Annotated in this window: 122 protein-coding genes and 1 tRNA gene (1 of these 123 cut by a window edge); 62 read left to right on the top strand and 61 right to left on the bottom strand. The window is 37.1% G+C overall.

All coding sequences use genetic code 11. The features are described from left to right. Nucleotides 1-169 precede the first annotated feature (169 nt). Nucleotides 170-604: a hypothetical protein gene (locus M9949_05090; GenBank protein ID MCO5250782.1), complete on the top strand. Its 435-nt coding sequence runs from the start codon at nucleotides 170-172 to the stop codon at nucleotides 602-604. Between the two features lie 2 nt (nucleotides 605-606). Here the strand turns inward: M9949_05090 and M9949_05085 are convergent, their stop codons facing one another. From M9949_05085 to ric, 5 genes are all read right to left on the bottom strand, one after another. Beyond that, a complete protein-coding gene (locus M9949_05085; GenBank protein MCO5250781.1) occupies nucleotides 607-5,595 on the bottom strand; it encodes a T9SS type A sorting domain-containing protein in 4,989 nt (1,662 codons plus the stop codon). Between the two features lie 2 nt (nucleotides 5,596-5,597). Then, nucleotides 5,598-7,190 carry a DUF1501 domain-containing protein gene (locus M9949_05080; protein MCO5250780.1) on the bottom strand — a complete coding sequence of 531 codons (1,593 nt, stop codon included), beginning with the start codon at nucleotides 7,188-7,190 and terminating at the stop codon, nucleotides 5,598-5,600. A gap of 10 nt (nucleotides 7,191-7,200) precedes the next feature. After that, nucleotides 7,201-8,772, bottom strand: a complete 1,572-nt coding sequence (locus tag M9949_05075) for a DUF1800 domain-containing protein (GenBank protein MCO5250779.1) — start codon at nucleotides 8,770-8,772, stop codon at nucleotides 7,201-7,203. Nucleotides 8,773-8,789: 17 nt separating this feature from the next. Further along, on the bottom strand, nucleotides 8,790-10,781 hold the full coding sequence (locus tag M9949_05070) for an OmpA family protein (GenBank protein ID MCO5250778.1): 1,992 nt from the start codon (nucleotides 10,779-10,781) through the stop codon (nucleotides 8,790-8,792). A 264-nt stretch (nucleotides 10,782-11,045) separates the two neighbouring features. Beyond that, nucleotides 11,046-11,771 (bottom strand): iron-sulfur cluster repair di-iron protein, encoded by a 726-nt coding sequence (gene ric / locus M9949_05065; GenBank protein ID MCO5250777.1) that lies wholly within the window; start codon nucleotides 11,769-11,771, stop codon nucleotides 11,046-11,048. 226 nt (nucleotides 11,772-11,997) lie between these two features. On the opposite strand from ric, the gene M9949_05060 reads away from it, so the two are divergent. The 3 genes from M9949_05060 (at nucleotide 11,998) to M9949_05050 (ending at nucleotide 13,677) form a co-directional block, all read left to right on the top strand. After that, the gene (locus M9949_05060) at nucleotides 11,998-12,366 is read left to right on the top strand and encodes a hypothetical protein (GenBank protein MCO5250776.1); all 369 of its coding nucleotides are present in this window, start codon (nucleotides 11,998-12,000) and stop codon (nucleotides 12,364-12,366) included. Between the two features lie 390 nt (nucleotides 12,367-12,756). After that, entirely contained in the window at nucleotides 12,757-13,530 is a 774-nt protein-coding gene (locus M9949_05055; protein ID MCO5250775.1) for a hypothetical protein, read from the top strand. A 73-nt stretch (nucleotides 13,531-13,603) separates the two neighbouring features. Next, nucleotides 13,604-13,677, top strand: a tRNA-Ile gene (locus M9949_05050). A 101-nt stretch (nucleotides 13,678-13,778) separates the two neighbouring features. On the opposite strand, the gene M9949_05045 is transcribed toward M9949_05050, so the two are convergent. The 3 genes from M9949_05045 to M9949_05035 are packed head-to-tail and all read right to left on the bottom strand — an operon-like array spanning nucleotide 13,779 to nucleotide 15,860. Beyond that, on the bottom strand, nucleotides 13,779-14,906 hold the full coding sequence (locus M9949_05045; protein ID MCO5250774.1) for a tyrosine-type recombinase/integrase: 1,128 nt from the start codon (nucleotides 14,904-14,906) through the stop codon (nucleotides 13,779-13,781). After that, nucleotides 14,906-15,610 carry a hypothetical protein gene (locus M9949_05040; protein ID MCO5250773.1) on the bottom strand — a complete coding sequence of 235 codons (705 nt, stop codon included), beginning with the start codon at nucleotides 15,608-15,610 and terminating at the stop codon, nucleotides 14,906-14,908. The genes M9949_05045 and M9949_05040 overlap by 1 nt, the downstream gene beginning before the upstream one ends. Continuing rightward, nucleotides 15,588-15,860, bottom strand: a complete 273-nt coding sequence (locus tag M9949_05035) for a helix-turn-helix domain-containing protein (protein ID MCO5250772.1) — start codon at nucleotides 15,858-15,860, stop codon at nucleotides 15,588-15,590. The genes M9949_05040 and M9949_05035 overlap by 23 nt, the downstream gene beginning before the upstream one ends. Before the next feature lie 179 nt (nucleotides 15,861-16,039). On the opposite strand from M9949_05035, the gene M9949_05030 reads away from it, so the two are divergent. From M9949_05030 to M9949_05015, 4 genes are all read left to right on the top strand, one after another. Further along, nucleotides 16,040-16,477 (top strand): hypothetical protein, encoded by a 438-nt coding sequence (locus M9949_05030; GenBank protein ID MCO5250771.1) that lies wholly within the window; start codon nucleotides 16,040-16,042, stop codon nucleotides 16,475-16,477. Beyond that, entirely contained in the window at nucleotides 16,474-17,475 is a 1,002-nt protein-coding gene (locus M9949_05025; GenBank protein ID MCO5250770.1) for a DNA/RNA non-specific endonuclease, read from the top strand. The genes M9949_05030 and M9949_05025 overlap by 4 nt, the downstream gene beginning before the upstream one ends. Nucleotides 17,476-17,477: 2 nt before the next feature. Then, a complete protein-coding gene (locus M9949_05020) occupies nucleotides 17,478-17,981 on the top strand; it encodes a hypothetical protein (GenBank protein MCO5250769.1) in 504 nt (167 codons plus the stop codon). A 61-nt stretch (nucleotides 17,982-18,042) separates the two neighbouring features. Continuing rightward, nucleotides 18,043-18,477 carry a DUF2513 domain-containing protein gene (locus M9949_05015; protein ID MCO5250768.1) on the top strand — a complete coding sequence of 145 codons (435 nt, stop codon included), beginning with the start codon at nucleotides 18,043-18,045 and terminating at the stop codon, nucleotides 18,475-18,477. A gap of 3 nt (nucleotides 18,478-18,480) precedes the next feature. Here the strand turns inward: M9949_05015 and M9949_05010 are convergent, their stop codons facing one another. From M9949_05010 to M9949_04860, 31 genes are all read right to left on the bottom strand, one after another. Next, nucleotides 18,481-18,846, bottom strand: a complete 366-nt coding sequence (locus tag M9949_05010) for a hypothetical protein (GenBank protein ID MCO5250767.1) — start codon at nucleotides 18,844-18,846, stop codon at nucleotides 18,481-18,483. Nucleotides 18,847-18,893: 47 nt separating this feature from the next. Continuing rightward, nucleotides 18,894-20,327 (bottom strand): DEAD/DEAH box helicase, encoded by a 1,434-nt coding sequence (locus M9949_05005; GenBank protein MCO5250766.1) that lies wholly within the window; start codon nucleotides 20,325-20,327, stop codon nucleotides 18,894-18,896. Beyond that, complete coding sequence (locus tag M9949_05000) at nucleotides 20,296-21,000, bottom strand: DUF1937 family protein (GenBank protein ID MCO5250765.1); 705 nt, start codon at nucleotides 20,998-21,000, stop codon at nucleotides 20,296-20,298. The genes M9949_05005 and M9949_05000 overlap by 32 nt, the downstream gene beginning before the upstream one ends. 1 nt (nucleotide 21,001) lies before the next feature. Continuing rightward, nucleotides 21,002-21,643 (bottom strand): hypothetical protein, encoded by a 642-nt coding sequence (locus M9949_04995; GenBank protein ID MCO5250764.1) that lies wholly within the window; start codon nucleotides 21,641-21,643, stop codon nucleotides 21,002-21,004. A 64-nt stretch (nucleotides 21,644-21,707) separates the two neighbouring features. Continuing rightward, complete coding sequence (locus M9949_04990; GenBank protein ID MCO5250763.1) at nucleotides 21,708-21,905, bottom strand: hypothetical protein; 198 nt, start codon at nucleotides 21,903-21,905, stop codon at nucleotides 21,708-21,710. Nucleotides 21,906-21,945: 40 nt separating this feature from the next. Further along, nucleotides 21,946-22,275 (bottom strand): hypothetical protein, encoded by a 330-nt coding sequence (locus M9949_04985; GenBank protein ID MCO5250762.1) that lies wholly within the window; start codon nucleotides 22,273-22,275, stop codon nucleotides 21,946-21,948. Continuing rightward, nucleotides 22,272-22,703: a hypothetical protein gene (locus tag M9949_04980; protein ID MCO5250761.1), complete on the bottom strand. Its 432-nt coding sequence runs from the start codon at nucleotides 22,701-22,703 to the stop codon at nucleotides 22,272-22,274. Before M9949_04980 ends, M9949_04985 begins: the two co-directional genes overlap by 4 nt. Then, on the bottom strand, nucleotides 22,684-23,064 hold the full coding sequence (locus M9949_04975; protein MCO5250760.1) for a hypothetical protein: 381 nt from the start codon (nucleotides 23,062-23,064) through the stop codon (nucleotides 22,684-22,686). Before M9949_04975 ends, M9949_04980 begins: the two co-directional genes overlap by 20 nt. Before the next feature lie 19 nt (nucleotides 23,065-23,083). After that, a complete protein-coding gene (locus tag M9949_04970) occupies nucleotides 23,084-23,482 on the bottom strand; it encodes a hypothetical protein (GenBank protein MCO5250759.1) in 399 nt (132 codons plus the stop codon). Then, nucleotides 23,472-23,792: a hypothetical protein gene (locus M9949_04965; GenBank protein MCO5250758.1), complete on the bottom strand. Its 321-nt coding sequence runs from the start codon at nucleotides 23,790-23,792 to the stop codon at nucleotides 23,472-23,474. The genes M9949_04970 and M9949_04965 overlap by 11 nt, the downstream gene beginning before the upstream one ends. A gap of 180 nt (nucleotides 23,793-23,972) precedes the next feature. Then, nucleotides 23,973-24,248, bottom strand: a complete 276-nt coding sequence (locus M9949_04960; protein MCO5250757.1) for a hypothetical protein — start codon at nucleotides 24,246-24,248, stop codon at nucleotides 23,973-23,975. A 1-nt stretch (nucleotide 24,249) separates the two neighbouring features. After that, entirely contained in the window at nucleotides 24,250-24,642 is a 393-nt protein-coding gene (locus M9949_04955) for a hypothetical protein (protein MCO5250756.1), read from the bottom strand. Next, on the bottom strand, nucleotides 24,639-24,854 hold the full coding sequence (locus M9949_04950) for a hypothetical protein (GenBank protein MCO5250755.1): 216 nt from the start codon (nucleotides 24,852-24,854) through the stop codon (nucleotides 24,639-24,641). The genes M9949_04955 and M9949_04950 overlap by 4 nt, the downstream gene beginning before the upstream one ends. Further along, nucleotides 24,851-25,084 carry a hypothetical protein gene (locus M9949_04945; GenBank protein MCO5250754.1) on the bottom strand — a complete coding sequence of 78 codons (234 nt, stop codon included), beginning with the start codon at nucleotides 25,082-25,084 and terminating at the stop codon, nucleotides 24,851-24,853. The genes M9949_04950 and M9949_04945 overlap by 4 nt, the downstream gene beginning before the upstream one ends. 1 nt (nucleotide 25,085) lies before the next feature. Further along, on the bottom strand, nucleotides 25,086-25,343 hold the full coding sequence (locus tag M9949_04940; protein MCO5250753.1) for a hypothetical protein: 258 nt from the start codon (nucleotides 25,341-25,343) through the stop codon (nucleotides 25,086-25,088). Continuing rightward, nucleotides 25,340-25,528, bottom strand: coding sequence for a hypothetical protein (locus M9949_04935; GenBank protein ID MCO5250752.1), 189 nt, complete (start codon nucleotides 25,526-25,528; stop codon nucleotides 25,340-25,342). Before M9949_04935 ends, M9949_04940 begins: the two co-directional genes overlap by 4 nt. Continuing rightward, nucleotides 25,516-25,749: a hypothetical protein gene (locus M9949_04930; GenBank protein ID MCO5250751.1), complete on the bottom strand. Its 234-nt coding sequence runs from the start codon at nucleotides 25,747-25,749 to the stop codon at nucleotides 25,516-25,518. Before M9949_04930 ends, M9949_04935 begins: the two co-directional genes overlap by 13 nt. After that, nucleotides 25,746-26,291, bottom strand: a complete 546-nt coding sequence (locus M9949_04925; GenBank protein ID MCO5250750.1) for a hypothetical protein — start codon at nucleotides 26,289-26,291, stop codon at nucleotides 25,746-25,748. The genes M9949_04930 and M9949_04925 overlap by 4 nt, the downstream gene beginning before the upstream one ends. Then, nucleotides 26,288-26,476, bottom strand: coding sequence for a hypothetical protein (locus tag M9949_04920; GenBank protein MCO5250749.1), 189 nt, complete (start codon nucleotides 26,474-26,476; stop codon nucleotides 26,288-26,290). The genes M9949_04925 and M9949_04920 overlap by 4 nt, the downstream gene beginning before the upstream one ends. 96 nt (nucleotides 26,477-26,572) lie before the next feature. Continuing rightward, on the bottom strand, nucleotides 26,573-27,013 hold the full coding sequence (locus M9949_04915) for a RusA family crossover junction endodeoxyribonuclease (protein ID MCO5250748.1): 441 nt from the start codon (nucleotides 27,011-27,013) through the stop codon (nucleotides 26,573-26,575). A gap of 242 nt (nucleotides 27,014-27,255) precedes the next feature. Further along, nucleotides 27,256-27,897: a hypothetical protein gene (locus tag M9949_04910; protein MCO5250747.1), complete on the bottom strand. Its 642-nt coding sequence runs from the start codon at nucleotides 27,895-27,897 to the stop codon at nucleotides 27,256-27,258. Then, nucleotides 27,818-28,732 carry a hypothetical protein gene (locus tag M9949_04905; protein MCO5250746.1) on the bottom strand — a complete coding sequence of 305 codons (915 nt, stop codon included), beginning with the start codon at nucleotides 28,730-28,732 and terminating at the stop codon, nucleotides 27,818-27,820. The genes M9949_04910 and M9949_04905 overlap by 80 nt, the downstream gene beginning before the upstream one ends. 14 nt (nucleotides 28,733-28,746) lie before the next feature. Continuing rightward, entirely contained in the window at nucleotides 28,747-30,024 is a 1,278-nt protein-coding gene (locus tag M9949_04900) for a hypothetical protein (protein MCO5250745.1), read from the bottom strand. After that, on the bottom strand, nucleotides 30,024-31,100 hold the full coding sequence (locus tag M9949_04895) for a hypothetical protein (GenBank protein MCO5250744.1): 1,077 nt from the start codon (nucleotides 31,098-31,100) through the stop codon (nucleotides 30,024-30,026). The genes M9949_04900 and M9949_04895 overlap by 1 nt, the downstream gene beginning before the upstream one ends. After that, nucleotides 31,090-32,391 (bottom strand): AAA family ATPase, encoded by a 1,302-nt coding sequence (locus M9949_04890; GenBank protein ID MCO5250743.1) that lies wholly within the window; start codon nucleotides 32,389-32,391, stop codon nucleotides 31,090-31,092. Before M9949_04890 ends, M9949_04895 begins: the two co-directional genes overlap by 11 nt. Before the next feature lie 117 nt (nucleotides 32,392-32,508). Continuing rightward, nucleotides 32,509-32,766: a hypothetical protein gene (locus M9949_04885; protein ID MCO5250742.1), complete on the bottom strand. Its 258-nt coding sequence runs from the start codon at nucleotides 32,764-32,766 to the stop codon at nucleotides 32,509-32,511. Next, nucleotides 32,763-33,128: a hypothetical protein gene (locus tag M9949_04880; protein MCO5250741.1), complete on the bottom strand. Its 366-nt coding sequence runs from the start codon at nucleotides 33,126-33,128 to the stop codon at nucleotides 32,763-32,765. The genes M9949_04885 and M9949_04880 overlap by 4 nt, the downstream gene beginning before the upstream one ends. Next, nucleotides 33,125-33,505 carry a hypothetical protein gene (locus M9949_04875; protein MCO5250740.1) on the bottom strand — a complete coding sequence of 127 codons (381 nt, stop codon included), beginning with the start codon at nucleotides 33,503-33,505 and terminating at the stop codon, nucleotides 33,125-33,127. Before M9949_04875 ends, M9949_04880 begins: the two co-directional genes overlap by 4 nt. Continuing rightward, on the bottom strand, nucleotides 33,505-33,855 hold the full coding sequence (locus M9949_04870; protein MCO5250739.1) for a hypothetical protein: 351 nt from the start codon (nucleotides 33,853-33,855) through the stop codon (nucleotides 33,505-33,507). Before M9949_04870 ends, M9949_04875 begins: the two co-directional genes overlap by 1 nt. Next, on the bottom strand, nucleotides 33,818-34,090 hold the full coding sequence (locus M9949_04865; protein MCO5250738.1) for a helix-turn-helix domain-containing protein: 273 nt from the start codon (nucleotides 34,088-34,090) through the stop codon (nucleotides 33,818-33,820). Before M9949_04865 ends, M9949_04870 begins: the two co-directional genes overlap by 38 nt. Next, a complete protein-coding gene (locus tag M9949_04860; GenBank protein MCO5250737.1) occupies nucleotides 34,087-34,425 on the bottom strand; it encodes a hypothetical protein in 339 nt (112 codons plus the stop codon). The genes M9949_04865 and M9949_04860 overlap by 4 nt, the downstream gene beginning before the upstream one ends. A gap of 130 nt (nucleotides 34,426-34,555) precedes the next feature. Here M9949_04860 and M9949_04855 point away from each other — a divergent pair, with 130 nt between their 5' ends. The 12 genes from M9949_04855 (at nucleotide 34,556) to M9949_04800 (ending at nucleotide 50,977) form a co-directional block, all read left to right on the top strand. Then, nucleotides 34,556-35,215, top strand: coding sequence for a helix-turn-helix domain-containing protein (locus M9949_04855; protein MCO5250736.1), 660 nt, complete (start codon nucleotides 34,556-34,558; stop codon nucleotides 35,213-35,215). A 211-nt stretch (nucleotides 35,216-35,426) separates the two neighbouring features. Then, a complete protein-coding gene (locus M9949_04850; GenBank protein MCO5250735.1) occupies nucleotides 35,427-36,770 on the top strand; it encodes a tetratricopeptide repeat protein in 1,344 nt (447 codons plus the stop codon). A gap of 39 nt (nucleotides 36,771-36,809) precedes the next feature. Next, nucleotides 36,810-37,073, top strand: coding sequence for a hypothetical protein (locus M9949_04845; GenBank protein MCO5250734.1), 264 nt, complete (start codon nucleotides 36,810-36,812; stop codon nucleotides 37,071-37,073). A gap of 453 nt (nucleotides 37,074-37,526) precedes the next feature. Next, nucleotides 37,527-39,323 (top strand): type I restriction-modification system subunit M, encoded by a 1,797-nt coding sequence (locus M9949_04840; protein ID MCO5250733.1) that lies wholly within the window; start codon nucleotides 37,527-37,529, stop codon nucleotides 39,321-39,323. Continuing rightward, on the top strand, nucleotides 39,320-40,612 hold the full coding sequence (locus M9949_04835) for a hypothetical protein (protein ID MCO5250732.1): 1,293 nt from the start codon (nucleotides 39,320-39,322) through the stop codon (nucleotides 40,610-40,612). Before M9949_04840 ends, M9949_04835 begins: the two co-directional genes overlap by 4 nt. Then, entirely contained in the window at nucleotides 40,609-41,946 is a 1,338-nt protein-coding gene (locus M9949_04830) for a restriction endonuclease subunit S (protein ID MCO5250731.1), read from the top strand. The genes M9949_04835 and M9949_04830 overlap by 4 nt, the downstream gene beginning before the upstream one ends. Nucleotides 41,947-41,949: 3 nt before the next feature. Further along, on the top strand, nucleotides 41,950-42,978 hold the full coding sequence (locus M9949_04825; protein MCO5250730.1) for a hypothetical protein: 1,029 nt from the start codon (nucleotides 41,950-41,952) through the stop codon (nucleotides 42,976-42,978). Further along, nucleotides 42,975-45,968 (top strand): DEAD/DEAH box helicase family protein, encoded by a 2,994-nt coding sequence (locus M9949_04820; GenBank protein MCO5250729.1) that lies wholly within the window; start codon nucleotides 42,975-42,977, stop codon nucleotides 45,966-45,968. The genes M9949_04825 and M9949_04820 overlap by 4 nt, the downstream gene beginning before the upstream one ends. Before the next feature lie 84 nt (nucleotides 45,969-46,052). Beyond that, entirely contained in the window at nucleotides 46,053-47,402 is a 1,350-nt protein-coding gene (locus M9949_04815; protein MCO5250728.1) for a DUF262 domain-containing protein, read from the top strand. Beyond that, complete coding sequence (locus M9949_04810) at nucleotides 47,395-49,440, top strand: DUF262 domain-containing HNH endonuclease family protein (GenBank protein ID MCO5250727.1); 2,046 nt, start codon at nucleotides 47,395-47,397, stop codon at nucleotides 49,438-49,440. Before M9949_04815 ends, M9949_04810 begins: the two co-directional genes overlap by 8 nt. 92 nt (nucleotides 49,441-49,532) lie before the next feature. Next, nucleotides 49,533-49,751, top strand: coding sequence for a hypothetical protein (locus M9949_04805; GenBank protein ID MCO5250726.1), 219 nt, complete (start codon nucleotides 49,533-49,535; stop codon nucleotides 49,749-49,751). Beyond that, on the top strand, nucleotides 49,751-50,977 hold the full coding sequence (locus tag M9949_04800; GenBank protein MCO5250725.1) for an SIR2 family protein: 1,227 nt from the start codon (nucleotides 49,751-49,753) through the stop codon (nucleotides 50,975-50,977). Before M9949_04805 ends, M9949_04800 begins: the two co-directional genes overlap by 1 nt. A gap of 27 nt (nucleotides 50,978-51,004) precedes the next feature. On the opposite strand, the gene M9949_04795 is transcribed toward M9949_04800, so the two are convergent. After that, nucleotides 51,005-51,349, bottom strand: a complete 345-nt coding sequence (locus M9949_04795; GenBank protein MCO5250724.1) for a YjgN family protein — start codon at nucleotides 51,347-51,349, stop codon at nucleotides 51,005-51,007. 245 nt (nucleotides 51,350-51,594) lie between these two features. Between M9949_04795 and M9949_04790 the strand changes: the two genes are divergently transcribed. The 4 genes from M9949_04790 (at nucleotide 51,595) to M9949_04775 (ending at nucleotide 53,471) form a co-directional block, all read left to right on the top strand. After that, the gene (locus M9949_04790) at nucleotides 51,595-52,008 is read left to right on the top strand and encodes a hypothetical protein (GenBank protein ID MCO5250723.1); all 414 of its coding nucleotides are present in this window, start codon (nucleotides 51,595-51,597) and stop codon (nucleotides 52,006-52,008) included. Between the two features lie 133 nt (nucleotides 52,009-52,141). Next, on the top strand, nucleotides 52,142-52,597 hold the full coding sequence (locus tag M9949_04785; GenBank protein ID MCO5250722.1) for a hypothetical protein: 456 nt from the start codon (nucleotides 52,142-52,144) through the stop codon (nucleotides 52,595-52,597). A gap of 29 nt (nucleotides 52,598-52,626) precedes the next feature. Continuing rightward, nucleotides 52,627-52,920, top strand: a complete 294-nt coding sequence (locus M9949_04780) for a hypothetical protein (GenBank protein ID MCO5250721.1) — start codon at nucleotides 52,627-52,629, stop codon at nucleotides 52,918-52,920. Nucleotides 52,921-53,036: 116 nt separating this feature from the next. After that, entirely contained in the window at nucleotides 53,037-53,471 is a 435-nt protein-coding gene (locus tag M9949_04775) for a hypothetical protein (protein MCO5250720.1), read from the top strand. Nucleotides 53,472-53,520: 49 nt separating this feature from the next. On the opposite strand, the gene M9949_04770 is transcribed toward M9949_04775, so the two are convergent. Genes M9949_04770 through M9949_04750 form a run of 5 tightly spaced genes read right to left on the bottom strand, consistent with a single transcriptional unit; the run spans nucleotide 53,521 to nucleotide 58,299 of the window. Further along, nucleotides 53,521-54,120 (bottom strand): phage virion morphogenesis protein, encoded by a 600-nt coding sequence (locus M9949_04770; GenBank protein MCO5250719.1) that lies wholly within the window; start codon nucleotides 54,118-54,120, stop codon nucleotides 53,521-53,523. After that, nucleotides 54,117-54,836: a phage minor head protein gene (locus tag M9949_04765; GenBank protein ID MCO5250718.1), complete on the bottom strand. Its 720-nt coding sequence runs from the start codon at nucleotides 54,834-54,836 to the stop codon at nucleotides 54,117-54,119. Before M9949_04765 ends, M9949_04770 begins: the two co-directional genes overlap by 4 nt. After that, nucleotides 54,826-56,337 carry a DUF935 domain-containing protein gene (locus M9949_04760; GenBank protein ID MCO5250717.1) on the bottom strand — a complete coding sequence of 504 codons (1,512 nt, stop codon included), beginning with the start codon at nucleotides 56,335-56,337 and terminating at the stop codon, nucleotides 54,826-54,828. Before M9949_04760 ends, M9949_04765 begins: the two co-directional genes overlap by 11 nt. Next, entirely contained in the window at nucleotides 56,337-57,824 is a 1,488-nt protein-coding gene (gene terL, locus M9949_04755; protein MCO5250716.1) for a phage terminase large subunit, read from the bottom strand. The genes M9949_04760 and terL overlap by 1 nt, the downstream gene beginning before the upstream one ends. Then, on the bottom strand, nucleotides 57,811-58,299 hold the full coding sequence (locus tag M9949_04750) for a hypothetical protein (GenBank protein ID MCO5250715.1): 489 nt from the start codon (nucleotides 58,297-58,299) through the stop codon (nucleotides 57,811-57,813). The genes terL and M9949_04750 overlap by 14 nt, the downstream gene beginning before the upstream one ends. 117 nt (nucleotides 58,300-58,416) lie before the next feature. On the opposite strand from M9949_04750, the gene M9949_04745 reads away from it, so the two are divergent. Then, entirely contained in the window at nucleotides 58,417-58,620 is a 204-nt protein-coding gene (locus tag M9949_04745) for a hypothetical protein (protein MCO5250714.1), read from the top strand. A gap of 57 nt (nucleotides 58,621-58,677) precedes the next feature. Next, complete coding sequence (locus M9949_04740) at nucleotides 58,678-58,899, top strand: hypothetical protein (GenBank protein MCO5250713.1); 222 nt, start codon at nucleotides 58,678-58,680, stop codon at nucleotides 58,897-58,899. Here the strand turns inward: M9949_04740 and M9949_04735 are convergent. Genes M9949_04735 through M9949_04725 form a run of 3 tightly spaced genes read right to left on the bottom strand, consistent with a single transcriptional unit; the run spans nucleotide 58,844 to nucleotide 61,271 of the window. Further along, on the bottom strand, nucleotides 58,844-60,172 hold the full coding sequence (locus M9949_04735) for a hypothetical protein (GenBank protein ID MCO5250712.1): 1,329 nt from the start codon (nucleotides 60,170-60,172) through the stop codon (nucleotides 58,844-58,846). The genes M9949_04740 and M9949_04735 overlap by 56 nt on opposite strands. Then, the gene (locus tag M9949_04730; protein MCO5250711.1) at nucleotides 60,151-60,642 is read right to left on the bottom strand and encodes a hypothetical protein; all 492 of its coding nucleotides are present in this window, start codon (nucleotides 60,640-60,642) and stop codon (nucleotides 60,151-60,153) included. Before M9949_04730 ends, M9949_04735 begins: the two co-directional genes overlap by 22 nt. Then, a complete protein-coding gene (locus M9949_04725) occupies nucleotides 60,639-61,271 on the bottom strand; it encodes a ParB/Srx family N-terminal domain-containing protein (protein ID MCO5250710.1) in 633 nt (210 codons plus the stop codon). The genes M9949_04730 and M9949_04725 overlap by 4 nt, the downstream gene beginning before the upstream one ends. A gap of 169 nt (nucleotides 61,272-61,440) precedes the next feature. Between M9949_04725 and M9949_04720 the strand changes: the two genes are divergently transcribed. The 32 genes from M9949_04720 to M9949_04565 all read left to right on the top strand — a co-directional run bounded on the left by M9949_04720 (nucleotide 61,441) and on the right by M9949_04565 (nucleotide 85,116). Beyond that, entirely contained in the window at nucleotides 61,441-62,346 is a 906-nt protein-coding gene (locus tag M9949_04720) for a hypothetical protein (GenBank protein MCO5250709.1), read from the top strand. Nucleotides 62,347-62,523: 177 nt separating this feature from the next. Then, complete coding sequence (locus tag M9949_04715; GenBank protein MCO5250708.1) at nucleotides 62,524-63,192, top strand: head decoration protein; 669 nt, start codon at nucleotides 62,524-62,526, stop codon at nucleotides 63,190-63,192. Then, complete coding sequence (locus M9949_04710; GenBank protein ID MCO5250707.1) at nucleotides 63,192-64,244, top strand: major capsid protein; 1,053 nt, start codon at nucleotides 63,192-63,194, stop codon at nucleotides 64,242-64,244. The genes M9949_04715 and M9949_04710 overlap by 1 nt, the downstream gene beginning before the upstream one ends. Before the next feature lie 463 nt (nucleotides 64,245-64,707). Further along, nucleotides 64,708-65,139, top strand: a complete 432-nt coding sequence (locus tag M9949_04705) for a DUF1320 domain-containing protein (protein MCO5250706.1) — start codon at nucleotides 64,708-64,710, stop codon at nucleotides 65,137-65,139. Beyond that, a complete protein-coding gene (locus M9949_04700) occupies nucleotides 65,139-65,585 on the top strand; it encodes a hypothetical protein (GenBank protein ID MCO5250705.1) in 447 nt (148 codons plus the stop codon). The genes M9949_04705 and M9949_04700 overlap by 1 nt, the downstream gene beginning before the upstream one ends. Beyond that, nucleotides 65,582-66,052, top strand: coding sequence for a hypothetical protein (locus M9949_04695; GenBank protein MCO5250704.1), 471 nt, complete (start codon nucleotides 65,582-65,584; stop codon nucleotides 66,050-66,052). The genes M9949_04700 and M9949_04695 overlap by 4 nt, the downstream gene beginning before the upstream one ends. Before the next feature lie 2 nt (nucleotides 66,053-66,054). Then, on the top strand, nucleotides 66,055-66,297 hold the full coding sequence (locus tag M9949_04690) for a hypothetical protein (protein ID MCO5250703.1): 243 nt from the start codon (nucleotides 66,055-66,057) through the stop codon (nucleotides 66,295-66,297). A gap of 2 nt (nucleotides 66,298-66,299) precedes the next feature. After that, the gene (locus tag M9949_04685; GenBank protein MCO5250702.1) at nucleotides 66,300-66,908 is read left to right on the top strand and encodes a hypothetical protein; all 609 of its coding nucleotides are present in this window, start codon (nucleotides 66,300-66,302) and stop codon (nucleotides 66,906-66,908) included. A 22-nt stretch (nucleotides 66,909-66,930) separates the two neighbouring features. Beyond that, the gene (locus tag M9949_04680) at nucleotides 66,931-67,689 is read left to right on the top strand and encodes a septal ring lytic transglycosylase RlpA family protein (protein ID MCO5250701.1); all 759 of its coding nucleotides are present in this window, start codon (nucleotides 66,931-66,933) and stop codon (nucleotides 67,687-67,689) included. 18 nt (nucleotides 67,690-67,707) lie between these two features. Continuing rightward, on the top strand, nucleotides 67,708-68,208 hold the full coding sequence (locus M9949_04675) for a hypothetical protein (protein ID MCO5250700.1): 501 nt from the start codon (nucleotides 67,708-67,710) through the stop codon (nucleotides 68,206-68,208). After that, nucleotides 68,205-68,528 (top strand): hypothetical protein, encoded by a 324-nt coding sequence (locus M9949_04670; GenBank protein ID MCO5250699.1) that lies wholly within the window; start codon nucleotides 68,205-68,207, stop codon nucleotides 68,526-68,528. The genes M9949_04675 and M9949_04670 overlap by 4 nt, the downstream gene beginning before the upstream one ends. Nucleotides 68,529-68,530: 2 nt before the next feature. Beyond that, on the top strand, nucleotides 68,531-68,710 hold the full coding sequence (locus M9949_04665) for a hypothetical protein (protein MCO5250698.1): 180 nt from the start codon (nucleotides 68,531-68,533) through the stop codon (nucleotides 68,708-68,710). Beyond that, entirely contained in the window at nucleotides 68,707-68,895 is a 189-nt protein-coding gene (locus M9949_04660) for a hypothetical protein (protein MCO5250697.1), read from the top strand. Before M9949_04665 ends, M9949_04660 begins: the two co-directional genes overlap by 4 nt. Continuing rightward, on the top strand, nucleotides 68,895-69,215 hold the full coding sequence (locus M9949_04655; GenBank protein ID MCO5250696.1) for a hypothetical protein: 321 nt from the start codon (nucleotides 68,895-68,897) through the stop codon (nucleotides 69,213-69,215). The genes M9949_04660 and M9949_04655 overlap by 1 nt, the downstream gene beginning before the upstream one ends. Before the next feature lies 1 nt (nucleotide 69,216). Continuing rightward, complete coding sequence (locus tag M9949_04650; protein ID MCO5250695.1) at nucleotides 69,217-69,552, top strand: hypothetical protein; 336 nt, start codon at nucleotides 69,217-69,219, stop codon at nucleotides 69,550-69,552. A 5-nt stretch (nucleotides 69,553-69,557) separates the two neighbouring features. Next, on the top strand, nucleotides 69,558-69,764 hold the full coding sequence (locus M9949_04645) for a hypothetical protein (GenBank protein ID MCO5250694.1): 207 nt from the start codon (nucleotides 69,558-69,560) through the stop codon (nucleotides 69,762-69,764). Further along, on the top strand, nucleotides 69,765-70,223 hold the full coding sequence (locus M9949_04640) for a hypothetical protein (GenBank protein ID MCO5250693.1): 459 nt from the start codon (nucleotides 69,765-69,767) through the stop codon (nucleotides 70,221-70,223). A 1-nt stretch (nucleotide 70,224) separates the two neighbouring features. Beyond that, on the top strand, nucleotides 70,225-70,686 hold the full coding sequence (locus M9949_04635; GenBank protein MCO5250692.1) for a hypothetical protein: 462 nt from the start codon (nucleotides 70,225-70,227) through the stop codon (nucleotides 70,684-70,686). 2 nt (nucleotides 70,687-70,688) lie between these two features. Continuing rightward, nucleotides 70,689-71,117 (top strand): hypothetical protein, encoded by a 429-nt coding sequence (locus tag M9949_04630; protein MCO5250691.1) that lies wholly within the window; start codon nucleotides 70,689-70,691, stop codon nucleotides 71,115-71,117. Next, nucleotides 71,117-71,314, top strand: coding sequence for a hypothetical protein (locus M9949_04625; GenBank protein ID MCO5250690.1), 198 nt, complete (start codon nucleotides 71,117-71,119; stop codon nucleotides 71,312-71,314). Before M9949_04630 ends, M9949_04625 begins: the two co-directional genes overlap by 1 nt. A 38-nt stretch (nucleotides 71,315-71,352) precedes the next feature. Continuing rightward, nucleotides 71,353-71,580, top strand: a complete 228-nt coding sequence (locus tag M9949_04620; protein MCO5250689.1) for a hypothetical protein — start codon at nucleotides 71,353-71,355, stop codon at nucleotides 71,578-71,580. 9 nt (nucleotides 71,581-71,589) lie between these two features. Next, a complete protein-coding gene (locus M9949_04615; protein ID MCO5250688.1) occupies nucleotides 71,590-72,615 on the top strand; it encodes a hypothetical protein in 1,026 nt (341 codons plus the stop codon). After that, the gene (locus M9949_04610) at nucleotides 72,612-73,238 is read left to right on the top strand and encodes a hypothetical protein (GenBank protein ID MCO5250687.1); all 627 of its coding nucleotides are present in this window, start codon (nucleotides 72,612-72,614) and stop codon (nucleotides 73,236-73,238) included. Before M9949_04615 ends, M9949_04610 begins: the two co-directional genes overlap by 4 nt. Nucleotides 73,239-73,317: 79 nt before the next feature. After that, nucleotides 73,318-74,082, top strand: a complete 765-nt coding sequence (locus M9949_04605; protein ID MCO5250686.1) for a hypothetical protein — start codon at nucleotides 73,318-73,320, stop codon at nucleotides 74,080-74,082. Between the two features lie 26 nt (nucleotides 74,083-74,108). Next, on the top strand, nucleotides 74,109-76,487 hold the full coding sequence (locus M9949_04600; protein ID MCO5250685.1) for a hypothetical protein: 2,379 nt from the start codon (nucleotides 74,109-74,111) through the stop codon (nucleotides 76,485-76,487). Next, nucleotides 76,480-76,956, top strand: coding sequence for a hypothetical protein (locus M9949_04595; protein MCO5250684.1), 477 nt, complete (start codon nucleotides 76,480-76,482; stop codon nucleotides 76,954-76,956). Before M9949_04600 ends, M9949_04595 begins: the two co-directional genes overlap by 8 nt. Beyond that, on the top strand, nucleotides 76,938-77,528 hold the full coding sequence (locus M9949_04590) for a hypothetical protein (protein ID MCO5250683.1): 591 nt from the start codon (nucleotides 76,938-76,940) through the stop codon (nucleotides 77,526-77,528). The genes M9949_04595 and M9949_04590 overlap by 19 nt, the downstream gene beginning before the upstream one ends. A 15-nt stretch (nucleotides 77,529-77,543) precedes the next feature. Further along, the gene (locus tag M9949_04585) at nucleotides 77,544-77,861 is read left to right on the top strand and encodes a hypothetical protein (protein ID MCO5250682.1); all 318 of its coding nucleotides are present in this window, start codon (nucleotides 77,544-77,546) and stop codon (nucleotides 77,859-77,861) included. A 31-nt stretch (nucleotides 77,862-77,892) separates the two neighbouring features. Beyond that, nucleotides 77,893-78,378, top strand: a complete 486-nt coding sequence (locus M9949_04580) for a hypothetical protein (protein ID MCO5250681.1) — start codon at nucleotides 77,893-77,895, stop codon at nucleotides 78,376-78,378. A gap of 71 nt (nucleotides 78,379-78,449) precedes the next feature. Continuing rightward, nucleotides 78,450-78,590, top strand: a complete 141-nt coding sequence (locus tag M9949_04575; GenBank protein ID MCO5250680.1) for a hypothetical protein — start codon at nucleotides 78,450-78,452, stop codon at nucleotides 78,588-78,590. A 50-nt stretch (nucleotides 78,591-78,640) separates the two neighbouring features. Then, a complete protein-coding gene (locus tag M9949_04570; GenBank protein MCO5250679.1) occupies nucleotides 78,641-84,430 on the top strand; it encodes a phage tail tape measure protein in 5,790 nt (1,929 codons plus the stop codon). A gap of 299 nt (nucleotides 84,431-84,729) precedes the next feature. Beyond that, the gene (locus tag M9949_04565; protein ID MCO5250678.1) at nucleotides 84,730-85,116 is read left to right on the top strand and encodes a hypothetical protein; all 387 of its coding nucleotides are present in this window, start codon (nucleotides 84,730-84,732) and stop codon (nucleotides 85,114-85,116) included. A 656-nt stretch (nucleotides 85,117-85,772) separates the two neighbouring features. On the opposite strand, the gene M9949_04560 is transcribed toward M9949_04565, so the two are convergent. Next, entirely contained in the window at nucleotides 85,773-86,552 is a 780-nt protein-coding gene (locus M9949_04560; GenBank protein ID MCO5250677.1) for a hypothetical protein, read from the bottom strand. A gap of 279 nt (nucleotides 86,553-86,831) precedes the next feature. After that, nucleotides 86,832-90,830: a hypothetical protein gene (locus tag M9949_04555; GenBank protein ID MCO5250676.1), complete on the bottom strand. Its 3,999-nt coding sequence runs from the start codon at nucleotides 90,828-90,830 to the stop codon at nucleotides 86,832-86,834. 103 nt (nucleotides 90,831-90,933) lie between these two features. On the opposite strand from M9949_04555, the gene M9949_04550 reads away from it, so the two are divergent. Next, nucleotides 90,934-91,836, top strand: coding sequence for a CPBP family intramembrane metalloprotease (locus M9949_04550; GenBank protein ID MCO5250675.1), 903 nt, complete (start codon nucleotides 90,934-90,936; stop codon nucleotides 91,834-91,836). Here the strand turns inward: M9949_04550 and M9949_04545 are convergent. Together M9949_04545 and M9949_04540 are read right to left on the bottom strand one after the other, a co-directional pair. After that, on the bottom strand, nucleotides 91,789-94,002 hold the full coding sequence (locus M9949_04545; GenBank protein ID MCO5250674.1) for a TonB-dependent receptor: 2,214 nt from the start codon (nucleotides 94,000-94,002) through the stop codon (nucleotides 91,789-91,791). The genes M9949_04550 and M9949_04545 overlap by 48 nt on opposite strands. 2 nt (nucleotides 94,003-94,004) lie before the next feature. Next, entirely contained in the window at nucleotides 94,005-94,508 is a 504-nt protein-coding gene (locus M9949_04540) for a hypothetical protein (GenBank protein MCO5250673.1), read from the bottom strand. Between the two features lie 458 nt (nucleotides 94,509-94,966). Here M9949_04540 and M9949_04535 point away from each other — a divergent pair, with 458 nt between their 5' ends. Next, nucleotides 94,967-95,590 (top strand): redox-sensing transcriptional repressor Rex, encoded by a 624-nt coding sequence (locus tag M9949_04535; GenBank protein MCO5250672.1) that lies wholly within the window; start codon nucleotides 94,967-94,969, stop codon nucleotides 95,588-95,590. Nucleotides 95,591-95,607: 17 nt separating this feature from the next. Beyond that, nucleotides 95,608-96,588: a dihydroorotate dehydrogenase-like protein gene (locus tag M9949_04530; protein ID MCO5250671.1), complete on the top strand. Its 981-nt coding sequence runs from the start codon at nucleotides 95,608-95,610 to the stop codon at nucleotides 96,586-96,588. A gap of 14 nt (nucleotides 96,589-96,602) precedes the next feature. On the opposite strand, the gene ptsP is transcribed toward M9949_04530, so the two are convergent. From ptsP to M9949_04515, 3 genes are all read right to left on the bottom strand, one after another. After that, nucleotides 96,603-98,366, bottom strand: coding sequence for a phosphoenolpyruvate--protein phosphotransferase (gene ptsP, locus M9949_04525; GenBank protein ID MCO5250670.1), 1,764 nt, complete (start codon nucleotides 98,364-98,366; stop codon nucleotides 96,603-96,605). Beyond that, nucleotides 98,363-98,629, bottom strand: coding sequence for an HPr family phosphocarrier protein (locus M9949_04520; GenBank protein ID MCO5250669.1), 267 nt, complete (start codon nucleotides 98,627-98,629; stop codon nucleotides 98,363-98,365). The genes ptsP and M9949_04520 overlap by 4 nt, the downstream gene beginning before the upstream one ends. A 121-nt stretch (nucleotides 98,630-98,750) precedes the next feature. Next, nucleotides 98,751-99,386: an L-threonylcarbamoyladenylate synthase gene (locus M9949_04515; protein ID MCO5250668.1), complete on the bottom strand. Its 636-nt coding sequence runs from the start codon at nucleotides 99,384-99,386 to the stop codon at nucleotides 98,751-98,753. Between the two features lie 103 nt (nucleotides 99,387-99,489). Here M9949_04515 and glgP point away from each other — a divergent pair, with 103 nt between their 5' ends. Then, entirely contained in the window at nucleotides 99,490-101,493 is a 2,004-nt protein-coding gene (gene glgP / locus M9949_04510; protein ID MCO5250667.1) for an alpha-glucan family phosphorylase, read from the top strand. A 108-nt stretch (nucleotides 101,494-101,601) separates the two neighbouring features. Here glgP and sucB read toward each other — a convergent pair whose 3' ends face one another. The 6 genes from sucB to M9949_04480 all read right to left on the bottom strand — a co-directional run. Then, nucleotides 101,602-103,308 (bottom strand): 2-oxoglutarate dehydrogenase, E2 component, dihydrolipoamide succinyltransferase, encoded by a 1,707-nt coding sequence (gene sucB, locus M9949_04505; protein ID MCO5250666.1) that lies wholly within the window; start codon nucleotides 103,306-103,308, stop codon nucleotides 101,602-101,604. A 115-nt stretch (nucleotides 103,309-103,423) separates the two neighbouring features. After that, nucleotides 103,424-104,149, bottom strand: coding sequence for a hypothetical protein (locus tag M9949_04500; GenBank protein MCO5250665.1), 726 nt, complete (start codon nucleotides 104,147-104,149; stop codon nucleotides 103,424-103,426). A 27-nt stretch (nucleotides 104,150-104,176) separates the two neighbouring features. After that, on the bottom strand, nucleotides 104,177-104,785 hold the full coding sequence (locus M9949_04495; protein ID MCO5250664.1) for a hypothetical protein: 609 nt from the start codon (nucleotides 104,783-104,785) through the stop codon (nucleotides 104,177-104,179). A gap of 156 nt (nucleotides 104,786-104,941) precedes the next feature. After that, nucleotides 104,942-105,778: an FAD-dependent thymidylate synthase gene (gene thyX, locus M9949_04490; GenBank protein ID MCO5250663.1), complete on the bottom strand. Its 837-nt coding sequence runs from the start codon at nucleotides 105,776-105,778 to the stop codon at nucleotides 104,942-104,944. A 102-nt stretch (nucleotides 105,779-105,880) separates the two neighbouring features. After that, nucleotides 105,881-106,510 (bottom strand): CPBP family intramembrane metalloprotease, encoded by a 630-nt coding sequence (locus M9949_04485; protein MCO5250662.1) that lies wholly within the window; start codon nucleotides 106,508-106,510, stop codon nucleotides 105,881-105,883. Nucleotides 106,511-106,626: 116 nt separating this feature from the next. Next, nucleotides 106,627-108,407 carry the 3' portion of a sodium-translocating pyrophosphatase gene (locus M9949_04480; protein ID MCO5250661.1) on the bottom strand. 409 nt of this gene lie beyond the right edge of the window, so the window shows 1,781 of its 2,190 coding nt (coding positions 410-2,190); its start codon lies beyond the right edge, outside the window; it ends in the stop codon at nucleotides 106,627-106,629.

Here is a 108,407-nt window from a genome sequence, read left to right as displayed (position 1 = left end):
AGGAAAAGTTTTTACATTAAAAAATGTTATCGTACATCTTTTAAAAAGTTAATTTTATGTGTGTTCCTTGTTAAAATGTTAAATTATTCACAAAATATTTGCAATAATATTTCTTTAGACCTTACGTAGATAGGATTTTGATTATTAGCCATATAAAATAGTAGATAAAATGGGATTTAAACTGCATAGCAAAAGTTCAGGAGGCGGAAAAGTTGTTTCCGTTATTTTGATGTTAGTGGGTGGGCTGTTCACTGTATCAACTTGTTCAGCTCTATTTGATGCTGCCAATCCTGACAAGATGACACTTGTAATCGGGATGACTATTTTCGGCGTTGTTCCGCTTTTGGGTGGCATGATTTTGTTTCGGAAGCTCAAAAAATCCGAAAAAGATACCAATCTTGAGTTCACCGAACGCATGATATTGAGTCTTGCAAGCAAAAACAAAGGAATACTCACTGCATTCCACTTAGCCGAAAACACAACTTTTAACTTGGATGAAGCAAAGAAAATCTTAGACCAATATGTAATCAAAGGACACGCACGAATTGAAGTGAACGATAATGGTGGCATCGAATACCATTTCATATCATATCTAAAATCCTAAAATCAATTTACTATCAGTTTTTCCGTTTTGCCGTCATATCTTATGATGTAAAATCCTTGATTGATTTGATGTATATTGATTGCTTCGCCCTTTGTGAACCCACTGATAATTTTCCTCCCCAATAAATCGAAAATCTCATAATCGCCAACATAATCAGGAATATGTATGAAATCTTTTGCCGGATTGGGAAATACAGCATTTGGTGTTTGCCCGAAAATTAGGCTGTCAATCCCACAACTGTCCGAAGTGCTAATGTAAAAGAAGGATTCAAGTGGCACAATATCAAAGAACATAATCGAATCGGTTGTATAGCCTGAAGAATTGAGATTGATTCCCGAAAATGTGAAATCCGGTACTGTTACAAGAAATCTTGATTCGGCTATCTTGCCGCGACTTAGATTATCAACTCCTGCGAAAACGTAATTCAAATCACCGTGACGATATTCAATATCATCTAATCCCGAAATAGTGTAATCTGTGCTCAGATATTTCATCGAGCGAGGGTTATAAGTCATATTAACTGCGAAGTCTAAGTCCTTGATAATATGCACATTTCCGTAAATCGTATCAGCAAAATTTTTATCCAAATATATAGGGATTAATATTGTATCTCCCAATTTAGAATATATCGTGTCTGGACTTATGTATGTATCATTTATATAGTAAATCGGATTGAAAATCGGCGCATAGCCAATCCCTGTCACCATCGCCGAATCGTTGATAGTACAAGGCAATGATGATATAAAATTGAACATTGAGCCATATTGTCCCGTATTTCGCGGGCAAAATCTTATTGTCACCGTGACTGAATCTCCTACATCAATCATATCATTTTTGTCCGGTAAATATGATACAACTTCATAATAGCTTTGCAATTGCAAAACGTCAAAGCCGCTAATCGGTACATCGCCGATATTTCGGACGGAGAAAGTCAAATCTCTGCAATCCAAGACCCGCACACTGTCATAATCCATCGTCAAGAATAGATCACTCGGCAAAATTTCCAATTCGGGCTGTTGGATTATAAGCACTGCTTCGTCCAAAGCTGCAATTATATGATAAAGAATTACCTCTTCGGTATCAAAATTCATTGTGTCTAATCGAACGAGCATTGTATCACGGGTGTTCTGTTTGGGGCGGAATCTGAGTTCTGCGACAGGACGAATCGAATCCACAAAGCAGAAATTCTTGAGCAACAAATTGCTGCCAAATTCATTTTGATTGTGCGTTATTAATGGTGTATAACCTTTGCAAGGCGAGCTCAGATACTGTGAATTGTGCCCGATGTATTCCAATTTTGTTGTGTCGTAATCCAATTGAAAATTGATGTCAACGATTTCAGCAGGGAAATCTCGCGAAGAATAAACCGGAATTGTGATTTCTTCGCATGTAATAACACGGAATGTGTCTTGTTTGGAGAAATTGCTCCCAAAATGAAACGATAATCCAAAAGCAGGTGCAAATCCGCTTCCACTCAAATAAATTGTTGTGTCCATGAAAACACATTCACCATTTGGTCGGATTTTGCGAAGTGTGATTTCAGCCTTTGCTTCGTAATCACGTACAGCTCGCGGCTTGAAACCAAATTGAATTGTCGTGACTTTCCCCGTATCAATAATTGACGGGTATGAGGCTAATCCCAAATCATATTTAAGACTATCGTATGCGTAAAATACTCTTTCATCGGGCACGAATTTTATCGTGTCAATCATTACAATATCGCGATAAGGATTGAGCAAATAGTTCGGGAACCTCAATTCCGCATACTGAGGATTGGCATCTGTATCAACGCGTGTTGGGGTAAATAGGACTGCATCTCGGTTGCTCTGGTAAAGCATCGCCTGAATACCCGTCAAATATACCCTGAAATCCGATGACCATGACGAGCCTTTGGATTCAATTATAATGTTGATATTATGCGTGAGTGAATCAATATTTTGAATATCACGTGGGCAGTAGTTGATTCTTAAAATATCAGTTTTACCTGGAGGTATCGAAAATGGCAATTGGTTTCCGTTTGTTTGATAATAATCCGACGTCCAGCTGAAATAACTTACATTGGGATTGCTCAGTCCAACATCACTCAGATAAATCGAGTCAATTTCCATATCAAAAACTTTTGAACGATTTATCATCTTGATTTCGCGCTCGATACAATCGCAAGGCAAGACAAACCCAAAACTCAGTACAGTCAACGGCACTTCTAATGCAATTATTTCTGCTTCGCCTTCGAGCTTAACCGCTTTTAACGATTCGCATGGTTGGCTAATTTTGATTTCCAAATCTCCTTGATAAAATCTACTTTCACTCGGGTTGAACTGAACCATAATTTGGATTGTATCACGCGAATTAAGCGTAATATTGGTAAATCTCACCGGATTATCTATAATTACAAAGCCTACCGGAGCATTGATTGTTTCGATTGTTACAGGAAATGGCGACACATTTTCGATAACTATTTTCCGGTCTGTTGTTTCGCCCACTTCAATCTTACCATATATAACAGGAGATTCGACTGATAATTTCGGTGTCAGCGATGTGCCTCTGATTTGCATAATCCATTTTTCGCCATCATTTGTTTCATATTCGATGAATGCAATATCGCTCCTATCATTGACTAAATCGTTGGGTGTATAGCGAATCGAAAAAGTGAAACTGCTTCCTGGAGCTAAATCCAATTGTTGGGGTAATTGAGTCGGGTCAGTTATCGTAAATCGTCCGTTTGGATTATTAAATATAATATTTCGCAAATTCTGAGTTGTGGATGTACGATTAATTATTTTAATTTCGCCATCTTTAGAATTACACGCTATAACATTTTCAATTTTAAGGACTTCCGGTTCAAATGAAAATCGCTCGAGAATTCCTCTGCCCTTGACTTTTATACAACCTGACTCGTAACAACGATTCTCAAAAAAGCATAGTTCATCGGTATAGTCGGTGGTACTCGTTGGTCTGAATCCAACGGTAATATTTCGTGTAGCACCAGCCGGAATACTAAGCGTTTGTTGCCCGGAAATGAAGAATACATCGCTCTTTTTCAAATAAAATGAAACACTTAAATTTTCAGGGCTATTATTTTTGACCGGAACATCAATTAAACTCTCTTGACCAACAATGACATCACCGAAATCCAAATTCTCGATTTCAAATTGAATATCGGCAAATAATCCGTAACCACGCACGTAAATTGGTCTTCGGATAGTACAATCGCCCGATTTCACAACAATTATTATCGAATCCTGCATCAAACCGGGTTGTGTTGGTATAAATCTGAAATAATTAGGTAAATAGCCCGTGACAGGGTCTAATCGCAAAGGGAATAACCGTTGATTGCCTTGAACATCGCGCGGGTACTCAATATCAATCACATCAATAACTTCGTCCAGCAAATTCATCCAATTATATTGCGGAGCATCAGATGGGAAATCTAAACAAGAGGTCCCGAAATTGATTGAATCAAGGCGAATTTCACTCACACCCTTAGCGATTCTAATCACTTCCTTCACCTTGCCGTACAATGGAATTGCCTTAGTTGGGTCGCAAATATCTGTAGAATTAATTCTTAAAGTATCGAAATTATCACTTGTAAATCTACCCGAAACAAATCGAATATTTATTCTGAAGGTATCGCCGGGTGCTAATTGATAGGGAAGAGGTAAATGATTGATAATAAACACATTTGTCAGAACATTAGAAATCGAATTAATTGTTATTGTTTGTGGTGTACCCGTTTTAGCAGTTTGATTGATAATTGTCAAAACTGAATCAATATGTGGTTTTTCGATACAATTTGCTTTTAAAGAATCGAAATTCATTCTTAAATTCGAATATTGAAGTTGAGTAACTCGTGTTAAATTCAAATTAAATCGGTTGATAAATCTGCAACGGTCAAGCGAATAAATTCTTAATTGTGGCAAAATAGTTCCTTGGAAATCAGCATTCACAGTAACTGTAAAATAATACATGCTGTCTTTGACCATGTTATTTATCCGATTAGGTTGAATTTGAAAACCTGCTGCAAAATCAGTATTAACTAAATCAATTATTACTGATTTTCCGCAACTTGAGGTGTCCCATACCGCAAATCTATATGTACGGGGGCTTTTGCAATCTAATGTATCAATAAATGGAACAGGCCTGTCTAATGATTCGGTAAATATTGTACGCTGAATTGGACGATTACTATTCTGAATAACTGCACCACTTCTGCCGTAGCCGGTATTACCATTGTTACTTGCATCGCAAAGAATAAATTTACCGACCTCTTCATTGCACCTATAATGCACAATTAAATCAGGAATATTCCAATTTAGAGAACGATTTCTATTGCAAAAAATCTCGGCATCAGTAAAAGTTCTTGACCAAATTCTCACTTCGTCAATTTGTCCCAAAAAAGTTCTATTCATATTTTCATCATTCGAGTATGCATTAGTATTCCCGATTTTCATCGTTAATTCCGGATTTTGAGCTATTCGTAATCTTGTCGTCGGATAAGAATTATTTCTTGCAAAATTTCTTAAATTGCCGTCAATATATAATTTAATTGTCTGAGTAGCACCCTCAAATACTCCGGCTACATGATACCAAGTGTCATACAATCCGGCTACATTTGCTTTTGCAATTGTATTGTCGGTGCTCAGTAAATTAGTCGTGGGGCTATTTATTTCAAAAACGAATTCGTCATTCGGATTAATATACATAACCCAAACATCATTTACATCATTAGCGGGACCCCAAAAACCAGCAATATATTGAACTTTTCCGGCTTGTCGTTCTGGTTTTATCCACATTTCGACTGTCATTTTATCAGTGATTTTCTCTTGCGAGGGAGTATTTTCGACATCAACGTAGTGAGCCTGTTTTCCCGAACTTTGAGAGAATGTTATGGCTCTGCCTATGCAATTTAAATCAAGGTCGCATTCTGCCCTTTGGGCATAAGCATTAATTGATAATATTAAAAAAACGAGTATAAATGTGAATATTTTCATAATTACCTGATTACTATAAACTTTTTAATAATTCTTGTATTACCGACTGTGATTGCAATATTGTATTCTCCGGTATTATAAACAAAATAATTATAATTATAATTACCGCCCGGAAGTAATTCATTTGTAAATACTTCAATTCTCTGGCCAATTGTAGAATATAATTCAATAATTACTCTTGCATATTTTTTTAATTCAAATCGAATATTCAAATTTCCCGAAGATGGATTTGGATATATCAAAAAATCTTGATTTTCTGTAGGTTTAACAAACTCCCACACGCTCGTACCGCGTTTATTCAAAATACCGAGTGGCAAAAAAGTATCGCCAAATACATCACGACTCTCCTCGGGGCTTGCTCCAAGCCAAGTTTCAAGCACATCATTATAAGTTCGTCTGAAATCATATTGATGTCGGAGATTTTCAAATTCGTCCAAATCGTTCAAATCAGGCTTCCCTTCTACTCGATAATATCCGCCCTCGATAAATTCATCCGAACCGGCAAACATAAATTGCATGGATGCGGCTCCATGGTCGGTACCACGGCTGCCATTGTCATTTACCCGTCTGCCGAACTCCGAAGTTGTCATGCCAACGATTCTATCGGCAAATCCCTGTTGCTGTGCATCATCAAGGAATTCGCACACGCCGCGAGACAGATTGTTCAATAATGTATAATGCGCTCCTGTGTAGTCGAATTGCATTTGCTGGGCGTGCGAATCAAAATTGCTTAATCTCATATAAAATACGCGAGTTTGAATTCCACCGGCAATTAGCGAGGAAATTACACGGAATTTTTGTGGTAATCCGGTCGAATAATTAACCTTAATTTTATCTTTACCTTTTTCATATGCTTCTTTTACTACTTGTGCATATTTTTCAGATTGTTCTGCTACTACGTGAATAAAATTAAATTCACGTTCGTGAAAGTTGTCAGTAGGTGTATGAAATCTCAATGACTTAGGCTTTAAACCCTCACCAAGTTGATAAAATCTTTCAGGATTTTGCAAAGAAACTCCCATATCGCCTTTTGAACTTTTCAGCATCAACGGAATTGTGCCTTCGAGCGAAATAGCAATTGGATGAGCAGGAATATCGTCAGGATAATTATTTAATATTTTAGCAAAATATCGTCCCAACCAACCTTCGAGTAGTTTTTCATTAGGGTCGGAACTATTTATTCCGCTATGCCAAATATCGCTGCTCCGAAAATGCGACAAAGTTGGGTTGTCATACCCAATTCCTTGAACTACAGCAAGTTTTCCGGTTGCCATTAAATTCATCATACCACCGTTATGTACACCGTCAATTAATCCACTATTTAAAAATAAATCCGAATCACCAAATTGTATAGCGAATTCTTTCGGAATATGCAAATTCGGACGTAATTCGAGATATAATTCCTCTTGGTCATAGGGTATAATCGTATTCAATCCGTCGTTTCCGCCAAATAATTCAATAATTATTAAAATATTTTGGCTATCCGTATTCATAAACTCTTCCACACTGCGTTCTTTCGCGTACGATTTTTTGTTCATCAGAGCAACTCCGGCAGAAGCCGCTGCTGTATTTATTATAAATTCTCTTCTTTTCATTTTTGGCTCCTTAAATTAGATGAAAATCAGGTGAAAGAATTATTTCGCTCATAAAAGCTCTCATACCTGCTGTTACCGCAGGTGATGAATTATTTACTTCATTCGTCCAATTTTGTGCAGATATTCCGTTTAATAATTTATCCTTGAAAAAAACCACTCTGTCGCTTTCAATCGTCTTTGGCAAAAAATATGACAAAATATCATTTAAAAATAAATCTATATCTGAATAATTAAATTCTTTAATTAGCGATATTAGTTGTGCGTGATTTGTCATATCCAATATATCAATTGCATATTTTCTTCTCAGTGGGTAAGTTTTAGTGCTTATCCAGCTGCGATAACCTTTCCAACTGCCAACATTCGGCGGATTATATAATTCCTGCTCAATATCATCACAAGCAGTACTTGCCATTGGCTGAGTTCCGATTTTATATGCTGTCCTTAATTGTCTTTCAAGCCCCACAATGAATTCGGGTGGAGTTTTAATTTGGCACCCGATTATATTTTCATCATAAAAATGTTTGCTTTTAAATAATTTAGCAAATACGGGTTTTAATTCAAAATCATTTTGTATAAATGTATTTGCTAATTCATTAATAATTTGTTCATTAGTATCGCCGGGACTACTATAAACAAAATAATTATATATTTTTGTGCAAATAAATTTTGCAATTGGCAATGGGCGCTGTTCAATTAAAATATTAATCATACGCCTGACTTCTTCTTCCTTTACTAAGTCTTCAGAATTTTGCGAAGTATCCCTCGCCGGAATTGTTTCCCCAAAAATCGTTTTGGCACCAATGTCATGCAAATCGGGCATAAAATATGATTCAAATTGACCGTTTGGTTTCGGCGTGAAGGCATGTGCAGCGACTCTGAATCCGGTCAAAACCCTTGCCATTTCACGAATATCGCCTTCGGAATAATTACCGATTCCCATAGTAAATAACTCTAATAATTCGCGAGGATAATTTTCATTTGGCGAATCCTTTGTGCTAAAATTTACGCTTTGATATAGCAGCATAGCACCATTCAAGGTATTATCGAACGCCATATCGCGATAATTTCCAATTCTATTGCGTCGCAACATCTGATTATTTCGATATAGCAATGGCGGCGGAATCAGTTCCAGAGTGTCATATGCGAATTCGATACACCAAACGGTTGACCAAAAAAGAGTTAACTTCTCGAAAAAAGGTGCTTCCTCGATTCGCATTTGTTCCAACCACCAAGACTTCAGTTCACCGTGTCTCGTGGCATGGCGACCCTCAATTGCACCCCGAATTTGAATCGGAAGTCCGTCTCTCGGGTTTTCCTCAGCGGTATCAAGCCAACCTAAATCTTCATATCCGTCGGGAAGTGCTTCAGTGCCATCTCCCAAAATGCGTTCGACTGCTTCGCTCACGCTCAACCCTGTAAATTCATCAATCAACTGTTTTGTGGGTCCGAATGTAACTCGTCGCAATAGATGTGATGCGGCGGCTTTGTCCAAGGGTGCAGCATATTCATCTAAAGACATCAGCGAATCAGAATATTTCTTCTGAATTTCCAATTTTAAGCTCAAAAAATTACGTCTTTTCATTATAATCTCCATCTAATTTATTTATCAATCGGAGTTTTAACTTCGATTAGAACTGTTCTGTTATAAAATCGTCCTTCAGGTAACTTATTGTCATATCTCGGTTTATCTGAACCAATCCCAACCACGTTTACGAAGTTTGTATTGGGCAAAACTGAGTTAATTATTTGTTGAGTATTGTCTGCTCTGCGTTGTGATAAGGTCATATTGTATTCCTGACCGCCTAACATATCTGTTGTTCCTGTAATAAAAATATCAGAATTCGGCTTAATTGCATCTTTTGAAAATTCGGCTACTAAGTTCCGATTTGGGTTACTCATTGTAGCTTTATCGAAATCAAAAACAATTAAATTCAATCTCCCTATTTCAAATTTCTCCGTTTCGATTTTTATATTCAACGGAATCTCGTATTTCTCAGTCGTGTCCTTGCTTTCAGCGTTGACAACTAATTTAATATTTTCGCTTTTTGATTTTGAAATTATTTCTCTGAAAATATCCGATTTTACATTATAATTTGCTTTATAATATCTTGAATCAATTTCTTTTTGTATTTTATTTGAAAAATAATTTCTATCAGACGTTTCTATCTGATATTCAAGTTTTGTATTTCTATTAAGCTCCAAATTAAAGTGCAAATCTTCAGGGTTGTAGTTATATTCCGAAAATTGGCTATGCAAAACCGGAGCTAAAATATCAGGATTTTCAGAGAAAAGCTCCACTCGACGATTTTCCGAAGCAGCTTCTTCGTAGTCGAAATTAGTAAAATTATTCGGTATATCTCCCGATTCGATTAACAAACGTTCGCTTGGAATATTCCATTTGGACGAAAAATATTTTGCAACTGACTTTGCCCTTGATTCAGCCAATGATTTCCGCTCATCTAAGGAAGCATTTTCTTTACCGTCTGAATAGCCCACAATTCGGATTTTTGAGTCGCTTTTACTCAATCTTTTACCAATTATATCCAAGCTATTGTAATAAATTGTCATAGTCTCTTTGTTCAGTTTTTGTTCATCAAAACTCGAGGCGGCTATATTTGATACATATTTATTGTCGAGTTCCTTAGAATTCTCATCGAAAAAATAGTAGGGCAAAATCGGGAAAGTCTGTGTTACGATTGTCTCTTTTACATTAATTGGATTCGCCGAAACGCTCAAAATAATTTTCTCTTTCGGAGGAATAATTTCTGCGATTGGCTCAATTTCTTTTTCAATTGGCTTAATTTCAGGTTCAATTTTCTTTGGAACTTCGGGTTTAGTGCCACCGAAATGATAGCTTAATCCCGCATTAGCCCTGACAATATCAGATTTCTGCTCAATGTCCGACAACGCAGAATTTATGCCATATCGATAGCCAAGCTCGAAATCAACGCTCCAATTATCGCCCAAATACATGTTGTACATCAGTGCTGCACCCGCTCCCAAGGAAGTTGATGCCGTTTTCAATTCGCCCGATTCATTCATTCTGCTTTGCGAACCATCGGAAAACGCCACACTCGAAGGCGATGACACTGCCTCTTTTAGCGTATAGTCACTCTTCACTAAGGGATTTCCGGCATCGAACGACAATCTCAACGCGACCGGAATCGCCGAAATAGGGTAGATGTTCACGCCTAAATCAAGGATGACATAGTCCAAAGTGCCGTCGTAGTAGTGGCTTCGGACGAAGGGTACGTACTCATCGCTTACGGGGTCGATTACCTCAAAGCAATCACTGCTGCCGGTCATGCCGAATGGGCGATTATCAAACATCAGCCTGCCTTCGAGTGAAATCAAGCCGGGTATCAGCCTGAATCCCAGCTTCAATGCTGCGTTTATGCCCTGTGCAGTTCCCGTATCAAACTCGCCACACTTCGGGTCCGACTTGATGTAGGGCTTCTCTGTGGTGTTGTAAATGTAGTTGCTACCGGCGCTAACACCGATGTAGTAAATATTCTCATCTGCCCCCGAAAGTCTCGAAGTCGTTATCTGGAGCAGCAAACCAACGCAAATCACATGTAGTATTAACTTCAACTTAACTTTAACCTTTAGTTACCAAATCAAAATATTAACTTAAACATATTTTGCGTACTACGCAAATACTATTTTAATTATTTATCTACACACCAAACAAAATTTAGTTGCAATCTTTTTAAATTAATTGAATATTAAAAATATTTAATGAATTTAAATCACACCCTTTTATTAGACGAATTTTAGAAAATAAAAAAATGGGCTCTTGATTGACAGGAGCCCATTATATTTGTGTAAAAATCTGAGATATATTATTAATCAATATTAATTTACGTTAAATTCACTTTCCATTTTCAGAGCAGTTGGAAACAAAATATTGTTCTCCAAATGAATATGGAAATGCAAATCGCTCTCAAATTCTTTCAAAAGTGAATATGCAACTCTGTAAGTAGTACATCCGTCAGCCGGTGTTGCATAGTTATTGCTTAGTTCGGCTATCTTACGGAATCTGTCGCCTTCGGTCTCGTGCTCTTGCATCATTATCTCGATTGGATTTTGAATACCGCCGATGTTGTTTGGTGCTTCAGAACTATTCAATTTTGATGCCACCATTTTCCTGACAATTGGGAACAGCACTTGCTCTTCTTTTTCCATATGCAACGATAATTGTTCGGCAGAAGCTGAAAATTCCGACCTAATCTCGAAAAGTTCAGGATGATTTCCGCCGTGAACTTCGCATAATTTATCGAGAAATTGCAACAACGCGGGAATCGTTTGGCGAACATATCTATGGTGTTTCCGTTCGATATAATCAGCTAACAAATCGGGCTCCCAAGTCCGAAAATCAATTGAGCTGCCATTTGACTGCTTGACGGCATCATTTAGTTCATTGAGCAAGGCATCAGGGGAAATATTTTTCTTCTGCGAAACTTCCTCGATAGTACGTCCGCCTTTGCAGCAGAAGTCTATTCCGTACTTCTGGAAAACTGTGGCTGTACGGTAGTCATTCGCTACGAACGAGCCAATCGTTTGTGATGTATTCAAATCCATTCTAATCTCCATTTATATTACAAATTATATTCAAAATTTCCGAAACCCATGTCTCGGTCTATATTTCTAAACTATTTCAAAGCCACTTTTCAACAAAAATCCAAACACTCCCAAACAAGACTATTATATCTGATTAGTATTGTATGGAACAAACGAAAAATTTTCACTTGCAAATTTGTACTCTTTTATATATGTTTGTAAGGGTAAAATATTATGGAAAATTGAAATGAGAAAAGTTTTAAAAAGTATCAGATTTAGTGTAATTGCATTAGTACTTATCTTAGTATACTCTTGCTCTGATCCGATACAAAATTATCAAACCGGAAATGTCATAGTTACTGTACCATATTCAAATTCATTGAATGGAGTTTCATACAATGATATTATACTCGGTATTTATCCAGTGAATGTTGATTTTCATGAGAAAAATGCACTTCAGTACAAAAATTTGAATTCAGGACAAGTAGAATTTACCAGTTTACTTCTAGATACTTATGCAGTTGCTATATACAATCTTTCAAATAATTACCATAATAGAACATATAAGTTTGTCCAAGTAATCGGAGGTAAAACAACCAGTTATAATTTATATTGATAAATTATAAGTTATCAAGTTTGTACAAATATAGTAATTTTACAATATATAACTAGTTCTTTTTGGACACGCCCAATGTGTCCCTTATTTTTTTCTTATAATTTTCACTCTACTTCATCGTTTGATTTATTTAATATATAAAAAAGGTTTGCAAAATGAAAGAAGAAGATTTAGAATTATATCAATTGAAGGATTTACTTGCTCTTGTGACAGAGTCCAATATTCACAGTGAAATTTCATCCGGTGAAGCAGTTGGAAATGAAGTATGGTGAATTCCCCCTCCCAAACCCAAAAATTTCTTCAGCTTTTTGAGTGAGAAATGTGGGACTCTAAAATTTTGAGGCTTCATGTTCGTATTCTAACTTTTGATTAAACATGGAAACAGAAAATATGAAAAAAATTTTGTACGCAGCAGTAATCATGGTGATGGCAGTAGTCAGTGTTTTCGCCCAAGATGAAAGATTAGATGACTTCACTTTCGATACGGAGCCCATCCAACGCGAGAGTATCCCTTATTTTGCCGTAGCAGGTGGTGCCATTGTGGGTTTCCATTTCGGCAATTATGACGACCTGAACGCCCAACTTGCAAAACATTTTCCTGACATCGCACCTTTTGAGGGGCAATTGACTCTTTGGGGTGCTCAAGGCTTCACAGGGACAGTGTTTGTGCCTAATTTGAGAATCGGTTTCTTCGGGATGAGTGGCAAAAAGACTCAAACTGCCGACATAACAAGCGATGGCGTTACAAGAACTCAATATGTGGACTATTCTATCGGACAGTCCGGATTGACACTGGATTACGCATGGGTGCCATTCAAATCCTTCGCAATTTTGCCGGGTGTATCGGTTGGACGCGGGCAGCTAAGCGTTGAAACTTACCATACTGCAAGCGGATTGGATTGGAATGAATTCCGTCCGACACCGACAAATCAATCGAATTTGCAACATTTGGAAAACGGCTATTGGTTCGTAAAGCCTGAATTGTACTTCGAATATGCCCTCACGAATTTCTTGATGTTCCGTGCAAGTGCTGCATACAACATGACTTTCGGGTCAGACTGGAAGTATAACAACGAATCGGACATTGCGAATATGCCCGATTCATTCAACGCAAATGCCTTGCAAGTGCAAGTAGGTTTGTTCCTTGGTCTATTCAACTATTAAAAAATGCTTGTCGGTAAAAAGAAAAGTATTATATTTGTAGTCCGTTTTGATTGCAAAATGGAAAACCAAGTGGGGGCCTGTAGCTCAGTTGGTTAGAGCAGCGGACTCATAATCCGCTGGCCGGGGGTTCAAGTCCCTCCGGGCCCACAAAAACGATTTTGTAGTATTCTGAAACCTTGACACCGTCAGGGTTTTCTTTTTTAGTGCAAAAAAACGTGGATTATACGTGGACTATTTTGCAAATATTGTTATTGATTCACTAAACTTTCAATCACTTTGCCACCTAATGCCGTTACGTAATGTTCTCGCTGCACGACTTGCGTATGTCCAAGCAATTCCGCTACAATGTGAGGTGCAATGCCAACTACTTTGATTAGATGATTCTCTCGCCAAGCCCGAATAGGGTGGAAGCCCTTATCTACATTAATCCCTAACTCACGTTTTGCAGTCCTTAGATGTTCATGAGGGTGAACACTCGCTATCCAAGGGAACATCTTTCCTGTCGTTTTATCCATGCAAGTGTCTTGAATGCCCTCTACGATGTCAAATAACTCAGGGAATATGCTCATTGGGAATTCCCTCGTCTTGACTTTCATTTTTGAAGTGCCTTTACCATGGATAGTAATTATATTATTTTGCTTATCTATGTCTGTATTAAAGAAACGAAGCGATTCCACCAATCTTACCCCTGTAACAGCGTGATAGCGACACAAATAATACATGTCATACTTCTGCTTTGCCTTGAAATAATTTATAATCGCTAAAACCTGCTCTGTGGTGTAGCTTATCTTTTTGTAATTTACAATTTCAGGAATTGAATCAATCAACACCGGATTGTATTTAATCATACCACGACTATGAGCATATTTGAATACTCGCGATAAATGGCTTGTCAGTTTACGAATGTAATTAGGATGATATTGCCGTTTAATGCCAACCAATTTATCTTCAATATGATTCCGGATTTTGTCAATATCTTCCAGATAGAAATCAGAATCTTCAAAAAAGTACTTTAATGTTCTGTCGGTCAAATACTTTGTGCTTATCGGGAACTCCTGATAAAACAGCTTATAATACTTATCTACTAAGTCGCTTAACATCACAGGTTCATTCGATACGCTTCCAATTGTTTCATCCTTAATTTTAGTTGTAAAATGAAAATCAATAGCTTTTTCAAGTTCCTGAAGTGCATATTCTTTGTTGCCGGGAGTCCAAGGAATGCCTAAACTGAACCGAAATCTGAATGGATTCAGATCCGATTTTATGATATGTACATGCACACGGTCATCACGGCGGTAACAATAACCGAAATAGTAATATCTATGACCCTTACGTAAATACCAACGGTCACTACTTTGGGTTCTTGGTCTTGACATCAGTTTAACCTTTCCGCAAAGTATAACAGCTTAATCTTTTGTTCCAATCGCTCCATCATTTTACTAAGCTCTTCAGATTTGCTTTTGAATCGTAGTTCATACTTTGTGGGTTCACCTATGCCGGCAATATAATCCATTGGTTGCAACTCCAATTCCGGGTGTTGGCTAAGTATCAATTTATCTGGCAGTTTTGACAATACAACGTCAATTTGTTCCTCATCAAACTGAGGGCAAAAGTGAATCAAATCTTGCCGTGAAAGACTCAATAAAGTATCCTTGATTCGCTTTTTATCTACAATCCATATATCAGTACCCTCTGAGTAACCAAATTCAAACCAATAGGGACCATTAGGGGAACTTTGATACAATTTGATATTAGTTATAAACTTGCATCCCCATCCCGGTTTTGGACATGGTTGTGATAAGTGGCATTTGAATATTTGCTCGAGATGATTGAAGTCTTGATAATACAGCTTACGACGGTTCATAAATGCCGAGAAGCTTTTAAGATGCCCTGCGGTGTGATAAATAGACATTATAACATCAATGTTTTCGATGATTTCATAACCTTGATAGGCGAATGTGAGCGTGCTCTCTTTCGCCGTCATATATTCGTGTTCAGCATATTGCGAATGCAAGTTGCTGACCGCTTCTGACTTAAGTCCAATTGTAATTCTTATCTTAATTTGCTCGAAATTTACCATTGTCCTGCTCGGTAGAGTTCTTGTAAATCACCAAACCTTGCTTATTAAAAGCATACATCCCATTTTCGCCGCTAAGTAACCAATCTAATGAACAGCCTGTATTGTAGATTTTAATTAAATCACTTAATGTTGGCTCGAATTCGCCATCAAACCAAGACTTAATAGTTGTCAATGGAATTCCGGACTTCACGGCAAACGTGTTGAAGTCTGTATAATTCGCTTCGATAAAGTTCAATAATCTATCAATCATAAGCATTCCAAGAAAAAAAGTACAAATTTCATTAAAAAAGCGGTGCAATATAACACAAATCAGAATAAAAATAAACACAGAAGTATCAACAAATGTAGAAAATAATATTAAGAATCGCTTTTGTTATGTGATAATTAATACTTATGTTTGCTTATTAACAAGTGATTACGGAGCTATATTTGTTCAGAGTACAGTTATTGAATCATTCAGGTGAAAAGCAATATGAACATTCAGATGAATCTTATGTTAAGGTTTTGCATATGTATCTGGATAAAAAACGTACCATACGTGAAAAGAAGCAACAGTATTTAGAATTGTTGTATGATGATATAGTTTTTGCTCGGTATGACCTAAAAAATGGCGTCATAAACCGTGAAACTGTCAACGGTGGTTCATTGTATAAAGCGATGTATTCAGTAGAGGAGCTATCGGAAATGTTTGGTGTCTCTACTGCTCGAATAGAACAACTGAGAACAGGTACAGCAAAAACTTACAAAGATACAAAGTATGAATACGCTCCAATCTTGGTAGAGAATGAACATTATGCTCGATTTCAAAGACGGTATTATTACAATTCTGAAGCTATAAAAGTTCTAAGGGCGTATTTTCACAAATGACAAAGCTGATTATCATATTCCTATTCGTTTGCTCGGTAGCAACTGCCACCGAAAATGTTCATATTTTGCTCGGCACACCCACTAATCCAAACCAACAAGACTACATCATCATACGCCCTCAATACGTTGTTGGTTATAATCCGGAAAAAGGAATTCCAAATTGGGTAAGTTGGAATATGAATGCAGATTGGTTCGGTGATGTTGAACGATATTCAGGTAGCTTTATTCGCGATACATCATTGCCGTTGGGAATGTACCGTGTTAAACATGCTGATTATACAAACTCTGGTTACGATAGGGGTCATATGGTACGAAGTGAAGAGCGTACTGCAACCGTTGAAGATAACAAATCTACATTTATTATAACAAACGTGGCGCCACAAACTCCAGACCTTAATCGTGGTGTTTGGCTTGATTTCGAATACTTCCTTGAAGATTTATGCAAGATTGACAATAGGGAGCTTTATGTAATGGCAGGTAGTTATTGTGTTGTTAATAATACTTTGCTCGATGAAGGATTGGTTGTGATTCCTGAGAGTTATTATAAAATAGCGGTAATGCTCGATAAGGGGAGAGGCTTATCGGATGTTACTACGAATACAACTGTTTATGCTGTATTGATGCCAAATATTGATGGCGTAAGAAGTGATAAATGGTCAAAATATCAAACAACTGTTGATAATATTGAGTTTATTACCGGGTATGATTTTCTTAACCTTGTACCAAGTGAAATTCAAGATGTAATCGAATCAGGGAGTACATCTGTTAGTAGTATGGCATTAACCGATTTCAAACTATATCCAAACCCTACGAAGTCCTTGATTACGATTGAGGGATTCGACAATGTTCCGTATTGTTATGTGTTTGATACTTTGGGTCGGTTAGTGCTTACTGCTAATATTGAGTTTTCGCCTTATGTAATTGACTTGTCAAATCTTGACAACGGAGTTTATCTGCTGAAGTGTGGGGAAGTGGTCCGGGTGGTAGGGAAGTATTAGGGATGAAAATAAAACAATGCTTTAGTTGGTTTATAGCTACGTTGGATAGAATAATTAATTTCTTGGCTTTATCCATTTTGCTTGTCATTGGCGCAGGAGTGCTGTATAATTATTTGTTCGTTAAAACAGAAGATATATCCGGATTTATAAATATACTATTGGCAATTCTTTTTGGTTTCTCTACGATGTGTTTTGCTTGGGCTTCAAGCCTTGATGCCGATATTAAAGCTGGTAATATAGAAAATAAGAGTAAATACAGGAAAATGCAAAAGACTTTGAACTTTTGTGGAAGAAGGACAATACACAGCTTTATACACATTATTGTTGCAATTGGGCTTAATCACATCTATAAATCTACAGACACAAACTCATTAGCAAATATACTTTGTATAAAAGAATTGTCTGGTTGGCTTGCTTTTATTTTCCTTTTGTCCGGTATGACGTTCTTTTGGAACTGCGTAAAAGATGTTCTTAAACTATCCTATGATGAATTTGGAAATGATTAATATTAATATTACCATTTAATTCGACTATGACATATGCTAATTAGTAGTTAAAAAGGAAAACATGAAAAGAGATATGGAGTTGATTCGCAAAATTTTACTTGAAATTGAAAACGAAGAAAATGCTATTGTTGACCCTGGGGCTTTACAAACCCGAATAATCTCTGATTTTGATAATGAAACATTTGAGAGCGAAATATTAGCTTTGTTTGAGCATTTGTTTCTTTTAATCCAAGCTGGTTATTTAGAAACTTGCGATTTGGAGGGCAACCCCTTGCTCGAATTACAGCATGGACAACAAGTAAATAATTACATATTTATGCACCACTTTGTACGCCTTACATGGCAGGGGCATGAATTTATTGCGAGTATAAAAGACGACAATGTTTGGCATAAAATTAAAGAAAGAGTTGGCTCTGAATCTGTCAATTTGCCAATTGGAATCTTAATGCAACTTGGGCTTTCGGTCATCAAGACAGCAGTAGGTTTGCCTGCTTAATATCTACTCAGCAAATATCTCATCTTGATTAACAGGTTGATACCGGTTGAGTACCGGTAGGGGATTCTTATTAAGCAACTTCGCACCTAACAACTCATCTATCATTTTGCGTAAAGTAGATTCTGCAAGGTGTGTTTCGATGATTAGCTTTTGCAATAGGTGTGTAGTGTCTTTACATTCATTGATTCGCTTAATAACATAGGGTCGTACAAGACGTGGATTGTCTAAGCGTGGAATGTAAATAGTTAAACCGGGAACTCCGATAACCAATTGCTTAACGGCATCAAGCCCTGCATTGTCTGCAACAAATTTCAGGTTGTCCGGCAGGTCATCGTATGTGATTAATTCGACAATATCTTTCTCTTTCATGCTGAAATACTCTATGGTGGTTTTGCAAATGTAATAAAAAATATTCATTAACCAATTTTTTGTTTGTATTCTCGAACTAAATGCGGTACTGCCGTCGGTTTCCATTCCAAATGCTCAGCAAAAACCGTTGCGATAGCCGTCATTTTATCATCTGTTTTAGGTTTGTATTTATCCATCAAACGCCAGAAAATCCATTTCGGCTTGAATCCACGCTGATTAGCCGTAAATTGTAGCTTCTTGAACTCCCCAACGATATTGTTATACTCATTAGCTTTATGTATTTGCTTGTCATCAACTTCAATCAATTCAAGCCATTCAGGTGGAATATTCATAGGTAAACGCTCTAATGAATAGATTTTACCTGTCAACTTGTCAAGTGCCTTAACACGCTTTTTATACTTACCGCTCAAACCACCTAAACCCCAATCACGGTCGAATTCTAATTTACCGTGTGTCATTATAGCATTCGCCCAATCTGATATAATCGCCTGTTCTTTGCCGTCAGCAGGACGTAAGCCTCTACCACCCATTTGCATATACAAAGCAAGTGATTCAGTTGGACGTGCAAGCTGTATTGCTTCTATTCCTGGGCAATCGTAACCCTCAGTAACAATCCCAAAGTTTGATAATACTGTAATTCGCTTTTCGGCAAAGTCACGAAATATAGCTTTGCGAACATCATTTGGAGTATCACCGTCAATGTGAGCCGCTCGAATTCCTCTGTATTTGTATGCAGAAACAATATCTTGGCTATGTTCGATGTTAATTGCAAATACCACGGTTTGCTTGTTGGGGAAGTATTTCAGATGGTCTTCAACTAAGATTTCAGGAGGCATTTTTGCTCTGTAACTTTCGGCTAATTGTTTAAGATTGTAATCACCTGCCGTTTTTTTGACACCGTTTAAGTCCACAGGAGCGTGAATAAGGTACTTTGGAGCTACAAGGTTGCCGAGTTCAATTAATTCCTTTACAGTAGCTCCAATGACCATATCATCATAAACATCTTTGAATCCCGAACCGTTTAACCTAATCGGTGTAGCCGTCACACCCAACACACGCAAATCAGGGGAGTGTTCTTTAATTTTATCCCTTATCTTGCCATAGGTATTATTTTTTTGGTCATGGTGGGCTTCGTCAACTATTATCAGTTTAAAAGGGATTTTCAGGTCTCTACGGATTAAAGTTTGCACACTCGCAACTTGAACAGGGGCGGAGAGGTTGGGCGTATATCCTGCTTTGATAACTCCAACCTCCAAATCGTAACCACTGCTTAACTTATCGTAAGCCTGACCAATCAACTCTTCACGATGAGCTAAAATAAGGGTCTTATGACCCTTATTAGTACAGTCTTGAACGATAGATGAAAAGACGTGGGTTTTCCCACCCCCTGTCGGAAGCACTCCCATGACATTGTAATGATTGTTCCGGAAACTGCTATAAATTGCTTGTTTAAATCTTGCTTGGTATGGGCGTAATGTCATAGTTGTTATCTTCTGCTAAGTATTGCAGAGCTTTATCTTTTACTGAAATAAACCACTTATCTTTGGCTATTGAATTAATTTTATCGTCACAAATGCTCAAGGAATGATAAATTGTTGAATGGTCAGTATCCATAATACGACCAGCTTCAGGGAAAGTAATATGGTTGTTTAATACCATGAATAGGTAACGTGCTAAATGTCTATTATCAGCTGCTCTACGTTTACGGCTTTTCGAGAAAACATTTTCACGTGCAAACCCATCAGCTTTTGATACAGCTTCAACAATATCTTCATAAGTTACCGTAGCAGTCGCACAGCTTGATGCCGTGATATGCTTAGTGCTTTTTTCGGGAACGTAAAATATCACTTCTTTGCCGGCTTCAGTAAAATCAGCAATTTCACCTATTACACCATCACTAAGTCCCCAATGAGAAATTTGCGGAACAATAATACCATCGCAAACGTTCATCATTGCTTTGTTCTGAACCTCCCAAAACGTAGCTTCGGGAGGTAAATTATACAAATGAGTTTGAACATGCCAATGAACAATCGGGCTATAAACGACGTAACCTTTCTTTCTCAATTCCTCTGAAAGCACTAAGGCATAAACATAACGGTGACGCATTTTGCTAAGTTTAACGTCGCTGTATGGAGTGGCTAAATAATAAATCATTTTAGTTCTCAACCTCTTCGAGTTCAGGGATTTCTTCCTCTACTTCATCCGGTTCATCACTGTTTTCAATTTCTTCATCTATCTCATCTTCATTACCCTCGAGTTGCTTTGATTTGTCGAACATCCCGCCGTCCGAAATAACAACTGTATGGACCAACATCCCTGATGGGATTTCGTAATATTCGATTAATCCATCTTGGTAATTTTCAATTTGTCTAACTGATAAAGTCCGTATTTCTTTACCTTTGCGATATTTACGAGATAGGTCGCGACGTTCATTATCAACTTCTTCGATTTCTTTTTTCAATCGGTTTGCTGAACGTTTGTAGCCTTCCATTTCACTTTCCAATTCGTCAATCTTTTTATCAATTGAAGTGATATTCACGGCTAAATCGCTTAGTTCATCTTCAGTAAATTCGTGGTCAATGTCAATCGTAGTAGCTTTACCGCGATTATCATTTGCTGAATCATTTTCAGTTTCATCTGTTTGTTCCGGAGCGTATTCAGCTTCGGTGTCAACTAATGCAATTTCGTTATCATCATCGGATTCGTAAAAAGCACCTGATTCTATTTCAGGGTCGGTGTATTGTTTCATATTGCCATTTACAATGGCGGGAGCGGTTGTTTGTGATTCGATAGGCATAAAAACTCCTGTTTATAATTGATTAATGGTTACGTACTTTGCGTTTCGCAAAAAACGATTTGTATTATTTGATTTTGTTCTTAATAGCAGAAAAGCATGTATCGGCTAAGGTTTTTGCCTTACCGCATAGAGATTTTGATTCACCCCAAGAGGCGCAATTCACAGTTTCGTCATCAAGCATAATTATGATGACCATATTCTTTTTATTCTTTTGCCCGAGATGCCGTGCATCAGAGACTAATTCTGAATAGTTATAAGCCATGATTAAATCCTTCCTAAATTATTCATAGCACATTGTCTAATTAATACAAACATTCGCTGTAAAGTTGTTCGCCTACAACTAAAAATACACCAATTATTTGATTGTTTTTTAATGCAATTTGATACGCTTCTTCTCTGTTTACGAAACGTCCTTTGCTTGTCAGGAATCCTTGATGACTCATTTTCCTTGAAATAGCTTTTGACTGATGCAAAATATTATGGTGTCTATGACCACAATGAATCAATGGATTTCCGGCTAAGTCTTTTTCGTCAGGATTATGTATAGCAGCACAAAGTATTCTTTCAGGTGCTTCATCTCGTAGTTGAATATGGTGTAGCTCTTCCGGAGTCGGCAGTAGGATGTCCATCATGATTTCTCCCTATTCCCCGGAGCTATGGTCTTTAATACCGAAATCGGATTAACTCCCCAACTACCATTTTCGGACGGTTCGTACTTAGCAGTTTCACGAATGCAATTGATAATTGAGGAACTTTTAATGTCTTCAATAGCTTTTTTTTCATCTTTGAGATGCTGATATTTGATATGTACTTTGATAAAAACATGAACTAAATTCACAGGATTGTTTTGGTCGGCGGACGTTCTTTTACTGCCTTGTATGGTGAATTTGTTTAATTCCAATGCTGAGAATGTATTTGTTAGCCATCCCATAGCATTTTCAGTAGTTTGCACCCATGTTATTTGGCAAAGTTTAAACATAGCCTCATAATCTTTCCGTTCCCAAGCGGATAGAAAATCGAACGCACTACGTTCTGGAGTATTAATTGCAGGTAATTTCATTATGTTCCTTTTTTGTTTTAATTAGTAAATCCCATAAATCTGATGCAGTTTTCAACTCAAAGCATCTGTCACCGAGTATTACGCAACCTTCAAAATAGCCATTACCAAAATCGAGTTCCCACATGAAGTATTCAATCCAACTATGCTCATCATTGTCATTCATAGCTATTTGAATAATTTTTACTAATTGATTTTGCAAATAATGATTATCATAGTTTGAAACGATATTCCCAATTGATAATATTGTTTCAAAAGCTTCGCTACATTTTTGGTCGTGCCTATGCTGTTTTTCAATTTCGTTAATTGTTTCGATAAACAGTTCTTTTGTAAATACAAGTGTGCCAATACTTTCTTTATTCATGATTCACTTTCCTTTATTGTTAATTAATTAGTGATAATTGATTTATATTATTTCCATAAATTCTTTTGTGTATATGATGCTTTCGGTCATGATTCAAATGACAACGCTGGCATAAAGCAGCAAGATTTGAAAAGCGATTATTGCTTTTGTCTTGGTCAACGTGAGCAACTGTTAAGACTATTTTTGTAAAACCGAAATGTTTTAACAAGCTATTGTAAGTGAATCCACTATGAGGATTATAAAGTATTCTATGAAATTTCTCCCATTTAGAGTGAATTGGATATTTACCTGTTTCCTTATCTATAATTTGTCCGTTTGTACGACCGCACCATTCGCAACGGTTACCCGCACGTTTGAAGCGAATCAAACGGCTAATGAGTTTCCATTTTGGGTGATATTCTTTATAGTCAATCGGCATTTGATTTAGCTCCAAATACATTGAGAAAAACATCAAACACGCGTGATGACAAATTCGCTTCAAATGCTTCATTGTCGTGTACGTTACAAATAATAATCTTATCCATTGTGACAACAAAGAAAAATCGGCAATTCGATGACCAAACCATTGATTTTAAATCATTCCAAAATTCGGCTACATTCAAATAAATTGGTTGAAACAACGGTTCTACATCCATTAATTCAATTTCTAAAGGATTGAATACAACGAACTCACCGTTTTTAATTCCATTTTGAAATATTAAAGCAGATTCTTTATAATCAATTGGCATCTTAAACCTCTAAATCTTTTTGCATATAATAATCACAACAAGTTTCGCCGTCAAAAACATAAGTCTCAAATTTGCTGTATGATTGCATTTGGCTTGGTATGCAAAGAAATCGCCAACAGTCATGTCTTAATTGACATTCATTATTTGTGCATTTAGTTATGTCAGGCATCATTATTTCCTTTAGTTACATAAATGATTATTTGATTGCCCGGGGACTACCGAACTATTTGGCAACGACATTTCAATCACGCCATTCAACATCTTTTTCAAACCTCTTTTTTTGTTTAATAGACTTTGAGTTTTCATAACAATCAAAAGCCTATCAATAGTTTCTAATCTTTCTAACATCTGCTCCGCTTCGAGAGGTTCATGAACATCGCCGTCTTCGTCTGTGAATCCATTTGACATTGATTCAACAAACACTTCTAATTCTCTCATTTTTATAATTGTAAACATTTTACTGATTCTCCTGTTTGGTTAAATTTCCAAGTGACTCCCTGATGTCATATAACTCACAACGTACTTTATAGCTGTCACTCCCAAACTGTCTATGAATTTCAGCACCTACATTTTTTAATCTTCTAATCAAGTTGATAATCGCATAAGTCCTAAATGCTTTTCTGTTTTGCTTTAATTGTTTTACAACATGTTCCCACATTTCAAAAGCATCAGGTGACAAGGATTCTATACACATTTCATTAATGGCATTAAGGATATGTACCTCGCCACCGCCATTTGTTATGAATTCTTGAAAATCATTCTCAACCCTTTCTTGTTGCGTTGCTTCTAAGAATTCGTTAGCATCTGATGCGGAATTAAAGAATTCGTGTAAAATATTAGTTCTTTTCATGCTGATTCTCCTGTTTGGTTAATTGATTTTAATTTATCTTTCAGCTTTTTGAGCGTGAACTGTGCCTCATCTATTTTGCCGTCCACATAGCTAAAATGCTCTGTATTGAAATTATCGCCCTTTCCCATATCATCTTTCTGTTCTTTGTATTCTTTACACCGTACTTCATACTCGGCAATCATTTCAGTTAAATATTCTTTCATTTCTTTCATTTTACTGATTCTCCTATTGGTGTTATGTTAGCCTTTGGCAATCCAAAATATTCACGAACACACTTTTCAACATATAAAGCAAAATCTTCATCATAATAAGTGTCCACAAGCAATTCTCTATCTCCTGAATCGCCATCAATAAACATTCTTGAACCCCCGTGTTCATAGATATTATGCTTAAAATCGTTTTGCCTTTCGGCAATTTGTTGTCTTGTTAATTTCGTTTTCATTTTACTGATTCTCCGGTTTGGTTAATGACATCATTGCATCTATTAAGTCAACGTCTTCGCATTCGCATTCGTTGTGCAGGTATTCGAGATAAACGCAAGCGTCAAGGGTTTTTGTATGCACCCATCCATCTGAAATTAGTTGGTCATGCAATCTTTTTGATTCCGCAATACTCCGCACTTCTATTATACCGTCTTTTGCATAGACAAACACAAAGCATTCATCCCCTGTGACTTTTACGCTATTAATTTGTTCACTCATTTTACTGATTCTCCTTCAGCAACTTCAATGTCAAACCAAACTTTGCCATTGTATGTAAATTTACACTCTTGCAAATCATAAACAATTTCAACGCAACTTGAAAACTTTGGCAAATGGTTAGTGAAATAAGAGATTGCATATTCTGAAGCCACCAAATACCTATACTTTGCTTTCATTTTATACATTTTACTGATTCTCCCGTTTGGTTAATTGATTCTAATTTATCTTTCAGCTTTTCGAGCGTGAACTGTGCTTCGCTTAGTTTGCCCTTCCAATAGTCATGTGCTTTAGGATGCAATATTGAGCCGTCAAGATTAATGCACATGCTTACTGCCCTGTCAAACTCATTGCACCGTGCTTCATGCTCGGCAATCATTTCAGTTAAATATTTTTTCAGTTCTTTCATTTTACTGATTCTCCTTCAGCAATTTCAATGTCAAGCCATCGTTTACCATTGGTCGTATATTTGTTTTCTTGCAAATCTATCAACTCCCAAGGGGGTTGCAATGTATCAATACGTGGCAATGTAGTATAATAAGTTGGCTCGTCGCATTCCCCCGTAACCAAATACCTATACTTTGCTTGACCGTTGTTTGATTCCAGATAATGTTTATATACATTCAAAGCAACTTGCGCTCTTTGCCCAACATCGTCCCATTCGTCATCCAAATCATCATTCCAATTCCTAATGTCTTCTAAAGCGGACAATAATATTGATACTTCCCCTCGATCATCGCTTGATTCCACAGGCGCAAGCTCGTGATTAATTTTATATACTGCATCAAAAACGTGACGCCCCGTCGTGTGTATCAAACTCGGTTCGTTGTTCAGATAATAAAATGTGAGTGTCTCATTCTCGTTACTTTTAATCTTTATATATTCCGTAAAGTCAATCCCTTGCATTTCGTAAATGCAATTCGATTTCAAGTCTTTTGCTGTTAAACTCATTTCGATTCTCCAAATAAAGTTGGTTGTTTCTTACAGTTCTTTTTCAGTTCGCTCAGATAAGCCCGAATTTTAGGCATTGTCGAGACCATAATTACTTTGTCATCGCACAATAGTTCGTAAAATGGTGGAAATTTATCTTGCTTAATATCTCTTAAGATTTGTGCGTATTTTGCATAATCGTGCATTTCATTTTCCTTTTTTTTAATTAACACCCGGCACGATTTGCAGCAATCAGAGGAAGTTGGGAGACTTTTTAGATTTGTCGCGCCGGGCATTGTAGATTAATTTAATTTGTTTACAAAAATGTCTGTGATTTCTGTTATTGATATTATTACTTTCGGTGTCATACCGTAGTACCTGCCTTTTACTACTCTTGAGATTAACGCATCATTTACAATCACAACCCCTTGCATAGCATCATTAATAGCTTTTTCCAAGTTATCTAAGTCCGGCTTGGTTGATTTAATTATCAAACCACCATTCTCTATATATTTTTTCATCTTTTTTGTGAAAGATTTCAATGGCGGAAAGATATATACCGTTGCAACCTTAACAGGGCTGTCAATAATCTTAAATGATGGAGGTAATTGTGTTACTATCTGAGAGCGTATATTATCAGCATTTTGAATTACTTCTTTTGTCTGATACTTAATACCGCTTTTAGTAAATCTTACACTTTGTTTCGGGCATGGATTGCCTAAGATTTCGAATCTCAATGACATGAACTACTCCTACCGTATATGTACCCTTGAATAGCAGATATGCCTTGTTTTGTGAGAACCACGCAACGAAATTTTTCTTTTTTGAGACCTTGTTTGGTTTGTTTGAGTAACTCTTTAATTACGTAGTGTTCGCCTCGTCTTAGTAGGTGACCACGCAACAGAAGGAACTCTTGGATTGAGATGCCTGTTTGGTTTAAAATCATTTTAGTACCCTTTTTGATTAGTGATTAAAGCGAATATTTTTAAATGCTACCTTTTTTGATTCTCAGTTCTAATTCTTTATATTTCTCTTGCAATTCCGCGTATTTGCATTTCAAATCGAGGTATTGCCCCATTAAATTCCATTCTTCCGAACGTTCAACAGTTGTTACAGTTGATGCCGGCAATGCTTTGTTGATTGATTCATATTCCGGCAATTGGAAATCATGTCTTATTTCGCCATAGAGAATAACGCCATTGACTTCGTATCGCTTAATTTTATCCCATATTTTCGGGTCTTTGTTGCGATGAATTTCCATAACGTCATGATGTGTCAATAACATCGGTCTATCATAGTTCAGAAAATCGGCTCGAGTGAAAGTGTCCCATTTGCATGTATCAAGAAATGATTCAACTCGATTACGAAATTCTTCCGATGACCAATTAAGCTCCATACATCTGGCAAATATTTCTTCACATTTCATACGCTGAATGCTCTTATTTTCATAAAAGTCAAGCTGGTAGTTGACACTCATTTTAGCTAACATATAATCAAGGTCACTCTTGGTTAGTCTGTTTCCGCAAACTGAACCGTAAGCAATAGACCTAATTAAACCCTGATTGCTCTCTTGATGCTTCGAGGTCACTGAGCTTAAGAGCTCGTTTACCTTTGTTGCTTGTGCCATTTGTGCTTCCTATAATTATTTCATCATTCCAACTTTCATTTCGTAAGTAAGTTTTAGGATTCTTCCTAAACTTTTTGTCTGGTGTATTCTTCACATACTTAATGATATGTGCCATTATCTTTTCGATTTTTTCATTCGACAGCTTTAAAAACAACTTTTGGCAAGCAGATTTGTCGGTCTTTTTATCGTACAATTCCCAAAACTGTTCAAACATCTCTAACTTAAAAGATGCTGTTGGTGTTTCAACTGTTTCAGTCGTTTCTTTTGCTTCAGGCTCTATTTCAGACTCCGGATTGAAAGGTAATTCAAGTTCATCATCATCATCATCAGATTTATAAGTTTCAACGTTCACTGAACAATCAGTTTCTAAACGATAAATCTTTGGTATAGGCTGTTTACCTATTTTGATACTAATTGAATTACCTTTAAACAAATCCAAAATCAAAGGGTCGGTCACCCCCTCGAGACTAATCTTAGTGATATATTCGCGGTTTTTGACTTTCATCAAACCGTTAATAATGCTAATTAGCTGAGAGGGTGAACCGTGATAGTTCCTTCTGACAAAATTCTTGACACACATTTCTTTAAGTTTTGGGTCATAGATGATTTTACCTATGTCCTGCCATAATTGCACCAGAGCAACTACTCTTTCTCGTGAAAGGTTTGTGTAGTGCATCATGTCTTTATAGCTGAGTTCGTATATTCCACAAAGGTTATCGGTCGTTTTGCGATTTGAAAATAACATCAAATAGAAGGCTTTTTCTTCTAATGAGTAATCTTCTAAATCGGGGTCATCCCAGAAACCTATGTCCAAAAGCCTATACAATGTTGCCATAGTACCTGTCATTTCTAAGCATTGATAATTTTTTCAAATTGTTCGATTGTGTTTGTGTCATGTGGAATCAAGATTCCATCTACTTTGTCAACTTTTAACCATTTTGTTAATGTTGAACATTCGCCGTATGTTAGAGCTTCTACGCTATGTTTGCCGAATATGAATTGAAGAACTGAGATTCTGTTAGGAATGTCGTTCTTTGCATACAGATTCAAAACCGAAACTACATTATCCAGAATCTCCCGAGTTACTGCTGTTTCTGTTTCATCAATTTTTTTAGCATCAGCAACAGCCCATTCTTTGAAATTTTCGGGGGTAAATTCTTTTTTCTCAGTTGTTTTCGGAGCCACTTTCGGAGCCACTTTCTTAACTTCCGCCACTACCTCAGCTTCTACAATTTCCTCAGCTTCAACAACTTCAATTTCATCATCAACATTCGATTCTGCAAGTTGCAATTGTCCCGGTACTCGATGTTCTTCACCACTTGAAATTTGATGAATTGCTTTGTCATTCAATATCAAATTGTAGTTAGCAACCTGTTCTCTAAATTCTTTCAACAGCAATGATGATTCATAGCTAATGTTAGGTGTCAATTGCAGGACCGGGTATCTTGATTGTGTTCCGGGTTTGTTCGATGTTGCAAATTTTACATTCAATTCAAATACCACTCTATTGATGTTATGCCCCGCCGATTTCACCATTTCATCATAATTTTGGATGATATTTGGTATTCCTGTTTCAACACCACTGGTTGATAGTTCCCAAACTCCAAGTATGCCCGACAATTTCAAAACAAAGAATCGAATTGTTAAGCGTTCTTTCCAATGTTCAATCTTGATGGTTTCAGTTTTGGCTGATGTACCGTAGCCGGATTTTACCTTGATACCGCTTTGACGTGCTTTTTCAAATTCATCTTGAGTGGTTAGCAAGTACTTTTTTGTGCTATCATCATAAATGAAATATTCAGCACCATTAAAGACAGCACAGAGACTCCCTTTGGAATCCCTGCCTTCTATGCGTTGAAAACACACCTGTCTATGGTCTGCACTCGGAAATATGATTTCAAGTATGTTAGGTCTATCACCTAATTTTTGATGAAACACTTCCGAATATGCGCCGGTAGCTCGGAAATAGTCAATACTTCGTGGTAATTCCTTACCATTTTGATTTGTATATTTCTCTCCGATTTTGATTTTGCCTATTATGCTATAGCCCAATCCATTTTGTAGTGATTTTTGTTCATCGGGTTCTTTCACTAAACGTCCCGGTATATTGCCTAATGTCATATTCATTATTGGTCTCTCCTGTGCTTTTCGATTACAATATCATGAGGGTTGAGTAATAAAGTTTGTACTGTTTCAGTAGCCGGAGCATCAAGCGAAACACTCCCTTTGAATACTGTGATGCGTTTGGGATTGTTGAAATTTGGATTACGAAGTTTGAAGATTTCCCAATACAAATCGAAATAAGATATTGGTTCACCGTTCACCATAGCAGTATGTGTAACTTTGCCTGTCTGGTCTTTGATTTCACATTTCAGGTCAGTAAGTCCTTTAGGTGAAATATTGAATACTTTCGTAACTTTCAAATCAGGAAGATTTTCATTTACTACTCTTAGAACAGCTTCCATTTGCATAGCGTGAGTTTCATGGAATCCATCGCCGGATTTCCAATCTATAGCGGCTCTCACTCTTTGCATTGTGCCATCCTTGATGTCTCTTTGCAAAACTTTCATATTCTGCCCTGTACCAACCGTCATTTCACAAACCAAGTCAACAGCCGTTGCGTAACCGTCTTTCCCGGGCAATACTAATTCAGTAGCCAAAGGCACAACTTCATATTCATCCATCCAATATTTAACAGCAATTAAATCCTTAATTGCTCTGTCAGCCCACCACCGATTATCATAATCTAAATCGTAGTTTCCTTTATAAATTGCCGCCATATCAGCAATTGAATCAAGCTCAAGTTCACGGAGTTTAACAAACCTTGAAATAAGGATGTGAATAAACGAGCCGTAATCAGCTTTGCGGTTCATGTCTTGTTTAGCGGCTTCCATGGATGAGAATTTGTTATAATAGTGATACAAACCCTCTGAAGATGGAAGTAGGTTAAGACTTGCAATTGATGAAGTGACCCCGCAATAAAATTGTGGTACTGTATTCATGCCGTCTAAAAATTCGTAGTACCAGCGTTTACCTTCTGTATCGAAGCGGTACAATTTGCGTGGAGCGACTTTTAAGGCGTTACGGTCGAATATAACAAGCTCAGGTTCAACAATCGCGTAACCCTTATCTTTGATGGATTCAGAACGTTCGTAATCTTTTCCAAACACAGCTTCAAAAGCACTAATTGATTCAGTTTTCATTCGCCACCTCCATTAATTCGGCTGTGCCGTCATCAATGAAGAAACAAGCTGATTTCGAGAGTTCGGAAGGAACTGTGCCGTTCGGGATGTGTGCAATTTCAAGTATAACTTGGTAGCCGTTCTGTTCTGCTATTTCAAGTACCTTAGCACGGTTTTCTTGGTCATACTGGCTAACGTCCATACTTAAGATTTGCGTATAAGGTTTGCCCTCAATAGGTTTAATTCTCATACCAATTTTCATGGCAAAATCAAGCTTCTGAAACGTGCTCAGCTTATCGAAATGCACCTTGTTGACATAAATCTCATTGTCAATTAATTCAAATCCGTCAGGAAGCCCCGCTTGGCTAATTTTATCAGTTAAACCGCTTTTAAGGTTCTCTAATTCCTGAGTTTTGTTGTCATATTCCAAATCATACTTTTCATATTCTTGCTTGGTTTGGTCATACTTTTGTTTCATTCTGACTTCGGCATTGATTTTCTCAATGTTAGTCAGCTTTTGATTTACAGATTCAATGTGATAATCAAAGTTTGGAACTTTGCCAATCTCTATCATCAAGTTCGACAATTTGTCTTTTTGAATGTCACGCTTTGCAGTCAGTTCTTGCAGGCGAATTTGAATATGATTGATTTCATTTTCGATATCAGTCACAATTCGTTTAGTGCTTTGCAAGTCAAGTTCGATTTTACTTCTTTCACGAGCCTTATCTTTGTAGCCTTCGAGTTCCGCTAACAAATCGCTAATGCTTAGTTCTTTCTCGGGAGTGTCGATTGTTGGTCTTTTCAAAGCATCAAGAATACCTTCTGTTTTTTTACGGTCCCGCCCGATTTCTGTCCGCTTATCGAATATTTCTTTATGCCGTCTGTTATGTTCATCTAAATCATAACCAACTGCTTTAGCTAATACTTTCAGACGGTCAGCCGCTTTACGGTTTATAAAGTCATCCGGGCGGTAGCTGATTGTATCAATGAAGCTATCAAGTAGCTCTTTTGGGGTCAGGTCTTTACTGCCATTTTTGCCTTCCACTTTCCAAGTGTGCATTTTGCCGTTTTTCCACTCTTTCGAAATGATGTAATCGTCAAATTCTGCAATAACTTTGCCTTTACGTTCACCGTTTTGAGTTGGATTGCCGTCTGTAATTTGCCCAAGTGCTATACCGAGAGCTTGAATTATTGATGTTTTACCGGCTTCATTTTTGCCGATTAATGATACTGATTTACCGTCTATAGACAGTATCATAGCCTTTACTCCGAGAACATGCTCAATTTCGAGTTTGACTAAATTTTGTTTCATAATAAAATTCTCCTTATTTTTGTAATACCTTTTTTGTAATGCCTTTATGTTGTTTTCCTCAATAGAGGTTGGTTTTAGTGATTAAGCCAGAGAGAGCTCCCCTGCAAGGGAGCTTTCTCATTTTCCGGAACGTCGAATAATTTGGAATGCTTTGTATGTAAAAAATGCGAAGTATGCTGTACCGCTAACGATACCGATATATCCTAATGCTTTGAAAAACGGCAGTAAATCGGTTACGTGAGGCATTGAGGTTGCTAAATTGTAGCTGTTTGCAGTCAATAAGAACATAGCTATTGCAAGTCCTGTAAATGTCGCGATACGCTTTAAATCGTGGTTAATGAAGTACCAAAAGTTGAATGTTCTGCGAGCTTTCATTGTGCCACCTTCTTGTTGAATTTTTTGTTGAATTTCTTGAATCCTTCGCCAGCACTGTCAATTAATTGCAATGCAGTTACAAATTCATCTGCCCCCAATGCCATAAGCTCTATTATTTGCATTGAGAGAATCCAACCAATTGAAAATTGGCTATCGTCGGGGGTTTTAAATTGAATAGCGAACTCGCCATTGAATTGGTTATCTTCGTTTAGTTGAAATACGAAGTATGTCCCAAAGCCCTGCTTATCGTTTAGTGCTTCATCAGTCCAAATTTCGGTAGTGCCGACAACTTCACGATTAAATTCAAAATCTGCGAGATTCTTTGTGATTATATCCTTAAATGCTACACCTAAGTTTATCATCTTGTTACCCTAAAATAACTGTGTAAATATTTTTGTTCTTCGTTGTGTTCGAGTTGCTCAAGTTCGCATTCATCACAATCATCGCTGTATTCCGTGTGGTTGTCATGAGGGGCTTCGTCAATATGTAAGTTGCTGATTAAATCACATAATACTTTGATGTTGTTTGCGTACCCTGAGGCAAATTCCGCTAAAGCTTCATTAGTGAAATTACCGTCAATCAGGGTTGCCATATCATCAATGTAGTTGCTCCGGAATTGGTTAAATGCTTCCGCAAGTCGGAATGATTGGTAGGTGTTAAGTAGCTCCGAAAATACCTTTTCATAAGGCTCTCCGGACATTAACATATCGCGTACTTCAATTGCTATCGTGGTTAACATTACGCCACCTCCGAAATTGCAGTTCGCTTTGTTTTGAGCCAATTTTGAATGACTACGTGCTTGATTGTTCCACCTGTGATTGGCATTTTAGCCAAAAACGCATACTTAAATGCTTGGTGTAGTTGCCATGCTTTGTGACCACCGACATATAACGATAAGATGTTTAACGCTAAATCGGACGGTCCAGAACCGCCATAACCCCATTCAAAACCATCAGGGCTGTGGTATATAATTCGTCGTGGCACATTGGTAATAGGTTTACCTTTGCGATTACGCTCCAAAACAATATCTGTGTTCCATTCTGCAAATGGTTCAATTGCTTTGAAGTTCTTTGTGGTGTCTGATGACATCTGAGATACTCCTTTTTTTGTTTATAGTGATTAATGGTTGTTTGCGACTTGGGTAGTCACAAGGTAAATTGTCAGGTGTATTTTGCCATTCCTTGACCCAAGTTTCAGTAGTCTTGCGATGAAGTCCGAAACGTTTACATTTCAGCCTACCGTTATCCATTTCCTGCCTAATTTTAGAGGAATGAACACGTAACATCTTAGCTACTTGATTTGGTGTTAAGAATGGTTCAATCATTGTTCGTTACGTCCTGCTAAATTTAACTCAAGCAGTCTGTTTAATAAAGAGGAAATAGTTAATGAATCTTTCCCTCTTTGTTCTTTAACAAGCGATTCCAAATCTTCTCTGAAATCCCTTGTGAACGACAAACCTCTTGGAGACCGTTTTATGGCATCCAAATCACGTTCGCCTAATCTTTTGAGTTGTTCAGAAGCAAGCATTTCTGTCATAGCAGAAAATGAAACGCTCGGATACTCCGAAAGTCGCAGTTTCTCTATACCTTCAAGGATTTTGGGGGACAACTTGTAAGTTGCAGTTGTCTTTCCATTTGGTTTGATGTTAGAAATATTCATATATTTGCTTTGTAAATGTTATAAAAAAAAATAAAAAGTGTTTAATTTTCTAAAACAAATATATAAGTTTCTAATATTAAATCCAAGAAAAAAATATAAGTTTTCAATATTTTTTGAAAAAAAATAAATTATGGACATTAAAAAAGATAAGACCAAGCTCGTAGTTGAGTTTGGCGAACGGCTTGAAGATTGGATAACGGCTACTTGGCAATCGCAAAGTGTTTTTGCTAAGCGAAGTGGCTATACGGCGGCTACAATCAATAGCTATTGCAAGGGGCGAACATTCCCTGACATAGTGTTCCTAAACTTAATCCATGACCTTGGGGCAGACTTAAATGCTTTGATTACCGGGCATAGTTTGGAAGCAAAGCCACATTCAAGTTCATTACCTCACGTTGAGCGATTGAAATCTTGGATTGTTAAGTACTTTGGGACTATCCCTAACTTACTTAGCACCAATTCAAAACTACTCGAAACGATGCAAATCCCACAGGAAACACTTCTTAAATTTGTTTATGGTCAATTATCATATGACCCGACAATTACTGACTTCTTTAATGCTATTGGTTGTAATATGCACTGGGTTATGACAGGCGAGGGTGCGGAGCTAATAGTATCTCATAAACAAAAGCAAACCGGAGTTGAGGATATCACCGATGCACTTGTTGAACGTATTCAACAAGGCTTATTTGACAAACTTACCGAAGCTGATATCTCGAAACTTTCCAATGTTCTTACACAAAAACTCATGGACAAATTCATCTCGGTGGTAACCAAGAAAGACATTTAGACCCACTTTTTAAAGAATTCGCTTTAAAATGAATAACAGTCATTTTTGATTGAGTGGAAAATTAATTTTGTTTGAATATATTAGATTCTTATATTTGTTAAATGAAAATAAGCAAGAAAAATATTAATATCTTATACTTAGGAACTTTATGCATCCCTTTATGCTCCGATGTCACTATTTAGTGATGGTTCTGCTAATATGGCAAAGTAGTTTGTGTCTAAGTGCAGATTACAGCAAAGCAATTCAAGATAGACTTGAATTAAATGATTACGATAAAGCTCTCCAGATAGCTTCTACCCAAAAAAACAAAGCAACCCACAAAAAAGACACCATCGAACTTATCAAAGCTACAAACTCTCAAGGCTTGATATTTAAGCAAATGGAGCAACATGACATGGCTCGGATGTATTTCTATGAAGCCGTTAGATTGTCTAAGCAATGCAAGTTCGATAAAGGGGAATATGCTGGATTTATGAATCTTGGGAATAGTTATGAATTGGTGGGGAAGTATGACCCGGCAATTGAATGTATCAACAATGCTTATACGGTTGCACACAAAATTGATGATTCTTTGGCAATGGCACGAGCTAAAATGGCACTCGGAAATATCTATTTTTCAATCAATGACTTTGAACGTGCAGACCAACACTTTGTAGAATCGTATATTCTTTCTATTGGTGACACCGTTTTTGTTGTTAAGCTGTTCATCAATACAGCCCTAAATGCTATCGAAATGCAAAGATACCAAAGAGCTCAAAACTTGCTACAAACGGCTCTCGAACAATGCTATTTGGTTAAAGACCGGATTGATATAAAATTAGCTCAGGGTGAACTTTATTACAAGAACAATGAAGTAAAATTAGCAGATGCAAAATTCAACGAAGCTATTGAGATTTCAAAAACCGTTAAAGATGCTCATCGAGAAGCTTTCGGCTACTATGGTTTGGGTCGCTTAATTTCAACTTCCAATTTTCAACTATCCGAAAATCACCTCAAAACGGCTTATAGGGCGTTCCAATCCCTTGACCGTATAATTGATATGGTTAAGGTCAATAACGCTTTATTTGAGCTATATATCCATCATAAAAAATATACTCTTGCCGGTTCGGTTATGGAAAATATGGGTTTGCTTGTTATTCGTCCTGCTAATCTTGAACCCGGGATGACTAACTTGTTAAATCAAACCGTTGACCATCATCAAACTAAGATTGAATTAGAAGCATCCTTAGCCGAATCAAAGTTGGAAAACACTCGTAACCTGTTCATCGGAAGTGTAATCATTCTAACGCTGATATTCATTGCGATATTAGTATTCGTCCACTTCCGCCGTAAATGGAATGATACCTTAAATGATGCATCTAAAGCTTGTGAATCTCGCAGGCTAATCAAAAAAGACTTAGAGCATTACAACAATAAAATGAATCTTGTAAAATCAAAAGCTATTGAAATCAATGCCTATGCAGACATCAAAACCGTTCAGCATCTACCACGAATCAAAGAGAATTCGGTCGAAATCATTCGAATTCTCGACACAAACGGAGAGATAGCTTCGTAGGCAAATAACATCTTTAATTATTAATCTTTAGGGGGAACTATGCTTTTAAGCTATAACAGCACAAACAGGAAACTTGAATGGACGCCTGAAAACGGTGAAACAATCTTTCAAATCGAATTGAAAGTAAACGATGGCGACTTTGCCGTTGTATATGAAGGTCCGGCTACAGAATATCAATTGAACTTTCCAAATCCTTGCACGGTAAAGTCCAAAGGCAAAGGGAAAGGCTCTCAGCACGACGAATGGCTTGATATTATATCTGTACCTTGCTCTACCGACCCGATTCACTACATGCCATTTTAACACAAATAGGGTTCTCCATGTTCTTTGGTGAGCCCTTAATTTTCCATCCGGTTTTTGAACTATATATATTAGTACTTTAATGTAATTTAGTTTATTTTATAGTATATTATATTAAGGGTTACCTATATATACCCTATATATGGGGTATCAATAGGGTATAGATACCCTATCAAAAACAGCTTTTTTGATGCCCTATGTTCCGGGTGTTTGTGTCTTGATATTCTGCTTTCGGGGGTGTTCGTACCGTCTTGATACCCAATCGATACCCTATCCATACCCCAAAACTTCAAAGTTTACAAATCGAACGCTATCACTAAGCGGAAAAATATTTATTTACACATGTCAATATATTACGTTCTTATGCTTATATTCGTAGAAAATAAATATAAATGCAAAGTTTTTTATGTTTTTTGTAACATCTAACTAAGGAAATTGAAGGCGACACGATAGAATATGAAAAATTTCAAAGAAAAAGCTGACCTGATATGGAGAGTAGCAGACTTACTGAGGGGTGACTATAAACGGTCAGATTACGGAAAAGTAATACTTCCTATGACAGTTTTGAGAAGATTGGACTGTGTGCTCGAACCTACAAAGAGTAAAATAGTGAACTACCTACCAATAGTAGATTCACTTAAAGAAAGTGCGAAAGACCTTGCACTCAATAAAATAGCCGGATTCAACTTCCATAATAGGAGTCAATACAATTTCAACAATCTAATTGCGGACCCTAACAATGTTGCTGCAAATCTTAGAAATTATATTAATGGCTTTTCAACCAGTGCCCGGGAAATAATTGAGTACTTCAATTTTGATACTCAAATAGACCGGATGGATGACCCTAAAACAGATATACTTTTCAAAGTAGTGAAAAACTTTCAGGAAATTGACCTTTCCGATATGGATTCAATGGAGATGGGATATACTTTTGAGGAACTCATCCGAAAATTCGCGGAAGAATCCAATGAAACCGCAGGGGAACACTTTACGCCCCGAGAGGTAATACGCCTAATGGTCAATGTGCTATTTATAGAGGATAAGGATATTTTAACACAAAAAGGAATTGTCAAAACTCTTTATGACCCAGCTTGTGGAACAGGTGGTATGCTTTCAGTTGGCGAACAATACGTGAAAGAACTCAACCCAAAAGCGGAACTGAAAGTATTCGGACAAGAACTTAATCCTGAATCATACGCCGTTTGCAAATCTGATATGCTGATAAAGGGACAGAATCCAAGTAACATCAAATTTGGTAATACTTTCACAGTTGATGGATTCGTTGGAGAAAAGTTCGATTACATGTTGTCAAATCCTCCTTTCGGTGTAGAATGGAAAAAAGTAGAAAAAAACATTAAAACAGAAGCAGAAAGTAGTGGAATGAGAGGGCGATTTGGGGCAGGTTTGCCAAGAATAAATGACGGTTCTTTCCTGTTTTTGCAACATATGATTTCAAAAATGAAATCAGGAGGCACACGAATCGGGATTGTATTCAATGGTTCTCCATTGTTTTCAGGAGCAGCCGAAAGTGGTGAAAGCAATATCCGGAAGTGGATTATCGAAAATGATTGGTTAGAAGCTGTAATTGCCCTGCCCGACCAACTTTTTTACAACACCGGCATAAGCACATACATTTGGATTGTAACCAACAAAAAAAGCAAAGAACGAATTGGTAAAGTTCAGTTAATAAACGCTACGGGTGCAAAAGATGAAGAATTGACGAAGATAGGGAAACTCGGATTCAACCGTTTTTGGCAAAAAATGGATAAAAGTTTAGGTAGTAAACGTAAAAAGATAGCTGAAAATGGGAATGAAAAGGGAATCGGATTTATAACTCAGCTATACGGGAACTTCGAGGAAAACGAATTCGTTAAAATCTGTCCAAATGAATTCTTTGGCTATTGGAGAATTACAGTTGAACAACCACTTAAAGAAAAGGGTAAAGTTGTCAAAATCAAGGGAGAGCCAAAGCCCGATTCCGCTTTGCGAGATTACGAGAACATCCCATTTTTGAAAAAAGCAAAAAACGGTAAACTTGTACCTCAGAAAATCGAAGAATACTTCCAGAAAGAGGTTATACCTCACTTACCGGATGCTTGGATTGACAATAGTAAGACAAAAATTGGATATGAAATCAATTTCACCAAGTATTTTTACGAGTTCAAGCCGTTGAGAAATCTTAATGAGATTCGAAAAGATATATTAGAGCTTGAAAGCAAAGTTCTCGGGAAGATTAAGGAAATAATTGTATGAACACTTTGAACAAGCCAAATACTATTTGGAATATACGCAAAATTGAAGGATTGATGATTAAGGATAATGTAAATTGGCAAAACTTCATTTTTCAAGATGCAACAATTGTGAATAGTAAACAATTAAAAGAATACGTAGATAACAATGGTTTTTGGTTAGACAATGATTTTGATAAGATTTTAGGCTCAAGTTCTGTTCATGATGCATATATTGTTGCTGCGTCTATTATGAAACCTGAGGATTATTCATCAAAAATTAAAATTGACCAAAAGAGAGTTTACGAGATTATGGGATTCATATATTTCGTTTTCCTATTTATGTCAAATAATAAATACGGAATTGTTCTTTCGGAACAAATCAATCCAGCCTCTGGTGGCTCGGGTATTGCAATTGGCGGTAACAAAAAGTTTACAGTATGGCAGAAGCATACAAAAGGCGAATTTAATATTTCAACACCACCCGAACCATATTTGTACGACATTGAGGAATTGGTCAACATTTTCAAAAGACCTTACTTCAGTAATATTTTCAATTTAGTGAAATCAAAAAAGGACGATAATTTAATACTTGCTATCAGGAACTTTTACATCACAAGCAATGCCAATTCTGCCGCTACACAACTCTTAGGTTCAATTACTTCCCTTGAATTGTTGCTTAAAATCGACAGAAAAGATTCATTTGATAATTTGCGGAAAAGGGTTTATGTCATTGGCGAAATGCAACAGAATAGTAAAATCGTAAGTAACATCGAAAACTTATCTGCAGTTATTGATGTAAGAAATGATGTAATTCATAATGGTAAATTTTCCACAAATAACGAGGCTTTAGGTTCAATAAAGTTGTTTTCTTGTGCCTTGATTATGTATGCTCATTTATATAAAAAATTAAAACATCGTAATGTAATATGCAGACATTTAGATTTGGTGTATAGTGTAATTAAAGATGATGGTTTGAAAATGGATACCTTTAATGTTAAAAATGAATGGGAGAATTACTATTTTGAATACGATAGTATTGATTGGCATATAAGAGAAATTACTTCTTATTATGGTTTATGTAACCCAGAGAAAGATGATATTGATTTGATTAAGTATGTAGAAGCAATAGCACTTTATTCGAATCTATCAAACAAGGAAATGGAATTATCCTTCAACAATTTCAAAGATTTTAATTATTACCATCGATTCCCTTTTGATAGATACGACTCTTATATCGCATTATATAATGAGAACGAACAACAAATTAATGAAAAGATAGAATCATTCAAAAGATGGCACGGATTAGCATGAAAAAATACGATTCATATAAAGATTCCGGAATCGAATGGATTGGCGAAATTCCGAATCATTGGAAAGAGATGAGGATGCGATTCTTAGGATATTTATACGGAGGTTTATCAGGCAAAACTGCATCTGATTTCGACCAATCTTCAATAGAACGTAACAAATATTTTATTCCGTTTACGAATATAGCTAATAATTTCAAAATCGACCCTCACAGTTTACAAACTGTAGTTATTTCCGAGAATGAAAATCAAAATAAAGTAGAAGTTGGAGACTTATTTTTTTTAATGAGTTCTGAAAACTACGAAGATGTTGGCAAATCTGCTGTACTTTTGGATGATTTGCCTGATACATACTTGAATACCTTTTGCAAAGGATTCAGAATAACAAATGAAAATGTTATTCCTAGATTTTTAAATTATCAATTACACAGTAGAGTACTACGACACAATTTACTCACAGGTGCAAATGGCTTTACAAGAATTAATCTTAAAATTGATAAAGTCATAGATTTATTTACTGCATTACCTCCACTCAAAGAACAAAAATCTATAGCCAATTACCTCGACCGCAAAACCGCCGAAATAGATGAACTAATAACCGCCAAAAAACGACTGCTTGAGCTCTATGAAGAAGAAAAAACAGCTGTCATCAACCAAGCCGTTACCAAAGGTATCAACCCTGATGTGCCAATGAAAGATTCAGGCATCGAATGGTTAGGGAAAATTCCGAAGCATTGGGAGGTGAAAAGGTTGAAAACAATTGCAAGAGTTCAAACAGGTAGAACACCAAAAATTCAAAATTCTCAAATTGATTATTTTGAAAATGGAGAACTGAATTGGTTTACACCTTCTGACTTTGATGGAAATATTGAACTAATCGAATCAAAACGTAAATTAATTTCAGAAGCTATTGAAATAGGCGAAGTTGAGCTATTTCCTGAATGCTCAATTTATTTAGTTAGTATAGGAGCAACACTTGGAAAAGTAAGTTTTTTTAGAGATAAAGCATCTGCAAATCAACAGATAAATATAATAATTTTTCATCAAACCTATAACCCATTGTTCGGCTACTACTTCTTAGTTGGAAATAAAGAAATGATTAATCTTGAAGCAGATTATACAACATTACCAATTCTTAATCAAAGTAAAACTAAGAGTTTACTTTTTGCAGTTCCACCACCCGAAGAACAACAACTTATCGTTAAGCACATTGAAATAGAATGCGCCCGGATAGACAACAAAAATGCAAAAACAGAAAAATTGATTGAGTTATTAACCGAATACCGCACGGCGTTGATAAGCGAAGTGGTAACCGGCAAAGTAAAAGTAATTGAATAAACTATGACACTTTGTACAGCATACATACGCCAAGTCAACGATGCCGAAGAGCTGGTATTTGCTACCGATAGTTGTCTTACTGGTGGCGAAAAATGGAAACACGGCATCAAACTCTTCGAACTTTCACGAAAGGATTGTTTGCTTTGTTTTGCAGGCGATACTATGAGGGCTTATCCATTGGTTTTGAATTTGGTATCATCAATTCACTTGGATAAATACCTACAATCACCATCTGCAACACTTGAAGAAGTTCTTGAATTTATTTCTGAGCTTTTTACCAAATTGGTAAAAACCATTACTGAGATTGACAAAGCTCAAATCCATTTAGCAAGAGGTTCGGCTGAATTCCTTTTTGGTGGATGGGATTGGCAAAAGGGTGCAAACGGAGCTTTTAGAGTATGGAAGTTGTACTATTCAGAAGATGTTGAAGGTTTTATTTTTGATGAATTGACCAATGCAAGCAATCAAACCATCTTTTACACTTTCATGGGCAATGCAAGCTCGGTTGGCGATATAAAAAAGGAAGCCAAGAACCGATTCAATCAATTACTTCAAGACGAAGATAAAATCGGCTCAAAATTAGATATGGAACCACTTCGTATTTTATGCGGAATTTCACTTGACAAATCTATTAGAGAAGTCGATGGAAGCTTGCAAATTGCAAAGGTATACAAATCAAACCGCACAGAGTTTTTTGGTATTTATTGGGAGTCGAGCAAAGGCAAACCATGCTTTCAGGGACGGGAGTATAACGAAATCAATAAACCTATGGTACGCTATTTCAACCCAGATACTTTTGAAGTTCTTGAATCCGATTTACCAAACAAATTATTCAATATCAACGAAAATACTTATCAGGACAATTATGATTTTGTTCAATTCTGTTTTGATGAATCAGGTTTTTTAAAAGAAAATTTATCTGAAAAATCAAAACACGAATTAAGACTAATTTTAAAAGATGTCGCATACAGACAATTTCTTCTTAATCAAGATGTAGAACAAGAAAATATAGGGAAAAGTGAAGAAGCATGAGCATAACCACTGAAAAAACATTTGAAACTGCCTTAGTGCAAACCTTGATAGAGCAAGGGGGCTACACCGAAGGCAATGCCGCCGATTATAGTATTGAATTAGGAATGTTTAAATACGAAGTGATTAAATTTCTACAAGAATCACAGCCCAGAAGATGGGAAAAGATTGTAGCAATTCATGGTGCAGATACAGATAATCGGGTCATACAGCGACTTTATAAAGAATTGGATTTAAGAGGTAGCTTAGATGTACTTCGTAATGGCTTTGTAGATTATGGTGTACGTTTCCAAATGGCATATTTTCCCCCTTCTTCTGAACTCAATACAGAAGCAATTGGAATGTACAACAAAAACTCTTTGAAAGTATATCGCCAAATTTATTATAGCAATACTGTCAATAACTCAGTAGATGTTGTGTTGTCATTAAACGGCATTCCTGTGGCTACTTTAGAACTTAAGAATCAATTTACCGGTCAAAATGTGGGCAATGCATTAAAGCAATATAGCACTACCAGGGATTTTCGAGAAATACTTTTTGCTTTTAAGAAAAGAACATTAGTTCACTTTGCAGTTGACCAAGATGAAGTTTTTATGACCACAAAGCTGAATGGCAGTAAAACATATTGGTTGCCATTTAACAAAGGTAGCAAAAACGGCAAAGGCAATCCTCCAAACCCCAACGGCTATCGTTCAGCATACTTATGGGAATACATATTACAAAAAGATAGTTGGTTGGATATCATAAAGCAATTCGTGCATCTTCAAACAGAGGATATTGTAATTGAAGATAGATTAATAAAGAAAGAAAAACTCATATTTCCACGCTATCATCAATTGGATGCGGTCAGGAAAATTTGCAATAAGGTTTTGGAAGTAAAAACAGGCAAAAATTATCTTGTGCAACACTCAGCAGGCTCAGGCAAAAGCAATACTATCGCATGGTTAGCATATCGTTTATCAAGTTTGCATGATGAAGCTAATGTGAGAATTTATGATTCTGTGATAGTAGTTACAGACCGTAAAGTACTTGACCAACAGTTGCAAAACACGATTTATCAGTTTGAACATAAAACGGGCGTAGTGCAAAAAATTGATAAAGATAGCGAACAGTTATTAAATGCGCTTAAAGCCGGAACGAACATCATCATTACTACATTACAAAAATTCCCTTTTGTCATTGATAAAGCCAATGAAATACCTGAAAGAAAATATGCAGTTATCATAGACGAAGCCCACAGTTCACAAGGTGGTCAAGCGAGTAAGAAACTAAAAGAAGTTTTAACAGCTACATCATTAGAAGAAGCAATTGATGCAGATGCTTCGGATGATTATTCAGGGGATGATTTCATTAGGAATGAGATTGAACGGTCAGCCAAACTGCGCGGACAGCATAAAAATATTTCTTTTTTCGCATTTACAGCAACACCGAAATATAAAACACTGGAAGTATTCGGGGATAAAGATGAAGAAGGGAAGCCGAAACCGTTCCATTTGTATTCTATGCGTCAAGCAATAGAAGAAGGGTTCATTTTGGATGTCTTGCAAAATTACATCACTTATGGACTTTACTTCAATCTTACAAAAGCTATTGAAGATGACCCGAAGCTAAATAAGAGTAAAGCAGCTAAAGCAATAGGCAGGTTCGTTTCGCTACACCCTCATAATTTAGCTCAAAAAACAGCTGTGATAATTGAGCATTTCCGGAATATCGTATTAAAAAAAATAGGTGGAAAAGCAAAAGCGATGTTAGTGTGTGGGTCCCGGCTTCATGCAAAAAGGTATTATGAGGAATTTGGTAGATATATCAAGTCCAATGGTTACGATTCGGAAATAAAGATTTTGGTTGCTTTTTCGGGGAAAGTGGTTGATGATAATGCACCCGATGGTATATCTGAACCTCAAATAACAGGATATAGCGAAAAAGAATTGCCGTCGGTTTTCGAGAGAAACGAATATAAAATCTTGATAGTAGCTGATAAATATCAGACCGGATTTGACCAACCGCTACTGCATACGATGTATGTTGACAAAAAGCTATCGGGTGTTAAAGCTGTTCAAACCTTATCAAGACTCAATAGGATGCATTCTGGAAAAGAAGATACATTTGTTCTTGATTTTGTCAATGATAGACAAACAATTTTAGATTCTTTTCAACCATATTTTGAAGTAACTTCAACAACAGAAGAAACTGATATTAATCACTTATATGATTTAAAAGCTCGATTGGATGAATTCCAAGTCTATTGGACTCAAGAAATTGATTCTTTCGCCAATGTTTATTTCAATCCTTTGACCAAACTTGATAACCCAAAACATCAGAGACAATTATACGCTTTCACTGACCCCGCCGTTGACAGATACAGAGCGATTACCAATGATGATAAACAAGATGAGTTTAAAAAAGGATTACGTTCTTGGACAAATCTGTATGCTTTCCTTTCTCAGATTATGCCTTTCGTTGATACGGAACTTGAAAAGTTTTATGCTTATGCAAAGTTGTTACAAACAAGATTACCAAAGCGTGAATTGTCAGAATCGTTACATTTGGATGATGAAGTAGCTCTAGAATATTACCGTTTGCAAAAGATTAAAGATGGTACAATTGAATTGGAAAAAGGATTGATTGGCGAGTTGAGTGGCATTTCTGAAGCTGGTTTAAAAAGAAGTCCCGAGGAAGAAGCTTTTCTATCTGAAATTGTAAGTGTTTTGAATGACCGTTTCGGTACAGATTTCGTAGAAGCTGATAAACTGTTCTTTGACCAAATCGAAACTGAGTTAATGGCTGACGAAACCTTACAGCTACAAGCGAGAGTGAATAAGATTGACACTTTCAAATTTGCGTTTAACGACAAATTCATAGATAAGTTAATTGGTCGGATGGACCAAAATAAAGAAATATTCGAAAGAATAATTGAAGACAAAGAATTCGGTAGTGTCGTCACAGATTACCTAATGCGGAAAATACATAGGCAAATGAACGTAGTTGCATAATTAGTCATTTGTACGATGACAGAGAAGCGGGGTAGGGAAAATGAAATTTACTTGTTTCTATATAAACACTAATTGGAGAGTATTATGAGTGATATTCAACTACAAATCATTAGCGTAAAAAAACTGTTACAAGAGGATTTGAAAATCCCATCTTATCAAAGACCCTATAAATGGACTGAAAAGAACGTTCATCAACTTATTGATGATATAATTTTTCACAAGGACAAATCAGCATACCGATTAGGAACTGTGGTTATTCATAATGAAATGGAAGATAGTGAAACTAAGCTAAACATTGTAGATGGGCAGCAAAGAGCATTAACTCTTACATTAATTGCTTATGCCATTATTAAGAATTGTGAGGGAAAATTAGAAAAAATTATTATGAGAGGTGAAAAGCTCGATAGTTATAAGCCAAAACTTGTAAAGCTTTCTTTCGCTAACGACATTACAAAAGCGAATATTCAAAATAATTACAAAGTAATTGAAAGAAGAATAGATGACTTTGATGAAGAAACTATTCGCTTCTTTTACGAAAAATGTGAACTTGTAAAAGTTGTATTAATGGATATTTCAGAAGCTTTTCAATTTTTTGATTCTCAAAATGCACGTGGTAAAGACCTTGACCCGCATGACTTGCTTAAAGCATTCCATTTAAGGGAAATGAATAACTATTCAACTGAAGGAGAAAGGTTAGAGGCTGTCTATAATTGGGAAGCAACGGATAAAGATGAATTAGCAAAACTTTTTGCTCTCTATCTTTTTAGAATCAGAAATTGGAGCAAAGGTTATTCTGCAAGATACTTCACGAAAAACGATGTTGATGTTTTTAAAGGAGTAAGCCCTGATGTTAAAGAAGAGTATCCGTTCGCAAAGGCAAATCGGATAGCACATTTCTATACTGAGAACTATAAAAAATCATTTCATCGAGGTATTGATAAAATTCTTATGGAATACCCGTTTCAAATAGACCAAACTATTATCAATGGGAAAAGATTTTTCGAGATGATAGCTTTTTATGGTAGAATGGAAACGGCTATCAAGAAGAAAAGCAAAATTGATATTTTGAGTACTATAAAAAACTATGAAGGTAAATTTAGAACCGGAGACAAATATATACGAAATCTTTTTTACTGTGGATTGATTTATTATGTTGATAGATTTGGTGAACAAGATTTACAAAAAGCTATTGAAAAAATATTTGTATGGGCTTATACATTAAGGTTGAAATTACAAAGTGTAGGGCTTGATTCAATTGATAATTATGCGTTGGGTAAACACCAATATTCAAAGTTAGAATTGTTCAAATTAATTAGAGAAGCTGTTAAACCAACGGACATATTAAACATGAAATTAGAGATTTTGAAAGAAAACAAATCAACCAAAACAACCAAAATTGTTGAACATTTTAAGGTATTAAAATATTATGAGTGAAATAACTAAACTATATAGCATAGAAGAACTATTAAGTAAAGATAAATATGTAATTCCAATTTATCAAAGAGATTTTGCTTGGCGAAATCGTGAAATAACCCAATTGATTCAGGATATTGTGGATTATCTTAAAAAAGATAAGAACCCCATAAAAGATAAACCAAACTATTATATTGGGACATTGATAGTTTATGAAAGAAAAAATGGCGAGGCAATAGTATTTGAAACTATTGACGGACAACAGAGATTAACAACATTATCCATCCTTCTGAGTTTAATCAAAAATGAATATAGAGAATTGGACTTAACTTGGTATAAGGAAATGAACCTACAGTTTGATAGTCGAAAACTGTCCACTCAAACATTGCAATATATGTTTAATGGTGATTCACTTGACGAAAAGGAATGCAATGTTGCCATAAGACAAGGGTATAAGGATGCAAAAAAAGCATTGAAAACGATACTCCAAGGCTTCAACTTATCAATAGAAGATTTCTACAACTATCTTATAAAAAAAGTCAGTATTTTGAGGGTTTTGGTTCCAGAAGACACGGATTTGAATCATTATTTTGAAATAATGAATAGTAGAGGTGAGCAGTTGGAAAAGCATGAAATTTTAAAAGCGAAATGCTTAGAAATTCTTGATGAAGAAGATAGATATGCATTTAGTTTGATTTGGGAGGCATGCTCGAACATGGAAAAATATGTCCAATATGGCTTTAACGTTACCCAAAGGGATATTGTATTTGGTAACGATTACAGTAGCGGCACCAAATGGAATAAACTAATCAGTTATGAAGATATTTATAGTAAATTAGGAATCACTACAATAGAAGAAACCCATTCAATTGAAGTAAGTGAAAAAATTAATTCAACAATCGAAGAACTTTTAGAACCAGCTTCCAAACTCTATACAGAACAATCCACACAGAAGGATGACACCTCAGAAAGGTTTAATTCTGTAACTAATTTTTCTAATTTTTTATTACATATTCTAAGGATACAAGTAAATCAGGCTGTAACAATCTTAGATGAGGAGAAATTAGATGATAAGGTTAAAGATGTTCCATTAGACGACAAACGTTTAATCGAACTATTTGAACCAATTTTAAAGAATCCTAAGAACAATAAAGAGTCTGTGAAAAATTTTGTAAAAAATTACGGTTATAATCTGTTAAAAGGGAAATTCCTTTTTGATAAATATATCATTAAAAGAGAATTCGCAAAAGGAACAGACAGTTGGAGTTTAAAACAACTAAAATGGTATGAGCAAAACAAAAATGCCAGCTACATAAACACTTTTGGAAGTGGTGACAATAATGAAGATGAAAACAGAGAAATATTAATGTTACTTTCAATGTTTCATGTTTCTAATCCAACTTTAGTTTACAAGCATTGGTTAAATGCAGCATTAAAATACGTTTTTGAAAATGAAAATATAACAGCTAAGAAATACAAAGAATATCTTGAAGATTTGGCAAAAACTTTTTTGTACGATAGGTTTATAGCTAAAGAAGCAAAAGAGTACTTTGAAATAGTTTTTATGAATGATGGTCTGTGTCAAAATACAAAAAATGAAATCGACCCGGAAAAGCTTAATCAAGGCACATCTGTAGAAAATTTCATTTTCAATTATCTTGATTATTTGTTGTGGCAAAATTATCGTAGCGGTAAAGAGTGTTTTAAGATTGAAAGCGAAAAACCATTTGAAGATGTAAGAATTAAAGACTTTAAATACACATCTAGAAGTTCTGTTGAACATTATTACCCGCAAAATCCAATTGAAGGTAATCCGAAAATTGAAGATAGATGGCTAAACCATTTTGGAAATCTATGTTTGATTAGCAATAGTAAAAATTCGCGTTTGAGTAACTATATGCCAATTGCAAAAAAAGACCATTATCATAAAAGTGCAACACTCGATAGTATTAAACAAAGAATAATGATGGAGTACAACGATTGGGACACATTAGGCGATAACTGCAAAAACGAAGTTGAAGAACATGGGAATAGAATGATACAAATATTGATAGACTAAACATGATTACACACTTTGACCTTCCCCCGATATAGCGGACAATAGGTAACAAGATGAAACAGATTAAATTTGACAGAAAAGTAGGTTAAAAAATGAAAAAAGTTAATAAAAATTTTATTCAACATATTTCGGATAATCACGGTGAAAGTAGTGAGGAGTATTTGAAAGATGCTGCACCACTAATTGGAAAAATCATCATTGAATTCAATTCCTTAGAAGTTATCCTGAATGGTACAATTTGCGAAATGATAAACAAACGCACCGAAACCAATCGCCTCATGCAAGAAATAGTTAAAGTGGGAGTGAAGTGATGACAAAGAAAAACATATCCTTTTTTATGGGTAGCGGATTTTCTGTTCCAGCAGGCTATCCAAAGATGCAAGAAATTGACCTTGCAATTTGCTATTCGACAGGAGCATTTATCGTTGAACATGATTTGAATTCTAAGATACGTACAAAAGATTATTTGTTTTATTTCAACATTATCAATAAATATTTAGATTTTTGCTCACAAAGGATTTCAATTTATAAAAACAAAAAAATAGATTTGAACTATGAGATTGTTTATTATGAAATAAATAGATTATTTCGAATCATGAAAGATGGTTCTGATTTATTGTCAGACCCCATTCTTAATGAACTGCAAACCATTTTAAGTGTGCATAGTAAAGAATTTGAGAAAATAGATTATTTCAAGCATGTTCTTGATAGCTATTGCCACAATATTTCAAAAAATGTGTTATTGTCCTTGATGTCAAAAAGTCCTACAAATCTTAATAAATATGATGGATTCAACTCTTTTATAAAGAGACTATCTAAATTTAATATAATAAATTCATACTGTACAACAAATTATGATTTGTTGATAGAAACGTTATTAAGTGAACAAGGCTTGAAATATCATGAAAATTTTCGAAAACTGTTAAAGGGCGATTTACCAAAGTTGTGCAAAGGAAGGAATATGATTAAATTGTATGACAGTAAAATGAATTTTGCTCAAGAAGCTCCAAAGCTACTAAAACTTCATGGTTCAATAGATAATTTTCTATTATCTGAAGATATTGGAGCCCCGGAATTTCAAAAGGGGCATACAATAAAAAGTCCAAATCAATATGAATTTAAGCAAGAATTAGGAGTCAATTCAACTTTTAAAACAAGTGATGCCCCTGAAATACTTATTGGCACTAAAAATAAATTGGAAGAGTACCACCAATTTTATTATTCTCGAACATTCAATAAGTTTTTACAATGTTTGGATGAAACTCATATTCTAATTATTATTGGATATGGGTTCGGAGATTATGGTATAAACCAAGCCTTTTGGAATTGGCTTTCCAACAATGAACCTGCAAAAATGTTTATTATTGACATTTCTAATTCATTAGCTGACTTTGTAAAATCCAAACACAACCCTAAACTATTTCGTCATTACAACTCGATTAAAAGAGGCAAGAAGCTCCTTTATTTTAAAGGCGGAGTCGAAAACGCCGATTATGAACAAATTTTTGCAAGAATCAATGAAATTATTAGAAGATAATGATATTTTATAATTTAACTTTAGATTCTAATCGTTATAAGTTGTATTCTTCACTCGCCATTTTTCAAGGGAGATAACCAACCAAAAGGAATATATCCCTATTGTAACTATGCTGAGCAGTATCCATTTAATCCATTGCCCGAACAAATCGGTAGCATTCCCAATGAACTTCAACCTTCTGCCGTTGATTACAGTATGATTGATGCGCCATCTGTATATTTTGCACATAATCCAAGGATAGCCGAGCCCTATAGTACATATGATAACAAAAAACCCTAATATCTTCAATCCAATTAGGGATGATAAACCTCCATCGAAGTATGATTCTTGCACTTCTTCCATCTGACGATTGTTGATTGTAGATTCTGACATGATATTACCTTAAAAATATTTATGAAAAATGAACTTATCCAAACTTAAGTTTTATGATGACAGAATACGGCATTTGTAACATGGATAAATATAGCCAAAATTTACCTATATTTAATATAGTTTAGAAAGTTCTAAATTATTCTTGGAATAAATTAAATATAGTTTGGAAATGTCAAAAATATGTTATATTTTTACATGTGTGTTAAACACAAACTATTAAAAACAATTTATAAAGGGTATTTGAAATGGAAACTGTAGAACCGATGCAAAACATCAACGTTAAGATGTTCGACCTGAAAAAAAACGCTATGGCAGTAGTGAATCCTATGAATCTTATTGAAGAAATCTTGCTTTTTGAATTCATAGAATTAGAGCAAGTCGCTACACAAGGTGAAATTGCTAATGCTAAAGACGGTCAGATTTTCACTCTCGAACATTTGAGCTTTGAACAAAATGACGATGACAGAATTTATCATACCTACATCGAGGGTGAAAAAGTGGCAATCACAATTAATAATGACTACCTAAAGATTGAAGCTACTTTGGGTGAAAAACACTCCGAAAAAGTAGTTTCCATTGCCAAGTTGATTGATGAAACCGTGTACATCGGCGATTTGTTTTTTGGACTTTTGGAACTTGTTGAAATCAAATTAAAATAAGCTGACTAAGTCCGGAACTTTGGGAGGTTACAGCCTCCCTTAGATTCGTTTGAATGAGAAAAAGAATATTTGAATATGAGCATTTAGAATTGTAATTTTGAACAAACTGTTATAACAATATTTGAGTGAGTATATGAAAGAGAAAGTCAATAAGAAATTAGTTGTCTATTTCAACCCGCCGGAAGACACTTGGAAAGAAATAAAAGAAAGAGTTGGCAATGATGAAGAACCGGTGCATCAAACCGCTCGACGTGACATGGACCGCTACTATAAAATGTTAAAATACGCTATCCGTGAAGTGGAATTTACAGAAACTGAAGCGTTGTTGATTTGCCATGCTCTAAAAGGAACTTTGTTTGATGACTTAACAATCAGATTGATGTACGCTTCGGTTGAAGATGCTATCAAACATGATGGCTTGGATAAGGAATATGATGTTGATGGTGCTGAATTAGTAGTTAAACTAAAACATCTTAGCGTGGGAGCTTTATATGCCGTCGCTGATGCCGTTGAACGTTGGTGGTTGATTAATCATACTGATAACACAAATAATACCGAAAAACTCAAAAGTGTTGGGTTGATTAGGTAAATTTTTTATAAATCAAAGGGCTACTTAAAATGGGAACATTATTTGAACAAAAACCTCGTAATTATCACAGTTGTGATAAAATAGAGGATGTTATTTCAGAAATCGAGGCATTAAAAGACATTCAGAAGAAAACCGGATTAACCTATGACCAAGTTCTTGAGACTTGCAAAATGCTCGAACTCCGCCGTAAAAACACACTCTATGTTGAAAATGGAGATACATTCGATGAACAAATGGGAGGTTTCGGGGAGCTATTCAAAGACTTTAACGAAAGGATTTCGACATATTTAGACGCGATTGCAATGGCATTAGAGACGAAATAAGGCGTAAGTGTCAAAGATAAAAGTTTGCGTTTTGCACCTGCGATACTGCATGTCGTTAAAAATATTACTTTTGTTCTAAGATATAACGAATATTCTTTACATTTTAGGCGATTCTTATGAAAAAGTCAATATTTTTATTAGTGGTAATTACAACTCTATTTCTTACTTCCTGTGGCACGGATAACATTGTAAATTCAGAATACTCAAATTACGATGGACGGTATCTAATGCTTGGTTGGGGTAAACCTTATTTTACTATTGCAGAGCATGAAGATGTTCAGTTTAGAAATACTTATATCAAAATCGGCAAATATGTATTCGACGGCACTTGGAGCGACATAATCACACATGACGGCGATAGCCTTAAACGTCAGTTTATCAGCAGGTATGACGGTCCAACTAATTACAGCAACGAAGCGTTGGTTTTGCAAATTAAGTTTTACTTCCCTAATCCGAAAATTACAGGCTCGTTCCATATGACAATCCGAGATATGGTTGACGAAGAGGACGTAATCAGTTATGATGTATCCGCCCATGAGGTAAAGCAATAAAATTTATCCGATTATCACCAAAAGCCACTACTGCAGTGGCTTTTTTTGTTTAGCCCTTTAGGTACACAGGTAGCTTCTTTTCGATAATATCAAGTACTAAAATAAGGTCATCTTGGCTAATTACCAAATAAGGTCGTGCCGGGATGTAAATATCATGTGGTTTGGTCTTACCCAAAACCTTGTAACCACGACCCTTTTTTAGGAACTGTATCTTTCCCGATTTCATGTCTTTTTTCAATCTGTAACCGTATTCAGTTCCCCCCGGATGCTTAATTGTACCACCAAATTGATGTATAGCGGCGTATGGTGCATTTGCCGATATAAACACTTTACCGTTACGTGCGAATACATCTATAGAAGCCCTAAGATTCTTGTTTCGGTTTAATGTAGGTTCATCGGAGTAACCTAATTTTCGATATCCCTTCTTGGTATTTTCTGCGAGTTCTGCCCACTTTTGAGTGCCACCCGAAAACAACCCGATTTCATCTTTTTTGCCGTCCCAACGTCCACCAACATCAAAGTTTTTCGCTATTGACAGTTCAATCATATCGGCAATATCAGTCATAATCTCATCAGCAAGTGGCGGTTTTAATCGCCCTAAGCGTTGATTGATTATTTTGATAACATCGTTAAACGATTTTACATTCATTTTCTACTCCTTAGCTTCTGTCTGACCATAGCTTTTAATATTTCTCTCTTCAATTCCGGGCTATACTTTGCCATGTCAGGCTCATAAACCTTACCCGGACGAAAACCGAAATTGTCAATACTTTCCTTTAATTCATCAGTCATCTTGAGCGTACTTGAATCCGACAGGGTGTAACCACCGTTTTTGAATTCTGCTTCTGTCATCGGTATAGGCGAACAATCACAACCATAATCAGCAGGGGGGAAGATTGTCGTATCTTCTACCTTGAACACTTTGCCATGCAATAGCGTATGGTCATGCCGTTTAGTATTGCGTTCAATTTGATTCCATTTCCAATAGGGGTGAGTGTCTTTTCGGCGTAACATTGTTTCATAGAACCCCTGCGAATGAGCAATTTTCATGTTTGTATCGAGCGTAACTTTAAAACGATTTCCGGACCCAATCCAACCCTTTTTTCTAAGCCGTTCAACTAACTCAGCGTTCGCTTTTTCGAGTGGCACTCCATTTTCTTTCATGTCAACTACAGCTTTGTAAATGTCTTGCAGATAATCAGCTTTTGTAATACCTGCAACGGTAAAAGCTGTATCGTGACTTTTGTCCTTTAGTGTTTGCCAATCGTCAGCCGACACAACGTTTTTGCCTCGATGCAACAGATACTTCAGAGCCTTCTCAGGTTTAGCTTTTAACAGCTTTATAAGCAATGCTTTATTTCGCATCTTTAGCTCCCTCTACTCTTCCGAAACCCTCACTAACAAACAATAAATGCTCTAATGCTTTCATTAGCTTATCGCTATTTAAATCAGGGTACAAACCAAATACCTTGTCTTCAATTTCTTCATAGCTTTTTGCCCCTTCAATTGCCTCAGAAACAACTTTTAACATTTCTTCACCTATTGAGCCGAATTCCTTAGCTTGCTCGTCATGCTCGTTAAATGCGGGTGTTTCTTGTTTATTTTCAGGTTCTTCAGGAATGTAAAATTCATCATCTTTCAAGCCATATTTTTTGTAATGTTCCTTGGTAAACACAATCTTTCCTGTCGATAGCAATTTCGAATCACGCTCAGCTAACGCCAAATTAACATCATCTTCTTCGTACATTCCAAAGTATGGCATACGTTCAACACTTTCAAAGTTATATTCGACTAACCACTGTATCAAAGTATTGAATGTTTGTTCAATTAATCGCATATCACTTTCAACAAGTTCTTGCCTTACATCCATATGAACTTTACCAAGTGCGAATGTTCCCTTGTCACCCTGTTCTGTGCTTAATGTTTGCGACAATACCGCTTTGGAGATTTCAGCATTCATAAAGCCCACAACTTGCTTGTAAGTCTCACCTGATTGAGTGCTACCTGCGCTAATTGCTTCAATCTTTTCACCTGCCAACGAATCTAATGAGAATACACCTACACCACCACCGATTAATCCCGATAAAGCAGATGCCAAATCTTCAGGGCTGTAACTTGGGGCTGTTTTATCCAAAATACCAAGCAGATATGGACTGCCATATTTTTCACAATACCGAGTCCAGAACTCCATTACGGCTTTTTTATACACCCATGGCCAAAAGCAATTTGATAATACACCCCGACCATAGGGATTTCCGCCTGTGTCGTTATGCTTAACAACAATGAACTTCCGAGAGTGGGGGACATCCCTTACACCTCGTCTATCATAAACAAGATTTTCATCACTATCAAACTTAAACCAATGTGGAGGTTTGCCGACTATTGCCGATGGAATCAAAAAATTTCCTTTCCATACTTCATTTTCAACATCCAATGTTCCGACTTCATGCCAATATATTTCCATTGGTTTGTAACCATACAGCACAGCATCAAGCATTTCATCAATTACTTTGTATAAGTTTAGCTTACTGAATAACGCCTTAATGAATTTACTTTCCCGTGTTGGTTCTAAACCTCTGTCAATATCCCATTCTAAGCATTCAGTCCCGGATTTTCGCGATTGAACACAGCTAAATACATGACCGTCATAAAGCAGTTTGTAGTATTCATCAACACCCTTGTTTTTTCCCCTCAAAACTGCATCAGGATTTTGAAGTTCATTAAATGCCATCTCCATGTAGTCAGCACCTGCCGTTACACCCAACAAACCGTCGGTTTTTTGATTCTCGGTATTTGTTTGTGCTTGTACCGGCTCTTTTTCAGAAACCTGATCCGATTTCTTGGTAAAAAAATCTCGAAATTTCATTATAATGCCCCTTCGTATATTGATTGATTTTGTCTAAATGTCGTTAATTGCTTAGTTGAAACCTTGTTAATATTCGTTTGCAAGGCTCTGTATTTTGGTTCAAGGATTTGTAGCATGATAGTTAGCGTATCAACTTGGTCCTTGAATTTACTGCCCGGGAATTCAGAATGTTCAGTTATAAAATCATCTAACCAATGTGCATCTTTTGGCAGATAAACTAAACCGCTCTCGATTTTGGGTGATTGTTGATGCGCCCGAACAACCTTATCCATCGTTTCGATTTCTTTCAGAGGGAGCTTAGTTTCACGCTTTAAACTTTGCAATAAACTACGCCCACTCGCCGCTTTTTCAATAGCTACGAATGCCGGATTATCGTTTGTGTATAGTTCTACTGATTTCTTTAGCAAATCGGGATAGATTAACCGTTGTTTGAATCTATTCAAGATGTAATATCCTTTACTGTTTACGCCACCTGTCAAACAGACTGAATAAGCATTTGAATCACCCTCCTCATATGCAGTGTCCCATACTTGAATTTTCAAATCAAGCGTTGGTTCGATAGAGAAGTATTGCCACCATGCTGGATTAAATATCATACTCTCAGGGTCAACAGGATTTTGCCTTATTTGAGCCGAATATCCATAACTCCCCATTTCAGTTCTAATGTCATTCAACGCACTTCTGTTTAACCTTACAGGGTCAAGCAAACCGTCAACATACATGTTTTTCAGTTCAGGTGGGTTTACATCATTTGTTAGTTCGCCCGGCAAACAGATATGCTTAACATTGCCTTTTTTTAGCATTTGAGCCGTTGGGTCATCTGCATGCAACCGTTGCATAACCAAGATTGTCAAGGTGATGTTATTGTCTCGTTTACGCCGTGATAATGTAGTAGCTAAAACTCGATTAGCTTTATTACGCTTTGCCGTTGAATGTACTTCCTCAGCACTAATCAAGTCATCACCAATGATAATATCTGCATGTTTACCTGTTATAGTGCCAAAAATACCTGTTGCAGTTCGAACTCCATGATTGGTATTTTCATATTCTGTTGTTTGGTCCTTATCTCGTCTAAGTTTGATTTCCGGATACATGGCTCTGAATAAATCCGAGCGGATTATATCGCGAGATTTCAATGCAAAGTCAGCCGCTAAGTTCTTTGAATAACTTGCTGTCAACACTCGCATTGATGATTTTAATATCCAAACATAGACAGGTAAAAAGATTGAGAATATACGGCTTTTTGATGAACCGGGAGGCACATTAAAACATAAGTCATACAGCTTAGGTTTACCCTCAGCTACTCGCTTAACTGCAATCTGAACTTCATCACATAGGTATTTGATATGCCAATTGTCAATGAGTGGGGTATCTTCGATTGCATCCCAATAATAGCGTACAAGGCTGTAAAAGTCATCTTTGAACATGTCTGCCAATAGCTTAACCGATGCTTCGCTTATTAGCATTATCTTGTCAAGAGGCAACATTGACTTTCTCCATAATCTTTGCCAATGCCATAAGCTCATTAACATTAAGTTTCATCATTTCCTCTAATTCTGCCTCAGTTAATTGCCCTCTAAGGTTATCATCTACCATTACACCACCCCAACCTCTGTCTTTTGCCTTAGCTTTTAACCACTCCAGCAATGCCTTTAAATCCGGTTTGTGTTCAATTTCGGTTACTTCTAACAGCTTAACTTTTTTGCCTTGATGTGTTATTACTTCCCGGGTCTTAGTTTGCTTAGTCTTAACCCCTGTAAACAGCTTAATAATCGTACTTTCGGCAAAGTCTTTCAAACTTTCGGTTACTTCATCAATCTTTTCGGCAAAGTCTTTATCATCTTTCAACCATTTGTAATATGCACCTCTACTGATACCTGTCTTTCGACACGTTACAGCGACATTTAAAGCATTTTTCGGAAACAGTTCGAGAAATATTTGCTTTGTCTTATCAGTTGACATATTAAACAGTTACACCGATTAGTTAATAAAAATAATTTGACACTTGTAAAATAAACCGTTTGACAGTTGTAAAAAGAAACTTATATTTGTAATGAATAATTCACAAAGGCACAAAAAATGATAATCAAAGCGAGCAACACCATTGCACATGAGTACTTTCAGGGTACAATCAGAGCAACCTATAAGTTTTTAATCAATCATATCAACAAAGAGCATTTCGTGGTCGAACTAACTAAAGAAAAAACCATTGATGCTATCGAATTTCTTGAAAATTACAATGAAATTAGGGCTCATTACACCCCAAAATCAGAAATTGATTGATTAAATCGCATAAAACAGTTAATTTCGTATTTTACAGTTGAACACAAATACGGAAAAATGAGTAGCTATACACAAAGTCAAATTGTCAAAGAATTAGCATCGAGAAATGTTTTTATTACTCGACAGGCGTTGCATGCACACAAAAAGAAGTATCTTAAGCCCAGAATAGACTACATCGAAGATACCGTCACATTGTTCACGCAACGTGGCTACAACAAAGTGATTAAGTTTTACACTGAGAGTTGGAATCATAATAAAGACCGCATTTCTGACGATTAATCTTGTAAATTACATTGTTGTCATCATCTACACCGATAGGATATAAAACTCCCTCAAAGTAGCTGTATGGTGATTTGTGATTTTTAGGCGTATTCCAGATTTCTTTGACATACTCGTACAAGGTTTGTGTGTACCGCTGAGCTCGTACTTTGTTTGAATTAGTATTAAATCCTGTTGCATTGTAGAATTTCACGTCATAAGCGATGTCTCTTAGGTCTTTTTCTATGTCTTTCCAATACACCAACCCATCTTCACGATTCCGGGCAACAATCAAAGCTTCTGTAAATTGTCCTTGCGATACATTCCATTCCGGAGGCACACCACAGCAACTTGTAAAATCACATTTTTCTTTGTGATGGGCATCACTGACATAGAACCGCATACCCAAGTTGTGGGCAATATTTCGCATATCTTCGATTATGGGCTTCTTGAATTGATAATTTAATCGACGGTAACCTGAACCTTTGGAATTTTCTTTATAGAAATCCCATAAGTCAACACCTGCCCACTTTGACATCTCTTTGTACTTGCTTTTTAGCCGTTCATCTGCCCTTGTTTCAAGACAAAAGAACTCAGTTGTTACGCTATCTGCACCCGCCTGACCTGCCCTTGTGATTGTTTCTTTGTAATCATCTGATATTCCAACGATGTAAGGGCGTAGCCTTAAAGTAACTTTTATGCCAACATCGGTTAGTTTCCGAATAAGCTCAAACCGTTCTTTGGGACTTGCCACACCACGTTCAATGGCTTTTGCTTTCATGCTATCGGATGTGATGATGCTTATTTTGAAATGCCAATTATGAGCGTGCCGTTTGATAATATCAAAATAACGCTTGTCATCGGCAAACCAAGTGCCTTTTGTCGAGAATGACAAGGGGTAATCGTATTGGTCGAATATCTTCATAAACTCCAGACTTGTACCATATCGCTTCTCAAAACCATCAAAAGCATCAGCAAGACCACCCCATTGGATTACTGTTTTGTTCCGAACATAGTTATAAAATTGCTGATTGTACTTTGGTAGCTTCTCAGGTTCGCCCTTCAGGGCGTGTTCAAGCAAGGTAGCTACCTTTCTCGGACTTGCAGACTTAACCTGACGTTGCAGGTATATCTTGGAACTGTGACTCTTCTGGTTAAACGAGAAGCAATACAAGCAGTTGAATGAACAACTCGAATAAGTATCAAAAGTCATCGGCATCGAACAGTCGCAAATTTCGGCTGACCAACGTGGGGATTCGTAATCTTGGGGTATTATGTTTTTATTATTTGGCATTTCTGACCTTTACTGATTAGCATTTTTACGTTGTTTAGGGTTTTAGTTCGGGTCATTTTTAGGAACTTTAGGCTAATTTTGCTATTTGCGTTTTTTAAACGGTTTAAACTTTCAAATAAGGGGCAATATAGGGCGACTATTGAAAGTTTACACCCTAAGCTAAGTAAATATGTCAAAAAACTGTTATTGTTAATTCTATCACCCTCTACGACCGTAATTTTATAATCCCTATTTTCGGATATAAACTTTTTAATTTTGGGCAAAGAATTGTACGCAAGCGTATCTGTACCCTTGCAACGGTCATTTGTCGTATAATCACCTATTAGGCACGTCACGCCGTCCGTAGTGTGCTTTATGGGTTCAGTTACCAGCTTCATTTTGTCGTTAAAGTATTTGTTCATCACATAGGTAGTTTTGCCTGCTCCGGCTTGACCTATCACAACTTCAATTGTCATTTGGTGACTTGTCATTCTGCGACCTGTAAAAACTCCGACTTGATTTCTAAGTCACCATTGATGAGCCTTGAAAATCCCTTGATTTTAGGTTCTTGAAGTCCAATGTTAGCCAAGAAAGTTTCTGCTATTTCTTTGGTGCTAAAAGCTATCTCACAAAGTATGCTCCTGCCGTCCTTGTCACCCTCTACATGTTCCATGTCATCAGGTTCACCCTCGCTTTCGTCATTAAAGCTAAAGTTGTCATCCAAGTCAAGTAAAATTCCAAGTTCACCACTTTCAAAACCTGTCAGCGTTAAGTCAATACCGAAATCCCTTAATCCCAACAATTCAGCCTTCAACTTATCCATATCCCAATCAGATTCACCAACTTTGTTATCTGCAATCCGGGCGGCTCTCTTTTGTTCTTCAGTCAAATCATCTCTAACAATAACAGGTATTGAAGGCTTCTCTAAGTAGATTGAAGCGAGTTTACGCTTATGTCCTTTGATTAAAATATTGTTTTCATCAACCACCACCGGTACATCAAATCCAAATTCTTTGATTATATTTGCCAGAGTGATTATCTCTTCATCTGTGTGAATCTTTGTGTTGTTTTCGTAATCAACCAGCTCATGCGGGTCTAAGTATATAAGTTTCAATCCCATTGATACTCTCCATTATCGTAAATACTGCAAAGTATAACTAAATCTCATCACAATTAAATGCGTGCTTTACTACGTAAAACACTTACAGCAACTAAGTTTACAGCATTCAATAAAGCTATCCAAACACCTTACATTCGTAGTGAATGTAAATTATTTTTTGGACAATAATATGAACAATTGGATAGCAATTTTCAAACCCGGCACTCATACCGACGCCGCAGGCAATACTCGGACTTGGTCTGATAATGATTTGCGTAATATGGTGAAGATGTACAATGAACAGTCACCCACCGAAAAGCATGATGCACCAATCGTTAAGGGACACCCTAAGACTGATGACCCTGCAATGGGTTGGGTTGATTCGCTTAAATATGAAAGTGGTAAACTTTGGGCTAAACTTCGCAATTTGCAAAATTCATTTGTAGATGAAGTCAAATCCGGTGCTTATAAAAAAGTTTCCGTCAGGCTGTACCCCAACAATATGCTCCGTCATGTGGGCTTCTTGGGAGCTACACCACCTGCTATAAAAGGCTTAGGCGATGCTGAATTAGCTGAATATATCGGGTTTGTGTTTAATGAAGATGAAATCACTACAAGTGATATTGATTTTTCAGAACCAAAACCTGAACCTGAAGTTCCGGCGGTTGTAGTACCTAACGAGAAACAACCTGAAACACAACCAAAACAACAAGACAATTCAAATAACTTTAATCAAGGAGATTATGCTATGGATTTTAATGAACTTAGGGATTCGTTCTTCGCTAAACTGAAAGAACAAACCTCAGATGATACATATGCAAAGACTTATAAAATATTCTCTGAAGTGTTTAGCTCGATGAAAACTAAACCGACTGAAAAAGCTGACCCTAAGTCAGACTTTATGCAATCAGATGAATATAAAGCAACGCAAAAACGTATCGTTGAACTCGAATTGAAGAATCGCCAACACGAGATTGCTTCATTCATCGAAAAAGAAACTCCACTCGCTGGTATTGCTAAAACTAAGGCTTCAAGTGTCTTGGAAATGGCTTACCGTGTCGATAATCCGGTGGTGACTATCAAGACTTCCCATTAGATTTAAACTTTAGTGAAGAAGACAAGAAGAAATCTGCTAACGAATTAGTAAAAGAATTTATGCGTACCCTGCCGAAAATCGTAGAATTTTCACAGTACGAAAAGGGTAACGACCACGATGATAACACTGTAGATGCAATTGGTAATGCTGTAGTAGAAGCTCAAGGAGGCAAGTAAGATGTTAAATTATGGAATCGCAGATTTGGGTACAAAAACCCATAAACATGACATATTCGCAAGTCATGCCGAAACAAAAGAAATAACCGACCTCACGATTGGCTCAGGTCAAAACCTCCTTCGTGGTGCTATGCTTGGTAAACAAACCATAGGTGCTTTTGATGAAGTAACTTTCCAAGCAGGTGCAGGAAATACCGGTGACGGTGTTTTAACTCTCGCAGACCCCGCTCATGGTGCAGGCGTCAAAGCAGGCACTTACAAAGCAGTGTTTGTTGAGCCTGTAACTGACTTAGGCTCGTTTGTTGTTGAAGACCCTGAAGGTGTTATCGTTGGTTCAGGTAAAGTTGGGACTGCTTTTGATGGCGTTGTGAAGTTCACAATTGCCGACGGTGCAACAGATTTTGTAGCTGGTGACAGCTTTGATATCGCAGTTGCTCTCGTTTCCGGAAACAATAAACTCTACCTCTGGAATCCGGATGCCGTTAATGGTGTTCAGAATTTAGTTGGTATTCTCGGATGTGCCGTAGACGCAACCGAAGGAGATGAAAAAGGATTCTGCTATGTAGCAGGTGAATTCCTCTTATCTGCACTCACCGCCGCTTCAGGTGTTACTATCGAAGCAGGTGTTTATAATTCAGGTTCTATCGTAATTAAAAAGGAGATTGACTAATGTCTACTATAATGCTTGATATGTTTGATTCAAGGTCTATGACTGCCGCTGTGGTTAAAACTAAAGTGTTTGAGCCATTTATATTGAAAACCCTATTCAGTCCACCTGAAGGGCATGCGGCTGATAAAATTGACCTTGAAGTAATTACACACTCAGAGAAATTGGCAAAGTTCGTGAACCAAAGTGAAGGTCCGCACTTGCTGAAAAAAGATGACCGTTTTTATCAAACCGTATCACTTCCAAGAACTTATGAAGAATACATCTTCACGGCTCAGGAACTTGCAGATTACAACGCTTTTGGTCAGTTATACGACCAAAACCCTGCGAGAAAAGCTGAAGAAGCTAACAAGTTTGTTGTAAGACACTTGGAGTATTTGAAAGAACGTGCTATGCTCAGACGTGAATGGATGGCTTGTAAAGCTATTGCCACAGGTAAATGCGAAGTATCTCAATCTAACATCGCTTTCAGTATTGATTATTTATTTGAAAATAATGTTCATTTAACAGACTTAGGTGCTAACAACTATTGGGATGATACTACACCTGATATTTTGAAAAATATTAGCGATTGGAAACGTGCTATGCTACGCCGTGTAGGTAGAACTCCGGATATTGTTATTTTGGGTTCTGATGCACGAGATATGCTTGTTTCAAACGAAGCTGTTAAAAAAGCACTCGACACGAACAATTATCGCATCGGCAGTATTGACCAATCAAAACTTCAATCCGGAGCCGCTGATTACATTGGAAATATTCTTGGGCTTGACTTCTATGAGTATAACCAACAGTTTGTAGCTGATAATGATATTGCAACAGACCTTATCCCTGCCGATAGAGCTATTGTTACCTATCGCGCGAATAAGAACAACCGTGTTCATTATGGTCCGGTGCATCAAATTGTCAACAAGAAACTTAATACTATCATCACGGAATACAACCTCGATGTTGAAGAAAAGAACAAAAAGACTTTAAGCTGGACTTTGGAACAAAAATCATTGCCTGCAATTCATAATGCAGATGCTTTTATTTCTTGTCAAGTTATTAGTTCATAGTGGTTAATTTAGGATAGGGTATCAACAGGGTATCGGTAGGGTATGTATAGGGTATAAGGATTTTAGGGCATTCGAACTATATATATTGTATTAGTATATTATATTAATTTATATTATAGTATATTAAGGATTACCTATCGATAGGGTATCGATACCCTATATATACCCTCTCCAAAGTAGCCACAGGAGCGAGTTTATAAAAAAGCAATAAAAAGTGATATTTCCATCTAAAGCGTGAAAAAATTGTAATTTTACCGTAAAAAAAATTGAAATTGATGCAAAATTGACAAAATATTAACTCGCAAAACAATCAAAACAACGAAAATTGATGCAAAATTGATGTGGAAATCATCAAAAATGATGCAAAATTGATGTGAAAATCATCAAAAGTGATGCAAAAAATTACATCAAAACGTACAAAAAATTGATTCGCAACCAAAAATTTGAGTGAAAAAAACCAATTATGCCTTATTGTGATGTATCAGATGTGGTCAAAAATTTGTCAGAAGAGAAGGCAAAAAAGCTCTCGAATGACATTGATGCTTCAAAAGTTGATGAAACAGTCATTAATGAATGTATTATTAATGGCGCATCACTCATTGACGGCTATTTGAGAGGTCGTTATACTGTGCCGGTAGATGAACAATCTGGTGAATGTATATTAAAAAATCTGAACATTGATTTAGCAGTAACCGAACTACATGAACGGCGTGGTAAATTAGCTCCGGATTTGATTAAAGAGCGTAAAACAAAGTCACTTGAACGATTACTCTTGATTCAAAAAGGTGTAATTCTGATAGCAGTAAATGAGAAACCTGTTAATCATCGCGTAACGATAGCAATATCATCACCTAAGCAGGTGTTTACAGATACATTTTATAGCGAGATGCCATAATGGAGCGTGAACTAAAACAAGCTGTATTAAAGCATTTACAGAATGAGATTAGCCCTCTCGATGCTGATGTTCAATTTATGCCCGAAGTGTATAAAAGCAAAGATGAAGATGAAGCAAGGGATGAATATTTACAGCATCCACATGCCAGCATCTTTCTTTACAATATGGGTAGCGTTGGCAGTAGAAAGAATTTAGGTTCTCATACAAATTCAATTTCAATTGGAATAACAATTTACGGCAATTCGGAATCACATCAGAGATACGGCACAGAGGCTTTAGCTGAAAGAATAAGAGCAATATTAACAGTATTCTGCCCTGAATTAAGTTCAGGGGTAGTAGAGCCTGCTGAATGGGTCGCAACTGACCCATTACCAAGCATAGATGACGGAACTATACTATTAGGGATGAAATTTACTTACAACGGATTATACTTTAACGGACAATGACATTAGAACAAATATCTTATGGAATTCTTGCCATTTTTTTGGCAGCAATAGTTTCATCCATTTCAACGGTTTTAATCCAGATTTGGATAAAATCCGGAACAACTACCGAAAAGAATGCTGAAAAGGATGAAATACGGATTGCGAGTGAAATTAAATCATTGAGAGACATTATTGATAAAATTGAAGAATTATTGATAGACATCAGGTTGTTCATCAGGGGTCAGGAAGAAAAAAACACTAACAATGAAAATAATCTCAAGGCTGTTTGGAAAACAATCGGCGAAATCAAGCAAAACCTAAATGATTTATCGAAAGATGTTTACCAAAACCAACAAAATATTCATGAATTGATGAATAAACAAGATAAGCTGATAGACACCACAAACAAGCACAGTGACAAGTTAAAGACACTAAACGACATTTACAATAGCGTTAAAAATAGAGTTAAAGATTTAGAGAGTGTATAAAAATGGAAAAGACAACTGAAAACATCGGAAAATTAATGACGGCAATTAATTCATTGTTGTCATACGCAAATGAATCAGAACTCGAACTCGAAGCGAGTGGTAAAACAGATTTACTGCTTCTTGCTAAAGAGATTCGGATATTGACCTTAGCGGCTAAAGAAGAAGCGAAATCAATAACTGATAATCAACAAGATGAACTAAGCCTCAAATTTGGCGAACAACTCTTTAAATTGTTAAGGAGTTAATCATGACATACGATGAACGCTTAACTCAGGTGGAAAGCAAAGTAGATGAAGTTCTTGCAATCGTAAGACCTAAAGAAGCGAAAACCGAACCGGACCCAAATCAAATGATTATGGATGAACTTGGTGGCATTTCAAACGAAGTAGATATGCTGATTGACAAGGTTGAATCGGTACGTAAAGACGTTCAAACTGCAATCGAACAACCTTTTGAGCTAACAGAGGAGTTGACCGAAGCTGACAAAAAATTCAACAAACGACGTAACATTTATGTTATAACATCATTGCTTGTCACAGGCGGAATGACATTAATATTCTGGCTCAACTTCTTACCACTGTTTTCTATTGCAGTTGGATTGTTTTTATCCTCTGGGATATTAGCCCTATTATTGGTTAAAGACGAATTTGTATTACCCGGTAACACAATTAAAAGGATAGCACAAAATGCGATTGCTTCCGCTATATTTATTCTTGGTTTTGTTATTCTTATTGGCATTGGTATTTGGGTCGGCAATTCCCTCATCACTGACAGAAGTCAGAGCGAAGAGTATAAAGCACCAACTGCTACAGAGCGAACAGTCGAAAGAGCAAACACAGGAGACACAGAGGAGTGATATTCCTTACCATGTTAAGCTCATGCTTGAATGCCTTGATGTTGTTGAACAACCAAAAGGCTCAAATCGTGGTGACAGTATTGATGTTTGGCGAAAGATGTTCGGATTTGACACTCCTGTGCCATGGTGCGGAATCTTTGGGGGCTTGAAATCAAAAGAGGGCAAAGCATATCCGATCGTATTTTCAGCAAGGGCAAAAGACTATGCTTTAATTGGATTTTCCTATACCATAAGCGATGTCATTTACGGCAACTATATCCCAAAAGCGGGTGATTGGAGAGTAAAAGGGAGAGCCGGCGGTCACCACGTTGACACATTCGTAAGTTGGGACACGGCAAACCAAAAAGGCGTCATAATCGGGGGGAACGTAAATGATGCAGTGCAAATGAGGGAGATAACTTTGAGAAGTATGATAGCAGATGGAACTACACATATTGTTGACGTAACAGGTTTTTATGATTGGTTAAATAACGAGAAAGATAATGATGAGATTTACGAAACTTTTGAAGGTATTGCAACATTCTATTCCGATTATTTCGACGGTCGCCGGACTGCTTCTGGAGAAATATATAGGCATGAAGCTTTCACAGCAGCAAGCAAAGACCTTGCCTTTGGCACAAGAGTCCGAGTCACCAACAAACGAAACGGGAAAAGTGTTGAAGTTGTGATTAATGACAGGGGTCCCTATGCCAACAATGCTATAATAGATTTGAGCAAAGCGGCTGCAGATTCAATTGAAATACGAAAAGGAAAAGTGCTTGTAGAAGTGCTTAATTATTAAAAATATTTGGAGTATGTCATGGAATTTTTAACAGATTTATTAAACAACAATCCCTTATTGTTTGGGTTTGGAATTCTTGTTATCATCACATTTTTTGGTATCATGTTGTTGCAATGGTTTAAGTCGAAAACAGGCGTTGATACTGATGCTTTAGTTGATGGACTAAAAGAAGTAAACAAAACCGCTCAAGAGGAAACCGCCAAAGAGCTTAAAAAGAGTGTCGAGAGGATTGTCGAAGATGCAACTGCAAAAAAAGTTATTGAAGCGATGACTGAATCTAAAACTATTGACACCGGCAATGGTGAAAGCGTGACAATTAAAGAGCCTGCAAAGAGAAATCAAAGAGAAATCAAAGAGCCTGCAAAGAACAAATATGCAGTCCGCGATGAAACAGGACAGTTTGTCAAAGCTGACGGTACTGAAAAGCGTAAAGTTGGACGTCCGAGAAAGGGCAAAACATCAATCATACCGACATCTACTGAATTCCCAACGCCAAAATCTGCAAAGGATAGACCATGAGCGAAATAATGAACATCTTAGCTTCCATAATCGGCTATATTGCATTAATATTAGGTATTATCATAGGCGTATTTCATTTGATTGATTTGTTAGGTAATTACAGAAGTCAAAAGAAGTACGATAACGAAAAAATGGATATTATTCTTCGCGAACTCCGCAGGCTTGATATGTATTGTCGTGCCGAATATCCGATTGTTGAAGATATTGTAAAATACCTTGAGTCCGGTATAAAATCTATGAGTAGCGACGGTGGAAATATCGCCGTTCCAATCATAGACGAGTTCCGCGACCAACTTCGCAAAAAATATCCAAAGGTGTAACCATGATAGAAACTGAATCGCTCGCTTATGCCATATTGGATAGGGTTAAGGATGCAAAGGACGGTACTGTATCAATGAATGAAGCTAAAGCAACCTTATCGAAATTGACCGACAAACCCGCTTTTGATGTTGAACAAAGGATTAGAAAAACATTAAATGATTTATTTAAGGTGCAAAAATGAGAAACCGTAAACCGATGCAAACTTACGTTGCCTCTGACGTAAAAGACAAAGTAGATGAAGCCGCTCGTAAGCTTAAATGTAGTCGTAATGACATTGTAGAAGCCGTGCTTTTGTTCTTCGATACTGACATATACGAACGATGCCTAAAATTTCAAAAATTAGACGAATTTTTAAAGGAAACCTAATGAAATTAATCATAGCTATTTTACTAAGCGTAACGCTGTCAGGGTGCAGTATATTCCAAACCTCTGCAGATTATTTAATTGACAACATCGAAATCACTTGGAAGCCAAATAAGGCTCAAGATACCGCTCCGGTGGATTCCATTGTTGTGAAGTTTGCTCCCGTTTATTGGGTCGAGCCACCGTGCGAAGGCGATTCAATACCTGAAATTGAATATGAATTCACTAAGGACGGTTACGAAATATGGACTTTGAATAATGAATACGCAAGGCGAACAGAGGTATTTCGCAAAGACACAGTAATTTATATTTACAGGAAATGACATGTTAACAGAAATGGTCAGGGGTGCGACTGAGAAGTTTCGCTTTAATTATTCAATAAATGGTGTTCCACAACTATTGACCGGAACGACGGTTGTTTGTATTTGGAAAAAATCGCCAACTGATGCTACTCCGGCACTTCTAATCGAACAAACTGACCATGACAGTGACTATGAAACTGTACTTGTGATAACTCCTGCCATGACAAAAAATTTGGATTTAACGACTTACTATTGGGAATATGTAATCAAAAAGCCTGACGGTTCAAGAATAGTTCGTAAAAAAGGCATGCAGGGTCATCTGGAATTGACTATTAATTTAGATCCGATACCGGAATAATTTCTATGGAACACAATGTATCAATAAATATAACAACCGAAGAACATAATGTTGAAGTGAAAGAAACAAAATTCATTGTTTCAGAAGTAAGCACTCCAACCGGCAATGTCGGTCACGACCACGATGATAGGTATTATACAAAAGCTGTTATTGATGAAAAATTTGAAGAGAAATTAGATAAAAACACATATATTTTTGGAGGGACATTTTAAATGGGTATTCAAAGAATACAATTAAAAGCAGGCGTCAAAGCTAATTTGCCAAACTCTGATATGTTGGCAGGCGAAGCGCACGTTACTACTGATAGAGGCACATTGCACGTCGCAGTTGACCCAACAACAAGGATTATTATAGTTCCTGCGATTGAGGACTTAGTCACGCTTGCATCATTAAACTTAGATACCGACTTTGTGATAATCCATGATGCTGACGGCACAGGACAAAAAGAGAAAAAGATGACCTTGGCTGCTCTTAAAACAGCTTTGAATATTCCCGAAGCATCAGCAGATGAAAAAGTAGCTGTTGTATCGGGCGGAACAGCAGGGTATCTCTATGGAACTGACGGTTCAGACGGCGTTGTTCGTATGGGAAGTAGTTTGAAATGGACTAAAGATGCTGGCAACGGCTTCGTGACTTTAGAAGCAGATGTAATCAACGGCGGAACATTCTAATATGGCTCGATTGCAAATAATAAGGTTCTTGCAAACTACGCTTGCGAATTTGGAAACTCAAGCAGCCGCTAACAATTTGAAAGTTGGCGAACCTTATCTTGTTACTGATTTAGGTAGATTAGCATACGCAACTGAGATTAATGCTTTTGAGCTTGTAGGTATTGAAAATGGTACTGTTTCAGGATTGACTTCTTTGACAATTGACTGTGCAAATAACACTCACTTCATGATTTCAATCTCAGCGAATGAAACATTTTCGTTGTCAAATGTTGAAGAAGGCATTGAGAAAGTGTTCTTCGTCAAAAATACATCAGCCGGTAGCATTATAGTTACTGTCCCAAATACCGCATTTGACATTAAAACCTATATCAGTAGAACATTATTGCCCAACTTCTATGTAGAAGTCTCTGTCATTAAAATTGGAACGCTTTATTTTTGGCAACTATCAGAACCAATGGGATAGTTATGATACGCAGAAGAAGACAAGCTCACGATGACCCTGTGATTCCCGGTACGCAAATATACGGAATATCATTTTTCAATACTACGGCGAATTCATTTGACGTGCAGCACCTTTGGTCATCAAGTGTTTACAACGGTCATGGAGTTATAGGAGTGATTCGTCAAGGGGCATCAGTCAATGTTTTCCCGAGCGACGATACATTTTACAACGCAAGTTCTGTATTCGGCTCAGGGGATGATTTAGGAAGCGGTAACTACGTGTTTTGTCTTAATGCCCGAAATGCAGGAGTAGTTCCAATCACCGTGACAAATCTGGCATCAAATACAACCTACTATTGTAGGTACTTTGCATTTAATACGGCAAAGGGCAAAGTTAAATACTTGACCAACACAGGTACAGGTAATCCACGAAGTAAAAAAACAGGTTCATAATGAAAATCAAAGAGATATTAGCCGTTTGGAGCGAGCGTAACAAAATTGAATTACCGCTCGACGAGACTTTTGACAATTATTATGATTTTGAAGAAATTGCGCAAGAGCGTAAACTGCCTGTTTACCCAACGTTTGACGAGTGCAATCATATTGCAAATGAAATTTTTGATAAAAAATTACAAGGCAAAACTGCATGAGTACCACGATGTTACAAACAGTCACCCTTGAAACAGGAATGCAGGGAGTAATTCCGATAACTGCAATTGCCGATGCTCATTACACGCATGAACAAACAGTAGCGAGTGCAACTTGGACGGTGACACATAACATGGGTAAATATCCGAGCGTGTCTGTGGTTGATACAGGTGACAACGTTATTGTGCCTGATGTTGAATATATAGACACAAACAGCTTAACGATTCTTTTTAGCGGTGCAACGGCTGGTAACGCTTACTTAAATTAGGAAATAATTATGAAATTAGCAAATCATCTAAACGTAAACAAACATGAAATCCGGAACGCTTTGGGGCATATCTTAACGACTCCCCCGAGTAGTCCGGGCGAATCGCAGTTTTATTATAATTCTGTTTCTAAACAGTACGAATATTTCAACGGAACTATTTGGTTAGCATTCGGTATCAATAATCACGAGCTATTAAGCAATATCGGCACTAACAGCCATGCAGATATAGATAATCATATTGCAAATACAAGCAATCCGCACTCTGTTGATAAAACACAGGTGGGCTTGCCAAACGTTGATAATGTTCAACAAATACCAATGTCATGGATTGATACCGACCCAACTTTGTCTGCTGATAGTGATACAGCAGTCGCATCACAAAAAGCAGCAAAAGCCTACGTAGACCAACTAATGCGTGGGCGAAAATGGAAAGATGACGTAAGGGTGTTTATTCCTTTTGAAAACGTATTCTCGGGGCTTGTTGTGCGGGACGGTGTCAGTTTAGCAGACGGCGACCGTGTAAACGTTGCAAATGCAGATGTTGACGGCAAGGAAGGTATTTGGATTGTCAAAACAACTGCATGGGTAAGGGCGGAAGATGCAAATACATCAGCAGAAGTTGAAGGAATGGCATTTAAGGTGGCGGAAGGCACGACGTATGCAGATACAATGTGGCTGTTAGCTACTGACAACGTAGTTTTAGATACTACGAAATTAACGTTTATCCAAGTTGCAGGTGCAGGTTTATATTCCGCAGGCTCAGGAATTAACCTTATCGGCAATGCTTTCTCAGCATCAAATTTAATCCCGCGTATTCATGCGGCTAATATCGGTGACGGTTCGGCTGTAAACTTTGTAATAACTCATAATTTTGGGACGAGAGATATTGCTGTTAGAGTGCGAAACAGTTCAAGTCCTTACGAATTCATAGAGCCTGACTACGAAGCAACAAGTACAAATACTGTAACTATCAAATTTGCAGTTGCTCCAACATTGAATCAATATAGAGCTATTATCACAGGGGCAGTAGCATGAAGTTAGGTAATCATTTAGACGTGAATAATCACGAACTTCGTAATGCACTTTTAGAAAAGGTCACATCTTTGCCTACAGGCTTAACAGAAGACCATGCAGGGCGAGTTGTAAGGCTTGGTAGTGGCTTATATATGTGGGTCGGTTGGCGATGGGTAGGTTTATCGGATAACAAATTTCACTTTAAGCCAAGTGACCAAATCGTACTAAACGATAATAATTGGTATGATGACAACAATATTGAGTTTGAGATAGGAAAAGAAGAGCTATATAGTTTTGAGTTTTATTTGTTTCCTGAACCCGGACCTTTACCGAATGGAGTAAACTATAAATTCAAATTTACTCCAAGCGTACCTATTACCGAGATGTATGGAACTCATGCGCGGTATTTTTACTATCCTCTTGCTCCGGGTTCTGATTGGCTCGGATACAATGTGAATTTGTTAAACGAAATAGAAGTGCCGGCTTTAGATGACGAAGACCCCCCCGTATCGAAAATATGGTTTGGTATTTTATACGGTGGTTCGGCAACAAGCACAATTAAGTTACAACATAAAGTGACTTCTCTCGCGGGCAATGCTGTGATTAAGGCAACTTCTCGCATTATTTTAACACGAATATATTAGCAAGAAAATTACTGCATTTCTTTATAAATAAGGCATTTAGCAATTTAATAATATTTATCAATAATAGGAGATTTTTATCATGTCGAAAGAATCAACCTCAATGCTTATAACAGGTGTGCCTTGTTGCTACTTGTTAGAAGTAAAAACAGGACCAACTATCGCATCGCCAAGCGGTGATGCTGACGCCGCTGACCGCTTAAAATTTGAAGCACTTTCTGAGAATCCGGTTTTCAAATTCCCTGCTTCATCAGATAACGAAGAAGGCGAAAAATACGAAATCGCAATTGCAGGAGATATAACAATTGAATTCCCGAAATTCTTGAAAAGACTTGCGGGTAATGAAACCGAAGCTGACACTATCACACTTAAGGACGTTACACCTGCGAGCCAAGAAAGTACAGGTAAAGGCGAAGTTGTTATCAATACAACCGAAGCCGATAGAGATTCTGCAACTTGGACCGCTCTCATTTCAAAACTTAAAGGCAAAGTCAATAAATACTTTTTGGGAGTATTCCCAACAGGTTTTACTCACTCAGGGCGTAACTCTGCGAACAAAGCCGACGGTTGGATTTATTTCATAGGCAAGTTGACAGGCGATGTTGAAAACAAAGCACCATTAACGCTGACTTTAGGGGCTGTTAAGTGCCCGTTTGCAACTGAAACAGGTTGGGAAACTCAAGTAACAGGATTAGACTTTGCGGCTACACCTGTGGCAGAAGAACCCGGATATATCAAACTCAAAGGTAGCTCAACATTCTTGTTGACACCAACAAACCTTGTTTCAGGTGATGCTACTATCTTAGCTGATGGCGATGTTGTGATTAAAGCGGCAACATACGCATAATGGTATTTGTACAGAAATATAGCCGTTTGGAAAAAAAGTACGGTTGGCAAGAAAAGAGGTTCGTTGTGGCAGATAGTTACGATGAACTCTTTCTTGTTGACGGTTCTATTGCCAACACACAGTTTGTTGACATTTTCCAACTCGAAGCACCATTACAGGAATTAAATATTACTGAGGGTGCTTATGCTATTGATACTATGACTTTTACCATTGACCAATCGGCAATTCGTACCGAATATGATGATAATGCTTTACAATTTTGTTTGGGTTCGCTTGATACACGAAATAACCGATATTGTGCTTTATTTACTAATCCTGATTTTACTGATGATGATACGATTTTAGAATGTGTCGAATACATCGGAAAGTTGAAACCTGAGATTGCCGGGGATGATATAAAGTGGGCAGGTGACCAATTCGATGTAAACATTGACCCTATACGACAATACCAATTTACGACAGTTAGTTTTGATGTTTCGGTATTCGAGCAGGTAGCATTTTTCACCAAAATCGAACTACCAGACGGCTCATTCACAAACCCTATATTTGATGCTTTAGAACCGAGAATTACAATAGCAGATATTAACGCTATCGCCAATAATAGATTGGCTTATAAGCGAGTATTGCCTGACGATTCACAATTTGAATATCAGTATTACCGTTCAGCATCTTTATACGATGCTTTATTACTGCTTTTTTCCAAAGCTGAAAATATAATTGAAGAAATTACAGGCACAATATTCACGATTGAACTTGTGCCGGGTTCGTTAGGTTTTAAAGCCTCAGTAGCAGATTACGAACTTTCAGAAAGTGCCACTGACTCAATTTCTCAAACATTAGTTCGAGATGATGTAAAAATAGAATTGAAGTTAAATTCTACGCCTGCGGGTCCCGGATGGAGTAATCCATTTATACATCGTAGAATGCTTAACCCTAACATGGGTGACAAGTTAAACAGCCTTGAAAATGAACTATCGTTTTGGAAACATGACAATTTATCCGATTTGTTATACGATATTGCCCGCTCTTTTGGTTGTTACCTAATTGTACGCTATAAAGCTAATCGAGCAATTGAGGTTAAAATAACAAGTCGAGAGGGCTTAGTAGGTGACGATTTTGTTTATATCGTAGATGCTGAGAAAGGCTCTATAAACTTAAGTTCATCGTCATCATCGGACAATGTCAGCTTGTACGGTCAAGGAACTGTTTATACTGTTGACGGTTACGACAATTTAATGGAGATAACAGATACAACCGTTACTCCTAATATACTTAACGAACTTGTTACATCCCAAACTCTTGTCAATTTAAAAGAGCAAATCAAAAAGCGTGACGGCAAACAATCACCTGATAGATTGTTATTAAACACAAATATCGGTGCTTATACTAAATCTCGTAGAGATTATGTACCTAATGGTGGTGGAACTAAAAACACCGTTACAAGGACATTGCCAATAAATACTTTTGAATATGCTCCATTATCGGGAAATACAATCTACAAAACCTATGAAGTATTGACCACAGGGATTTATGTTCAACTTAAACCATTTACTACCGAGCAAATTGATTTACTTGGTGCAGATACGGCAATATGGAGACCAACAGCGAGAATCCATGTTAGAATTAATAATGTTGACTTGTCATTCGATAAGCTAAGTGACTATATTAACGCTTTGTTAGGCAATGACAAGCAGTTCTTTTTATCTGAATATCAATTAACCATTCCAAGTTGGAACGGTTTCTCATTAAGTCCTGACGGCTCAAATGGCAGTTGGCAAAATGTTCGCTTAGGTAGCAAACTCAAATTAATTGAAAATAACAGAAAAGAATTAATTGCAGGCATTTGGGAAGAATTATCCGATGAAAAAGATTACGTAGTAGTTGGAATTGAGAGAAATCCAAATCACCCGGAAACAATCCTGAAATTGCATAATTTGAGACGGTTTGCAGTATCGCCAAGTGATGAAGCACCTTTGAGTATGAAAGAGCATGATGAACTTCAAGGTAACGAATTGGATTATGATGCTTCAATAGTTGCCGTTCACGAAACAACTGAAGTGATTTATGGCGGTTCTGCTATGATGCAAAATAGCGATGAAACAGTTTCAAACTTATTGCCGAAATCAAACTGTATGGGTCGTTTTGTTGGTATAGCCTTGCATGATGCCCTAACTGCAGAACTTATTGCTATAAAGCGTAACGGCATTGTAAAATCGAGCCATTACAACTTTATACCTAATCAAAATGTATTTATTCGATTAGCAGATGTTGACGGCTTAAATCTGTCTCAAGCTCCATTATTGCTTGAGAATGTTTCAGTAGATGAAGATGCTTATATGGTAGTAGGGATGGCATTAACAAGTAATTCTTTCGAAATTAAATACCGCGAGTTTACATATGTCTAACAGAATTACACTTGTTTACACAGATAAACCTTTGCCGGCATTAACATACTTGTCAGGTTTAGATTTTGATGCTTATTTAACCACTAATGAAATTACAGGGTGGCAAGGAATATTTCATCCAACAACCAATATGCCAATGCAGAATGAAAAAATTACTCGCGAATATATTACTTTGCGAGGTAGGCAAGGTCAAGATACTTTGCACGCTCACCGTATTTGGTCTGTAGAGTTATCGTCAAATGATATTGATTATACAAAATTAGAACAATTGCTTAATCTCTGGAAGTCACCTTATCAATATATAGCTGAGAAAAAATGGAGTAATGGAGCATGGACAAATTACATTGAAGTGATTTGTACTGATAAAAACTTTCCGATTGCATTTGATGATAATAATGTGCTATTTCCTGTAATTACATTCAACTTTAAAGCAGTAAATCCGGGGGCAGGGTGGCACAATCAATCTTAAATAATCCTAATCAAGATGTATTCATTGTTCATCCATATGCTTTATGGGTTTATTCCGGAACAGTTATTCCCGAAACATTAATCCATGATTTGTTGCTTGCTTTTTATCTCGAAAAAGAAAGTACCTGCCAAATTACGGCAATTAAGAAAAACCATATGGAAGGTGGTCAGGTCGTTATTGGTTATAAATTGTTATCAACTTTATATTGCCCATTTAACAAATTCAATGCTGTGGAAAATAATGTTTTAGAGAAGTTGGACGCTTTTATAGCTCAATCAAAAACATTTAATAATTATGGCATTTCATCTTCAGACATAAATGAATATTTGACACCTCAAATAAGGCTTTATTACGGTGTGCCACCTCCAGCTTTGCAATTAGCAGAAAGTGGTATTTATTACCCTAAACATTCACCTAACGAAAGAGGTGCTATGTATTTAGAACTCAAAAGACGTTGTTCAATACATTATGACATCGAGCAATTAAGTGATAGATTCAGACTTGTTATTTCAATTAATGGCACATACAAAAGCATTACGAATGACACTACCGGAGTTAAAATTTTTAATTAATAAATCGGACTAATTTTGAGCAAAACTATAAGAATATTAGGCAAAAAGATTGAGATTATCTTTATTGATGATAGCCCTTTGGTTGAAAGAAGCGGTGAAATGCACTATCTTGATGGCATAATATATATTCGCAAAGCACTTTACCCGGATGAACAGAAAGAAACGCTATTGCATGAAGTTATCCATTGCATAGATTATCAATTAAAATTAGATTTATCTGAAGCACAGGTTCATCGGCTTGCAGTTGGACTTTATGCCGTAATGGCAGACAATTGGGGCGGAATGCCCGACATAGAAAGCGAAGTTATACCGAGCAATGAAGGAATAAAATGAAACTATTTAATAAATCAAGGAATTAGCAATCATGAGCGACCAAAACAAAGAAAAATTAACATTAGACGAGCCTGTATTTTTTGAGGCAAACGGTGCGAAATACACCTATGATTATAAGTTATTGAAAATTAAGAATGCCGAGCCTGCTTTGGCAATTGTTCAATTCCATATTGACCAAGCCGAAAACCCACCTGACGAAGTTAAAGCAGTCACAAGGGGAGAAGGCTACCAATGGCAGACCCATGTAATGAAATATCTGCTTTTCAAACTTATTGACGAGGTGCCAACTTTTGACATCTCTAAAATCAATGAAACCTTTGATAACCTCCAAGAAACAAATCTTGCTTCCCAAGATGAGAATCTTTCCGGCTCATTCCGGTTAATGGAGGTATGTATAAACGATTTTTTGTTCAAGCTGGGCAAGCAATCACTGATATCAAAACTGCGGTCAACAGGCGTAAGCAAAACAAAGATAGCTATGATTTCGACGCTCTTGGCAAACTCAGCGAAAGCCTAACCATTGAGGAACTTTTCGCTAAACAAGAAAGGCTTAAAAGGCTGTACGATAAGGGTGAATTAGCAAGGCGTGTGCGTAATCACACGGATGATATTTGGTATATCCCAACCTTGGCGGGCGATGAGATAGACCGATATGACAAAGTAAAAGACGGTAGATACACCGATGCAATGCGAGCCGTTGTTCGAGCTGTAAACAGAACAAATAAATAAAAACGAGAGCCTGCCATAAGTGCAGGTTTTTTTATATTCCGGGGGGAAAAGTGGCTTCAAAGAATGTTGAGTTTATACTCGATTTACTTGTAAAATATAAAGCAGATTCAGCAAGTGCCGAGCGTGTAGTTGCTAATCTCGAGCAAAAATTAAAAGATTTACATCCTGAAATTGACTTCGATAGCGATACCTTAAAAGCAGGGTTACGCGATGCTATCGGTTTATTAGACCAATTTGGTGATTCCGTTGATGAAGCATTCGACGGTTTTGATGAATTTGATACCGATGGTGTTGAAAAAGGACTTAACGAACTCGAGCAATTGTTTGATGAAATGATAAACAGCTTAGATGATGAAGCAATTAACAAAATGCTTGAGGCATTTGAGGGCTTTGATGATTTGAGCGTGGAAGGGATTGTTAAGGAATTCCAAAAAGTTGGTGGCACGGTTGGTGATACTGATAAAATATTGAAGAACTTCGTTAAAAGCGGAAAAGATTCTTTAGAGCAAATGAAAGGTACAGGCAAAGAAGGCACTGACACATACAAGAAATTAGAGAAAGAAATCGCCAAAGCCGAAAAGCAATTAAAAACACTCAAAGATACCAATAAATCTATTGATTTTGGCAATAAAGTATTTCAATTCAATCAGCTAACAGATACCGTTCATAAGATAACATCTGCATTTGGTCAGTTTATTACCCCTTATAAAGACTTTGATAAGCAACTCAGAAACATCGGTACTCTTGGTGTTCAGAACTTTGAAGAGTTTCGGACAAAGGCAATTGACTTAGCCTCAGGTGTTCCCGATACGGTTGCAGGCGTAACTGAGGGTATATATAATGCCATTTCGGCAGGTGCAATCCAAGTTACTGACGGTATTGCCGATGTAGCGGGTGGCATGGTGTTTGTCGAGCAGGCATCTAAGTTAGCTGTGGCAGGTTTGACCGACACAAACGCCGCTATAAAAGGATTAGCGGCTGTAACGAATGCTTATGGAACTGATGTTTTGTCAGCCGGCAAAGCGGCGGATGTTTTGTTTGGAACTGTGAAAAATGGTGTAACAACTGTTCCGGAATTGAATGCTTCGTTAAGCCAAGTTGTACCGATTGCGGCAGCTGCAGGGTTTTCATTCGAGCAAGTAGGGGCGGCAATTGCTACACTCACAAAACAGGGTGTACCGACTGCACAAGCGGCAACACAAATTCGCGGAGCAATAGCAGAATTATTGAAACCCGGAGCACAATTAAAGCAAGTAATGACTGAAGCTGGTGTTTCTCTTGAAACATTGGAGCGTGATGGGCTACAAGAAACCATGCGTAAAATTGGTATTGCAATGGATTCAATGGGAACGGATGCGGCTAATACATTTTCGAGCATCGAATCAATTCAATTTGCATTAGCGGCTACAGGAAAGAATGCCCTAAAAGCAAGTCTTGACTTGGCATCAATTAAAGATTCGGCAGGAAGTGTTGAAGAAGCATACGCCATTGCAAGTGAGGGAATCGGTGTTAAGGCACAAGGAATCTTGAATCAAGTTGAAGCATTCGCATTCAAGATATTTGGCAAACTTGGTGATAGCTCAGTTGTATTCTTGGACACGGTAAACAGCTTAGCTCCTACGGTAACGACGTTTGCCGGACTTGCGAATGTAATTCCGGTTGACAAAATCGCAAGTCAAGTTAAATCTGTATCAACTCAATTTGGTTCATTAATCAAGAACGCTGATGGTTTTGGTGGTGCATTGAAAGGAATATCAGGTAAATTAGCTCAAAGCGGTGGTATAATCGGCAAAATAGGACCAATGGCATTTAATCCATGGGTGTTAGGTTCGGCTGCAGCAATCGGTGCAGTCACCTTATTTTTGACAAAAACCGATAAGGGGCAACAGTTATTAGCTAAAGGGACTTTATTACTACAAAACTTGATGCAGAAACTTGCACCGATATTTGAGGGTTTGTTGGATATAGGGGAATCGTATATTGATGTATTGCTTAAGTGGGGTGAAATACTATTCGAATACTTCATTACACCATACGAAGTAGCGTATGAATTAATCGTTAGCTTTATTGACACAATTCTTGAATTGACAGGTTCTTCCTTAGAGGGTGCATCATCGGCTGAATCAATGGGATTGGCATTCCAACATATGGGTCAAGTGATTGGTACGGTTGCAGATTCGCTTAATGGAATCTTGATGTATATCAAAAATGTTAAAGAATATGTTATCGGATTTGCAAGAGGTATGCCTGAAATATTGGGAGCTTTATTTGAAATCGCAGTTTATTATATGAATCCTGTAAATTGGATCAGCGGTGACGAAGAATTCGAGCAAAAACTGAAAGATAAATTGAATAATGCTATTGGCAAAGCATTTGAAGATGTTGGTTCGCGTATTAAGCAAAATAATCTAGATAATGCACTCGAGCAAGCACTTGAAATCAAAGGTGACTTAGATAAAAATAAAGAAGTCGAGAAGTTAATCACTAAGTACGAAAATGCCAAAGATGACATCGAGCGAAACAATATTGCCAGAGCGATTGCCGAAACCGTTCCACAGGCAGTTAAGGGATTCAAAACTATCATCAATGAGCAAGGGGAAGTTGTTCGAGTAATGGAAATTAGTGCCGATAAGGCGAAATCATTCCTTGAAGCACAGAACCAAGTATTTTCGGACAAATTATCTGAGAAGCAACAAGAGATAACAGAAGGGATTCAAAGTCAATCTGAGGCGTATTCTGAAGCTATTGTAAAGCAAAAAGAACTTGCAAAACAGATAGTTGAAATTGGAGCTAAGGGCGGAAATGATGAAATAATTAAAGACTTGAAAAAACAATATGATGAAGCCGGAAAAGAAGCCGCTAAATTCGGCAATAACATCCGTGAAAACTTGGAAGAGGCGGGTAAAGTAGGAATAACATTAGAGGGTGTTGAAATCCCCCCTGAGGCACGTTTAGAGTTCCGTGACCAATTAGCCGAATTGCAAAAAGAAGCTAATAAAGCTGATATTGGAGCTAAGATAAGTGACATGGTAAAGCTGAAGGGCAAAATTGATGATGAAAACCAATTGCAGAAGTTTGTAGAGCAATTCGAGCAAACCACAGATGAATTGGAAAAAGCCTCAATCGCAGAAGCCATCAAAAAATCATACCCGGATGCTGTCGAGCAAACAGGTGTATTAGTAGATGCGAACGGCAAATTAGTAGATACTTACAAAGTGAACGTTGATGCCGTAAAGAACTATTCATCTGCTCAAAAATCTGCATACGGTAAAGATTTACAAGATAAGCAAAAGCAATTTATTGATGGTATTGCCGATGAGGGGAGGGTTTACATTGAGAACGGCAAGAAACTTGAAACCTTAAGAACTCAAATTAATGAACATATCGAGCAGGGTAAAGATACAAGCGATTTGCGTACTCAATATGAATTGGTAAGCGATGAAATTGAAGTTGTTCAAGATAAAATGATTGAAGCATTAGCTCAATCAGAAAAAGCAGGATTTGATACAGGTGATACTTTTAAGCAAGTTGCGAAAACACTTGGACTTTCGGAAGAGGAAGTTCGCAAGATGGTTAAGGCTCAAATTGAATCGAATAAATTGACTGAACGGGCGCGATTCAAAGTTGGTGACTTAGCAAAAGCATGGGATGAAGCGAGAGGTTCTGCCGATTCTATGATTAAATCACAAACATCTGCCATTGCCGAAATTGATAAAATGATAAAAGATGAGCGGGACCCTGAGGAACGTAAAAAGCTACAAGATGATAGGTCTAAGCTCTTGACAGGTCTTAAAGACCAAGTCAAGGAAAAAAAGAACCTTGATGCTCTGGAAGAAAGAATCAAGATTGAATCGGGGCAGGTGGAAAGAGCCGGACGTAATGCTTATGAATATGCAAAAGCAATTGTTGACCAGAAAACTAAGGCAATTAGTACCGAGCAAAGAATGTTTGAAATCAATTACGAAACAAGTAGATTGGAGGCTGAGCGTGAAAAGACTGCTTTTGATGAATTTGTTCTCGCTAATAAGCAGTTAGATGGCTTACGCGAACAAAAGAAAGTTCTCGAAGAAACTTATAAAATAACTCGCGATAACGAAGGTGCTATTAATGTTGGATTAAGAGTAAAGCCTGACGAGAAAAAAGAGATTGCATTAGCAGTAGCGGATATGGATAGGACTATTCAAGAAAATCTTAACAAGATTAGCGAATTGAAGTTAAACATCAAACTTGACAAAGTAGCATTGCAACGTGAATTTGATGATTTCGAGAATCAAAAGTTGTTATTTGAAATTGATGCCGGAATCAAATCAAACGATGATTTCAGCATTATAATCGAGCGTTATAAAGCAAGACTTGAATTAATCAAAAGCTCCTTAGTTGACCAAAATGAAGCTATAAATGCAATCGAGCAAGAACGTGATAAGAAATTAGCTGAACTTGGCGAAAATGCGAGTGAAGAGCAACGTTTGGCAATCGAAAATGAATATAATGCAAGGTTAAATACTGCTAAGCGTAAGGGTCTGGACTTAGAGAAACAAGAATTTGACTTAGGCAACTCAATCACAAGCACAATCACCACTCAATACGATAGACGTTTAGCTAAGGTTCGGAGTTATTACGATAGTGAAAGTCAATTAATTGATGCACGTTACAGCGAACAGGAAGCGAGACTACAAAGGTTTACCGAAAGTTATGATAAGAGCCAACAAGAACGAATTGCCATTGACAAAAGCTCTACCTTTGCCAATTTAGATGAAAGTAAAAATGAGCAATTGAAGCAATTGGATAATCTTCGAGATATGGAGCTAATCAGCAAAGAAGATTTGGAGAAGCGTAAATTAGAAATCGAAGATGATTATCGCAAAAAGAAGCAACAAAAGGAAGTTGAATTTCAAAACTTACTTATCGGAATGGAGCAACAAAAAGTTGGTGTACAGCGTGAACTTCAAAGGCGGAAAGATGAGGAGTTGTTGACTGCCGAGCGTAACCGATTAAAAGATGAAATCGCCATAGTTCAAGATAAAAACAAGATTGACCAAAGTGTTATGAACGGTTTGTTGGAAGCTAATCGGAAATACCAAGATGCAAGGTTAATTGCTGAGAAAGCCGGGACTACTGACAGCCTAAACGAATCTAAGAGACTATTTGAAGAATATAGTAAAATCGCTAAGCAAAGTGGTTTGAATGAATCGGAATTACAGATGCTTAGTCCATTGATTAACGATTTGAATAATAGTGAAATTCTATTAGACCAAAAAACAACGGACTTAGCGGTATTGATGGAGTTGTTAGGCGAAAATATTACAGAGGCTCAATCAGATTTATTCGCAGGTGGCGGAACAGAAGCGATGGTTGAAAATGCGAGGGCATTTTTTGGTCAGTTAGTCGGGATATTGCAAAAGAAAGTTGAAGGATTCGTATTGGATTTGGTGTTAAGTCCGGGTGTTGTATCGTTTATCAATTCAATACCATTTCCGGGTAACATAGCGGCACTTGGATTAGTTCAACAGACCTTATCGTTATTTGTCAAAAAGCTAAGTGAACCGTTTTTACAATCAATAATGTCATTTGCATCAGGCGGACGTTTTGATGTTCCAACGGCAATAGTAGGGGATGCCTCTGAGAAGGGTGGACGTAATGCTGAGTGGGTGTTCCGAGATGTTGACTTAATCGCTTATATCTCCCTAATGGCTACAAATATAGTGACGCCTCTGATTCAAGAAATACGATTGCTTCGTGAAGCAGTCGAGAATCAAAAGTTAATCACAGAATTCACAGCTCGCAAAATGAAAATCATGTTAGTGAATGAAAATGCTTTTGATGACAGTAGAACAAAATAAAAACAAAAATTAATCAAATATTTCTATAAGGTTTAAGAATAATTCTTAGCTTTATAGGAATATTTTTTTCTTTTAATCGGGTATATTAATACGCACTTAATAGAATGGGGGCATTTTACGAGGGATTTTTACAGGAATATTTAAGAATAATTCTTGGATTACATTCATAAAAACCTTATTTTTGATACAGGTTAAATGAACAAAAGTTAATTTGTGTTTTTTGAAAATCGGAAAAAAAAGTCATCCCAAAGTGGGGTGACAAAACAACAGTTTTTTAAATTATTTATAAAGGTTTTACAATGGCTAAATCACTAAAATCAGCCGAAACTTCAAACGAAGTTACAAACAATTCAACTACTCAAAACGAAGTAGAAATTCCAAAAACTTCAATCGAAGTTGAAACTCCAAACGCTCCGGAAGCAGAAACTCCAAATGCTCCAGAAACAAAAGCTACAAACGGTCACAAAGCTCTAATGGAAAAACTCGCTATGTACCGTCGCTTATCAAAGCAATTCAATCCAACTTTGAAAAGAATTGCTACTGTTCAAAGAAGTTTGGCTCTCGTTATTGACCAAGAACTCTTGGTTGACGAAAAATCAAAACTTCAAGAAATTCAACAATACTTTACAAATCTTGAACAAAGTATTTTTGAAAAAATGCCTGAGGAACTAAGAAACCTCGATTAACGAAAGGTTGAAAAACCTATATGCTACAGCCCGTCGAGAAATCGGCGGGTCTTTTTTTGGATAATATAAATTAGTCGGCAAAAACGACCCTTATTCGGTTTTTAATAAATATATACCTATTAATATGGTATAACCCTAAAAAACCGAACCTTAACAGCCAAATCGGCTAATTTCGGGGAATTAATTATAGTTAAAAGTGTGGATTATACGTGGATTATTATATAGTAAAATTTAGCTCAATATAGCAATTTATGTATAAATCAGAATTCGATAAACCTTAGTTTATAAGCGATTTCAGGCATCAATCTATTCTCGGCAATTACCACGTCCGAATCCCTCCGGGCCCACGAAAGTAGAAAGCCGAGCGTAAGTTCGGCTTTTTTGATTTTTTTGGGAAAGGAAGTACATTTAACCGCAAAGGGCGCAAGGAATTATTATCAGGTCATTCTGAGCCGAAGGCGAAGAATCAAGTTTTTAAAAAAGACATGGATGTTTCGCTTCGCTCAACATGACTAGCGTATGATTCGTGGGAAAAGATAAGACAATCCACCCCGTCTGCTTCGCAGGCACCTCTCAAGAGGGGAATTTCTGCCCGTCAGTTGTTACAAAGACAGAAGAGTATCCGCAAAGGAAGCAGAGAACACAATTGACATTTTTCATTTTATCCTCCTGCCTCTGAAAGTTTGGAAAATTGTATCACCCTTGAAAATATTTTCACCCCAAGCATAGTCAAATATTAAGGAATCTTCATCTGTACTCACTAAATAACCTTCTCCTCGAGTATGATAACATCCTTCGTATTTTGAACCATTCATGTCAATAATTACTTGTTTGTTGGTAATTAAATTTTTTTTGAAGCCAGAAGTTGGGAAATAACCACAACCTCTGTTTATATTTTTTACATACCAAAGCGAAGATGTTGGTTCATCTTTTTGAAAAAATATTTCTACTGTCATGGTATCAAGGGGATTATTATCATTTGTCCCGAAATACTCGCCAAGAATTTTAGCTTTTCTCTTATGTTGCAAAAAGATGCTTGTATGAACGGTATCATATTCTTGTGTGTATTCAAAACATTCGATAGGATTTCTGACTATCAAGCGAATAGGTAAATTAGTATATGCCTTATCCCACGAAAACCAAAAAGTAACTTTTTCTGTAGTGAATTCTCTTTCATCAAGTCCAATTTGCCATTTATATGAGCTAAAACCCGGTGGTGCAACAAATGTTATATCATTGCCTACTAGTACAGTATCTTGTACCAACAATGGTTCTTTTACTGTAAAGTTGGTTTCGTAAATTTTTATCTCGGGAACTAAATTTCTTTTGCCTTCACAAGTATCCTTTGGATTAGGTATAGTCGGATTATTTTTTTCAGGGCAACCAGCTAAAATAATTGGAAGAATTATTAACAGAATTATCCAATATGATTTCATGATTACCTCTGTTTTATTTTATAAATTTCAGTCATGACCGTTTTTACAATAACAAGACAAGCAAATGTACAAAAACTTTTTTAAAGATAGATGTCTTGTACTAAAAAAAGTTCGTGGTCTGTTGTAACACATGACAGAATGGGTAAGGATATTTAACCACATCTGAATTTAGTTGATAGAACGCTGTTCTGTCACTACATTATTTGGATGAGGTTTCTTTTTATCCCACGAATAAATTCATGGGCTATGTTTGTCAATGTATTTCAGGACAAGGCTCATCTATTTCAATATTATCAGTTTCTCGGTGCGGACTGCCATTCCGCTTATCATTCTAATTAAATATGCGCCGCTCGAATAATTCGCAGCGTCTATTGTTATTGTGTAGTTGCCGGGTTTGTAGCTGCCTTCTGCGAGTGTTTCGACTAATTCGCCATATGAGTTGTACATATTGATGGCTGTCAAATCCTCTGTGACGGTGCTAAAGACAAGTTCCGTGGTTCCTGAAAGTGGGTTTGCTCCCGTCAGTACCATTCCTACGTTACCGGATAAATCTAACAAACGGCTGTCCAAATCACAATTCCCGATTATTTGCAATTGTCCTTCAAACTCTTCAACGTCAATCGTTATAATAGATGTGAAAACTACACTATCAATTACCAATGGTCCTACAATTTTATTTCCTAATAGGGCTTGAGCGCGAATATTGAACCAATTGCCTGAAGTAAGATTTTCCAAGTTACTCAAATTGGCATTTACTACCAATTTGCCTGCTTGATTTTCGCTGATTGTAGCTTGTGTTATGCTTGTCGCGAAATTTGCACCGACCACTACGCTTTCGGGGTAGAGCATCGTTGGCTCATAACTGAGATAAAGGCTGACAGATTCAGCACCTGAGCCGTTGATAGCGTAGCCGTCTTGAATAGTCATGAAAATCGGAATATCGAAGACTTGACCCAATTCGGCGACTATATTCGTTGGGCGAATTTCCGAAACAATCGGAACCATCCTGTCGTCAATTGCTTCGCCGGAAATCGGGAATGAATAGGTCAGATTGCAGGGGAGACTGACATTTGCCGTTACATAATACGAGTAATCTCCACCAATTAAGCGTTTAAATTCATAGACTATAATAATATTGTCTTGTGGCGCAATCGTCAAAGGGAAATCAGCGGGTGCGTGTGAAATCAACTCAAATGGTGCCGGAACTGTAATCGAAGTGATAACCAAATCTTCAGTTGGGTCAGGATTTGTCCATGTTTGGTTGAATTGTTCGGCTACGCCTAAAGCATCAGAGCCAAAAGCTATTTGAAGCCCGTCAATTTGAGGAGCTTGAGGGTCTGTGCGTTCCGCTTTTAACAATATTACAATGCGTTCATCGCAAGGTTCGACAACAAAAACTAATGAATCAATATAAATACCCGGCTGTGTTTGTGTTAATGTTACAGTGAATTGATTAGAATTTTGGTTTAAAATGCTATTTTGTGTCAAATTTGTAGAAAAATGAGTTCCTGAATGAATTATATTTCCAATATTGGCGCCTGTGTTCGATGCATTAATATCGAAATCTAAAGTAACAGTCCCGGATTCCTCACAATTTTTAATTATTCCAAAATCAATTTCATCAGCTACTGTAATTTCGAGCTCGTTTTGTGGTGGAATAATTGTAATTTGCGGAGATAACATCGTACAAGGCAAATAGGGGATATTGACTATATAAGTATCTGTAGTAGTGAATCTAACTTTGATTTTAACGTTTACTTCCGAATTAGCCCCGATTTCAAATGGCAAATTCTCATCTATGATGAAGCGATTATCGGGTCCTTGCCTATTCAAATTGAAGGGATAGGTGGTGTTATTCGAAACTGTAATAAAAGTATCAATTTCAGTAACGCAAGTCGGTAAATCGGAAAAATCGAACTCTAATGGGCTGAATTCCAATTTCGGGTCAATAATCTCGATTGATAGGTGTATTTTTAGAGTGTCAACTTTATTCGGTTCGGTGATTACATGATATGCTATTAAGGCTGTGTCAACATAAATTCCCGGAGTGTTAGCCAAAACTCTGACAGTTAATGCCATCTGGTTATTTTCATTTAATACAGTTTTTTCGTTTGGATTGTTGAAACGCGGCGATGTAACATCAAAATACCCAAACATCATAACCGGCTTGAAAATCATAAACTTATCAGGACCTGTCGAGAATAAAGTAATCGTAGAATCCATAAATTGGTCGCAATTGAGCGGGACTATACCAAAGTTAATATCTCGCGGGGCAGGGTCGAGTACGGATTCACCCTCATTGGGTCTAAATCCTGTCAGTGATGCTACCCTAGTTACATTGCACGGTCCTCTAAACGTTAGTTGACCGTCACGAGTTCCAAAGCCTACGGGTGCAAATCTAATTTTGAAGACAATCGAAGAATTTGCGGGAATAGTATAAATATTTTTAATCGTCTCCGGCATTGGAGAAATAATCGAGAACCCGTCACCTGCAATTATCACATCATTTGCGTTAAAAATAATATCTTTGTTTGAATTATTTGTGATTGTCAAGTCTTTTTCGGGGTCTGTATCGGCATTAAAACTCAAAGATGCATCGCTCAAAGTAAAATCAGGGTTTATAATTCTGATTTCAACTCGGTATGAGCTGTCTCTGCACAATCCGCCCTTAACGGCAATAAACTGATACACACCATCTTGATTTACGTCGATTTCATTATTTTTTGAAAATTCAGAATCATCTTTCATCCAGTAAAAACCATCGGATTGAGTTGGTGTGACTAAACCGCGGAGCCTTTGAGTTTGACCAATACATAGTTGAATAATCGTATCTTTTGTAAATGTTTTGAAAGTCAGTGGGTCAGTAATGTGTACTTCTGGGGCGTCAAGCACAGTAATTGTGATTGAGTTTGAGCCTGATTTGCAACCGGAATTTTTATCGGTGATTTCCAAATAATAAGTCCCGGATTTATTGACATTTACAGTATGTTCGGCACTTTTGAAACTCGCATCGGCTGTGTTTATCCACTCAAAAGTATATTTAGTCAAATCTTTTATACTAGAAGTCAATTCAAGTTCTTCATTTCCGCAAAATGTAGTTATATCACCCTTCGATGTTATAACCGGTTGAGGCGGTATATCTTTGATGACTCCAATCGATTGGGCAAATTGATTTTCATTATAGGAGCGTCCTCTGCCGTTGGTCATTTGAATATCAATTTTGTCGGCATCAATTTCACTTCGATTATACCTGTAAGCATATATGCGATATCCGTAAGTTTTGCCACATTCAAAGGTTACTCCCGGTATTGCATCAAATTTATCAATGAATTCAGTATTTGTCAAATCGGGCACATATCCAATCAAAGTATAAGGTCCCCAAGATTGCCCAATATTATAGATTTTGCCGTCTTCAATTGTCGGGTCATGATTTGAATTATCTACATAACGCAGAATCATATAACCTTCAATTGGGTCGGAAATCGAGCTTGCAGGTGTCCATTCTAAACGAATTTGGTCTTTGTTTGCACCTACAATTTGAGTTCCTGTCATAGCAGGATTTGTCCAATCAGGTTGCCTCAATCCTCGCCAATACAATTGATTTACATCAGTACTCAATTTGGAATTATTAGCTGTCCCTTTTGAAATATGAGTGTTATCCAATGCTGCAAGTGTGTTGCTAAGACCGCCACCATACTGAGATTTGTTTGCTCCGGGAACTACACGCAAAGAATATCCCTGCCCGGGCGACGCATCTTGAACACCAATTTTCGGGTTGGGAAGACTTGCAAATAATGCTTGTTTATCAACCAAGCTGGCGTGAGCTAAGACATGAACATGATTGCCGTCAGGGTCTAAGATTTGTATCATATCGCTCGTTCTGTTGACATTCAAAGCCCTAATTGTCCACTCATCCAAATCTCCACTTTCCATGTAGCGAGTGAAATGCAAACCGCTTTGTGCACCTATTTCAATATACCCATCATCTTTATTTTCATCAACCACAAATGTTCTGTGATTGATAACGATTACGGTTCCGCGTCTTAAATTTCGCCATAGAGGATGGTCTTTAAAAATCACTCCTCCCATCCAACTTTCATCTTGGCTGTTATCACGAATTTTGTACCCAACGAGCGATACGTTATCTTCAACAATCAGAAGCTCTGTCCATTGAAAAGCATTGCCTCCAATCAAATATTCGCTAATCACAACAGGCTGGGCATGGGCGGTGTTATATGCTGCAAAGCATATAAATATAGTAAGGATTAATTTTTTCATGCTAATAATAATTTTTAGTTTTAGTCATAACTCAATCTGCAATTTAACATATTTAAATTATATTTGTATTAATGAAGTATGAATATTTAGCTTATTGGACTATATGGAAGAAAATCACAAAAAACCTCAGGCTACTTTAGCAAAATTTTACATGAAAATTGTAGGTGTTTTGATTGCACTTACCATTATATTTGCATTAATTCAAGTTGCCGTGACTTTACTTTTTGATTCATCATTTGGTTCAGATTTCAAAGTGAGTTATGATTTGCCTTGGATAGTTATAACTCAATTCGGTACCTTTTTCTTGTTGGCGATAGTTATAGCAATACGTTCGGGCGATATTAAATCAAGTCTCAAGTTGAATTGGAATTTCCCTACCGTTTGGTTGATACCGTTGACTTTGGGCTGGCTTGCCATTGTTTTGCTCGAAAGCTCGATAATAACTTTTACTATATACTTGTTGCCACAGGAGATGGGGGTATGGTTAGCTAATCAATTTGATTCTTTAGAAAAATTTTATAGGGACATTTTTGGTTTAGATAGTAAAAATATTGTTCAAATATTAGTTGTGCTTTTAGCCGGAGCTTTGACACCTTCTATTTGCGAGGAATTGTTCTTCAGGGGTATGTTGCTGTCAAAAACTCGTCAATATGTTTCCATACGCTCATCTCTCATCTTGACATCACTATTGTTCGCAGCGATTCATTTCCAACCTGTGAGCTTCATAATGTTATTCATAATTGGATTTTACCTTGGGGTTACGGTTATTATCACAGGAAGCATTTATCCCGCAATAATTATCCATTTCATCAATAATGCAATCACATTCATTTGGATGAGTTATGATTCATCGTCATATATGAGTGTGATTCAAGACAGAAACGAGTTATTCAGAGAACTTGGACTCGGTTTGGTTGCCATTCTGACCATAAGCTTGTTGTATAAATACTTCTTCAAATCAAAATTGCGCTTCGAGCATGAGGGAAATCATCCGAGTGATTCCTAAGTTACCTACCATCGTCGTGTAATAGTAATCAAATACATTGCTTGCATTCATTGTGAGTTTGAGTTGTTGCCCGGTTAAGTTTTCCATATCGTAAATCAATCTTGCGTCAACAACGTGCATATCCACACGTGCATCAGCGTCTCTGACAAGAATGCCTAATTGAGGGTCAATATTTTTAACTCTCGATTTGAAGCGATAATCCGCTTGCAATTCAAAATCACCATAAGGAATCAAAAAGCGATTGTACCACAGAATTTCTGAACGATAATTCAAAATTTCATCGTTTGCCAAATTTCGAGGATTCATGTATGTAAATGAACTTTCCAAACCCAAGAATCCCGCTATGAATGATTTGACCGCAAACTCCAAACCCTGAATTTTTGCTCTCGTAACATTCTGAAATTTGATTGTAGATTCTGTAGGACTGACAAAAGAAGGTTCTATCAAATCGTACATATCATTTTGGAAAACTGCTATATCAAAATAAATCGGTGTGTCATAAAATTCAAGTGTGTAATTTGCACCAACTTCAAAAGACCAACTCTTTTCAGCCTTGAGTTGTGGATTGGGGAGAACTTCAAATCCTTGGAAGGATACTGACGAAAACCTTTCAGCTACAGATGGAGCACGAAATCCCGCTCCTGCTGAAGCACGAAAATGTAAAAGCGGAGAGAAATTATACGCTAATCCAAGTTTCGGCGATAAAACAAGTTCGCCGTCTGATAAATCACCATTGCTTTCATTTGTCTTGAAATCTTCATAATCTGCCCGTACACCTAAAGTCAAAAGGAAATCTTGAGTGATTTTGGATTCATTCTGAATATATGCTGCGTAAATATCCTGCCTTTGGTCGCCATATGTTATCGAATTTACTGTAGTATTTGTTGAATTTAGTCCAAAAGTAAGAGCTGACCGGGCTGTGATGCTATAATTTGCTTGAATTTCGGAATTCAAAGCCAAAGCTTCTGATTGTCTATGCTCAAAGTCGTCAGTAGGCAAAGTATTGCTGTATTCAGTGAGATAAAAGCCCGTTCTGGCAGAAACAAAAAAGTTTGAATTGAAAATATGATTCAAATTCCCAAAAACTGAAAATTTGTCTGATTTAATTCTCACCTGTTTATCTGTATCAGTCGGAGCACGTGTGGCGCTATCTAAGCTATTCCAATATACCCAATCAGTAGCATCAGAAAAGGCACCGTTCAGAAGTATTGATAAGTTCGTCCTATCGGTAAAATCATAGTTTATTTTGCCAAACAAGCTTGAACGATACGAATCATCATAATCTCTGTAGCCCATATCGTTATAATATCCACCCGAAAAAAGCATTCCGATTTTACCAACTTTTTGTGAAAATGAACCGCTCAAACCTGAACGATGTTGCAAATCATCAGTGAAAACCCATTGCTCATGTCGCGGTTTGGTATAAAGCCCGGCATAAGTGCGGAATCTGATGTCAGCTTTATCGCGTGGTTGCTCCGTAATTAAATTGACCACGCCACCCAAAGCTCCGGAACCATATAAAGCCGAACCTGCACCCTTGACAATTTCAATTCGGTCTATGTTGAACATCGGCAATGCATCGAATTTCATATCGCCGTTGTCACCTGCTAATAGGGGATAGCCATCCAAAAGCAGTGCCGCTCTCGAGCCGATACCGAATGAAAAACCTGATGAACCACGTATGCTGACATTATCTTGGTTAATTTCCAATCCCGGAACGTATTCTAAGGCTCTTTCCAAGGTGCTCACGCCACGAGCATCGAGTTGCCTCTTGTCTATCACAGAAACTGAAATTGGCACTTCTTGCACCGCTTGGACCCTTTTATTTGCCGAAACTACAACTTCGCCTGTTTGCAAAGGTTGGCTCTTTAAAGCGATTTGGACTTCAACCTTATCGTTTACAAATTCAATTTGCATTTTCTGAGTTTCGTAACCAATCATAGAAATGATTAGCGTGATTTTACTTTTCGGGATGCTTAAATTTATGCTAAATTTACCGCTTCTATCTGCGATAGCCCCATAAGCTGTGCCTTCAACTCGGATTGTTGCACCGGATAAAAAATCTCCGGTCGCAGCATCAGACACATTGCCCGTTATAAGTTCTGCATTAGAATATGCAACAGTGCATATAAAAAGGAATATTATAATGTAAAGATTTCTTTTCATAATTAGAATGGCATTGGTGGTAAATCTTTAAAATCAATGTCTATTGAAATGTCGTAATGCCTGCCCGATTCAATTCGGATTGTAGATGGCTTGTGTTTTTCATCCGAAATGTTATACAATCCGATTACTCTTTGCGCGGTGATTAAAGTGTCGAATTGTTGAATGGCAGCAATATAGACCAAATCAGTCGGTGTGTCAGTAATTTCAAATGAAAATCTTGAACTGTCCACGAAAAGCGGTAGTGATGCCAACGTGAAATAAGCATTCCCTTCTAAAATATCTGCGAAAATGCCCGTTGAATCAGGGTATTTTTTAAATGCAACCACTCTCACCGCAAAGACTGAATCTTCGGGGGGCCAATCAGCGATACCTTTCACAAATCTGAGCGTTCCGGATAAATATGATTTTTCGGCTTCAGGCTTTGGAGCCAATCCGCCATCACAAGATAACATACAAAATGTTAGCAACAATGCTAAGATAAATGGTAAAAGTTTGTCAATTCTCATCAAATTTTCGATAATCCCGTAACATTTTAAATTCAATTTCTTTTTCTGAACTACTTATTTCTGAAACGATTGATTTGGACTAATTTGAATCTATTCCAAACTCAATCATATACATCAAGGATTCAATGGCAAAACGAAAGTAACATTAACGAAGAACGCTTTTAAATATTAGGAATATAAAAAGAATTTTGTAGATTATCTTAAAAGACGTATTTCATAACTTCATTTATTACTGATTTACTAACAACAAAGTGAATTTTATGTCATTATGATAGTAATTGTCTAATTATTTTTCAACAATATGATTTTTTTTTTGCATAGTTCTAAATTTTAAGTTATTTTGTATCATAGGAAGATATGTATTTTGAAAATTTATGTGATAAACTTAACAATATTGAAAGTTAAGAACCGTAACCAAGACATAAACATGTTATTATATAAAATATTTTGGAGATATTATGACTAACAAAGGACAGATTTTAAGATTGCTGAACTACAAGAACTTGCTGAAGCACTTGCAAACATTGGGCTTCAAGAAAGTATTTTCTGACAACATCTCTGATACCTTAGAAATATCATCATCATTAGTGAGGAAAGATTTCGGAAATTTCGGTATTACCGGAAATCGCAAAGGTGGATATGAAATAGATTCGATTCTGGGCAAAATTGACGATATATTGGGTAAAGATGAAATCCAAAAAGTTGTCGTTGTTGGAGTAGGAAGAATTGGCGAAGCACTGATGAAATATCAGGGATTTATGAAAGAAGGAATTCAAATCGTTGCAGGTTTTGATATTGACCCAAGCAGAATCAATTCCGAAGGTAATCCACCAGTGTTTCATAACGATAAAATTGCCGATTTTATCAAAGACAACGACATCAAAATTTGCATTATGACCGTTCCGCAAATGGTTGCCAAACATACTGTGGATTTGCTCACTGCTACCGGAATTGGCGGTATATTGAACTTTACACCGATTAAATTCCAAAGTTCACCTGATTTGACTATTAATAATATTAATATTGTTCACGAACTTGAAAATTTGATTTATGTTGTGAATAAACAAAAAGACAAAGAATAACACTTTTCGGAGCTTATATGGATTTGAAAACCCAATACATGAATTTTGAACTCAATAGTCCGATTATTCTTGCGAGTTGCGGACTGTGCGAAAATGTTGAAAATCTTATGACAGCCGAAGATTCAGGCGCCGGTGCTGTTGTGCTGAAATCACTTTTCGAAGAACAGATTTTGAAGGACGCAGGTCTCGGTACATCTTATAAATTAAAGGAATTTTCTTCGATTGATTCCTATGAGTATTCTGTTCAAACCACACCTGATTCATATTTAGAAAATTATTTAGCATTGATATCGGAAGCCAAAAAAAGAATTGACATTCCTTTAATCGCAAGTATCCATTGCATTTCCTACCACCAGTGGCCCCAATATGCCATAATTTTCGAAAATGCAGGTGCCGATGCAATCGAGCTGAATATTTCCGTTTCGCCTACTGACCACGATATTTCAAATGACGATGTCCTTGAACGACAAATAAAAGTAGTTAGCGATGTAAGTAATCATTGTACAATACCGATTGCGGTCAAAGTCTCAAATCATTATTCCAACTTAGGATTATCACTCTCATTGTTAGAGTCGGCGGGGGCAGATGCCGTTGTGCTTTTCAATCGCTATTTCAAACCTGATATTGATATCGAAAATGTTGAACTCGTTTCCAATTCGGATTTAAGCCATCCTTATGAAATAACCGAATCCTTGCGTTGGATAGCTCTGATGAAAAGAAAGCTGAAATGCTCGATTGCCGGCTCAACCGGAGTTCATGATTCAGCCGGAATCGTGAAGTATCTACTCGCAGGCGCCGATGCCGTGCAAGTTTGCTCAGTCATTTACAAGCATGGCATGAAACACATCAAGGAACTAAATTCCGGTTTAGCTGAATGGATGGAGAAAAAAGGTTTTGAAAATATTGAATCTTTCAAAGGGCATATCGCTATGCAAGAGTCCAATACTCCAATATTGGAAAGATTGCAATATATGAAAAGAGCGATTAGAGATTTATAATTATCGCTCAATAATTATTGTTCGAGGATTTTTAAGATTTGATACGAGTCAGGCAATTTTAACAACTTTGAAGTGTTCTTCTTAACGGCAGAATACTTCATTTTTCTTATTCTATTTTTCAATTCCAACACCATTGCCGGAACGACGCTCAGTTCCGTAATTCCCATGCCGATTAAAATAGTTGTTGCTGCTGAATGCCCGGCAAGTTCGCCACAGATTCCTACAGGAATTTTCTTACGTGCAGCTGCTTCTGCCGTCATTGCAATCAATTTCAACACTGCGGGATTGAATGAATCAAATCTATCCGAAACAAGCTCATTGGTCCTATCAACAGCTAAAGTATATTGCGTCAAGTCATTAGTGCCGATACTGAAAAAATCGGATAACTCAGCTAATTCATCAGCCATCAATGCCGCCGAAGGGGTTTCAACCATGATGCCGACAGGCATTTTTGCATCAAAATCAATTTGCTCATCGGTCAACTCTTTCTTGCATTCATCAATTATTTGAAGTGATTTTACTAATTCGGAAGTGTCGCTGACCATAGGCAACATGAATCTAACGTTTTTATTAACTGATGCTTTTAATACAGACCTGATTTGAGTTTTAAAAAGTTCAGTTCTTGAGAGCAAATATCGAATTCCTCTAAAACCAAGTGCAGGATTGGATTCAGCATGAGGCATACCTTCGGCATATTTATCACTTCCAATGTCAAATGCACGAATTGTCACAGGGTTTGGGTAAATCCTATCTGCAATTTCGCGGTACCACTTGCTCTGAAGCTCTTCACCCGGAATTGTTGAATAATTGATTATCAAGCTCTCGGAGCGTACCAAGCCAATACCTTCTGCACCGACCAAATTAGCAGCATCAATATCGTCGAGCCGGTCAACATTTGCCATTAAATGAATCTTACGTCCATCAGCAGTAACAGCCGGTTCTTTCGCCAATTTTCCGAGTGCTATCCGGTGCCTTTCGATTTTCTCGATTTTATCTTGATATTTTGCTATTAATTCATCATTCGGATTGTAAATCACAAGTCCGGTGAATCCATCAATAATAACAATATCGTTATTTTTGATGATTCCTGTGGCATCTTTGACTCCGATTACAGCAGGAGTCTCAAATGAACGGGCGAGAATTGATACATGCGAAGCGATGCCACCGGCTTCAGTCACAACTGCCAAGGCGCCCGCTTCCTTGTAATTCACAAAATCAGTAGGAGTCAGTGATTGTGCAATCAAGACTCTATCTTTAGCGATATTATATTGTAAGCATCGCTGTTTTAGTGCTGAAAGTATGTGCGTTTTAACATGGTCTAATTCAGTAGCACGTTCCCGTAAAATTCTATCGCGTGAGTTGAGCAAATATACTTTTTGCTTTTCAAATTCGCGTATTACAGCACTTTCTGCAGTATAACCTTCATCAATAAAAGCATTGATTGATTTCTGCAAAAATTCGTCATTGATTATTAGTAGATTTGTTTCCAAAATATTAACAGCGCCGGTGTTGGATTCGGGTATCCTTTCCACTACAGCTTTAAATTCTAAATTCAAATCTTTCAATGCCTGAGCTAATCTCTCAATTTCAAAAGAGCTAGTTCCACTAGAAACTTTATCGTTAGCCGAGATGAAAATTTCCGGCTGAATAATAAAAGCCTTCGCAATAACCACACCGGGCGACGAAGGAATACCCTTAAGGAAACCTGTGGCAATCAATGCCGTAGTTTTTTCCTTAAAGAAGGGCAGTTCTATTTTTATGTCAGCAAACAAGTTCAAATTTCTCCAAATCCTCGCTCAAACAAATCCGCAATTTCGTTGACAGCTGCTTCGGCATCCTCGCCTTCAGCTCTTATGGTCAACACACATCCGTTTTCGGCGGCTAATGTCATCACTCCGATTATGCTTTTGCCATTAATCATAAACCCATCTCGAATTAAAAAAATCTCAGAATCAAATCTTGAAGATAACTTAACTAATGATGCTGCAGGTCTTGTATGCAACCCGGCTCTATTTCTAACAGTCACTTCCTTTTCAATTATTATCATCAATACAAATCAAAAATTAATAAACTACAAATATAAAGGAATTCGGAGAATAATATCAATTGTTTTTTGATAAAGATTTGAAAAATAAGTAAACAAGCTATGTTTACCATTCAAATCACAACGCCAAAACGTTCTTAATCTCATCGGGGCTAATTACTCCCACCCTGAGTATCTTTGGCTCATCAACGATGCTGATAATGGTTGATTCCATTCCGTATTGTGTATCGCCGCCATCTAAAATAATTTTAGTCCTACCGTTGAGGCTTGCATATGCCTGTTTTGCATTTATAGCTGATTTTTCACCACTTAAATTTGCAGATGTGGCAGCTAATGGCGAACCCACCAATCTTATAAGTTCGAGGCAAAGTTCATTTGAAGGATAACGAATAGACAATGTGGGCAATCCCGACGATACAACGGGATTAACAGCGTCCGAGCGTCTCATGATTATCGCAAGTGGACCCGGCAAAAAATTTTCGGCAAGTTTGTAAAATAAAATGGGAATATCTTTGCAAAGCAATTCAACTTGTTCGATGCAGCAAACGTGCGCAGCTAAGGGATTACTTTTCTCTCGCCCTTTGATTTCGAAAATTTTGTCAATGGCTGTCAAATCATAAATTGATGCTCCAAGACCATAAACTGTCTCAGTTGGGAATACAATAGGGTGTCCGGCTAAAATCGTTTCTGCGGACGCTTCTAAGGATTTTTCAAAGTCATTCAATCCATCTAATATTGCAGTTTCAATATACATTAACTTAAATTAATAATTAATTAATAAAATTTATAGACATTTCTGTAACAAAAATATTATTTTTGTTCATAGTAAAAATAAAATTATGTAAGAACCTTTGTATATGAAAATTTTTAATGACCAATATTTATCGTCTTTAGATTCATTTGGTGCAATTTTCCAAGAGATTGATGCTAAACTTTGGGAAGGCGTAAACCATAATCCAACTGAATTTGTTTGGCGACAATCAGTTAGTGATGATGCTTTCAAGCAAACTGAATCATTCAAAAATTTCCAAAATGAAACCGATGAACTGAGCATTATAAATGATAAATTATCAGACATCAGCGAAAATGTAATCGCATATTTTAGCCCGGAAATAGCAATTAACCAATCAATTCCTGCATATGCAGGTGGCTTGGGAATTCTTGCCGGCGACCATTTGAAATCTGCTTCGGATATGAAAATCCCGATGATTGGCATTACCTTGAACTATCGCTACGGCTATTTCAAGCAAAAATTATCGAAATCGGGAGTGCAAATTGCCGAATATACCGAAATTCTTCCTGGAAAGCACAATCTAATTCCGATACTTGATGAAAGCGGCGTCCACAGATTCATTACTATTGAACTTCCGGATTGTGAATTTAAAGTTATGCTATATCAAATCAAATTTGGCAATACTTTCATTATTTTGCTTGATACAGATTGCGATTTTAACGGTGATTTGCGAAATATCACTCACCATTTGTATGCAGGGAATAGGGAAACGAGATTGCTTCAGGAAATTGTAATGGGAATCGGCGGCATGAAGGCATTGGCTGAACTCGGTATTGAGCCCGCTTGCATACACATAAACGAAGGTCACGCTGTTTTTGCACTTATTGAAAAAGCCAAACAACTCATCGCCCAAAAAGGTCTAAATATCACTCAAGCATTTGAGCAAGTTAAAAATGAATCTATTTTTACGACTCATACACCGATAATCCATGGGAACGAGGAATTTAAACCAAAATTAGTTCAAAAATATTTCTCGGGAAAATTATTACCCGAATCAATGAAGGCTAATGATTTCATAAAATTGGGTTTGATTCAAAATGGTAAAAAAATGTTTTCGATGACAGTTTTAGCTCTCAATTTATGCAATAATGTCAATGCTGTAAGTAAATTGCATACAGTGACATCTAATAAAATGTGGACTAATATTCTAGATAACAGAAAAATTAAAATTAATTCAATCACAAATGGAATTCATTTCCGAACATGGGTTTCGAAAGAATTTGATGAATTATATAGACAATACCTTGGTGATAATTATCTTGAAAATTATAATATTGATTATTCAAATGTCTTAGAAAAAATTCCAAATAATAAATTAGATTCAGCCAGAAAATCTGCAAAAGTGCATTTAATAGAATATTTTAATAATTATTTAATCTTAAATCATCCTGCTTATATCAAACGAGATAAATTTACTGATATTTGCTCAAATATTTCGGAAGATGCTCTCCTTATCGGCTTTGCAAGAAGATTCGCTCCTTACAAAAGAGCAGAATTAGTTTTCGAGAATATGGAACGATTAATTCCAATTTTAAATAATAAATCAAAGCCTGTTAAATTATTAATTTCAGGCAAGTCGCATCCTGCTGATGTTGATGGTAAACGCTTAATAAAAAATATTATTAGAAAAATCCGAGATTATTCGCTTGAAGATAAAATAATATTTTTGGAAAATTATGACATACGCATTGCGAAGCATTTGGTCAGTGCTTGTGACATATGGCTGAATACGCCGATTCGTACATTAGAAGCGAGCGGAACATCGGGCATGAAATCTGCTTTGAATGGTGGAATTAATTTCAGTATTCTCGACGGGTGGTGGGATGAAGCTTTTGATGACACAAATGGCTGGGCAATCGGTGACCAAAATGTAAATGATTTACCGGATTTAGAACTTGCAAATTCGATTTATGATACGCTCGAAAATACAATTATCCCGCTTTATTATTCGAGAAATACCACGAGCGGTGAATGGTATAAAATTATGCGAAATTCCATGAACACTGTCTTGAAACAGTTTTCATCTCATAGAATGCTTGAAGAATACAACTCAATTTATAAAAAATAAAAAAGGAGTTATTAAAATAATAACTCCTTTGAATTAATTTAAAACAAAAAATAATTAAATAACAATTGTTTTTTCGTTCATATTTTCAAGATTTTTCACTACTGCAGCTCATGTTTGACCTGCTAACATACCGTCAACCACTCTGTGGTCATATGTTATAGACGCATACATCATTTGGCGAATCAAAATCAAATCATTTCCTTCGATTTCTTTTACCATTGGTCTTTTCTTAATAGCACCGACGCCAAATATTGCCACTTGAGGTTGGTTTATTATCGGAGTACCGAATAAAGTGCCAAAAGTGCCGACATTAGTCAAAGTGACTGTGCCGCCTTGAATTTCGTCGGGACTAAGCTTTTTATTACGTGCTCTGTTCGCCAAATCATAGATTGAGCGTGCTACTCCGGTGATATTGAGCATATCGGAACCCTTAATTACGGGCACAATCAAGTTGCCATCGGGAAGTGCAGTTGCAATTCCAAGATTAATTCTCTTATGGCGAAGAATATTTTTTCCGTCCACACTGATATTTACCATTGGGAATTGGCGAACGGCATCAATTACAGCTTGAGCAAAGAAAGGTGTGTAAGTGAGCTTGAAACCTTCTCGCTTTTCAAATTCAGCCTTCATTTTATTTCTGAAGTTCACAATACCTGTAACGTCAACCTCTGCAACGCTTGTAACGTGTGCTGAAGTATGCTTGGAATAAACCATGTGGTCGGAAATCAATTGGCGAATTCTATCCATCGGGATTACTTCGACATCATCGCCTGTAGGCAAGGAAATCTGCGGAGCTTTTGGTGCAGCAGGAACAGTCGAAGCTGCCTTCGGTGCACTTGCTGCGGGTGCGGAAGGTGCTGCTTTAGGTGCAGGTGCCGAGCTACGATTTTCGATATAATCCAAAATGTCATTTTTGTTGATTCTGCCTTCTAAGCCGGAACCCTTGATTTGTCTGAGTTCTTCGAGTGTAACTTCGTTATCTTCAGCGATTTTTCTAACCAATGGTGAATAGAAATTTTCGCCATCGCGTGGAGGAATCTCTTTCGTGCCGCCTTCGGCAGGTATAGTGACACTTGCTTTAGGTGCAGATTTTTCTTCTGCGGCTGATTCTTTCTTTGGTTCAGCTTTGGCTTCTTTCGGCTCATCAGCAGCAGGAGTAGGTTCTGATTTCGCTTCAACTGTGCCACCACTTGAAATTTTTGCGATAGGCACACCAACTTCGACCGTTTCGCCCTCTTGTACCATAATTTCGGCTAAAACGCCCTCAACGGGTGAAGGAACTTCTGTATCAACCTTATCGGTAGAAATTTCGAGAATCATTTGGTCGCGTTCGACTGCATCACCAACTTTGACAAGCCATTTGGTGACAGTGCCTTCTTGAAGTGATTCGCCCATTTTCGGCATTACTACTTCAGTAATTTTTCCACCTTTTGCGATAGTCGGTGCTTCTTCTTTTGCTTTTTGGGGCTCTTGAGTAGCTTTGGATTCTTCTTTGGGTTCTTCTTTAGGTTCTTCTTTGGGTTCTTCTTTTAATTCTTCTTTTGGAGTTTCGGATTTAGCTTCAGTAGATGCAGAAGCATCTGTTTCGATAATTGCAATTGCAGTTCCAACTTCTACAGTTTCGCCTTCTGCAACAAGGATTTCGGCTAAAACACCTTCGTTAGGCGATGGGACTTCAGTGTCAACTTTATCAGTCGAGATTTCGAGTATCATCTCGTCTCGTTCGACTTTTTCGCCAACTTTTTTCATCCATTTTGTAATCGTACCTTCTTGCAAAGACTCGCCCATTTTTGGCATTACCACTTCTACACGCATTTGGATTTCTCCTCAATATTTTATTTTTATTTTACAAATTTTTAATATCATAAGAACAAAAAAAGACGAATTTACTAATAAGTAAATTCGTCTTAGAGACTATTAAATGGACTGATTATTTTGGCATACTGAATATTTTGTCATCTAATTCAAAATTTGTGTCAATTTCCGAGAACGTTAACTTCTGAGAAACAACACCATCGGACTTTATTTCGATTGTTTTCGGATAAATAATGCCCTTGTTTTTCAACCTGTCAATGACAAAAGTTTCGATTTTTTGTCCGCTGACATCCTGTTGAGTTTTGTACATTAGAAATGTTACAGAATCAAAGAATACATCCGCCGAACTCCCGTCAGTTTCGATAAACGAGATTACATGGCATGATTTGGTGCTATCAATATCTTGAATACCCTTATATTCAGCTTTGATTCCCTGCTCTACATAATTTTCGAATGGCAATGCAGCCAAATTCAAAAATCCTTCTAACTGTGACTTAGTCATGTCTGCTTCGGGACCGGTTAGGACTTTGGGTTCCGTTCCTGACATAGGATTGATAGCCCATACTTCATTTCCGTCATATCCGAAGGACATTTTCATGCCCATAACTTCATTTTCCATGTACATTTTGGGCTTTTTAGAGACATAATAAAGGTCAACACTCAAACCTTGTGAAGGTATATCCATTTTACCTTTTATTTTAAGAGATTCGATGGAATTGATTTTGTCTTTTCCACCGGTTGCTTTATAACATTTTTCAAGTATGTTAGCCACTTCATCAGCTTGAACTGATACAAATGAAAATGTTAATATAAGTAAAATCGTTGTTGCTAATGTGCGCATAATAAAAACTCCTAAATTAAATTAAAATTATTGTGGTCGTCTAAAATCATATTTGTTCATTCCAATGTCGAATTTGATTTCGATTATCTTAAAATTCAGTGGCTCATTGATGCGTGATGCGACAACTTGGTAAGGAATTCGGATGTCGTTTACAACTTGATAATCATCCAAATACATTTCAAATGGTACATCATTTTCTTGATATCGTATCAATTTGACAACTTTTCGCAAATCATAATTCACAGTATCTATGTACAATTCTGTGAAGATTCCGTCATTATCTACCATCGAAATATGATAAAAAGTCTCGCCACCAAAGCTGCTCAACTCGGATAATTCAAACTTCAATGTTTCCAATTTTCCGTAAATAGGTGTGAAAATAATTTCATACATCAATATTAATTGACTCTCTATTTCCGGGTCGCCCGGGATTGTCGGCATAGCTGCCGGTTTCACCCATGATTTTTCGCCATCATATACTGCATGAATCGGAGCAGGACCGGTGATATTCAATCTATGGTTGTACTCTTTCAAAAAATAATAATTAATTTTTGTAGAACGAGCTTCTGCCGATTGCTCCATTGTAGCATGAAAATCTTTTAATTCAGCAAGTTTGTCGAAATTCTTCGCTTTCATGAATCCTTCCATCACTTGCTCTACAGTCACTTTTTGAGATGACCAAGCATAATTTGAAACAAAACATACCAAAAAAAGACTTAACAAAAATTTATTCACTATTAATACTCCAATTACATTTTAAACACACTTATTAACGTTTGAGACCGATAAAAGTTATTCATTTGATGATAATTTCTTGATTTTATTAAATTTATCAACAAATTCACCGGCTTCGCGTTTGCTCAGACCATACTTTGTACACTGCTCTACATCAAGTTCGGTCGGCGGAAGCATATCTGCTAAAATTGACAATTCACCTTGAGTGAGCATTATCGAATTCAGCATATAATGTTCGTAAGCCTCCCATGCAAGAGGTACAATTGCCTTCACAAGCTCTGCCATAGCTTCGGCATAGACTCTGATTTCGTACTGAGCATGAGTGTCCAATCGCAATTTCAGGAAGTGGAAAAGATTGTGCAAATCAATTTTCCAGTACCATTCCGTATAGTTCGCCACTGGAAGTACCATGCGGGACAGTTCTCGCGTTAGCCCTTTTTCGAGAAGCGATTGATACAATTCAAAAGACGCCTCGTAGTGAGCTTGTGTAGAATCCAATATTTCAGCTGTATGCTCTGATGGAAGCGTTTCATCTGCACGACCTTGCTTATTGATTACACTTTGAGTGCGGATTTGCTCCGATGAGGGCAAATAAAATTCGTCCTTCATCTCGGAATATCTTCCGCTATACTCGTTCACGTTAGCTGTGCGATGTCGTATCCATTGCCGAGCAACGAAAATCGGCAGCTTAACGTGGAACTTAAACTCAACCATTTCGAATGGGGTAGTGTGTTTGTGACGCATCAAATACCGTATCAAACCGCGGTCCTCATGCACAGTCTTAGTGCCTTTGCCATAGGACACACGAGCCGCTTGGACGATTGACGAATCATCGCCCATCACGTCCACCAATCTCACAAAGCCCTTATCGAGGCATTTTATTTCATTTTCCACTTTGTCATCCAATCAAGATTTCTACATCAAATATACTTTTACAAGATAACAAACATAAGTATTTATTTCCGATTATGAAAAATTTGGGGAGAAAATATCTCCCTACAAACTTATCGGTAGCACTACGAATATCAAAACGTCCCAAACGGCATGTGAGATGATTCCCGGGACTACATTTCGATATCTGGCGTACATCAAACTCCAATGAATGCCCAACACCAAAGCCGCCAATAGCAACATGGGATTGAGCGCCCAAATATGCACCATCGAATAAAGCACTATTGCGATTATCGTTCCGCGTTTGACGCCAATCTTTTGGATTAGTCGCTCTTGGATGAATCCGCGCCAGAAAATCTCCTCTGCCGGTGCAATCAAAAATAACAGCAATGTTGCGATGAGCAGCGGGTCTGCTTGTGTCCGCGTTTGGTAAATTGCTTGAATTTGGGGTATTGTCCAATCGAAAAATTGCACAAACAACCACACTCCAAACCTCGATAGCAGGTATAGCAATACCGCATGGGCTAATCCTATCCACACATATTTCCACTCAAATTTGAACAGTTCTTTCAATCTGTGCTTCTCGTTGAAGAGTGCAAAAATCGCCAATCCGGTAGCAGCCGGTGTCATCACATACCAAAAGTACTTGTGATGTATTAGATGGGTTAGCTCAGTAAATCCCGCAAACATCAAAAACCAAAGTATAAATGCGGCTACAATTCCGATTATTAGCATATCAGCGTCAAATTATGTTGAACAAACAAAATTTAACGCTTAATGCGGCAAGTTTATTTTAAAAAAAAAATCCCTTCACATAAATGCAAAGGGATTTGTAGTATATCAATTGTGTGTTAAATCACTGTAGCCAAAACAAGTGCAACAATTGAAATCAATTTTATTAATATATTAATCGAAGGTCCTGATGTGTCTTTGAACGGGTCGCCGACAGTATCACCGGTGACTGCAGCTTTGTGAGCTTCCGAGCCTTTGTAATACATCACGCCATCAATATTGACACCTTCTTCGAACATTTTCTTAGCATTATCCCATGCACCACCGGCATTGGATTGGAAAATCGCCATCAACACGCCCACAACCGTTACGCCAGCCAACATTCCGCCTAAGGTTTCGGCACCAAATGAGAATCCAACAACTATCGGAGCAGCAACAGCAAGTAAGCCCGGCAACATCATTTCCTTGATTGAAGCTTTGGTAGAAATTTCAACACATTTTGCGTATTCGGCTTTGCCTTCTGCTTCGTTGTAAATACGTTTGTCATCATTTGACCAAGTTTCGAATTCTTTACCATCATTTTTGCGAAGTACAGTAAGTGCAGCCTTGAGTTGAGGAATTTCGAGGAATTGGCGTCTGACTTCTTGAATCATAGATTTGGCGGCTCTACCCACAGCACCCATAGCAAGTGCCGAGAATACGAACGGCAACAATCCACCCAAGAATAGCCCGACAATAACGTTTGCTTTTGAAATATCAATAGTTTTGATTCCGGCAGCAGTCATATAAGCACCAAAAAGTGCTAATGCGGTAAGTGCAGCCGAACCGATTGCGAAACCTTTGCCAATAGCTGCCGTTGAATTTCCGACTGCATCTAATTTATCTGTGCGTTGTCTGACTTCTTTCGGCAATTCTGCCATTTCGGCAATACCGCCGGCATTGTCAGAAATTGGTCCATAAGCATCAACCGCTAATTGGATACCCGTAGTCGCAAGCATACCGACAGCGGCGATTGCGATACCATATAAATTTGCAAAATGGAATGAAACGAGAATTGCGATAGCAATCAAAATAATTGGACCGGCAGTAGAAATCATACCTGTACCAAGTCCGGCAATAATATTAGTAGCCGAGCCTGTGAGCGATTGTTCTGCAATTTTACGAACGGGAGGTTTGCCCAATCCTGTGTAATATTCTGTAATTAAGCCAATTCCAACACCTGCAATTAGACCAACAATTGTTGATAAAAATATGCCGAGTGAAGTAATTGTTAATGTAGTTCCATAAAGTGGGTCATTGAATACCCAAGTAGAGGGCAACACCCAAGATATAATTCCATAGGAAGCGATTATCATAAGGATTGAAGCAATGAAAGTACCTTGGTTTAGAGCTTTTTGTGGGTCGCCGCCTTCTTTAACATTTACGAAAAATGTACCTGCAATAGAGACTATAATCCCCGCAGATGCTAAAAGTAGAGGTAAAACGATTGCACTTAATCCGCCAAAAGGAGTGTTTTGGAATTCCGGCAAAGCGTAGAATGCCACACCAAGAACCATAGTCGCCAAAATTGAACCAACGTATGATTCGAACAAGTCAGCACCCATACCGGCAACGTCGCCAACGTTATCACCGACGTTATCGGCAATTGTAGCGGGATTGAGTGGATGGTCTTCGGGGATTCCGGCTTCTACTTTTCCAACTAAGTCTGCACCAACGTCAGCCGCTTTGGTATAAATCCCGCCGCCGACTCTCGCAAACAATGCAATTGAAGATGCACCAAAAGAAAATCCTGTTAAAATTGCAATAATTTGATTGACATTATGAACATCATCAATACCCATAATTGAGGAATAAACTAAAAATAAAACGCTCAGACCCAATATTCCAAGCCCTACAACGC

It is taken from the genome of Candidatus Kapaibacterium sp. (genome assembly GCA_023957315.1).
In the GTDB taxonomy this organism is placed as follows: domain Bacteria; phylum Bacteroidota; class Ignavibacteria; order Kapaibacteriales; family UBA2268; genus PGYU01.
The sequence above is the reverse complement of the archived record's forward strand: the minus strand, read 5'-3'. Positions and strand labels throughout refer to the sequence as shown.

Excerpts from the sequence above, each read along its gene's own strand:
- M9949_04545 (MCO5250674.1), bottom strand. The coding sequence starts at position 94,002 with ATGAAAAGAAATCTTTACATTATAATATTCCTTTTTATATGCACTGTT.
- M9949_04990 (MCO5250763.1), bottom strand. The coding sequence starts at position 21,905 with ATGGCTTATAACTATTCAGAATTAGTCTCTGATGCACGGCATCTCGGG.
- M9949_05080 (MCO5250780.1), bottom strand. The coding sequence starts at position 7,190 with ATGAAAAGAAGAGAATTTATAATAAATACAGCAGCGGCTTCTGCCGGA.
- M9949_04760 (MCO5250717.1), bottom strand. The coding sequence starts at position 56,337 with ATGAAATTTCGAGATTTTTTTACCAAGAAATCGGATCAGGTTTCTGAA.
- sucB (MCO5250666.1), bottom strand. The coding sequence starts at position 103,308 with ATGCGTGTAGAAGTGGTAATGCCAAAAATGGGCGAGTCTTTGCAAGAA.
- M9949_04685 (MCO5250702.1), top strand. The coding sequence starts at position 66,300 with ATGACATACGATGAACGCTTAACTCAGGTGGAAAGCAAAGTAGATGAA.
- M9949_04555 (MCO5250676.1), bottom strand. The coding sequence starts at position 90,830 with ATGAAAAAATTAATCCTTACTATATTTATATGCTTTGCAGCATATAAC.
- M9949_04665 (MCO5250698.1), top strand. The coding sequence starts at position 68,531 with ATGATAGAAACTGAATCGCTCGCTTATGCCATATTGGATAGGGTTAAG.
- M9949_04710 (MCO5250707.1), top strand. The coding sequence starts at position 63,192 with ATGTCTACTATAATGCTTGATATGTTTGATTCAAGGTCTATGACTGCC.
- M9949_04905 (MCO5250746.1), bottom strand. The coding sequence starts at position 28,732 with ATGGCAACATTGTATAGGCTTTTGGACATAGGTTTCTGGGATGACCCC.
- M9949_04770 (MCO5250719.1), bottom strand. The coding sequence starts at position 54,120 with ATGAATGTAAAATCGTTTAACGATGTTATCAAAATAATCAATCAACGC.
- M9949_04740 (MCO5250713.1), top strand. The coding sequence starts at position 58,678 with ATGAGTAGCTATACACAAAGTCAAATTGTCAAAGAATTAGCATCGAGA.
- M9949_04630 (MCO5250691.1), top strand. The coding sequence starts at position 70,689 with ATGATACGCAGAAGAAGACAAGCTCACGATGACCCTGTGATTCCCGGT.
- M9949_04595 (MCO5250684.1), top strand. The coding sequence starts at position 76,480 with ATGTCTAACAGAATTACACTTGTTTACACAGATAAACCTTTGCCGGCA.
- M9949_05015 (MCO5250768.1), top strand. The coding sequence starts at position 18,043 with ATGAAAAGAGATATGGAGTTGATTCGCAAAATTTTACTTGAAATTGAA.
- M9949_04780 (MCO5250721.1), top strand. The coding sequence starts at position 52,627 with ATGGGAACATTATTTGAACAAAAACCTCGTAATTATCACAGTTGTGAT.
- M9949_04500 (MCO5250665.1), bottom strand. The coding sequence starts at position 104,149 with ATGCGCACATTAGCAACAACGATTTTACTTATATTAACATTTTCATTT.
- M9949_04530 (MCO5250671.1), top strand. The coding sequence starts at position 95,608 with ATGGATTTGAAAACCCAATACATGAATTTTGAACTCAATAGTCCGATT.
- M9949_04670 (MCO5250699.1), top strand. The coding sequence starts at position 68,205 with ATGAGCGAAATAATGAACATCTTAGCTTCCATAATCGGCTATATTGCA.
- M9949_04800 (MCO5250725.1), top strand. The coding sequence starts at position 49,751 with ATGACAAAGAAAAACATATCCTTTTTTATGGGTAGCGGATTTTCTGTT.
- M9949_04860 (MCO5250737.1), bottom strand. The coding sequence starts at position 34,425 with ATGAATATTTCTAACATCAAACCAAATGGAAAGACAACTGCAACTTAC.
- M9949_04515 (MCO5250668.1), bottom strand. The coding sequence starts at position 99,386 with ATGTATATTGAAACTGCAATATTAGATGGATTGAATGACTTTGAAAAA.
- M9949_04610 (MCO5250687.1), top strand. The coding sequence starts at position 72,612 with ATGAAGTTAGGTAATCATTTAGACGTGAATAATCACGAACTTCGTAAT.
- terL (MCO5250716.1), bottom strand. The coding sequence starts at position 57,824 with ATGTTGCCTCTTGACAAGATAATGCTAATAAGCGAAGCATCGGTTAAG.
- M9949_04700 (MCO5250705.1), top strand. The coding sequence starts at position 65,139 with ATGGAGCGTGAACTAAAACAAGCTGTATTAAAGCATTTACAGAATGAG.
- M9949_04810 (MCO5250727.1), top strand. The coding sequence starts at position 47,395 with ATGAGTGAAATAACTAAACTATATAGCATAGAAGAACTATTAAGTAAA.
- M9949_04635 (MCO5250692.1), top strand. The coding sequence starts at position 70,225 with ATGGCTCGATTGCAAATAATAAGGTTCTTGCAAACTACGCTTGCGAAT.
- M9949_04605 (MCO5250686.1), top strand. The coding sequence starts at position 73,318 with ATGTCGAAAGAATCAACCTCAATGCTTATAACAGGTGTGCCTTGTTGC.
- M9949_04655 (MCO5250696.1), top strand. The coding sequence starts at position 68,895 with ATGAAATTAATCATAGCTATTTTACTAAGCGTAACGCTGTCAGGGTGC.
- M9949_04750 (MCO5250715.1), bottom strand. The coding sequence starts at position 58,299 with ATGTCAACTGATAAGACAAAGCAAATATTTCTCGAACTGTTTCCGAAA.
- M9949_04550 (MCO5250675.1), top strand. The coding sequence starts at position 90,934 with ATGGAAGAAAATCACAAAAAACCTCAGGCTACTTTAGCAAAATTTTAC.
- M9949_04785 (MCO5250722.1), top strand. The coding sequence starts at position 52,142 with ATGAAAGAGAAAGTCAATAAGAAATTAGTTGTCTATTTCAACCCGCCG.
- M9949_04875 (MCO5250740.1), bottom strand. The coding sequence starts at position 33,505 with ATGTTAACCACGATAGCAATTGAAGTACGCGATATGTTAATGTCCGGA.
- M9949_04960 (MCO5250757.1), bottom strand. The coding sequence starts at position 24,248 with ATGTTTACAATTATAAAAATGAGAGAATTAGAAGTGTTTGTTGAATCA.
- M9949_04560 (MCO5250677.1), bottom strand. The coding sequence starts at position 86,552 with ATGAAATCATATTGGATAATTCTGTTAATAATTCTTCCAATTATTTTA.
- M9949_05090 (MCO5250782.1), top strand. The coding sequence starts at position 170 with ATGGGATTTAAACTGCATAGCAAAAGTTCAGGAGGCGGAAAAGTTGTT.
- M9949_04765 (MCO5250718.1), bottom strand. The coding sequence starts at position 54,836 with ATGCGAAATAAAGCATTGCTTATAAAGCTGTTAAAAGCTAAACCTGAG.
- M9949_04825 (MCO5250730.1), top strand. The coding sequence starts at position 41,950 with ATGACACTTTGTACAGCATACATACGCCAAGTCAACGATGCCGAAGAG.
- M9949_05005 (MCO5250766.1), bottom strand. The coding sequence starts at position 20,327 with ATGACATTACGCCCATACCAAGCAAGATTTAAACAAGCAATTTATAGC.
- M9949_05085 (MCO5250781.1), bottom strand. The coding sequence starts at position 5,595 with ATGAAAATATTCACATTTATACTCGTTTTTTTAATATTATCAATTAAT.
- M9949_05025 (MCO5250770.1), top strand. The coding sequence starts at position 16,474 with ATGACAAAGCTGATTATCATATTCCTATTCGTTTGCTCGGTAGCAACT.
- M9949_04915 (MCO5250748.1), bottom strand. The coding sequence starts at position 27,013 with ATGTCATTGAGATTCGAAATCTTAGGCAATCCATGCCCGAAACAAAGT.
- glgP (MCO5250667.1), top strand. The coding sequence starts at position 99,490 with ATGAAAATTTTTAATGACCAATATTTATCGTCTTTAGATTCATTTGGT.
- M9949_04865 (MCO5250738.1), bottom strand. The coding sequence starts at position 34,090 with ATGATTGAACCATTCTTAACACCAAATCAAGTAGCTAAGATGTTACGT.
- M9949_04735 (MCO5250712.1), bottom strand. The coding sequence starts at position 60,172 with ATGCCAAATAATAAAAACATAATACCCCAAGATTACGAATCCCCACGT.
- M9949_05020 (MCO5250769.1), top strand. The coding sequence starts at position 17,478 with ATGAAAATAAAACAATGCTTTAGTTGGTTTATAGCTACGTTGGATAGA.
- M9949_04715 (MCO5250708.1), top strand. The coding sequence starts at position 62,524 with ATGTTAAATTATGGAATCGCAGATTTGGGTACAAAAACCCATAAACAT.
- M9949_04980 (MCO5250761.1), bottom strand. The coding sequence starts at position 22,703 with ATGAAATTACCTGCAATTAATACTCCAGAACGTAGTGCGTTCGATTTT.
- M9949_04620 (MCO5250689.1), top strand. The coding sequence starts at position 71,353 with ATGCAGGGAGTAATTCCGATAACTGCAATTGCCGATGCTCATTACACG.
- M9949_04720 (MCO5250709.1), top strand. The coding sequence starts at position 61,441 with ATGAACAATTGGATAGCAATTTTCAAACCCGGCACTCATACCGACGCC.
- M9949_04540 (MCO5250673.1), bottom strand. The coding sequence starts at position 94,508 with ATGAGAATTGACAAACTTTTACCATTTATCTTAGCATTGTTGCTAACA.
- M9949_04625 (MCO5250690.1), top strand. The coding sequence starts at position 71,117 with ATGAAAATCAAAGAGATATTAGCCGTTTGGAGCGAGCGTAACAAAATT.
- M9949_04690 (MCO5250703.1), top strand. The coding sequence starts at position 66,055 with ATGGAAAAGACAACTGAAAACATCGGAAAATTAATGACGGCAATTAAT.
- M9949_04795 (MCO5250724.1), bottom strand. The coding sequence starts at position 51,349 with ATGTCAGAATCTACAATCAACAATCGTCAGATGGAAGAAGTGCAAGAA.
- M9949_04675 (MCO5250700.1), top strand. The coding sequence starts at position 67,708 with ATGGAATTTTTAACAGATTTATTAAACAACAATCCCTTATTGTTTGGG.
- M9949_04940 (MCO5250753.1), bottom strand. The coding sequence starts at position 25,343 with ATGAGTGAACAAATTAATAGCGTAAAAGTCACAGGGGATGAATGCTTT.
- M9949_04955 (MCO5250756.1), bottom strand. The coding sequence starts at position 24,642 with ATGAAAAGAACTAATATTTTACACGAATTCTTTAATTCCGCATCAGAT.
- M9949_04820 (MCO5250729.1), top strand. The coding sequence starts at position 42,975 with ATGAGCATAACCACTGAAAAAACATTTGAAACTGCCTTAGTGCAAACC.
- M9949_04900 (MCO5250745.1), bottom strand. The coding sequence starts at position 30,024 with ATGAATATGACATTAGGCAATATACCGGGACGTTTAGTGAAAGAACCC.
- M9949_04495 (MCO5250664.1), bottom strand. The coding sequence starts at position 104,785 with ATGAAAGCGAAGAATTTCGACAAACTTGCTGAATTAAAAGATTTTCAT.
- M9949_04870 (MCO5250739.1), bottom strand. The coding sequence starts at position 33,855 with ATGTCATCAGACACCACAAAGAACTTCAAAGCAATTGAACCATTTGCA.
- M9949_04885 (MCO5250742.1), bottom strand. The coding sequence starts at position 32,766 with ATGAAAGCTCGCAGAACATTCAACTTTTGGTACTTCATTAACCACGAT.
- M9949_05055 (MCO5250775.1), top strand. The coding sequence starts at position 12,757 with ATGAAAAAAATTTTGTACGCAGCAGTAATCATGGTGATGGCAGTAGTC.
- M9949_04970 (MCO5250759.1), bottom strand. The coding sequence starts at position 23,482 with ATGCCGATTGACTATAAAGAATATCACCCAAAATGGAAACTCATTAGC.
- M9949_05035 (MCO5250772.1), bottom strand. The coding sequence starts at position 15,860 with ATGATTGATAGATTATTGAACTTTATCGAAGCGAATTATACAGACTTC.
- M9949_04830 (MCO5250731.1), top strand. The coding sequence starts at position 40,609 with ATGAAAAAATACGATTCATATAAAGATTCCGGAATCGAATGGATTGGC.
- M9949_04650 (MCO5250695.1), top strand. The coding sequence starts at position 69,217 with ATGTTAACAGAAATGGTCAGGGGTGCGACTGAGAAGTTTCGCTTTAAT.
- M9949_04535 (MCO5250672.1), top strand. The coding sequence starts at position 94,967 with ATGACTAACAAAGGACAGATTTTAAGATTGCTGAACTACAAGAACTTG.
- M9949_04640 (MCO5250693.1), top strand. The coding sequence starts at position 69,765 with ATGGGTATTCAAAGAATACAATTAAAAGCAGGCGTCAAAGCTAATTTG.
- M9949_04645 (MCO5250694.1), top strand. The coding sequence starts at position 69,558 with ATGGAACACAATGTATCAATAAATATAACAACCGAAGAACATAATGTT.
- M9949_04920 (MCO5250749.1), bottom strand. The coding sequence starts at position 26,476 with ATGCACGATTATGCAAAATACGCACAAATCTTAAGAGATATTAAGCAA.
- M9949_04695 (MCO5250704.1), top strand. The coding sequence starts at position 65,582 with ATGACATTAGAACAAATATCTTATGGAATTCTTGCCATTTTTTTGGCA.
- M9949_04840 (MCO5250733.1), top strand. The coding sequence starts at position 37,527 with ATGAAAAATTTCAAAGAAAAAGCTGACCTGATATGGAGAGTAGCAGAC.
- M9949_04615 (MCO5250688.1), top strand. The coding sequence starts at position 71,590 with ATGAAATTAGCAAATCATCTAAACGTAAACAAACATGAAATCCGGAAC.
- M9949_04565 (MCO5250678.1), top strand. The coding sequence starts at position 84,730 with ATGGCTAAATCACTAAAATCAGCCGAAACTTCAAACGAAGTTACAAAC.
- M9949_04775 (MCO5250720.1), top strand. The coding sequence starts at position 53,037 with ATGAAAAAGTCAATATTTTTATTAGTGGTAATTACAACTCTATTTCTT.
- M9949_04725 (MCO5250710.1), bottom strand. The coding sequence starts at position 61,271 with ATGGGATTGAAACTTATATACTTAGACCCGCATGAGCTGGTTGATTAC.
- M9949_04815 (MCO5250728.1), top strand. The coding sequence starts at position 46,053 with ATGAGTGATATTCAACTACAAATCATTAGCGTAAAAAAACTGTTACAA.
- M9949_04835 (MCO5250732.1), top strand. The coding sequence starts at position 39,320 with ATGAACACTTTGAACAAGCCAAATACTATTTGGAATATACGCAAAATT.
- M9949_05000 (MCO5250765.1), bottom strand. The coding sequence starts at position 21,000 with ATGATTTATTATTTAGCCACTCCATACAGCGACGTTAAACTTAGCAAA.
- M9949_05075 (MCO5250779.1), bottom strand. The coding sequence starts at position 8,772 with ATGAAAAGACGTAATTTTTTGAGCTTAAAATTGGAAATTCAGAAGAAA.
- M9949_04895 (MCO5250744.1), bottom strand. The coding sequence starts at position 31,100 with ATGAAAACTGAATCAATTAGTGCTTTTGAAGCTGTGTTTGGAAAAGAT.
- M9949_04845 (MCO5250734.1), top strand. The coding sequence starts at position 36,810 with ATGCTTTTAAGCTATAACAGCACAAACAGGAAACTTGAATGGACGCCT.
- M9949_04890 (MCO5250743.1), bottom strand. The coding sequence starts at position 32,391 with ATGAAACAAAATTTAGTCAAACTCGAAATTGAGCATGTTCTCGGAGTA.
- M9949_04950 (MCO5250755.1), bottom strand. The coding sequence starts at position 24,854 with ATGAAAGAAATGAAAGAATATTTAACTGAAATGATTGCCGAGTATGAA.
- M9949_04805 (MCO5250726.1), top strand. The coding sequence starts at position 49,533 with ATGAAAAAAGTTAATAAAAATTTTATTCAACATATTTCGGATAATCAC.
- M9949_04855 (MCO5250736.1), top strand. The coding sequence starts at position 34,556 with ATGGACATTAAAAAAGATAAGACCAAGCTCGTAGTTGAGTTTGGCGAA.
- M9949_05010 (MCO5250767.1), bottom strand. The coding sequence starts at position 18,846 with ATGAAAGAGAAAGATATTGTCGAATTAATCACATACGATGACCTGCCG.
- M9949_04965 (MCO5250758.1), bottom strand. The coding sequence starts at position 23,792 with ATGCCAATTGATTATAAAGAATCTGCTTTAATATTTCAAAATGGAATT.
- M9949_04680 (MCO5250701.1), top strand. The coding sequence starts at position 66,931 with ATGCTTGAATGCCTTGATGTTGTTGAACAACCAAAAGGCTCAAATCGT.
- M9949_04730 (MCO5250711.1), bottom strand. The coding sequence starts at position 60,642 with ATGACAAGTCACCAAATGACAATTGAAGTTGTGATAGGTCAAGCCGGA.
- M9949_05060 (MCO5250776.1), top strand. The coding sequence starts at position 11,998 with ATGAGAAAAGTTTTAAAAAGTATCAGATTTAGTGTAATTGCATTAGTA.
- M9949_04705 (MCO5250706.1), top strand. The coding sequence starts at position 64,708 with ATGCCTTATTGTGATGTATCAGATGTGGTCAAAAATTTGTCAGAAGAG.
- M9949_04930 (MCO5250751.1), bottom strand. The coding sequence starts at position 25,749 with ATGAAAGAACTGAAAAAATATTTAACTGAAATGATTGCCGAGCATGAA.
- M9949_04880 (MCO5250741.1), bottom strand. The coding sequence starts at position 33,128 with ATGATAAACTTAGGTGTAGCATTTAAGGATATAATCACAAAGAATCTC.
- M9949_04485 (MCO5250662.1), bottom strand. The coding sequence starts at position 106,510 with ATGCTAATAATCGGAATTGTAGCCGCATTTATACTTTGGTTTTTGATG.
- M9949_04945 (MCO5250754.1), bottom strand. The coding sequence starts at position 25,084 with ATGAAAACGAAATTAACAAGACAACAAATTGCCGAAAGGCAAAACGAT.
- M9949_04790 (MCO5250723.1), top strand. The coding sequence starts at position 51,595 with ATGGAAACTGTAGAACCGATGCAAAACATCAACGTTAAGATGTTCGAC.
- M9949_04580 (MCO5250681.1), top strand. The coding sequence starts at position 77,893 with ATGAGCGACCAAAACAAAGAAAAATTAACATTAGACGAGCCTGTATTT.
- M9949_04910 (MCO5250747.1), bottom strand. The coding sequence starts at position 27,897 with ATGGCACAAGCAACAAAGGTAAACGAGCTCTTAAGCTCAGTGACCTCG.
- M9949_04925 (MCO5250750.1), bottom strand. The coding sequence starts at position 26,291 with ATGAGTTTAACAGCAAAAGACTTGAAATCGAATTGCATTTACGAAATG.
- M9949_04985 (MCO5250762.1), bottom strand. The coding sequence starts at position 22,275 with ATGATGGACATCCTACTGCCGACTCCGGAAGAGCTACACCATATTCAA.
- M9949_05040 (MCO5250773.1), bottom strand. The coding sequence starts at position 15,610 with ATGGTAAATTTCGAGCAAATTAAGATAAGAATTACAATTGGACTTAAG.
- M9949_05045 (MCO5250774.1), bottom strand. The coding sequence starts at position 14,906 with ATGTCAAGACCAAGAACCCAAAGTAGTGACCGTTGGTATTTACGTAAG.
- M9949_04660 (MCO5250697.1), top strand. The coding sequence starts at position 68,707 with ATGAGAAACCGTAAACCGATGCAAACTTACGTTGCCTCTGACGTAAAA.
- M9949_04745 (MCO5250714.1), top strand. The coding sequence starts at position 58,417 with ATGATAATCAAAGCGAGCAACACCATTGCACATGAGTACTTTCAGGGT.
- M9949_04975 (MCO5250760.1), bottom strand. The coding sequence starts at position 23,064 with ATGAATAAAGAAAGTATTGGCACACTTGTATTTACAAAAGAACTGTTT.
- M9949_04995 (MCO5250764.1), bottom strand. The coding sequence starts at position 21,643 with ATGCCTATCGAATCACAAACAACCGCTCCCGCCATTGTAAATGGCAAT.
- M9949_04935 (MCO5250752.1), bottom strand. The coding sequence starts at position 25,528 with ATGTATAAAATGAAAGCAAAGTATAGGTATTTGGTGGCTTCAGAATAT.
- ric (MCO5250777.1), bottom strand. The coding sequence starts at position 11,771 with ATGGATTTGAATACATCACAAACGATTGGCTCGTTCGTAGCGAATGAC.